Source organism: Stenotrophomonas sp. 96582_Sma (assembly GCF_056480905.1).
Genome location: NZ_CM151122.1, coordinates 3,425,176 through 3,540,518 on the forward strand (window position 1 = coordinate 3,425,176; position 115,343 = coordinate 3,540,518).

A 115,343-nucleotide genomic window follows, 5' to 3' on the forward strand; every position below is an offset into this window, starting at 1 on the left:
CGTGAGCAAGATCGACCTATTGCCGGCCGAGGTGCGCGACGAGCTGGATCGGCGCCTGGTCGCCAATGCCTTCGGCGGCAGCATCTCGCTGTCCGAATGGCTCGGCGAGCAGGGCTATGAGATCAGCAAGACCACCGTCAACGAACGCGCCAAGCGGCTCAAGCGCCGTCTGGCTTCGATCAGCGCCAGCACCGAGGCCATGAAACTGGTAGCCGAGCAGGCGCCGGATAATGCCGCCGAGCGCGGCAGTGCACTGCTGGGCCTGCTGCAGACCGACCTGTTCGAAGCGCTGCTGCAGTTCCAGGAAGCGGCCGACCAGGACGATGAGAGCATTTCCCCAGCCGATCGCATTGCGCTGTACAGCAAGGCGGCCAAGGCCATTGCTGAACTGACCCGCTCTTCCATCGTGCGCGAGAAGTGGGCCGGTGAGATCCGCCAGAAGGCGCTGATCGACGCTGCCAGCCGGGTTGAGGAAGCGGCACGCGCACAGGGCCTGGACGCTGCCGGGGTGGATTTCTGGAAGAACCAAGTGCTGCATGGGGTCGGCTAAGTGAGCGCACTCGGTTCCCTGCCCGATACCGAGCGCATCCTGGACTGGGATGAGTTGCCCGAGAGCGTGCGCGCCATTTCGGCCAACTTCGACATCAGTAAGGCTGGCGTGCTGATGGCCCATCAGTCCGAATGGATCCGGATGCAGGAAGGGCTGGATATCGCGGTCTGCGAGAAGGGGCGTCGTACCGGCATCACCTTCGCCCAGGCGTTGAGCGACACCATCACCGCAGCCTCTGCCAAGGACGCCGGCGGCGACAACGTGTGGTACATGGCCGACACCAAGGAAAAGGGTCTGGAGTTCATTGGCTACGTGGCCAAGTTCGCGCCGATCATCGCTCGAGGCCAGGCCTCGCGGATCGAGCAGCACATCTTCCAGGACCAGCAGCCCGACGGCACCAGTCGGCAGATCCAGGCATTCCGGGTTCGCTTCGCCAGTGGTTTCCGTATCACGGCACTGTCCTCGCGCCCGGAGAACATCCACGGCCTGCAGGGCGTGGTCGACCTGGACGAAGCGGCGCTGCACAAGGACGTGGCCAAGGTGCTCGAGTCGGCCACCGCCCTGCTGATCTGGGGCGGCCGCATCCGCGTGTGGTCCACCCACCGCGGCAAGAAGAACCCGTTCAATCAGCTGGTGCAGGACGTCCAGGCCGGCCGCTACGGCAAGAAGGCCGGGGTCATCCGCATCAGCTTCGATGATGCGGTGTCCAATGGCCTGTACGAGCGGGTCTGCGCTATGCGTGGCAAGGTGGCCACCGCCGAGGGCAAGAAGGAGTGGTACACCGCGATTCGCTCGGCCTACGGCCCGCGCAAGGCCGCCATGCGCGAGGAGCTGGACGTCATCCCGCGCGATGGCGATGGCTCAGCCATCCCCTCGGTCTGGATCGATCGGGCCATGCCCGAGGCCCGGCCAGTGCTGCGCCTGGTCTTCGATGATGACTTCCCCAAGCGCTCTGAGAAGGAGCGCGAGATCTGGTGCTCGGTCTGGATCGCCACCACGCTGCTGCCAGTGCTCCGTGCTGCGGTGGCCGGGTTCACCGGGCGCTGGGCGATCGGCATGGACTTCGCGCGCCACCGTCACTTCTCGGTCATCAAGCCTGCCAAGGTCGGTCAGGATCTGCGCCGCGACGTGCCGTTCCTGATCGAGATGGCCAACGCGCCCACCCGCCAGCAGGAGCAGATCCTGTGGGCGCTGCTGGACGCGCTGAAGGAAGGATTCCCTGGCCGCTGGTCATTCGCCGGCGATGCCACTGGCCCCGGCCAGACCTTGATGGAGTACACCGGCGACCGCTACGGCCGGGCTGAGCTCGATACCGGGACCGGCCGCTACATCGGTGGCCCAATCCACGAGGTCACCCTGTCGCGCCCCTGGTACGGCGAATGGATGCCCAAGTACATCGCGCTGTTCGAAGACGGCTTCCTCAGCCTGCCCAGGGACGCGTCCCTGGAAGACGACCACCGCGCGGTGGAGTACGTCGACGGTATCCCGATGGTGCCGCGTCTGGAGCGCAAGGACCTGCAGGATCCGGAGCTGGTGCGCCACGGCGACGGCGCGATCGCCGGCGTGCTGATGCAGTTTGCCGCACTCAACCACGTCACCTCGGTGCCCATTGAGTTCCAGGCAGCCGGCGCGCGCGCCTACATCGGCGACGGCCGAGCAGACGGCGTGGCCACCGTCGTGACCGATGATGCCTTCGGCACGGTCAGCGGCGGAAATGATTTTGGAGGATATGCATGACCACCGCCCGCCCAGAGATCGGCCGCGAGATTGCCACCACTGCCGATGGCATCGACATCACCCGTGGTTACACCGGGCCACTGCTGCTGCCCTTTGACAGTGTCCTGCGCAACCGCGGCGGCTACGACCTTCAGATCTACGAACAGGTGCTGTCCGACCCGGAGGTGAAGACCACCTTCGGCTCCCGCCAGGATTCGGTGGTGGCCTGCGAATGGCAGGTGGAGCCCGGCGGCGAGAAGCGTATCGACCGCCAGGCGGCAGAGTATCTGCAGGAGCAGCTGCATGGCATCGGCTGGGACAACGTCACCCGCAAGATGCTCTTCGGCGTGTTCTACGGCTATGGCGTGGCGGAGATCCTGTACAAGGTCGACGGTACTCGCATCGGCCTGAAGGACATCAAGGTCCGTAACCGTCGGCGCTTCCGTTACGGCAAGGAAGGTGATCTGCGCCTGCTCACCCAGACCCAGATGACCGAGGGCGTGCCGGCGCACGCGCCCTATTTCTGGAACTTCTGCTCCGGTGCCGACCACGACGATGAGCCGTACGGCCTCGGCTTGGCGCACTGGCTGTACTGGCCGGTGCTGTTCAAGCGCAACGGGCTCAAGTTCTGGCTGATCTTCCTTGAGAAGTTCGGCATGCCCACTGCGGTGGGCAAGTACGACACCAACGCAACCGATCCGGAGAAGGCCAAGCTGCTGCAGGCCACCCGCGCGATCCAGACCGACAGCGGCATCATCATGCCCAAGGGAATGGAGCTGGCGTTGCTGGAGGCCGGACGTAGTGGCACGGCCGACTACAAGGCCCTGCAGGACTACATGGATGCCACCATCCAGAAGGTGGTGCTGGGCCAGACCGCCAGCACCCAAGGCACGCCAGGCAAGTTGGGCAACGACCAGCTGCAGCGCGAGGTGCGCCGCGACATCATCACCTCCGATGCCGACCTGGTGTGCGAGTCCTTCAACAAGGGCCCAGCGCGCTGGCTCACCGAATGGAACTTCCCTGGCGCGGCCATTCCTCGGGTCTATCGCGTCACGGAAGAGCCGGAGGATCTGGACGCTACCGCCAGCCGTGACAAGAAGATCCTTGACCTGGGCTACAAGCCCAAGCAGGTCTACATGGATCAGACCTACGGCGACAACTACGAGCCTGTCCAGGCGCCGCAGGATCCGCCTGCGGTACCGACGGCGATCGATGGCGCCCAGTTCGCCGACGCCGGCGGTGCGGTGGTCAGCTTGCTGCGCAGGCACTATCCCGCCGCCTTTGCCGACGGCACCCCGAAGACGCCCGATCCCGCTGTCGAGCTGGGCCAGCAGCTCGATCGCCGGCTGTCGCCCATTGGTGCTGGATGGGTCGAGCAGATCCGCCAGCTGGTCGATGAGGTCGACTCGCTGGAGCAATTGCGCGACCGGCTGTTTGAGCTGCACCCGAACATGACCCTGGACGACTACGCCTCGGTGATGGCCGATGCGATGACGGCCGCGACGCTGGCTGGCCGTACCGACATTCAGGGCGCGGGAGACTGATCAATGGCCGGGGTTGCCTACGCTCAACTTCCGTTCCGGGAGCAGATCGAGTTCTTCCGTCGCAAGAAGAACGTGCTCACCGAGAGCTACCTGGACGTTTGGGAGTCGGAGCACGACTCCAGCTTCATGGTGGCCGGTGCCAACCGTGACGCTCTGCTGGCGGACTTCCGGCAATCCATCGATCGGGTCATTGCTGAGGGGCGGACTCTTCAGCAGTTCCGGGAGGACTTCGACCGGATCGTGGCCACGCATGGTTGGGATTACAACGGCGGTCGGAACTGGCGCTCGCGGGTGATCTACGAGACCAACCTGCGCCAGAGTTACAACGCCGGACGCTGGGCCCAACTGCAGCAGCTGATCAAGGTGCGGCCGTTCTGGCGCTACAACCACAACGACGCCGTCGAGCACCCTCGGCCGCTGCACGTGTCGTGGAATGGCCTGGTGCTGCGCCACGACGATCCGTGGTGGCGCTACCACTATCCAGCCAACGGCTGGGGCTGCCAGTGCTATGTCGATGCGCTCAACGAGCGCGACCTGCGCCGGTTGGGCAAGGATGGTCCTGACACGGCCCCCGAGATCGTGATGCAGTCGGTGACCATCGGGCAGCGCAGTCCTGGTGGGCCGCGCACTGTGCTGACGCCGGCAGGCGTCGATCCTGGGTTCGGCTACGCACCCGGCGCAACGGCCGATCACTGGCCCGGTGGGCGTGGCGGTCCGGTCACCCCGCCGTCATTGACTGGGCAACTGACCTCCGCTCTGCAGAACGCCCTGGAGACGGGAGCACGGTTGCCGGCGGCGCCAGCGGCTGCCAGCGCTGCTCAGGCCTTGGCGCGGCCGCGCGCCAGGGATGCGCTGCAGGCCGGCTATGCCAGCTGGCTGACCAGCATTGATGGCGATGCTGCCCACGCTGCCCGCTACCTGGCCGGAGCACTGTCGCCCGGACTGGTTTCGCAGCTGCAGCGTGCCGCCGTTCGCCCAGCGACGGCGGCCTTTGCCGTGTTGGCCGACCAGCTCCCCATCACTCGACCTGGCGCGGTGGCCATCGCCGCAGCCGAGCTGCCCATCCGCCTTCTCGATGCGGTGGCCATCCTGCTGGACGCTGCCGCAGGCCGCTTGCGCTATGTGCTGGCGGTGGGGCGTCCTGCCTTCATGGTGGTCGATGTGGCCATCTCGGAAACGGGCGTCAGCACGGTGCAGTCCCAGCTGCAGATGCTGATGCCCGCCGAACTCCAGCGCGGCGTTGCCGATGGCACGCTGCAGCTGCTGCAGGGAGAGATCTGATGGCGCAGTTTGAAGTCACCCTTGATTCGGCAACACCTGGTCTGGCCGATGCGCTGCGGCAGCTGGAGGGCGAGGCGCGCCAACTGATCTTGAAGGACTGGGGCGAGTACCTGCTGAGGTCCACGCGCGAGCGGGCCGCAAAGGAGCGGGACCCGACTGGACGTCGATGGCGCGCGCTTGAGCCCAGCTACAAACGCTGGAAACAGAAGAAGCGCCCCGGCGTGCCGATTCTGAAGTTCGATTTCCACATGCTCGGTGACATGGCTTCATGGCAAACGGACGGGAACGATGCCGTCCTGGTCGGTACCAATGCACCCTATGGCGCCATCCACCAATTCGGCGGCACCATCCAACGCGGCGCGCGTCCGGCCAACATCCACCTGAAGACGGGTAAGGGCGGCAGCCGGTTCGTCAAAGCCAGTCGTAGGAACGCGCGCTACAAGCGCTCGGTCACAATGCCCTCGTACACGAACACCATCGCTGCTCGTCCGTGGCTTGGTGTCAGTCGCGAGGATGAGAGGGAGTTGCTGGATATCGCCCAAGATCACGTGAGCGGCGCCTTCGAGTGATCATCGCGTAGGAGGCGCTGTGCGCGCCTCCATGCCGGGGCCGCCACACTCGGACGTCATCGGGGACTGCTTGGTGTCTGACACGCCTCTCTGGCGTGTTCGCGGCCAATAGCGCGCGGGGTCTTAACTGCAGCTTCCTGCAATGTCGCAAGAGTGATCATTTCTTGCGGACCGCGGTCCCAATACATGAGACAGCGGTGCGGGAAAACTGGCGGCATGAACCAGCCCGCCACCCTGCAGATCTTCAAAGCCGGCACGCACGTTGCCGAAGACGGCCGCACGCTGACCTTCAGCGAAGCGGATGTGCAGCAGATCGCCGATAGCTACGATCCGACACTGCATGAAGCGCCCATCGTGGTGGGCCATCCCAAGACCGACGATCCGGCCTATGGCTGGGGCAAAACCCTTCAGGCCAAGGACGGCCTCCTCGTCGCCGAGCCGCACAATGTTGATCCTGCCTTTGCAGAGCTGGTCAACAACGGGCGCTTCAAGAAGATCAGCGCTTCGATCTTCATGCCCGATTCGCCGGGCAACCCGACGCCGGGCAAGTACTACCTGCGCCACATCGGCTTCCTGGGCGCGCAGCCGCCTGCAGTGAAGGGGCTCAAGTCGGCCTCGTTCGCCGAGGGTGATGACGCCGCCTGCTTTGCCATGTCGCTGGCCCCGCTGAGCTGGACGCTGACGGATCTGTTCCGCCGCTTCCGCGACTGGCTGATCGACACCCAAGGCCTTGAGACGGCCGACCAGGTCATTCCCGACTGGCAGATCCGTGGGATCGAGAGCAGCACACGCGATGACGACGAAGCGCGCAACTCAGCCCTCTTTGCATCGCCATTGCTCACCCAGTTCCCGCGCAGCGCCATCGGCGCGCCAGCGCCCATCCCGGCAACGCCTCCCACTCGTGAACAGGTCAAATCGGAAATCGACCCCATGTCCCAGCAGAACACCCCGGAGCACGCCCAGCGTCAGCAGCAGCTCGACCAGCAGGCTTCCACCCTGGACGCTCGCGAGAAGGCCCTCGCCGCCCGTGAGCAGTCCGCCCGACGCGAAGATGCGGTGGCGTTCGCCGAAGGCCTGGTGAAGGAAGGCAAGTTGCTGCCCCGTCAGCAGCCGGCCGTGGTGGAGCTGCTGCTGGCCCAGCCGAATGGCAAGGAACCGCTGAACTTCGCTGAGGGCGAAACGACGGTGTCCAAGCCAGCTGAGTCGGTCCTGCGCGAGCTGCTGACCAGCCTGCCCAAGGCAGTGGACTTCTGCGAGAAGTCCGGTGGCGACGCACCCAACGCAGCGGCGAACTTCGCCGCGCCCCCGGGCACGCATGTCGATGCCGGCCGCGCGGATCTGTTCAACCAGGCCAAGGCCTACCAGCAGCAGCACCCCGGCACGTCCTGGGCGGCTGCAGTCGCCGCGGTCGGCGGCTGACCTTCCCATCCAGGAGCCCACCATGTCCCAGAACATCGCTCTGCTCACGCTGTCCGTGCTGGCCGCGGCAGCCCTCACCCACAACCGCTTCGTCTCGCCGACCGGTGAAGTCGCCGCTGCCGGCGGCAACGCCTGCGGGGTTGCGCGCTCGGATGCCGCCGTCGGGCAGTTGGCGCCGGTCGACGTCTTGGGCACCACGCAAGTGACCGCAGGTGGCGCAATCGCTGCCGGCGCCGCCCTCCAGGTGGGTGCCGATGGCAAGGCCATCACCGCCGACGCCGGCAAGGTCGTTGCCCGTGCGGCGCCTGGCGCCACGGCCACCGCCGATGGCGATGTCCTCGAAGTGATCCTCATCCCGAACTGACCGGCTAGTGCCGTAGGAGATTTACATGTCTGGACAAATGACCCCCGGCCAGGTTCGCGTCGTTGACCCGATCCTTTCCGAACACGCCCGTGGCTACCGCCAGGCGCAGCTCGTGGCCACCGCGCTGTTCCCCTTCGCCGACGTCGCCGCCTATGGCGGCCAGGTGATCGAGTTCGGCAAGGAGTCCTTCAAGATCTACAACGCCAAGCGTGCCCCCGGTGCCAATACCAAGCGCATCCGCTTCGGCTATGAGGGCAAGCCGTACGCCATCGTCCCGAGCGCACTGGAAGCGCCGGTGCCGCGTGAACATATGCGAGATGCAAGCCAGGTGCCGGGGATCAACCTGAGCACCCGGGCCGTGAACATCGTGCTGCGCTCGCTGCTGCTGGAGTACGAGGTGGACAGCGCCAAGATCGCCACCAATGCAGCCAACTACGACAACGACCACAAAGTCGCGCTGGCTGGCAACAACGTGTGGTCCAACGCTGCTTCGAACCCCGCGCAGGACGTCGAAACCGGCAAGGAAGCTGTGCGTGACAGCATCGGTCTGTATCCCAACACCATGCTGTTGTCTGCCAAGGCGTTCAAGCAGCTCAAGCAGCATCCAAAGCTGATTGATCGCTCGGCCAGCACCGGCATTCGCAAGGTCACCTTGGATCTGCTCAAGCAGGTTTTCGAGATCGACAACATCGTCGTCGGCGGCGGTGTGGTGGCCGATGACAATGGCGCATTCGGTGATGTCTGGGGTACTTCGGCTGTTCTGGCCTACGTCAGCCCTGGCGCTGACGTGAACGCCAACGTCGAGGAGCCCAGCTACGGCTATGGCTATCGCATCGAAGGCATGCCCCTGGTCGAAGTTCCCTACTGGGACAACAGTGCCAAGAGCTGGATCTACGGGGTCAGCAACGATGCCACCCCGGTCCTGGCAGGCATGGCCGCCGGCTATCTGATCAGCGGCGCAGGCAACTGATGACCGGCGCCGGCGAAGGATAGTCGGCGCAGTTGCCGCCTTACCCGTACAACCCAGCGAGCGGCAGCACCAGGCAAACGCGGGCCTGGCCGTGCGGAGCACAGCAGAACCATGCGTGACAGCCGGAGAGCACGGCACCACACCTATTCGGAGAACTCGTCGTGGCCAAGCCCCGCACTGCGCCGCCCAGCGCACCCAAGACCGTCCAGGACGACCAGCCGGCCGACGTGCCAGTCGTGGCGGAAGACAAGACTGTGGACGCGCCGCCGGCGGCGGATGACTCGGTACCGGAGCAAGGCCAGAGCGAGCTGCAGTCCGCCGCGTCGATTGTCTCTGCAGCCGATGGTGCTGCCGTCGACCAATCGCAGGCCAACCATCCGGCAGCGGACCAGGACGCCATCGACGCGGGTGCTCCGTCGCCGGAAGCCGACACCTCCATTGGGGTTGCCGCCGGTGGGGGCGATTCGCCCAATGCACTGGTATCTGATGGTCTCTGGCTGTCTGCATGCTTTGAAGTACTCAGCCCGTTCAAGCACGAGGGCGTGGTCGTCAAGCCGCCGGCTTGGATAGAGATGACCTGGGAAGAGGCTCAGGCCTACCAGGATGCGGGCGTACTCGGTGACGAACCTGCAGACCCGGAAGGGTCGGAGTAACTGGCCGCCATGTCCTACTGCACGCTCGCACTGCTGTCGGCGGCCAAGCTCGCCCAGGAACTGGCGCAGGTGGCCACCCCGGAGCGCTATCCGATTGTGGACGATGCGCTGATGGACGCCACGCTGCTCGGCAGCGATCGCAGTGCGTTCGATCCAGCCGATGTGGCGATCGCCGATCAGGCTGCGGCACATGTGCAGCGCGCCCTGGACGATGCCGATGGCGTGATCAATGGCTACCTGGTCATGCGCAAGCCCAAGCCCTATCCGGTACCGCTGCCGGCGCCGGTACCGGGCATCGTGTCCACCTGGGCCCGGTGGATTGCGCGCTACCTGCTGCACAAGGACCGGGTCAACACCGAGGAACGCACCGATCCGGTGGTACGCGATTACAAGGAAGCGCTGCGCTTTCTGGAGCTGGTGCGCGACGGCAAGTTCAGCCTTGGCGCCGATGACCCGCTGCCTGCGCCCAGCGGTGGTGCACCGGAGGTCTGTGCACCACCGCGAGAGTTCAGCCATCGAACCCTGCAGGACTACGGTCGGTGAGCACCCAGCCCTTCGACACTGGCTTGGTGCGCGATCGCATCCGACAGGGCGTCAGCGACAAGGATCTGCGTCAGGTCCAGGGCAGCGCCGACTACGCCGCCGTTACAGCGCTGCGCGACTTCCCCGCGCCGTGCTGCTACGTGCTGCTGGCCCGGGAGATGCCGCTGGAGACCAAAACCGGCGTTTCGATCCCCGGCCAGCAGGCGCGCCTGGCGCAGTTGGTCGAAGTGAACTTCGCGGTGGTGACCGTCTGCCGCAACTACCGCGAGCAGCGCGGGGCGCAGGTGATCGATGAGCTGCGCCTGCTGCTGGGCAAGGTTCGTCAGCCGCTGCTGGGCTGGACACCGCCCATTCCTGGTGGCCGTGCCTGCCAGCTCATCGAGGGCAACCTCGAGGACTACGACGCTGCCACCGCCCTGTGGGTCGACGTATGGAAGACCCAAGCCGTTCTTCAACCCGGGATTCCGCGATGACTACCCAGACCACTCAGAAGCACACGATCAAGAAGGCGGGCCTGACGCTTGCGAGCAAGCCCATTGCGGAAGGCGAAACGGTGGAGCTTCCTGCCGACCTGGTGCCCTGGGCGGTTGAGCGCGGCTTCATCGACGCTCCCGACGCCGATTCTTCCCCCAATCCGTCGCGCAAGGCCAACGGCCAGGCGACTCCTGCCATCGCCCAGGAGGCGAAGTAAGCCATGTCCAAGACCGAATATTTCTCGTTCCAGGGCCGCGTGTATCTGGGCCTGCGCAATGCCGATGGCAGCCGCGCGCCGGCGCGCTGGGTGTATGACAGCAGCGTCCTGGAGCTGGCCATGTCCAGCACCCGTGAAACCAAGAAGGAGAGCTGGTCGGGTGTGCGCGGCGTCGCCGCTACCATGACCACCGAGCGCAACCTGGGTGTGAGGCTGACGCTGGGTCAGATCAACACCGACAATCTGGCCCTGGCCACCGATGGCACGCTTCTAGATTTGGCTTCGGGCTCGGTCGCCAACGAGGCCATCGGTGCCGTCAAGCCCGGCGACGTGGTCGCGTTGGAGTACGCTGCGATCAGCGCGCTGGTGCTGGAGGGTGGTACGCCGGCAGCACCGCTGGTGGCCGACACCGACTACACCTTCAACCCGGCCACCGGCATCATCACCTTCCTGACCGCCAAGGCCGCGGTGGTCGCTAAGACCTACGAGTACGCTGCCCACAGCGTGGTCAAGGTGTTCGAGAGCAGCAAGTCCGAGTACTACGCGCTGTTCGACGCGGTCAACAGTGTCGACGGTACCACTCAGCGCGTCCGCGCCGACGTGAACCGCATTTCGTTCCCGGCGGCTGAATCTCTGGCGCTGATCAACGACAGCTTCGGTGAGATCGTGCTCAATGGCGAGGCCAAGATCGATCCGGTCCGCCAGTCCGATCCGCGCTTCGGTCTGTACGCCCGCGTCCTGCTGGTGGATGCCGTCTGATGGCCACGCGAATCGGCAATCAGGACCAACCGCCGTCCGAACCCGGCTCGCTGGATTCGGAGGCAGTCGCCGGCGAACTGGACATCCTGGCTGCGCAGCAGCAGGGCCAGGTCGACGGCAAGACGGTGATCGTGCGCGAGTACGGCTTCTTCGAAGGGGCGCGGATCCTGCCGGCAGCGGCTCCGCTGCTGGCCGACCTGCAGCCGCTGTTTGAGGGGCGCGATCCGCCTTCGATGCTGGAGGTGACCGATGTACTGCTCTCGCATCCGGATGTGTTCCGCCACCTGCTGGCCTGTGCTATCGCCCCTCCGCCGGGCGAGGGTACGGATACCGCCGCCGAAGTGCGGGCGCAGGAAGCCTGGCTGGAAACGCTCAATGAAACCGATGGCGAGCAAATGCTGCTGTTGTGGTGGCAGGCCAACGGAAATTTTTTGCTGCGCCGGCTGCTGCGCAACGCCGTCGGCAAAAGGGTGAACCAGTCGGCTACGGACGCGTCTTCACCGACCTGATCTGTGCCGGCTACGGGCGCTGCTTTGCCGACATCGGCCGGATGACGCAGCGCCAGATCCTGCTCGCTTGGGAGCATGTCCAAGCCCAACAACGGCGAGCACGGCGGGAGCGCATTACCGACACCAACGCTGCCTATGCCGGGGGTGATCCGGCGACCACCTTGCTGAAGGAACTGAAGTAACAATGGCTGCCACCCGCAACCTTGAACTGGCGATGCGCATCGCCCTGGATATCGAGCAGGCGCAAAAGAGCCTGCCGGTGCTGCAGCGGGGGCTGGCCTCGATCAAGGATGCTGGCACCGCCGCTGGCGCAGGTCTGGAGGGTGTCACCAAGGGTGCCGACAAGGCGGCCGGCGCGCTGGACCAGGCCAGCCGCAGTAGCGCTTCAGCCGCGGACCGGGTGCGCACGGCCGGCACATCCATGCAGAAGACGGTGGCCGATGAGATCCGCTCGATCTCCGAGCTCGATGCTCGTCTGCAGCAGGGCGCAGCCAGCATGTCCGAGCTGGCTGACACCGAGGCTCTGCTTGATCGGGTCATGGCCCGCGGGCTGATCACCACCGAGGACTACAACAGCGCACTGAAGACGCTGGACAAGCAGGAAGCATCGCTGAGCCGCACTGAGCAGCAGCGTCAACGCTCCCTGGAAGGCGTCATGGGCCGGTACGACGGTGCGTCGGCCAAGCTGCAGAAACTCGAGCGCGACGAGCGCGAACTCAAGGGCGCGGTGGATGCCGGTCGCATCAGCCGCGAGCAGTACAACCGCGCCCTTGCGGGGATCAACATCCAGCGCAACGCCGTCAACCTGGCCGAGATCAACAATCGCGGCCGCGGGCCGGGCGCTATCTCCGCCGGGCAGTACCAGATGGCCATGCGCCAGCTGCCGGCGCAGATCACCGATATCACCACCAGCATCGTCAGCGGCATGCCGATCTGGATGGTGGCCGTCCAGCAGGGCGGCCAGCTGAAGGATTCCTTTGGTGGCGTGGTGCCGGCCGCGCGTGCGCTGGTTGGCGCTATTACCCCCACCATCGCCGTGGTCGGCGGACTGGCCGCGGCAGTGGGCGGCCTGGTACTGGCCTGGAAACGGGCGGCCGACGAAGAGATGGCTTTCCAGCGGGCGTTGATCGTCACCAACAACTATGCCGCCACCAGCACTGCCAACCTGCAGGCCCGGCGCGATCAGCTCACCGGTCTTCAAGGGGTTTCCCGAGGCAACGCTGCTGAGGCGCTGACGAAGGTGGCTCAAACCGGTCGTTTCACCGGTGAGCAGTTCGAGCTCGTCGCCCGCAGCGCTGCGAAGATGCAGGCCTCCGCCGGCCAGGCCATCGATACCACCGTCGCCAAGTTCCTCTCTCTGAGGAAGGATCCGGTCGAGGGGCTACTTACGCTCACCGAGTCGGAGAACTTCCTGACAGAAGCCCAGCTCGCGCGTGTGCGCGCCCTGGTCAAAGAGGGCAACCAGCAGGAGGCAGTGGCGGAGGCGATCAAGATCTATTCCGATCGCCTCGATGAGGTCGCAGATCAGAGCGATGAGACGATGCCGGCGCTCGCGCGCGGTTGGCGGGATGTCAAGAAGGACGTCAGCGGCGCCTGGGGCGCGCTGGGCGACTTCACCAACGCGGTGGTCCAGCTGGCTGGCGAATGGGGTGTGCTGGCCAGGCTGCCGCGGCTGTCCGATCTGTTGGGGATGGGTGTGGTCGGCAGCACGCTGGCCAAGAACTTCGGGCTCCCTTCCTTTGCTGACCTGACCGGCAAGATGGCTGCGCGCATCCGGGCGGCCTCTGGAACCAATGCGCCTGTGAAGGTGCAGATGGCTGGCATCTATGCCCCCCTGACGCCGGAGGAAGAAAAGGCGAGGGAAGAGTTCGAGCGCCTTCGCTTAAGCAATCTGAGCAAGGAGAAGAAGCTTGAAGAGGAAATCGCCAAGATCCGGGCACTGGGTAAAGCCGGCCGCATGGACGATAAGGCGGTCAAGGCCTTGGAGGCGGAGGCTCGAGCACGTTATGCCGAAAGCCTACCCAAGAAGCCCAAGGGTCCCAAGTCAGAAGCCCAGAAGGATGAGGCAGCCGCGCAGCGCGAACTGGAGCGCTTGAAGCAACAGATCGAGCTGGTCGGCACGCTCGATGAGACACGCAAGAAGGCCACGGAGGTGTCCCGCGTCCAGGCCGCCATCGATGAGGGCAACTTCCAGAATGCGTCGTCGAAGACTAAGCAGGAGCTGCTGGATAGCGCGAAGAAGCTTGATGCTGCGAACGCTCTGGTTGAATCCAATCGGAAGCTGCTGGAGGTGCGGGATCAGATTGCCAACCTTGAAGGGCGCGGTCCCGATGCACAGCAGGCCAAGAGCTTGCGCGAGCTCGAGGTCACACGCCGGCAGATGGTCGAGGCTGGCAACCAGTCCGGTGTGGCCGAGGTCGACCGTGCCAAGGAGCTGGTCCGCCTCACAGCCGAACTGCAGAAAATGCAGGAGACCTACAACCGCGCGATGGGTGAAATGGGCTTGGCTCAGCAGCGCATCCAGATCGAGCTGCAGGCCGGGCTGATCACCGAAGCGCAGGCGCGCCAGAAGCTGGTAGATCTGTCCCGGCAGCAGCTGACCGCCCTGGGCGATCTTCCCGATCGCATGCGCGCCACCGCCGAGGCATTGAAGAACCCCGAAGCGCTGCAGGCAGCTGAGCAGATGGCCGTCAAGCTCAAGGAGATGGCCGCCACCACCAACCTGCTGCAGCAGAACGTGCGCACCACGTTCCAGAGCGCATTCCGTGATGCCCTCATGTCGCTGGCCAATGGCAATGCCACCTTGGGCGAGATCGTGCGCAGCTTCTTCCAATCCATTGCCAGTGGCCTGGCTGGGTATGTGGCCGATGAGCTGTCGGCCAAGCTGGCGTCCACCCTGACTGGCAAGCTGTTCGACAAGAGCGCTGACGTCGGTACGCAGGCTGTAGGTGCGGCCGCAACGCAAGCTTCGGCAGTCGCCTTGTCCTCGGCTGGTAGTGTCGTCACCGCTGGCGCCACAGCGGTCACCGGCAGCGCTTCGGCGCTGGCAGGTGCGGGCAATGGCCTGGTCACCGGCGCGAGTGCTCTGGTGGCTGCTGCTGTTCAGCTCAAGCAAGCCGCCCTCGCACTGGCTGCTGCCAACAATGCCAAGGCCGTTGTCAGCATGGTCGGTAGTATTGCTGGTGCGGCCAGCAACACCGGCACCGTCAGCGTGGGTACGCCTACTCCCGTCGGTAGAGCGCAGGGTGGTCCCGTTTGGGGTGCAGGTACAGGTACCAGTGACAGCATTCCTGCCTGGCTCTCCAATGGTGAATTCGTAGCCCGGGCCAAGGTGGTCCGGCAGCCGGGTGCACTGGCATTCCTGCACGCGTTCAACGCCATCGGCATGGATGCCGTCCGGCGCTGGGGTGCTTATGCCTTTGCCGACGGTGGCCTAGTCAGCCAGATGCCCTCGCTGCAGCGGTCGCCGGTCTTCAGCTCGGTGGCACCGGCCGGGACTCCGACTCCGAAGAACATGCGTGTCTACCTTCTGCAGGATCAGGATGAGCTGGTCCAGAAGTTGGCCTCGCATCCAGCGTTTGAGCAAGCGGTAGTAATGACGGCCAGCCGGAATGGCGCTGCGATCCAGTCGGAGTGGCAATGATGTCTTTCTCCGCCAACGGCCCACGCGTGTTTCCGGTACCGGCTGATTGGTCCGACGCCATCACAGAAACGCTGTCGTGGGCCACCAACTACATGCAGGCATCGGCATCTGGTGTCTCCCAGCATTGTTCGTATCGCTCTGATCCGCGTCGGTCCTTTGAGTTCTCTGTGAAGTGTGAGGGCCAGCAGCGCCGGGTCGTCGACATGCTGCTCGCTGGCCACGGTGGTCGTTGGCTCGTCCCCATCTGGCCGGATGCGCAGCTCATTCCCGCGAGATTGCCCGTAGGATCGGTCGAGATTGCCTGCCGAACCAATGGGTTTGATTTCTTCGTCGGCGGACAGGCCTTGCTGTGGGGAGCGGTCAACCGCTGGGAAGTGGTGACGGTGACCTCGGTGGAAGCCGAAGGGCTCTCGCTCGCCGCTGCCACCGCTGGCACATGGCCAACTGGAACCGTGCTGTTTCCCTTGCGAAGGGCTCAGCTGCAGGACAGCGCGGAAGAGTCGCTATGGCATGACAATGCCGGCATCCGTTCGCTGACGTTCGACGTGCTTGACGTCTGTCAGTGGCCCAGCCTGGTCGACCTGCCGCTCTACCTGGGCACGCCCGTCCTGAACCGTTGGGCAGACTGGACTGATCAACCGAAGGCCAGCTATGCCCGCCTGCGAGAGGTATTGGACAACGACAGCGCTGCACCGCTTACCGTGCCCCTTGCAGACTTCGCCTTCCGATCGCAAAGCACACAATGGAAGCTGTTCGGGCGTGAAGAGCACAGCTGGCTGCGCTCTCTGGCGTACACCCTGTGCGGCCGGTCCACGCCTATATGGCTGCCGTCCTACACCAGTGATCTGCGCATCACCGCCGATCTGGCCGTGGGCGCCATCGAGATCCCCATCGAATGGGCGGGCTATGCGCTGTTCGGTGCGCAGGCGCCTGGGCGTCGAGACCTGCGCATCGAGCTGTTGGACGGCACCGCCATTCATCGGCGCATTACTGGCTCGGTGGCCTCCAACGACGTCGAGGTGATCACCCTGGATGCGCCCTTGGACATCAGCGTTTCGGCGTCGCGGGTTCGGGCCGTCCAGATCATGAGCCTGGCCACGCTCGCCAGCGACCAGGTCGAGATTCGACACGCCACCGACGCCGATGGTGTCGCTACCTGCACCCTCGGCTTTGCTTCGGTGGTTCCCCATGTTTGAGGCCTTCGAGACCAGCCGCTTCCTGGCCCGCCCTGTCCATCTGTTCCTGTTCACCCTGCAGGGCAACGCGTACCGGTTCGCATCCGGCGCGCGCGACATGATGATCGGTAATGGGGATGGTGCAAGGCTCTATCGCTCGGCGCCCGGCATCGAGCGCAGTGCTGTGAATGAAACCAGCGAGCGATCGCAGAACAAGCTGACCATCAAGATGCCGTTCCTGTTGAATCCGGCCGCTGCCGAGCTGCCGGTGACGCAGGAGTTCGGCCGTATCTTTCGGCCCTATGCGCCAAGCGGCCGGGTTTCCGTTGTGTGCATGAAGGTCCACAGCAACGACCCGGACCTGCAGGCGGTGATCGAGTGGACGGGCCAGGTGGTATCACCGCGCTTCACTGACACCACCCTGACCCTGACCTGCGAGCGTAATAACTCCCGCAAGGGTTTCCGGGGCAATACGGGCCGGTTCACCCGGGGCTGCTGGAAGGCGCTGTATCGGTGTGGGGTAGCGATGTCGGATCACGCTGTGGAGGCCGTGCTGGCTTCCGTGGGTGGTGCCACCTTGCGCTCAGCTGCGTTTGCCGCGTTCCCCGCTGGTCGCTTGGAAGGCGGGGTCATGGTCTGGGCGCGCAGCAACGGCCTGGCGGAGACGCGGACGATCAACTCGCACGCCGGCGACACCATCACCCTCAACTACCCCGGTCCTGAACTGGCTGCGGGTCTGACGGTCACGGTCGCGCCTGGGTGTGCACACACATTCGCCGACTGCGGCAGCTACTTCCAGAACACGCCCAACTATGGCGGCCAGCCGCAGTTGAACGTGGAGAACCCCTTTGACGGACACCGGATCTCATGGTGAGCACTGATCGGCAACAACCTCGGCGCGGCCTGCGTCGGCTCTTGTATGTGTATGGGTGGCGTCTCAGGTACTGGTGGCATGACACGGAGTCCGGTGCTCTTGCGCGGCGCGTCATGGCGCTTGCGTTGGCCCTAGGCGGCCTCGTGCTACTGGTGAATCAGTTCCGTTCGCCCTTCCCGCAACGGGAGCCGCAGCAGGCCTTTGTGTGGTGGGTGCAGCTGATCATCATGATCGTATCGATGCTGATCAGTGCGCTGCTCGCCCGGACGAACCAGACCAAGCCGGAAGTGCAGACGCCCGATATCCCCACCACCGAAGAAGGCACCGCCGTGAAGCGCATCTATGGAACTGTGCGGATCTCCGAGCCGCAGGTACTTGCGTGGCGGTCGGCCGGTACCGACAAGATCCGCAAGGGAGGCGGCAAGAAATGATCGTAACCCTTGAGCACTTGCGCACGATTCCGGGCTTCGGCAACAAGCCAGGCTTCTGCTCGCGTGGCGGTAGGGACTGGTTTGCCGCGCATGGGTTGGATTGGAATGCGTTCCGTAAGGAGGGTATCGAGGCCGAGAGGCTGGTCGCTACAGGTGATGGCCTGGCCCTGGCATTGGTTGCGCACGCTCAGCGAATGGAGGCCAGCGATGGGCGGCGGAGGTAAGAAGACCGTTGGTTACTGGTACAAGCTCAAGCTGCTTTTCGGCCTGTGTCAGGGGCCGGTGGATGAGTTCGTGCAGTGGGACGTGGATGATGCAACGGCATGGGCTGGCGTGGTCACGTCCAACGGGTCGATCTGGATTCACGCCGAGAACCTGTTCGGCGGTGAGGATGAGCAGGGCGGCATCGAGGGCGAGGCCGAGATCATGTTCGGCCGCGAGGACCAGCAGCTCAATCCCTGGCTTCCGCCGAATCTCGGTGCTGCGCACGGCGCCTATCGTGGGCTGGTCACTGTCCTGTTCAAGGGCGGAAGGTGGTCGGCCTTCACCCCCTATCCGAAGTCGCCCAGCTTCGTCCTGCGCCGGATCAAGGAAGGCTGGCAGGATGGCGTGTGCTGGTATCCGGAGAAGGTGAAGATCCTGCTCGACAAGGATGCCAGCGAGGTCGTTTCCGGCTTCCGCTCCGTGTCCTGGAGCCTGCCCTGCGTCGATATGCAGGGCACGTACTGCACAGTGCCTGGGGATAGCGAGGACCGCTTCACCCTCAATGGCACCGGCGCAACGATCTTCCAGGTCGGCTTGCGGATCAGTGGCTCGGTCGAGACCAAGTACTACAGCGGTGGCTTCCCGATGCCAGGCTCGCCCAGCTTCATCAAGGGCGGCACGGGTTCGGGAAGCATCCTGCCCAATCACAACGTGTATCGCCTGGAGATCAGCAATCCGCCGGCGACGTACCACCTGAACTACACCCCCAATTTTGAGTCTTCGCGCCTGATCCTCGACGGCGCGCCATTGAACGTCGAAGTGGCCAGCAATGCGACCGTCAGGCTGCAGGCGCTGACGATCGATGGCCTGCAGGATGCGCCCAGCCAGTGGCTGACGGCGCGAGTGGAGAGCCTGGATGCCAAGGTGCCGCTGGTCGGGATGAATGCCGCCCACATCCTGTACGACAGCATTACCCACGAAAGCATGGGGGCCGAACCCATCTCGGTGATCGACGATGCCAGCTTCCGCGCAGCCGCGGATGTCTTCTTCGAAGAGGGAATGGGCCTGTGCCCGATCTATGATCCAGATAAGGAGTCCATCGAGCAGTACCAGCAACGGATCTGTGACGCTGCAGGGGCCGTGCTCGTGCAGGGCATGGATGGTCGGTATCGCCTGAACGTGCCGCGCGGGAAGTACGTTCTGGACGAGCTTCCGGTGCTGACCGACGACGACGTCCTGGATTGGGCCGAAGAGCCCGCCACGATGGACAACGCCTGCAACCAGCTGTTCGTGAAGTACTTCGACCCTGTCGAGAACGCGATCGGCACCACCCCCGCGCTGCAGTCGCTGGGCGCGATCCAGGCCTTTGGCAGTGTGGTCTCGGAGAAGGAGGACCGCTCCGGCGAGGTCGCCAACGTGGATCTGGCCCTGAAGATCGGCGCCCGCAATCTGCGCGCCAAGGCCACCTCGCTGCGCAAGTTCGACCTGACCACCACGCCCGTGGCCCGCACGTGGTCACCGGGCAGCTACTTCCGCCTGCAGGCGCCCAAGCGGGGCATCGCCGACATGGTGTGTCTGATGGGCGAGAAGCGTGGCGGCACCCTGAAGTCCGGCGCCATCACCTTCAGCTGCAGTGAGGACGTCTACAGCCAGCCCAATTCGGTCTATGTCGGAACTGAGCCAGGCGGGAAGCCGCCGTCGACGGCGCCGACCGTTTCGCCGCACCAGGTGGCGATGGAGGTGCCCTACGTCGTGCTGGTCTCGCAGCTCAGTGCGGCCGACCTGGCACAGCTCAGCAGTGACGTCTCTTTCCTGCTGGCAGCCTCAGCGCCACCAACGGTGGGGCAGTACTTCCGCCTGATGGCTCAGGCTGGCGGGGCGGAGTACAGCTATCGCGGCCGGGGTGACTGGTGCGCAAGTGCTGCCTTGGTCGAAGAAGCCGGCTATCGCACCGAGAGCTTCACCCTGACCGATCCGCTGGATCTGGGCTCGGTGGCCGTGGGCGATATCGCCCTGGTTGGCGCGGAGATTTGCCGCGTGGATGCCATTGACGCGGCTGCGATGACCCTCACGCTGGGCCGTGCCTGCGCCGACACGGTGCCTCATCTGCACGCGCCGGGCGCCCGCGTGCTGTTCCTCACCGACTTTGCGACCGACACCACCGAGTACGTCGGCGGTGACACCGTCCACGCCAAGCTGCTCACCCGTGGCGCGTCGGCGCTGACGGACCTGGCCGACGCGCAGGATCTGGTGGTCGAGATGGAGGATCGCCAGGCCCGGCCGTATCCGCCGGCGGACGTGCATATTAACGGCGAGCTGTACCCAGAGGACGTCGTCGGTGACGCTGTTTTGAGCTGGGCCCATCGCGATCGCGTGGCGCAGGCGGACCAGCTGGTGGATACCGGCATGGCCAGCATTGGGCCTGAGCCAGGCACCACGTACACCGTGACCGTGTATGACGCCGCTTCCGGCGCCCTGGTTGTCTCCTACCCGGACCTGGTGGGTGCCTCGTTCACTGTGCCGGCCGGCCAGTTGGTCGAGCGCAACCGCGTGCTGCTCAGCTCCCGGCGCGACGGATTGGATAGCTGGCAGTCGGTAGAGCTGCTGTTCCGTCGTGTCTATCAACTGGATTTCAGCATCAGCGCCTGGCGTGGTGCCAACAACTCCACCGCCTCTCTGGTGTTCACCACGGAGGCTGAGGGCGTGGAGTGGTCGATCGATCAGGGCGTGCTGCCTGCGGGGATGAGCCTGAACACCACCGCAGGTCGGATCGAAGGGATTCCGCTGGGTGGCGCGCCGGGTTACTACCCGATCCGGGTCAAGGGTCAGGATGCGTCGGGCAATGTGGGCTTTGCCGAGACCGAGATTGCGCTGTCGACCATGCGCAGCAGCTTCCCGATGCAGACCGGCTACCAGGAGGCAGGTGGTCGCACGGTGGCGGTCGGCTCCTCCAACCTGCCGGTGCTGGACCCTACGCAGTCACCATACGCCGGCGGTGCCTCGGTGCGTTTCAATGGCACCGGATTGCGGCAGGAGCTGGAGGCCAGTCTGGGAACGGCCGACTTCAGCGTGGCCATGTGGATACGCCCTGATGCGGCCCCAAGCGACACCTACGCGCGCCTGTTCCAGATCGGCCCGAACACGACCAATGGCGGCCTCTACCTGCGCCGCGAGCAGCTGACCAACCCGATGCAGGTGGGCCTGGACGTGTTCACGGGCGGCAACTACGTGCGCCTCTTCAATGATGCGGTTCTAGCGCTGGCAGAGAACCGACTGCCGAACAGTGCCTGGTCGCACCTGGCGATCTCCAGGCGCGGCGGCGTGGCCCGTATCTTCAAGGATGGCCGCCTGGTCGATGAGAGCACCTTGCCTGCAGCAGCGGTCAACCTCAGCCAGACGGCATTGGCGCTGGCCAGCAACACGACCCTGACCGCCGAGCGGCTGATGGCGGGTTTTGCCGGTGTGGAGGTGCATGCAGGCGCGGCCGTGTACTGGGAGCCATTCACGCCGCCGGTCAAGCCCTCGGACTTCCCCGCGCGGCTGTTGGAGATGCCGGCACTGCCGATCGCGCTGGTTCGTGGTCGGGCCTACGGCCCGTACAGCCTGCACTTCAAGCGGGGCACCGAGGCCAGCCCGGTGACCTGGTCGGCCACCGGCCTGCCGCCAGGCGTCACGTTGGATGTGGATCAGACCGGCAGTGACTCGACCCTGGGAGGAACCCCATCGTGACCGCCTTCAATGTGGTGATTACCGCCACCGATGCGCTGGGCTCCGTGGAGCGCCGTTCGCGGCTGCACGTCTTCGATCGGGGACAGCTGTGGGCAGAGATCGACAACACCGCCCAGATGACGCTGTTCGGGCCGGCCGGGTCTGACCTGTCGGTGCAGGCAGGGCGCTTGAACCTGCAGTGCGGCAGTACCGGCACGGCCTCAAGGGCGCGCTTTGAGAGTGTGCCGGCGGCCAAGGATTGCCGTGCCCTGGTCGGATTCGTGATCCCGGCCGGTACCGGCGTGCGCACGGACAACGTGGGTCTCCTCCTGCGCACCACCAGCTGGCAGGTCACCAACGACACCTACGCCTACATCCTGGGCGTCGGTCGTCGCAGCGCCACCTCGTTTGGCGTCGAGTTTGGGCGGGGTTCCAACGCGGCCTCAGGGTCTTTCCAGCAGCTGCAGTTCGTCGAGGTGCCAGGCATCACGGAAAGCGAAGTGGTGGTGTGGCTGGAGGTCGAGCTGATCGGTTCGACGCTGACCGTCCGCCGCTTGGACGGCACCGTTGTCCTGACCCGGTCGGACAGCACCCATCAGGCCGCCGGCCGGGTCGGCGTCAACTATTTCCGTGGCAGCCAGGGCGGCCCTGGGCTCTTCACGGGCTTCTACTTCGAATCGCTCGACCCGACGAGCGAATACACCGATGAGGCCGGCGACACCTACGTCGACCAGGCCGGCATTGCCTACCAAGGATAAGAACGATGGCTCGATTCAGCTCAAAGCCGCAGCTGCAGACCCTGGCCAGCAGCGTGATCATTCCCGGCACGGCGCCCGAGGGCGGTGCTGCCGTTGGCGGGGGTTCGGTACCAGCTGGCAACGACATCAGCCTGACCGTGGGGCAGCTGCTAGCCGCACTTGGCGATGCGGGTGCGAGCCAGGCCACCCGCGTCGGCAGCACAGCCAAGTGGGTGGCCGCCAAGGCACGCGGCGCGACCAATCCGGCGCGCCTGGCCATCGTGGGCGATTCCAATGTCGCCGGGCAGGGCTCTGGCACGGGCGCTGATGGTCTGGCTGATGCGGCTGCGTCCAGCCTGGCGCGGCGCTTCTTGGTGAAGAAGAGCATCCGCACCGACAGCTTCTTCGGCGAGCAGAACGTCACCCTGGCCAATACCGGGCTGGCCAGCTACGACCCGCGCATCACCTTGGGCACGGGCTGGGCACCGGACTCCACCGTCTCCCAGATTTTCGGCGGGCGCCACCTGAAGGCGGCCGGCGGCAGCACGGGAAAGTTGCGGTTCACGCCTGCAGGCGCGTTCTCCAGCTTCCGGGTGTGGTATCCGACCCTTTCCGGCCTGAACACGGCGGTGGGCATCTACGTCGACGGGAGCTTGGTCGATACCGTGTCACAGGACGCGGCTGCGTCGCTGGTGTCGAAGGACTACACGGTGTCCGCCGGCACCCACTACATCGAGGTCGGCGTCGGTAGCGGCGGCGACGCCTTCGTCTGTGGTATCGAGACCTTCGATGGCAGCGCCAGCCCGGTGGCGTTGGTGGGCGGTTACTGCGCGGCCAAGTCTGCGGACCTGATCGTCGCCAGTCAGCCCTGGAATCACCGGCCGATGCTGTCGGCCCTGCGGCCTGACTTCACCGTGGTGATATGCACGATCAACGACACCACCGCCGGCACTGACCCAGGCATGTGGTACGCGAATCTGGAGGCGGTGGTGAAGGCGGCCTCGGCGACCTCTGATGGCTGTCTGTGCGTCGGTTTCGTCCCCAACGATGGCAGGGCCTTGGGTGGGATCTACGGATACGACGCCAAGGCGGCCGCGCTGCGCAACATCGCGGCGGACTACAACTGGCACTTCCTCGATCTGCGGGTGGCGCTGGGCCGCAGCTGGGCCCGGCAGAGCGATCGCGGCCTGGTGTTCGACAACGTCCACCCCAACTCGACCGGAGCCGAAGCGATCGCTTCGGCCCTGAGCGACTTCCTGCAGCTCTAGAACAGGGCGCCAGGCCGACAGCTGCAACTGTCGGCCTGGCACCGCAACACACGCGTACAGCCCGCGTGCTTTTGGCCGAGGCCCTGCTCCCCGCGCGGGGGAGGTAAGCCTCGCCGATGCTCATCGCAGAGGCTGAGAATGAAGACGACCACGCTGTTCCCTTGGCCAGGCGGCAAGACCCGCCTGCTGCCCCACCTGCTGCCCCTGGTAGCCGATACCCCTCACCGGACCTATGTCGAGGCCTTCGCCGGCGGCGCCGCTCTTCTGTTCGCCAGAGAGCCAGCCAGGGCTGAGGTGCTCAACGACTGCCACGGCGAGCTGGTGCGTCTCTACCGGGTGGTGGCCAACCACCTGGAGGAGTTCGTCCGCCAGTTCAAATGGGCGCTGACGAGCCGGGAAATGTTCCGGTGGTGCCAACTCCAGCATCCTGACACCCTCACGGACATCCAACGGGCTGCACGCTTCTACTACCTACAGCGCCTGGCTTGGGGCGGAAAGGCCACAGGCCAGACGCCAGGCTTCGGTCGGGGTGGCAAAGGCCTGAACCTGTTGCGGATCGAAGAGGATCTGAGCGCGGCGCACCTGCGGCTGCACAAGGTGACCATAGAGCACCTGGCCTGGCAGCAGTGCATGGCCAAGTACGACGGAGCCGATACCCTGTTCTTCCTCGACCCCCCGTATTGGGAGACCGAGGGATATGGAACGCCCTTCGGCATGGAGCAGTACGAGGAGCTGGCCAGCCAGATGGCGAGTCTGCGCGGCGCGGCCATTCTGACCATCAACGATCACCCGGCCATGCGGAAGGTGTTCGGGCAGTTCAGGGACCGGGTGGTACCGATCCGCTACACGATTGGCCGGCAGGCGGTCCAGCGGAGGGAGCTGATCTTCACGACCTGGTAGGTTGGCAGAGGCGCACGGGACGGGTTACGTCCCGTGCAATTTCATTCCGGTGGGCGCAACATTGGCGCCCCACCGTTTATCTCACCTATGGCGGGCGATTTATCGCGCGCCGTTACACGCGGCGACCGTGACGTCATCGCGCAGTGGAACTACCTGCCCTGGGCGCAGCCGATCACCGCCAAGAGCTTCATGCGCAAACTGGGCGTTGTCAGCGAACAGCAGGCTGGCCTGCCTGACCCGCGCCATGCGCAGCTGCTGTATCCGCTGCAGCCCCTGCGCTGCCAGAACCCACATCGGCCGAATGTGCTGATGGTGGTGCTGGAGTCGCTGCGCCAGGACGCCATGACGCCGCAGCTGATGCCCAATACGACGGCACTGGCACAGGCTTCGCGCGTGTACGACCAGCATTTCAGCACCGGCAACGCCACCCGCTACGGCCTGTTCGGCCTGCTCTACGGCCTGCCCGGCGGCTACTGGCAGAGCATGCTGGACGAACAGCGCGGCTCGCAGCTGTTCCAGGTGCTGGGCCAGCAGGGCTACGACCTGCACCTGTACGGCAGCGCGCCGCTGTACAGCCCGGAGTTCGACCGCACCGCCTTCGCCGACGTACGCGACCAGCTGCACCAGGGCCCCTCCGCCCTGACACCCGACAAGCGTGACGCAGCCATCGTCACCGCGCTGCAGAGCGACATCCGCACCAGCCAGGCCGCGCAGCACCCGTGGTTCGGCTTCGTGTTCCTCGACTCCACCCACGCCGGCTACCACCTGCCCGCCAGCTACCCGCCGGTGGCCACGCCGATGGCCAAGGAGATCGACTTCCTGTCCTTCGGCCCGGACCACGACCCGACGCCGGAGCTCAACCGCTACCGCACCGCCGTGCACTACGCCGACAGCCTGATCGGCTCGCTGCTGGACGACCTTCGCGCACAAGGCCTGGCCGAGAACACCATCGTGCTGGTCACCGGTGACCATGCCGAAGAGTTCAACGACCTCAAGCTGAACTACTGGGGCCACAACGGCAACTTCTCCGACTACCAGCTGCAGGTGCCGTTCGTGCTGCACTGGCCAGGCCAGGCCAGCGGCCATGAGATGCGCACCAGTTCGCATGAGGACTGGGTGCCGACGTTGATGCGCCACGCACTGGGCTGCGAGAACGCACTGAGCGACTTCAGTACTGGCCAGGACCTGCTGGCCGCGCCCACCACCAGCGAACGTGCGCTGGTGGTGGAGAGCTGGTCGCAGCGCGCGGTACGCCATGGCGATGCCATCTACGTGTTCGACAAGTTCGGCAACGCCACCGCGCTCGACCGGCACTACCGTCCGCTGCCGCAGCAGGCGCCGGACGCCGCCGCCATCCGCTCCGCATGGGAAGCGCTGACCCGCTTCCGCAACCGCTGAACTTCAAGGACCGATCCTGCATGAACCGTCCGCTGCGCATCCTGCATACCGAAGCCGCCAAGGGAATGGGCGGGCAGGAGATCTACATCTTCCGGCACATGCAGGTGATGCGCGCGCGTGGCCATGAAGTGTCGTTGCTGTGCCAGCCCGATGCGCGCCTGGCCACACTGGCACGCGACGACGGTTTCACCGTGCATACGCTGCGCATGGGAGGCCTGGCGCGCCTGCTGCGCGGCGTGTGGTCGGTATCGCGACTGGTGCGCCGCGAACGCTACGACGTGGTCAACACCACCAGCCGCCGCGATGCGCTGATCGCCGCCGCCGGTGCACGCCTGGGCGGCACGCCGCTGGTGGTGCGCTCGCGCCACCTGATGAGCCCGGTCAATTCGCTGCTGACCTATACCGGGCTTCCGCACCGGGTTTTGACCGTCAGCAGTTTCGTCAAGCAACTGCTGGCCGACCGTGGCATTCCGGCCGAGCGCATCGGCATCGTGCCGCCGATTGCGGTTCCGCCGCGCTCGAGCGAGATCCGCAAGGCCGATCCCTGGCAGTGCCTGCAGGACGCGCGCGCGCAGGTGCGTGCCGAGCTCGGTTTCGGCGAACAGGACATCGTGGTCGGCTGCGTGGCGGTACTGCGCGAGCCCAAGGGCCATGCCGACCTGCTGCAGGCGATGATCCCGCTGTGCAAGGCCAACCCGGACCTGCACCTGGTGATCGTCGGTGATGGCCAGGCCGTGACGGAACGACTGCAGGCGATGTGCGCCGAGCACGGCCTGCAGCGCCAGGTGCACCTGCTCGGCTACCGCGATGGAGCCTGCCGGCTGATGGCCGGCTTCGACATCTTCGCGCTGGCCTCGCACAAGGAAGCGGCCGGCACCGTGTTCCTGGAAGCGGCTTATGTGGGCGTACCGATCGTAGCCACGCGGGTGGGTGGCGTGCCGGAGATGGTGGTCGATGGCAGCAATGCGATCCTCACCCGTTTGGGAGACAATGCCGCCCTGACAGGTGCCTTGCGCCTGCTGGTGGACGACCCGGAACGGCGGCGGCAGATGGGCCGCGCTGGCTGGGACTGGATGCACGGCGCACACCGCTTCACGCCGGACGGCCACGGTGAAGCCACCGAACACTACTACCACCAGTGGCTGAAGGAGCTGGGACATGGCTGATGCGCGAACCGTTCCGGTGCTGATGCACCACCATGTCAGCCCTTCGCCGGGCATGATCACCGTGTCGCCGGAAAACTTCGAAAGCCAGATCGCGTGGCTGGCAGGCAATGGCTGGACCTCACTGACGCTGGACCAGTACGCCGGCTTCCTGGCCGGCAAGCCGGTGCCGCGCAAGTCGATCGTCATCACCTTCGACGATGGCTACCTGGACAACTGGGTGTATGCCCATCCGATCCTGCAGAAGTACGGCATGCATGCCGTGGTGTTCGTGGTCACCGGCTGGATGGGCGAAGGCCCGGAACGTCCGCATGCCGGCATTGCCGGAGCGACGCTGCCGTCGACGCCGGACCATCGCGGCTGCGAAGCGGCGATCTACGAGCAGGACCGCAGTGACGATGTGATGATGCGCTGGAGCGAAGCACGTGCAGCCATCGCCGCCGGCACCTTCGAAGTGCATTGCCACACCCATACCCACACCCGCTGGCTGCGCCGTGACGATCTGGACCGTGCGCAGCGCCGCGCGGGCCTGAGCCGGGATCTGGCGATCTCGCGCGAAGTCCTGCAGGACAAGCTTGGCGACGTGTCCGATACCTTGTGCTGGCCGTACGGTGATTTCGACCAGGATCACATCGAAGTGGCGCGCGAGCAGGGCTTCCGCTACCTGCACACTACCCACCCGTTCGGCCGCAACGTGATCGGTGGCGACCCGGAACGCATCTATCGTTTTGCGATCCGCAACCGCCCGGCCAACTGGCTGCGCAAGCGCATCCGCCTGAGTTACAACCCGCTGATCGCGCCGCTGTTCAATGGGTTCAAGGCACGCCAGAAGAAGATGGTGCCGGGGCCCTGAGCACGCCATCCTCCCGGGCCGCCGCAAAAGAAAACGCCCCGGAATTCCGGGGCGCTTTCTTTGTACGGATGTGCAGTCGCCTCAGCTGGCGGCTTCACGCACCGCAGCGGACAAGCGGTCCAGCGTCTGCTGCATCAGCGTAGCGTCATCGGCTTCCACGGTGACCCGAACCACCGGCTCGGTACCGGACGGCCGCAGGAACGCGCGGCCACGGCCGGCTACGGCCTGCTGCGCCACGGCCAGCGCGGACTGCACGCTTTCAGACTGCACCGTGGCCTTGGCCGAGACATTGCCCAGACGCACGTTGACGGTCTTCTGCGGCACCCGCACCAGGCCCTTCAGTGCCTGGCGCAGGGTCTGCCCACTGTTGCGCAGCGCGACCAGCACCTGCAGAGCGCTGACGATGCCATCACCGGTGGTGGCCCGGTCCAGGCACAGCAGATGGCCCGACGCTTCCCCACCGAGTACACCGCCGCCTTCGACCAATGCCTGGTGCACGTAGCGGTCACCAACGTTGCTGCGCACGAACGGGATCTGCAGATCGGCGAAAGCTTTCTCCACGCCGTAGTTGCTCATCAGCGTGCCGACCACCGGGCCGCGCAGGCGGCCTTCGTCCTTCCAGGCGCGGGCCAGGATGTACAGCAGGTCGTCACCGTCGACCGGGTTGCCCTGGTCGTCGGCCATCAGCACACGGTCGCCATCACCATCGAACGCGATGCCGAGATCGGCACGGGTCTCGCGGACTTTGGCCGCCAGGTTGTCGATATGGGTGGAACCCACACCGGCGTTGATGTTGACGCCGTTGGGCTCGGCACCGATGCCGATCACCTCGGCCCCCAGTTCGCGGAACAGCAGCGGTGCGATCTGGTAGGTGGCGCCGTGTGCGCAATCCAGCACCAGGCGCACGCCACGCAGGTCGAACGCGCGCGGCACGCTGGCCTTGCAGAACTCGATGTAGCGGCCGACCGCTTCACGCGCACGCGATGCCTTGCCCAGCTTCTCCGATTCGGCGGTGGTGAACGGAACGTCCAGCGCCGCTTCCAGGGCAAGTTCGGTGGCATCGTCGAGCTTCTCGCCCTGGGCCGAGAAGAACTTGATGCCGTTGTCGTAATGCGGGTTGTGCGAGGCGCTGATGACGATGCCGGCGTCCACGCCCAGCGTGCGGGTCAGGAACGCCACCGCCGGGGTCGGCATCGGCCCCAGCAGCTGTACGTCGGCGCCGGCGGCGACCAGGCCGGCTTCCAGTGCCGCTTCGAACATGTAACCGGAAATGCGGGTGTCCTTGCCGATCACCACGATCGGCCGGCGCCCGTCCTGGCCGCGCTGGGCGACCAGGACACGGCCCAGGGCATTGCCCAGGCGCAGCACGAAGTCGGCCGAGATCACGCCCTGGCCGACCCGCCCACGGATGCCATCAGTACCGAAGTACTTGCGGCCTCCCATCAAGCCACCTCCGGCGCCGGCTGACGGCCCAGCATTGCCAGCAGATCGGACAGGCGGTCGCGCATTTCGCGGCGGTCGCAGATCTGGTCGATGGCACCGTGCTCCAACAGGAACTCCGAGCGCTGGAAGCCTTCCGGCAGCTTCTCGCGCACAGTCTGCTCGATCACGCGCGGGCCGGCGAAGCCGATCAGCGCCTGCGGTTCGGCGATGTTGATGTCGCCCAGCATCGCGAACGAGGCCGACACACCACCGGTGGTCGGGTGGGTCAGCACCGAGATGTACGGCAGGCCCGCTTCACGCAGCTTGCCCAGCGCGGCCGAGGTCTTGGCCATCTGCATCAGCGAGAACAGGCCTTCCTGCATGCGCGCACCGCCACTCTGCGAGAAGCACACGTACGGGGCGCCGATCTCGACCGCGGTTTCGGCGGCCAGCGCGAAACGCTCACCCACCACCGAGCCCATCGAGCCACCCATGAAGGCGAAGTCGAAGGACGAGGCCACCAGTGCACGGCCCTTGAGCAGACCGCGCATGGCGATCAGCGCGTCATATTCGCCGGTGTTCTTCTGCGCGATCTTGATGCGCTCGCTGTACTTCTTCTGGTCCTTGAACTTGAGCAGGTCGGTCGGACCCAGGCGCGCACCGATCTCGGTGGTGCTGTCGGCGTCGAACAGGGCGGCCAGGCGCGCACGTGCGCGGATCGCCATGTGGTGGCCGCACTTCGGGCAGACCTCCAGGTTCTCTTCCAGTTCCGGACGGTACAACGCGCTGCCGCAGTTGCTGCACTTTTCCCACAGGCCCTCGGGGACACTGCGCTTCTTGCTGGGGGTGTTGTCGGTGCGGATGCCGGACGGCATCAACTTGCTGAGCCAACTCATGCGGGAGGACACTTCCGTTCAGGGCGGCCCAAGGGCCGCAAAGGCGGACAGTCTAGCTCCGCTTTCCCCGCCCGTGCACCCCCTTGCCAGCCACGGGGCCGCCGGAAAAAACCATGCTGGGACGTACGTTTAGGTGCGGGGAAGTGCCGGCCGCTGGCCGGCAACCCTTGTCGCACACGCGGCCCAGGCGTGTGCCGGCCAGCGGCCGGCACTACCTCTCAGGCGTCCAGCGCCTGCCGCAGCGGAGCCAGGAAGGTTCGAGCGCGCTGTGCGGCCTCTTCAGCCGAGCCCGCTTCGGCCAGCGCCGCCACCAGCGCGCTGCCGACCACCACGCCGTCGGCCTGGCGGGCCATCGCCGCAGCACTGTCGGCATCCTTGATGCCGAAGCCGGCCACCACCGGCACCGAAGCACGCGCGCGCAACGCCTGCAGGCGGGCACTGGCGGCATCGCTGTCCAGGCGCTCGGACGCGCCGGTGACACCGGCAAAGCTGACGTAGTAGAGGTAGCCACGGGCCAGCGCCAGCAGCTTGTCGGCGCGCGCCTCGCTGGTAGTCGGCGACGCCAGCAGGACCAGTGCCAGGCCCGCTGCATCGAAGGCCTGCTGCGCTTCGCCGGCTTCTTCCGGCGGCAGGTCGACCAGCAGAACGCCGTCCACACCGGCCTCCACGGCTGCCGTTGCGAAGGCCGCGTAGCCATGGATCTCCACCGGATTCAGGTAGCCCATCAGCACCACCGGCGTCTGAGCGTCACGCTCGCGGAACTGCGCAACGGCCTGCAGCACGTAGCGGCTGCCAGCACCACGCGCCAGCGCGCGCTCGGAGCTGCGCTGGATGGTCGGGCCGTCGGCCATCGGGTCGGAGAACGGCACGCCCAGTTCGATCACATCGGCACCGGCATCGACCAGCGCGTGCATGACCGGCACGGTGGCCTCCAGCGAGGGATCACCGGCGGTGATGAAGGGAATCAGCGCCTTGCGCTGCTGCTCGCGCAGTCGCTGGAAACAGGCATCGAGTCGGGATACAGGCATCTCAGGCACATCCTTCAATCAGTTCAATCGCATCGCTGGTCCCCCAGTACATCTGGATGACCCTCCCTTCAAACAGTTCCACGCGGATGCCAAGGGCCGAGCCCGGGTCCTGCCAGGTGAGGTACTCGCCCTGGTCACCGTCGTAGGCATGCGGGCTAGATACCGGCGGCTTCGGGAACTGGGCCATGGCCTGGGCGCGGGTCATGCCGACACGCAGGCCGAACGGCCCGGGCTGCTGGGTCGGCGCCCCGCTCTCCGGATCCAGGCCGAGATCGAAACGGACGACGCGATCTTCATCGGTCATCATCGACACGCCGGGCGGCAGCCCCTTGCCGTCGTAGTACTCGCAACTGCCGCCGATGGCTTCGACCGCCCCTTGCGCGGTCCACGGCCCGAGTGCCTTCAGATCGGTCATATGCTGGCCGATCAGCACCTCGCCGGCATGGTCCAGCGCCACCGAGGCCACCGCGGGCGCGTCATCGCTGTCCTTATCTTCCACAGACGGCGGATCGTCGATCGGCGTACGCGCCATCGGGTCAAGATCATCGTTGGCGGCCCGCTGCACAGGCTGCGTGGTGGCCTTGGCGGCCGGTGCCAGCAACGGCGGCTCCGGCGGCTGGCACGCGGCCAAGCCCAGCGCCAGCAGCAGCACGCCGCTGTTCCGCAGCCGCGCGCTCACAGCACCAGCCCTTCACGCGCGGCGATGGTGTGCACGTCCTTGTCGCCACGGCCGGACAGATTGCAGAGGACGATCTGGTCACGCGGACGCTCACGCGCCAGCTTGATCGCCTGTGCCAGTGCGTGGCTGGACTCCAGTGCCGGCAGGATGCCCTCGGTATGCGCCAGCAGGTGGAAGGCCTGCAGCGCTTCTTCATCGGTGATGCCGAGGTAGCGCGCACGGCCGGTATCGGCCAGGAACGCGTGCTCCGGCCCGACACCCGGGTAGTCCAGGCCGGCTGATACCGAGTGGGTCTCGATGATCTGGCCGTCGTCGTCGCACAGCACATAGGTGCGGTTGCCGTGCAGCACGCCCGGCCGACCCGCCGCGATCGATGCAGCGTGGCGCCCGGTGCTGATGCCATCACCGGCAGCTTCGGCGCCGACGATCTCGACCTGGCGATCATTGAGGAAGGCATGGAACAGGCCGATGGCATTGCTGCCGCCGCCGACGCAGGCGGTGATCGCATCCGGCAGGCGGCCGTACTCGGCCAGCATCTGCTCGCGTGCTTCGCGGCCGACGATGGCGTTGAAATCGCGCACCATGCGCGGGTACGGATCCGGGCCGGCCACGGTGCCGATGATGTAGAAGGTGTCCTGCACGTTGGTCACCCAATCGCGCATCGCTTCGTTGAGCGCGTCCTTCAGGGTGGCCGAGCCGGAGGTGACCGGCACCACCGTCGCACCGAGCAGCTTCATTCGGTAGACGTTGATCTTCTGCCGCTCGATGTCGGTGGCGCCCATGTACACCACGCATTCCAGGCCCAAGCGCGCGGCAACGGTGGCACTGGCCACGCCATGCTGCCCGGCACCGGTCTCGGCGATGATGCGCTTCTTGCCCATCCGCGCGGCCAGCAGCGCCTGGCCGATGGTGTTGTTGATCTTGTGCGCACCGGTGTGGTTCAGGTCCTCGCGCTTGAGCAGGATCTGCGCACCGCCGACATGATCGCTCAGGCGCTGGGCGTGATAGATCGGGCTCGGCCGGCCCACGTAATGGGCCAGGTCGCGGTCGTAAGCGGCCTGGAATGCCGGGTCCTGGCGGGCCTGGTCATAGGCTTGGGCCAGTTCCTGCAGCGGGCCGACCAGGGTTTCGGCGACGAAGCTGCCACCGTAGCGGCCGAAGTGGCCCTGGGCATCCGGGAAGGCGTGGTAGTCGGCAATGGGGGAGGCAGACATGGAAGCGACCGCTGGTTCGAGACAGGTGGATACTCTAGCGCACGGGTCGTGACCGGAAAATGGATATTATCTGGCGCATATCGTCAGGAAATCTCACATGAGTCGTTCCCTGCTGCCTCCCCTCAATGCGCTGCGTGCGTTCGAGGCCACCGCCCGTCTGGGCGGGGTTGGGCGCGCCGCGCAGGACCTGCATGTCACCCACGGCGCGGTCAGCCGGCAACTGAAGCTGCTGGAGGATCATCTCGGCCTGGCATTGTTCCAGCGTGCCGGCCGCGGGCTGCGCCTGACCGCTGCGGGCACGCGACTGCAGGCCGCGTGCAGCGAGGCGTTCAGCGGCATCGAAGACTGCGTGCGCGAGCTGCGCCGGCCGACGGCGGCCCCAGCACTGGTGCTGGGCTGCAGCGGCAGCGTACTGGCGCGCTGGATGATCCCGCGCCTGCCCGTGCTGCAGGCCGCCCTGCCCGGCGTGCGCCTGCAGTGGTCGGCGCTGGATGGCAGTTTCACCGAAGCACAGGCGGCGCTGGATGCCGTGCTGCTGCTGGCGCAGGGGCCGTGGCCACGGGGCTGGCAGGTGCGTGAGCTGGCGCCGGAACGGGTCGGCGTGGTGGTGGCACCCTCGCATCCGGCCGCGCAGCGCCTGCGGCAGGTACCGCCCTCGGCGCTGCTGCAGGAAACGCTGCTGCACACCAGCTCACGGCCGCAGGCGTGGCCGGCGTGGGCGCAGGCGCACGATCTGGACACCGCGAAGCTGCAGCTGGGCACCGCTTTCGAACATCTGTACTACCTGCTGGAAGCAGCCGTGGCCGGGCTGGGCCCGGCGATCGCACCGGAGCCACTGGTGGCCGAAGATCTGGCAGCAGGCCGGCTGGTCGCACCGTGGGGGTTTACCGCCACCGGCGGCTTCTGGGTGCTGGCGCGGCCGGATGGCCCGGCCGATGCACGGGTGGACGCCCTGGCCGACTGGGCAGCAGCGCAACTGCAATGAGACGAGGCCCCGGGCGGCGTTCACCGCCCGGAGCCGGCAACACAGGCCTCAGCGACCGCCCATCGCGACCCGCTGCTGCTCCTCATGCACCTGCTGCTGGTGCGAAGGATCTGCCAGCAGCTTGGCACTGGTCTGCTCCAGCGACGGCGGCGCCTGGGCCAGGTCGACCGCGGTGCGGAAGCCCGGCGTCGTGCCCATCACGAACGCCTTGCCATCCTGCACCGTGATGCTCTGCAGCTTGTCGGCCGCGTCGATTCCGTTCTGCTTTGCATGCAGGGTGATATTGGCGGCAGCCTCTTCGGAAAACACGCTGGGAAGCTTGCTGCGGACGGCGTTGTGCAGTGCGTGGTCCGGATGCGATGCATCGTTCAGCGACGGCCCCTTCGGTACAGCCGCTGCAGGTTCATGGCCCTGCACACGGCCCGCCGCCAGCGCGGCAGCGGTCTGGCGACCGACAATTCCATCGGCCACCAGCCCCTGCTGTTTCTGCAGCGCGACCACCGCTTCGCGGGTGTGATCACCAAAACGACCATCCTCTGACAACCGATGGCCCTGCGCATCACGCACACCGAGCTGGTTGAGAGTCTGCTGCAACGCCTGCACGTCGGCGCCACGCTGCCCCTGCTTCATCACCTCGCTGGCCGCCGTGTGTGATGCAGCCGGCTGCACGGTGGCGGTTGGCCGGGACAGCGCAGGTTCGCCATTGCCGTGCAGCGGCGCGCGCACCTGGAATTCCGGCTTCGGTGTCAGCGCACCAACGATGCGGGTGCTTCCGCCATCCCAGTACCCGCCCGGCCGGATGGTGACTTCGGCCGGCCCGGTGCTTCCCTGTGAACCGATGAACTGGATGTTTCCCTGCGCGTCGTAGCCTTTGAAAATGCCGACATGCTGGCCCTGCGACGAGGAGAACATCAGGATGTCGCCCTGCTTCAGCGTTCCGTTCGGTTTGCGTGCTTCGGCAGCCGAGGTCACATCGAAATGCTCGCGTGCGTAAGCCGTGGTGTTCGCACCATTGAACAGCGTCGACGTAGTGAACCCCGCAGCGTTCTCGCCACGCACGTCGTAACCCGCGTTCTTCAGGCCGCGCCATACGAACGCCGAGCAATCCACGCCGAAGCGTCCGTCACCATCGAGGTCACGCTCCAGCCGGCTGCTGTCGCGACCCGGGCGCGGATGGTCCGGGCGCCCGTATTCGTACTGGCGGCCTGAGGCCATGAAATGCTGATAGGCCTCGTTGTAGAGCGCGGCACTGCCGACTGCAGCCGCGGCCTGGCCCGCAGCGGGCGCCGCCGCCGAAGGCGTCTGTACCTGCGGTTGGGTCTGGGTCTGCACGGGCGCAGCCGCCGCTGTGCGCGTAGGAGGCTGCTGCGTGGCAACCTCACCCGGCTGCCAGCCCTCGAAACGGCGGATGCCGTCGGCCAGCACTTCACGCTCGCGCACGCTCATCTGGCCGACGGTCTTCGAGCGCAGGTCGACCCCCTGGCGATCGCCTTCGGCATAGATGGTGGCCGCCTGCTCCTTGTGGTGGGTGGTGCCGCTGTAATCCTTGGTGGAGTAGCTCGGCAGCATTTCCTCCACGGTCTTGTCGCCGAACCGGCGTTCGAGCAGCTGGATCTTCGCCACCCGGCCGGCTTCATAGCTTTCGAAAACCGCGTTGCCCCATTGGTCAAGATCGACCACGCCCTTGTAGCGCCCCTGCGCCGATTCCAGCGCCTGCTCGCGGGTACGCGGATTGGTTACCGTCTTGTCCGCGCTGCCGGCGAATTCAAACTTGAGGTTGCCAGGATTGTTGTTGCGCCACGAGACGCTGCCGCCTGATCGTTCGACGACACTGCCATCGTCCATTTCCAGCGTGCGCGTGGTACCTACGCTGCTGACCAGCCGGGTGATTTTTGGATCCGACATGAGCTGTTCCTTTGCCAGTGGTTGATTGGACCGCTCCCCTGGCGGTGATTACATTCCGTTGGAAAACACGTCGAGCACGTCCGCACTGACCCAGCCCTGTGCGCAGTTCCCGGCGTAACGTCCCGGCGCCGTCGCATGGCAGGCCTCGCCCCCCGTGGTCGCCAGGCCAGTGATCGGCCTGTCGCCATAGGTGTCACACAACGTGTTGCCCTTGCACTTGCCGACCGTCGCAGCGGGAACCGCAACGACGTAATAGAACAGCGGATTCTGTCCGGTACGCCCGATGCCCTGCACGCAGACCAGCTGCCCCTTCGACAGCTTCGCGGTCACGCTGGCCTTGCTGCCGGTGGATGGCACCGCACTCAACGTCTCCACGCCCTTGGCATCGGCTACGCCCGCGAAGAAACCCTGGTCGCCACAGTCCGGCGACAGTTCGACATCGTAGAAATCACCGCTGTCCACATCGCCGGCCGTGCAGCCGCTACCCGTACTGGCGTTGCTGCATTTCACGCCACTGGCCTGGATCAGCGCCGCCAGGCCGTCGGCAGCCGGTGCTGCCGCCGGAACCGTGGCCGGTGCTGTGGCAGGTGCATCTGCCGGTGCGGCAGCGGCCGGTGCCGATGCGGTCGGGGCGGATGAGTCACCAGCCGCACACGCGCCCAAGGCAAGCAGCAGACCGGGCACGAGCGTCAGGCGGGCCAGGCGGATACGGGGGAAAGAGAGATGGGGCATATCCATTGCGTCCTCGTTCGAAAGGTAAGGCGTATCTCAGGGGCGCGGCCAGCGACACGCACACGGCATCGCACCCAGCCAAGACAGGCTGGGCGCATTGTGTCCGATCAGATGTTCGGGGGGTGTCGACTTTTTGGCGCTGGAACCTGAATTACCCGAAAGCGTGATACTCATCGCATTCAGGATTCGCCCGCCTTCACGGCACGGCGGAATGCACCGTCGACGATGACATTCCGGGTGACCCCTCAGGTGACGCGGATCACTCCAGAACGGTGCAATCCGCGCGACGCACTTCTTCGACGAAGGTGCGCATTTTGTAGCCGTCCTTGATGCCCGGCTCCAGCTCGATGCCGCTGGAGACGTCCACGCCCCACGGCAGCGTCGCCAGCACAGCATCGTAGACGTTCTCAGGGTTCAGGCCACCGGCCAGCAGGAACGGCCGGTGCAACCCGGTCGGAACGCGGCCCCAGTCGAACGCCACGCCAGTGCCGCCACCGCCACCCGGGGCGTGGCTGTCGAACAGGAAGCCGGCAGCGCTGGGGTAGCGCAGCTGCAGGGTGCGGGCGTTGACCTCTTCACGGCCGCCCATGGCGATCGCCTTCAGGTACGGCATGTTGAAGCTGCGGCAGAAGCTTTCGTCTTCCTCACCATGGAACTGCAGCAGGGTCGGACGTACCGTACGCAGCACCTCGCGCACTTCCTCCTTGCTGTTGTTGCGGAACAGCGCCACCACGTCGACCATCGGCGCGATCGCCTGGCGCATCGCGCGGGCCTCAGCCGGTGCAACCCGGCGGCTGCTCTCGCGGGCAAAGATGAAACCCACTGCGTCCACGCCCAGCTCACCGGCCAGGCGGACGTCGCCGGCACGGGTCATTCCACAGAACTTGATGCGCGTACGGTAGTAGGAACGGCTCATAGCGTGACCTCGGCGGGCAGATGCCAGTTGTCGGGGTACAGGGGCCCAAGGAACACCAGGCCCTGCGGCGGTGCGGTGGGACCAGCTACGGTGCGGTCGCGCCCGGCCAGCAGTTCGGCGATCCATTCCACCGGTTTTTCGCCGCTGCCCACCAGGATCAACGATCCGACGATATTGCGGACCATGTGATGAAGAAATGCATTGCCACGTACTGCGACTTCGATCACTTCGCCATGACGGCTGACCTGCAGCGACTGCAGTTCACGCCGCGCATGCAGCGCCTGGCACTGCACCGAACGGAACGCGCTGAAGTCATTCTCACCAAGCAATGCCTGGCCGGCGGCATGCATCAGGGTCTCGTCCAGCGCACGGCGCTCCCAGCTCAGAGTCTGCCGGTCCAGCGCCGGCCGTACCTCGCGGTTGAGCAGCCGATAGCGATAGCGGCGCGCACGCGCGGAGAAGCGGGCGTGGAAATCATCGGCCACCGGCACGCACCAGCGCACCGCGATCGAGCGCGGCAGGCGGGTGGTGGTGCCGAGCATCCAGGCGCGCGGATCGCGCACCACGTCGGTATCGAAATGCACGACCTGGCACTGGCCATGCACCCCGGCATCGGTGCGGCCGGCGCAGATCACCTGCAGCGGCGCATCAGCCACCGATGACAGGGCCTGCTCGAGGCTGGCCTGCACGCTGGGACCACCCTCGCCCAGGTTCTGCCAGCCCCTGAAATCGCTGCCGTCGTACTCGACGCCAAGCGCATAACGCATGTGCTACCTCGATGTTGCGGATGGGGTGGCGCTCAGGCCGGATCGCGTTCGGACCAGACCGCCAGTTCGTTGCCACCGGGCTCGACGAACTGGAAGCGGCTGCCACCGGGGAAGGAAAACACCGCGCGCACGATCTCGCCGCCGGCGTCGCGCACGGCGGCCTCGACCGGTGCCAGTGCGTCGGCATACAGCACCAGCAGCGGTGCACCGCTGTCGCTGGCCCGCTGCGGCTGGCCACGGAAGAAGCCGCCCTGCAGGCGGCCATCGTCGAACGCCGTGTAGTCGCTGCCGTAGTCGACGAACGACCAGCCGAACACCTTCTCGAAGAAGGCACGGCTGGCAGCCGGGTCGCTGGACGCGAATTCAACGTAGTCGATGCGGCGTTCGCGGCTCATGGCAAGGTCCTTGTCGGCAGATTCGGTCACGGCAGGCGGGCCAGCAGTTCGCGGGCCTGGGCCTGGCTGTGCAGGTCACCGCCTTCGGCGACTTCCAGCAACAGGGTGCGCGCCGTCTGCGCGTCGCCCAGATCGAGATAGGCAATGGCCAGTTCCAGGCGCTCCTGGCCGGCACGTGGCGACCAGCCGGCGTCGTCGGCAGGCACGGCCGCGCTCGACGCGATGTCGTCGGAATGAGAGGCCTCGATGCTGCCATGGTCGATGCCGTCGACGGCTTCGGGATGAGCGGCATCCGCCGGCGCCTCGTTGTCATGCGCGTCGGCCGGCAGATCGAACACGCCGCGGAACTGCGGCTGCTGTTCGGCATGCAGTGCGTAGTCCGGCACCGCCACGTCGGCCGGCGCCTGCGGTACAACGCGTTCGTCCTGCAGCGGCGCGGCGACGACAACCTCGTCGGCGGTGGTTGCGGAATCGTCCCAGCGCGGCAGATCGGTCACCGCTTCGGGCAAGGCCACCGCGTCCTCGTCGCGCAGCGTGTCGGCCTGCCAGTCGGCCCGTACCGCGTGCTCGGCGACGGGTTCGGCGACCACTACGTCGTGCACTTCGGTTTCGGTCGCCCAGTCGGGCATCGCCGGTTCCTGGCGGCCGTTGCCGGCAACAGCCGATGACCACGAGGACTGCTCGGCCAGCGTATCCAGCGCCGCACCCGCCGGCACCGCTGCGGCCAGGCCGGCGGCATCGTCTTCCTCACGCAGCGGCGGCAGCGGCGACGGCTTGCGACGACGCAGCAGCCAGGCGGCGCCCGCCGCCAGCAGCAGCACCGGCAGCCCCAGCCAGTACCACGGCGTTGCCGCATCGCGGGCATCCGGTGCCTGCGTCAGGCGCTGCTGCGCGGCGGCCAGGTCGTTGTCCTTCATCGCGATCAGCGACTGCTGCTGTTCCTTGAGCTTTTCAAGGTCGGCCACGCGCTGCTTCAGCTCGCCGATCTCGGCATCGCGGGTGGCGATGTCCTCACGCGCCTGGCGCAGTTGTTCGTTGCCCAGCATGTCACCCTCGCTGCCGGCAGCGGTGCCGGTGGTTGTGCCCGCGTGCGCGGCGTCGGACGCCAGCGCCGGAGCGATCTCAAGTCGTGCCCCATTGGCCGCAGCCGGGGAAGAAGCGTTCGTGGCTGCCGCCCTGGCAACCGGTGCGGCCATGCCCACCGGTTGCGGCACGGTACGTGCCTGCCGCCATTGCGCGGCATGCTCGCGCACGAGCGTCGCCGCTTCGGCAGCGTCGACCGCAGCAAGCGCATCACTGCCGGGCATGCGCAGCACCGCACCCTGCTTGAGCAGGTTGACGTTGCCGCGGATGAAGGCTTCGGGATTGGCACGCAGCAGGGCGATCATCGCGCGGTCGCGACTGACCTGGTTGCCACGTGCCACCGCACTGGCGATCTGCGACAGGGTCTGCCCGCGCTGCACGGTGATGCTGCCATCGGCCGCCGGTGCAGCAACTGGCGCGGAGGCCGCACGCGGGCGTGCCGGTGCTGGCGCCACCGCTGGTGGCGGCGTCGTGGGCGTCTCTGCTGCTGGCACCGAAGCCGGTGCAGGTTCGCGCACGATGGTATTGGAGAGCGTACCGGCCGGCGCGACGATTTCCGGCTCGGCCACGGCCAACGCACTGGGTGGCGCATCGACCAGTGCCGAGTACTCACGCACCAGGCGGCCCTGGCCCCAGTCGGCTTCGATCAGGAAGCTGAGCGACGGCGTCTCCACCGGCGCCTGCGAGGTGACGCGCACCACCGCCCTGCCCTGCGTGTCGCGGGTCAGTTCGAACTGCAGTTCACTGACCAGTCCGGTTGGCCGCTGCAGGCCGACACGTTCGAAGGTGACCGGTGAGGCCAGCGCCACGCGCAGGTTTTCCAGTTCGGACGGGTCCGCCGAGACCACCGGGATTTCGGCCAGCAGGGGCTGGCCCGGCTTGGACAGGACCCGGATGTCGCCCAACCCCAGGGCAAGCGCCGAACTGCTGGCCAGGGCGAGCAGTGCGGCGGACAGATAGGTGAGCGGGCGCTTTGCGCCCTTGGCCCGTTTATTCATGGGCGACACTATAAAGCGTGCGGACCGGGGTCCGCACCCACCGATGGGAGACCTTCGGTAGTGCCGGCCGCTGGCCGGCACACACGCACGCCCCATCACGGCAATACCGGCCAGCGGCCGGCACTACCGATGAGGCAACCGCTGTGATCAGCGCTGCTCGGCGGCGACCAGCTCGGCCAGCTGCACGGCATTCAACGCCGCGCCCTTGCGCACGTTGTCCGACACGATCCACAGGTTCAGGCCGCGCGGGTGCGACAGGTCCTCGCGGATGCGGCCGACGTACACCGCGTCGGTGCCCGACGCATGCGTGACCGGGGTCGGGTAGCCGCCAGCCTCGTGGCGATCCACCACTTCGATGCCCGGCGACTGCTCCAGCAGCGCGCGTGCTTCGGCCACGGTGACCTTGTCGCGGGTCTCGATCGCGACCGACTCGGAGTGGCCGTAGAACACCGGCACACGCACTGCAGTCGGGTTCACCAGGATGCTGTCGTCACCGAGGATCTTGCGGGTCTCCCAGATCAGCTTCATCTCTTCCTTGGTGAAGCCATTGTCCTGGAAGTCGTCGATGTGCGGGATCAGGTTGAAGGCGATCTGCACCGGGAAGCGCTGCGGATCGATTTCCTGGAAACTCAGCAGCTGGCCGGTCTGCTTGCCCAGCTCCTCGGTTGCCGAACGGCCACCGCCGGACACCGACTGGTAAGTGGAGACGTTGATGCGCTCGATGCCGTACTTGCGATGCAGCGGCGCCAGCGCCACCAGCATCTGCATCGTCGAGCAGTTCGGGTTGGCGATGATGCCGCGCGGACGGTTGGCGACCTGCTCCGGGTTGACCTCGGACACCACCAGCGGCACGTCATCGTCGTAGCGGAAGGCCGAGGAGTTGTCGATCACCACCGCACCGGCGGCGGCGAACTTCGGTGCGTATTCCTTGGACACGCTGCCACCGGCCGAGAACAGCGCGATCTCGACGCCGCTCGGATCGAAGGTGGCCAGGTCCTGGACCTTGACCTTCTGGCCATTGAACTCGATCTCACCGCCGGCCGAACGCTCGGAGGCGAGGACGCTCAGGGTACCGACCGGGAAATCACGTTCGGCCAGGATCGACAACATGGTCTCGCCGACCGCACCGGTGGCACCGACGACGGCGACGTGGAAACTGCGCTGTGCATTGCTCATGGGGGAAACTCTCACGAAAACGGGGATGGGGAAAAAAACACGCACGACAGCTGGGTTCGGGGAACCTCCTCAAGCGGGGCGCGCGGAGGTTCCCTATCGTTTCCCGGTTTTTTTGCCCAGAGTCACGCGCGCGGCCATCGCCGCCTCTGCGTTGATCGCGCTCGGCATGCGCGATGGGCCGCCGTCCAGGCCGAGCCCGGCAACCAGATTATCCACGGCCAGCTGTACCATCGCCGTGCGCGTGGCCAGCGAGGCGCTGCCGATGTGCGGAGTGAGCACGACGTTGCGCAGCGCCAGCAGTTCGGGGCGTACCTTTGGCTCGCCTTCGTACACATCCAGACCCGCTGCAGCAAGGCGGCCGTTGGCCAGCGCATCGGCCAGCGCGATCTCATCGACCAGGCCACCGCGGGCGATGTTCACCAGCGTCGCCGACGGCTTCATCTTCGCCAGCGCGGCGGCATCGATCAGGTGGTGCGAGGCCGGGGTATACGGCAGCACCAGCAGCAGGTGATCGGACTGCGCCAGCAGCGTGTCCAGGTCAACGTAACGGGCCGCCACCTCCGCTTCGGTCGCGGCCGGAAGCTGCGAACGGTTGTGGTAAAGCACCTTCATGCCGAAACCATGCGCGCCGCGACGGGCGATGCCCTGGCCGATGCGGCCCATGCCGAGGATACCCAGCGTGCTGCCGTGGATGTCGGCACCGAGCATGGTCTGGAACGACCACTGCTGCCACTGGCCTTCGCGCAGCCAGCGCTCGGATTCAGTGATGCGGCGCGCGGTGGCCATCAACAGAGCGAAACCGAGATCGGCGGTGGTTTCAGTCAGGACGTCCGGGGTATTGCTGGCGAGGATGCCGGCCGCGCTGAGCGCGTCGACGTCCAGGTTGTTGTAGCCCACCCCGACATTGGCGATCACCTGCAGCTGCGCGGCGCCGGACACCTGGGCCGCACCGATGCGCTCGTTGAGGGTGATGATGGCGCCGTCGGCGCTGGCCAGCTGTTCGGCGATCTGGTCGGGCGACCACGCGGTGACGGTGTCGGTGCTGCGCAGCTGCACGCGATCGCGCAGCGGCGCGATGGCCGCGTCGATCAGCGGCTGGCTCACCCACACGGTCGGCCGCGTGTCAGCCATCGATCTGCCCGGGAATACGCGGGGTGATCGTGCCAACATCGCCGCACTGCGCGCGATGACGCAGCGCCTGGTCCATCAGCACCATCGCCACCATCGCCTCGGCGATCGGGGTGGCGCGGATACCGACGCAGGGATCGTGGCGACCGGTGGTGACGACCTCCACCACGTTGCCGGCCGTGTCCAGCGACGGGCCGGGCAGGCGCAGGCTGGAAGTCGGCTTGAGCACGATCGAGGCGACCACCGGCTGGCCGGTGGAAATGCCACCGAGGATGCCGCCGGCATGGTTGCTGGCGAAGCCCTGCGGGGTCAGCAGGTCGCGGTGTTCGGTGCCCTTCTGTGCGGCGCTGGCGAAACCGTCGCCGATCTCAACGCCCTTCACCGCGTTGATGCTCATCAGCGCGGCAGCCAGTTCGCCATCGAGCTTGCCGTAGATCGGCTCGCCCCAGCCTGGCGGCACGTTGTCGGCCACCACGTCCACGCGCGCACCGACCGAATCACCGGACTTGCGCAGCGCATCCATGTACGCCTCCAGCTCGGGCACCTGTGCGGCGTGCGGCCAGAAGAAGGGATTGTCTTCCACCGCCGACCAGTCGAAACCGGCCGGGGTGATCTCGCCCAGCTGCGACAGGTAGCCGCGCACGGTCACGCCGAAGCGCTCGGCCAGCCATTTCTTGGCGACTACGCCGGCGGCCACGCGCATGGTGGTCTCGCGCGCGGAAGAACGGCCGCCACCGCGCGGGTCGCGGATGCCGTACTTGTGCCAGTAGCTGTAGTCGGCATGGCCCGGGCGGAACTGCTGGCCGATGTTGGCGTAGTCCTTGCTGCGCTGGTCGGTGTTGCGGATCAGCAGGGCGATCGGCGTGCCGGTGGTCAGGCCCTCGTACACGCCGGACAGGATCTCGACCTCGTCCGCCTCGCGGCGCGCTGAGGTGTGCCGGCTCTTGCCGGTAGCGCGACGCTGCAGGTCGTGGGCGAATTCGGCCGCGTCCAGCGCCAGCCCCGGAGGGCAGCCATCGATCACGCAGCCGATGGCCGGCCCGTGCGACTCGCCGAACGTGGTGACGGTGAACAGCTTGCCGAACGAATTGGAGCTCACGGGCGCTGCGCCGCCAGCTCGGTGATGCGCGCGCTGTGGGCGATCAGCTCGCGGCATTCGACCGCGAAGATGCCCATCTGGCCGACCTTGAATTCGATCCAGGCGAAGTCGACTTCCGGCAGCAGCTTGATCAGGTGCTGCTCGGACTCGCCCACTTCACAGATCAGCAGGCCGTCCTCGCTCAGGTGCAGCGGGGCATCGCGCAGGATCTTCAGCACCAGGTCCAGGCCGTCGTCACCGGCACGCAGGCCCATCTCCGGCTCGTAGGAGTATTCCTGCGGCAGGGCATCGGTCTCGTCGTTGGTGACGTACGGGGGGTTGGTGACGATCAGGTCGTAGTGGCGACCGGTCAGGCCGTTGAACAGGTCCGACTTGAGCAGGGTCACGTTGTGCGCCTGCAGGCGTTCCTTGTTTTCCTCGGCCAGCGACAGCGCGTCGTCGCTCAGGTCGACACCGTCCACTTCCCAGTTCGGGTAATAGTGGCCCATGGCGATGGCGATGCAGCCCGAACCGGTGCACAGGTCCAGCGCACGGCTGACATCGCGGCCGGCCAACCACGGCTCGAAGCCGCACTCGATCAGTTCAGCGATCGGCGAGCGCGGCACCAGGGCGCGCTTGTCGCTCTTGAAGCTCAGACCGGCGAACCAGGCCTCACCGGTCAGGTAGGCGGCCGGGATGCGTTCGTCGATGCGACGCTGGAACAGTTCCAGCACACGCACCTTCTCTTCCTGCAGCAGACGCGCCTGGCCGTAGGCCGGGCCCAGATCGTGCGGCAGGTGCAGGCTGTGCAGCACCAGCTGGGTGGCCTCATCCAGCGCGTTGTCGTAGCTGTGCCCGAAGGTCAGCCCGGCTTCGTTGAAACGGCTGGTGCCGTAGCGGATCAGATCGATGATCGTGTGGAGTTCGGCGGCCGTTTCAGCGGTCATGGCGGTACTGCGGGCAAAGTGGCCCTCGATTATAGGGGCTGGCGCCCGCGGCGGCATCCGTTGCGGCAGAAACGATCGAGCCGCAGCCGGTATGATGGAGCCCACTTCGCGCGGGGGCTCCCATGTTCAATCGCAACGCCGGCATCATCCTGCTGATCGCCCTGGCGGCGGGTCTCGGCCTGCTGGCCGCCCAGCAGGTGTTCGCGCCGAAGCCGCCGGCCAATGCCCCGGCCACCGAAGCGATCACGCTGTACCCGCAGCCGCGCGAACTGCCCGACTTCAATCTGGCCCAGTCCGACGGCACCCGCCTGATCCCGGGCGAACTGAAGGGTCACTGGACCCTGGTGTTCTTGGGCTTCACCTTCTGCCCGGACGTCTGCCCGACCACCCTGGCCGAGCTGGCCGGCGCGCAGAACCAGTGGGAGGCCCTGCCCGACAGCCTGCGCCCGCGCGTGCTGTTCATCTCGGTCGACCCGGACCGTGACAGCGCCACCCGCCTGGGCGAGTACGTGCACGGCTTCCACAAGGACACCCTGGCCGCCACCGCCGACGTTCCCTCGCTGGAGCGCTTCGCCACCTCGCTGGGCTTCGTGTTCCAGAAGGTGCCAGGCAAGCACTTCGACGAGAATCCCGAGGATTACACCGTCGAGCATTCGGCCAGCCTGGCCGTGCTCGACCCGCAGGGCCGCCTTGCCGGCCTGGTGCGCCCCCCGTTCAACGCGCCGGCCATTGCCCGCGACCTGCAGAAGCTGACCGAGAAAACCGCCCCATGAGCCTCACCACCGCCCTGACGTACGCCCTGCCCCACCGCCTGCTGTCCTCGATGGCGCGTTCGCTGGCGTACTCGGACGATCCGCGCGTGTCGCGCTGGCTGATCGACACGGTCACCCGCAAGTTCAACGTCAATCTGGACGAAGCGGCCAACCCGGACCCGCGCAGCTATGCCACCTTCAACCAGTTCTTCACCCGTGCACTGAAGCCGGGCGCGCGCGTGGCCGATGCCGATCCGCGCAGCCTGGTGATGCCGGCCGACGGCCGCATCAGCCAGCTCGGCAGGATCGAAGCCGGCCGCATCTTCCAGGCCAAGGGCCAGTCGTTCACCGCCGCCGAACTACTGGGCAGTGACGAGGACGCCAAGCCGTACAACGACGGCCTGTACGCCACCGTGTACCTGTCGCCGCGCGACTACCATCGCGTGCACATGCCGTGGACCGGCACCCTGCGCGAAACCGTGCACGTGCCGGGCCGCCTGTTCAGCGTCGGCCCGGCCGCCGTCAACGGCGTGCCGCGCCTTTTCGCGCGCAACGAGCGCCTGGTCTGCCATTTCGACACCAGCTTCGGCCCGATGGTCAGCGTGATGGTCGGTGCGCTGCTGGTGTCCGGCGTGGAAACCGTGTGGAGCGGCGAAGAAATTCCGGCCTACGGTGACCGCATCACCCGCAAGGACTACCGCGGCCAGGGCATCCAGCTGGGGCGTTTCGCCGAGATGGCGCGCTTCAACTACGGCTCGACCGTGATCGTGCTGCTGCCGCCGGGCGTAGCCGAGTTCGCCCCGCAGCTGGGCGCCGAAAGCCCGGTGCAGCTGGGCCAGGCGCTGGCGAAGCTGCGCTGAGGCTTCGGTAGTGCCGGCCGCTGGCCGGCATCTCCGTTGATCCAACGCGACGAGCATTGCCGGCCAGCGGCCGGCACTACCGGTACGCGCGTTACTGCAGGGCCGGAGCCGGGCCGACGTCCATGCCGTCGTAGTCTTCCACGCCCTTTTCCGCGGCCAGCGCAGCGAATTCCTGGTTGCGGCGATCCAGCGAGGCTTCGTCGTGGATCTCCACACGCTCCACGTGCAGCACGTGGAACGGCGCGTCGCCCTCTTCCGGCTCCTGCTCGAACAGTTCCACGAAGGTATAGCCCTGCGCCTGCAGGTGCTCTGCCAGTGCCTGCAACGGCTCGGCAGTGGAGTGCACGAAGAAGTACCCCCACAGCAACGGGCCGGTGATGTCCCAGTCGGTGTTTTCGCGGAGGTTGGCGAACAGGTTGCGGGTGTCTTCGAGGTCCATGCGGATTCCAGGGTCGGGGGGATTACTTGTCGCAGCCCTGCAGCTTCAGCGTCTGGCCGTGGCGCAGGCTGTAGGCCGGGGCCTTCAGGCCATTGGCGCGGGCCAGGGTGGGCACGTCGCACTGGAACTTGGCCGCGATGGCGCCCAGGGTTTCACCCCGGCCCACCTTGTGGCTGCGCACCGGCTTCGGGCGCGCCGCCGGGCGCGGCGTGGCCACCGGAGCGACCGGCGTGGTCGGCACGCTGGTGGACGCGGCCGCATCGGCCACCGGCACCACGCCGCCCACGGCCACGCTTCCGGTGTAGCTGGTCGCGGCCGGGCGCTTGATTGCTGCGTTCAGATCGGCGGTGATCAGCGTGCGGGCCAGGTCGGCACGCGGGCCACTGACGCAGTTGCGCTGGTACAGGCCGGCGATGCGGGTGGTGGCATTGATCAGCGTGCCGGCCGGGATCCAGCCATCGGCCTCATAGCGCGGGTTGAGGTTGCGCAGCGCGCGCATGTAGCCATCGCGGGTGCCGTGGCTGCCCAGGCAGATGGTCAGTTCGTAGATGGTGGTCGACTTGGCCAGGCGCAGCGTGGCCGGCTGCGCGCTGATCTTCGGGAACTCCACGCCGTATTGCTGCGGGTGCAGGAAGATCCAGGCCGCGGCGATCACCATCGGCACGTAGTCCTTGGTCTCGCCGGGGAACTGGTTGTAGACGCTGTCGGTCCAGAAGCTCTGCCCGGCGCTCTGCTTGAACACGCGCGCGGCGCGGCCTTCGCCACCATTGTAGGCGGCCACCGACATTTCCACGTTGTTGTTCAGTTCGCGCAGGCGTTCGTTGAGGTAGCTGGCGCTGGCCTCGGCCGCACTGCGTGCATCGAAGCGGGTGTCAAAGCCGGTGCCATCCGGGCCGAGGCCGAAGCGGCGGCCGGTGGCCGGCATGAACTGCATCAACCCGGCGGCGCCAGCGCGCGATGAAGCATGTACGCGGCCATTGGACTCCTTGGCCATGATGCCGAACAGCAGCGCTTCAGGCAGGCCACGCTTCTCCCACTCCGGCCACATCACCGCACGCAGGTTCTGGTAGTTCTCGTAGCTGGTCAGCAACGCCGGGCGCATGTCGGTCAACCAGCGGCGGATGCCGGCCTGCACGGCGGGGTTGTACTCGACCATGGTGTCGAAGGCATGTCGCTTGTCGTTGAGCAGCGCTGCAGCGCGCGCGGCCTCCGGCACGTCGGCGGTAAGCGGGCCGATATGGTCGGGGTCGGCTTCCAGGCGGTCACCCCCCTCATCGGCCACGTCATCGCTGGCAGCGGCATCAGCATCATGCTTGAGCAGACGCTTGTAGCTGGCCAGCAGGGTGCCCATCTGGCAGCCCTTCTGCTTCACGCAGTCGTTGAGGACATCTTCCATGTCCTCCAGCGCGGCGTCGGCTTCGTTGCTGCCCTTGGGGTCGGCATTGGCGACCAGCAGCAGCGCATCGCTGTAGCGCTTCTCGGCGGCGGTCATGCGCTGCTGCAGCGCATCCACCTTCACCTTGTCCCGGGCCGAAACCCGCTGCGCATGGGCGTCGGGCGCCAGGGAAACCAGGCCGGCCAGGGCCAGCAGCGGCCAACCGCGGGAAATCAGGACAGGAACGGGCATTGATGGCACTGTGTGCGAAACAGGCAGGCAGAGTAGCGGCGCCGCCAAGGTCCGGGCAAGCCGACCTTCGGACCGTCACCGCCGGCGGTTAACATTGGGCTATTCACCACAAGGGCTGGACCATGGATCCGATTCTGCTCGGCAAAGGCATCACCGACGATGTGGCCGTCACCCTGCTGCCGAAACTCGGCAACCGCCACGGCCTGGTGGCCGGCGCCACCGGTACCGGCAAGACCGTGACCCTGATGACCCTGGCCGAGGGCTTCTCGCGGCTGGGCGTGCCGGTGTTCCTGGCCGATGTCAAGGGCGATGTGTCCGGCCTGGCGGTGCCCGGCCCTGGCGCCGAAAACCTGCTCAAGCGCGCCGCCGAGATCGGCGTGGCCGACTACGCGCCGGCCGCCAGCCCGACCATTTTCTGGGACCTGTACGGCAAGCTGGGTCACCCGGTGCGCACCACGGTCAGCGAGATGGGCCCGACCCTGCTGGCGCGCATCCTCGAGTTGAACGACACCCAGTCCGGCGTGCTCGACATCGTGTTCAAGCTGGCCGACGACCGTGGCCTGCTGCTGCTGGACATGGACGACCTGCGCGCCCTGCTCGGCCTGGTCGCCGAGGAACGCAAGGACATCTCCACCGAGTACGGTCTGGTCAGCGCGCAGTCCATCGCTGCGATCCAGCGCTCGGTGTTGCGCCTGGCACAGGATGGCGGCGAGAACTTCTTCGGCGAACCGGCCTTGGAACTGGCCGACATCATGCGGGTCAATCACGACGGCCGCGGCGTGATCGGCATCCTCGCCGCCGACCAGCTGGTGCTCAAGCCCAAGTTGTATTCCACCTTCCTGCTGTGGCTGCTGTCGGAGCTGTTCGAGCAGCTGCCGGAGGTGGGCGACCTGGACAAGCCGAAGCTGGTCTTCATCTTCGACGAGGCCCACCTGCTGTTCGACGACGCACCGGCCTCGCTGGTGCAGCGCATCGAGCAGGTGGTGCGCCTGATCCGCTCCAAGGGCGTGGGCGTGTATTTCTGCTCGCAGTTCCCCGACGACGTACCGGGCAACATCCTCGGCCAGCTCGGCAACCGCGTGCAGCACGCACTGCGTGCGTTCACCCCGCGCGACCAGAAGGCGGTGAAGACCGCTGCCGAGACCTTCGTGCCGAATCCGAAGCTGGACGTGGCCAAGGTGCTCAGTCAGCTCGGCACCGGCGAAGCACTGGTCTCCACGCTGCAGGACAAGGGCGTGCCGATGCCGGTGCAGCAGACGATGATCGCACCGCCGCGCTGCCGGATGGGGCCGATCACCGAGGCCGAGCGCACCCAGGTGCGTGCCGGCAGCCCGGTCGGCAGCCGCTACGACACCGCGATCAACCGCGAATCGGCCGCCGAGCTGCTGGCCCAGCGTGCGCAGAAAACAGTCGAGCAGGCGCAGGCTCCCGCCGCCCGCAGCCGCGAGCAGGACGAAGCGCAGGAAGGCGGTTTCGGCCAGGCGATCAAGGATGCGATCTTCGGCACCAAGCGCCGCCAGGGCATGATCGAGACCATGGCCAAGCAGACCACGCGTACCGTTGGCACCAAGCTGGGCAACCAGATCGTGCGCGGCCTGCTGGGCGGCATCTTCGGCGGCAAACGCTGACCTGCCCTCCCGGGGTCGGAGGCCTTTCCTGTGGAAAGGACCCGGCCCCATCGTTCCCCTGAAAAGAAGTTGCACCACATGTCGCGTTGGCGTCCCCCTGCAGAAAAGAGTACCGCCCTGATCACCGCCTCCGGCCACGCCCGGCTGAAGGCCGAGCTGGATGACCTATGGCGTGTGCGCCGCCCCGAGGTGGTGAAGGCACTGGCCGCGGCCGCTGCGGAAGGCGACCGTTCGGAAAACGCCGAGTACACCTATCGCAAGAAGCAGCTGGGCGAGATCGACCGTCGTGTGCGCTACCTGACCAAGCGGTTGGAATCGCTACGCGTGGTCGATACCACGCCGACCGATCCGCTGGCGGTGTTCTTCGGCGCATGGGTGGAACTGGAGAACGTGGACAGCGGTGAGACCAGCCGCTATCGCATTGTCGGCCCGGATGAGACCGATGCTGGGCTGGGTTGGATCAGCATCGATTCCCCCCTGGCGCGTGCGCTGCTGAAGAAGCGGCTGGATGATGAATTTTCGGTGGAACTGCCCGGCGGCCAGTTCACCTTCGCGGTGATCAGCGTGGAATACGAACCGCTGTAGCGTCGACTGTCAGTCGACTACCGCGCCAAGCGCGGCACAAACCTCCGCAGCCGGACGGTAAGCGCACCGCGCTCCTCATCGCGGTTGATGACTCGCCGAAGCCACCTGTCGGGCGTTCACGGCCTCGGAACGAAGAGCAGTCGACTGACAGTCGGCTCTACATAGACCCGTGCAACGGCCGCGGGTACTGGCGGCCGGCACGCAGCGGGCGGAAGTACGCGGCATCTGCATAGAAGGCGGCATCCTGTCCCTGGTGCCAGCCCGGGATTCCCGCCAGCGGCAGCGGACGCAACTGCAGGGGATCGGTCACTGCCCTGCCCTCGACGATGGCCGAAGCCACTGCGTCAACGCAGGCATCATCGACTTCGCCGTGCACCACCACGCACTTGCCCACCAGCCGGCGGCCCGGCAGCAGCGCCTGCTCCATCAGCGCGTGCCCGAATACCGTAGCGATGGCAATGTCGCCGCTCAGCCAGTGTCTCGATTCGAACAGCGCACACCAGTCGTGCACATCCCAGGCAGCCAGCAGCGTGTGATCGCGCACACGCACGATCACGCCGGTTTCGTCGAACTGGGTCAGTGCCGCCTGCGCGCGGTTGCGCTGACCCGGCGGCATCGCCTCGATATGCCGGCACTGCTGCGCATTGAGCGCCTGCTTGAGCTGCGGGTAGTGGGCCCACACCAGTGCGTTGAACAGGTCATGCCAGTTGTCGGCGCGGGTGGCGATGCGGCCCTGTGCGATGCGGGCTTCGTAGTGCAGGCCGTCGGCCAGCAGCCTGGCATCCTGCTCGACCAGCTGCATGCCCGGTAGCGCGAGGCGTGCCTCGAGCGCTGCAATGGACGGCCACTCCGGGCCTTCCAACAGATCACGAACGTCGCGCAATCCGGCAAACACCGGGTGCGCGAACACCTGTGGATCGACCGCCGCACGCGGCGGCGGCACGAAACGGCGGACGCCGCTGCCGTCACCGGCGGCGGTCGTCGCCGCGGTCACAGCATCTTGAGATCGAATGCCGGGCGGGTGGCGGCCGGCAGCGCGTCACCGTACAGGTCGTGCTCGTCGCTCTCGGTGATGTCCACGTCGACGAACTCACCCACGCGCAACGGCACCTGGTCGGCATTCTGGATGTGCACCAGGCCATCGATCTCCGGGGCATCGGCCTTGGAACGGGCCACCGCGATATCGCCTTCGATGGCGTCGACCAGGCACTGCTGCACGGTGCCGATCTTGGCCTCCAGGCGCGCAGCGGAAATCTGCGCCTGCTTTTCCATGAAACGGGCCAAGCGCTCCTGCTTCACTTCCTCCGGAACCGCATCCGGCAGGTCGTTGGCGGTGGCACCCTCGACCGGCGAATAGGCGAACGCGCCGACGCGGTCCAGCTGCGCTTCGTCGAGGAACGACAGCAGCTCTTCAAATTCGGCCTCGGTCTCGCCGGGGAAGCCGACGATGAAGGTGGAACGCACGGTGATGTCCGGCGCGATACGGCGCCAGTTCTGCACGCGCTCCAGGGTCTTCTCGACCGCGCCGGGGCGCTTCATCAGGCGCAGGATGCGTGGGCTGGCGTGCTGGAACGGGATGTCCAGGTACGGCAGGATGCGGTTTTCGGCCATCAGCGGCACCACCTCGTCCACGTGCGGGTACGGGTAGACGTAGTGCATGCGCACCCACGCATCCAGCTCGGACAGGCCTTCGCACAGCGCCTTCAGGCGGGTCTGGTAGGCCTTGTTTCGCCACATCTTCTCGGCGTACTTCACGTCCACGCCATAGGCCGAGGTGTCCTGCGAAACCACCAGCAGCTCGCGCACGCCACCACGCACCAGGCGCTCGGCTTCACGCAGCACTTCATCCACCGGGCGCGAAACCAGCTTGCCGCGCATCGACGGAATGATGCAGAAGCTGCACTTGTGGTTGCAGCCCTCGGAAATCTTCAGGTAGGCATAGTGACGCGGGGTCAGCTTGATGCCGTAGTCGGGCACCAGGTCCACGAACGGATCGTGCTTGGGCGGCAGCGCTTCGTGCACCGCTTCCATCACGCTCTGGTAGTCCTGCGGGCCGGACACCGCCAGCACGTTGGGGTACGCCTCGCGGATCTGCTCCGGGCGCTTGCCCAGGCAGCCGGTGACGATGACCTTACCGTTCTGGTTCATCGCCTCGCCGATCGCGTCCAGCGACTCGGTCACCGCCGAATCGATGAAGCCGCAGGTGTTGACCACCACCACGTCGGCCGAATCGTAGGACGGCACGATGTCGTAGCCTTCCGAGCGGAGCTGGGTAAGGATGCGTTCGGAATCGACAAGGGCCTTCGGGCAGCCAAGGCTGACGAAGCCGACTTTGGGGTTCAGCTGGGACATGGAATCGCGGGACTCTGGGGGCCTGGGCCCCTGCCGTCGTGGCAGGGGTTCCTGGGGGCCGGGGCCTGAAAGGGCGCCAGTATACCGGGGTTGGCGGCCGCGCTCTGAATGGCCAGCCGCCCGATCACGCACAGCCGCTGACACCGCGCTAACCCACGCAGCGCCGACAATGCGGTTCTGTTCACCGCAACGAGATGGAAACGATGGCCGAGTGGATCACCCTGGATACGCATCACGGCCCGGTACGGGCCTGGCACGCCCTGCCGGAGGGCACCCCGCGTGGCGGGCTGGTGGTGGTGCAGGAAATCTTCGGCGCCAACCCGCACATCCGCGGCGTGGCCGAGCGCTTCGCGGCCGAAGGCTATGCGGTGCTGGCGCCGTCCTTTTTCGACCTGATTGACGGCACAGAAGCCGATCCGGACGCCCTGCCCTATGACGCCGACGGCGTGAAGCAGGGCCTGGAACGGGTCAGCGCACTGGGCATGGAGAAGGCGCTGGAGGTGGTCCGTGCCGCAGCGACCCGGCTGGCCCCCTACGGCAAGGTCGGCACGGTGGGCTACTGCTGGGGCGGCACGGTGGCGATGCTGTCGGCCCTGCGCCTGGGCCTGCCCTCGGTCAGCTACTACGGTGCGCGCAACGTCCAGTTCCTGGATGAGACACCCAAGGCCCCGGTGATCTTCCACTTCGGTGCCCAGGACAAGAGCATCCCGCCGGAGGCCGTGCAGGCCCATCGCGAGAAGCTGCCGCAGATGGCCACCTTCGTCTATCCGGCCGACCACGCCTTCAACCGGGAGGTCGGACATGCGTATGATCCAGACAGCGCCACCCTGGCGCTGCAACGCACCCTGGACTTCTTCTCGGAGCATCTTGGATGAGCGAATTCGAACTCGATTCACGCCTGGCCACCGATAGCGTGCTGGTGGCGGAAGGACCGTTGTCGCAAGTGCGGCTGATGAACGACGAACGATTCCCCTGGCTGGTGCTGGTACCGCGCCTGGCCGGGGTGACCGAGTGGATCGAGCTGGACGGCGAGCAGCAGGACAAGCTGCGCACCGAGCTCAACCGCGCCTGCAAGGCCCTGAAGGGCGCCGACGGGGTGGAGAAGATCAATATCGGTGCGCTGGGCAACATCGTGCGCCAGCTGCATTTCCATGTGATCGGCCGCCATGACGGCGACCCCGCGTGGCCGGGCCCGGTCTGGGGCAGTGGCCCTGCGCACCGCTACGAGCCGGGTGCGCTGGACCAGCATGTCGCCTACTGGAAGGAACGGCTAGGATATCCAGCCCAGTCCTGAGCGTTTGCCGACCCGATGCGATTCAACCTCGTTGCCGCCGTCCTGCTGATCCTGATCGGCCTGTTCATGCTCGCCAGCAACCTCGGCTGGACGCACCTGAACCTGTCCAAGCTGCTGTTGACCTGGTGGCCGGTGGCACTGGTGGGCGTGGGCATCGCGATGCTGTTCGGTCGCGGGAAATAAGCTGGCGCCGGGCCATGCCCGGCGAGCGCAGCGTGTGGCCGCACCCATGAAAACGCCGGGCATGCCCGGCGTTTTCGTCATGCGATGGCGCGCCGCTCAGGTCCGCGGCAGGGTCACGCCGGTCTGGCCTTGGTACTTGCCACCACGATCGCGGTACGACGTCTCGCAGATGTCATCGGCGGCCGCCTGGAAGAACAGCATCTGCGCCACGCCTTCATTGGCGTAGATGCGTGCCGGCAGCGGCGTGGTGTTGCTGAATTCCAGGGTGACGTGGCCTTCCCACTCCGGCTCCAGCGGGGTCACGTTGACGATGATGCCGCAGCGCGCGTAGGTGCTCTTGCCCAGGCACACCACCAGGGTGTCGCGCGGGATGCGGAAGTACTCCACGGTGCGCGCCAACGCGAAGCTGTTGGGCGGGATGATGCATTCATCGCCGACGATATCCACGAAGCTGCCCGGATCGAAGTGCTTGGGATCGACGATGGTCGAGTTGATGTTGGTGAACACCTTGAACTCGCGCGAGCAGCGCACGTCGTAGCCGTAGCTGGAGGTGCCATAGCTGACGATGCGCTCGCCGTTGGCCTGCTTGACCTGCCCGGCCTCGAACGGCTCGATCATGCCGTGCTGCTCGGACATGCGGCGGATCCAACGGTCACTCTTGATGCTCATGCTTTGTCCTGGGGTACGAGGGGGCGCGAGGATTCTAGCAGGGGGCCGGGCGTTGCCGGCGGCCCCTGCCCTGGCACTTACAGCAGCGACGACAGGATCGGGATCGAGGCACGCGGACGCTTGCCAACCTCCTCGATCAGGCGCTGGGCGGCATGGCGGTAGGCCTGGGCCGGGACCGAATCCGGCTGGGCCACGGTGATCGGGGTACCGGAATCGCCCTGCTCGCGGATGCCGATCTGCAGCGGCAACGAACCCAGCAACGGCACGCCGTACTGCGCGGCCATGCGCTCGCCGCCGCCCTCGCCGAACAGGTGCTCGACATGCCCGCAGCTGCTGCAGGTATGCACCGCCATGTTCTCGACGATGCCGAGCACCGGCACCTCGACCTTCTCGAACATCTTCAGCGCCTTCTTCGCATCCAGCGTGGCGATGTCCTGCGGGGTGGTGACGATCACCGCGCCGGCCAGCGGGATCTTCTGGGTCAGGGTCAGCTGGATGTCACCGGTGCCCGGTGGCAGGTCGATCAGCAGGTAGTCCAGGTCATCCCACAGGGTGTCATTGAACAGCTGGGTCATCGCCGAGGTGGCCATCGGTCCACGCCAGATCATCGGCGTGTCTTCTTCGATCAGGTAGCCGATCGACATGGTGTCCACGCCGAACGCACGCAGCGGCTCGATGCTCTTGTTGTCGGGGCTTTCCGGGCGACCGGACAGGCCCAGCATGGCCGGCACGCTCGGCCCGTAGATGTCCGCATCAAGCACGCCCACGCGTGCGCCGAGCTGCTGCAGGGCCACGGCCAGATTGACCGCAGTGGTCGACTTGCCGACGCCGCCCTTGCCCGAACCAACCGCGATCACGTTGCGGATGCGGGCATGCGGCGTAAGTCCCTTCTGGACCTGGCTTGCATGGGGACGGCGGGGAGAACTGTTCACAACGAGCACCGGCGGGGTCAGGGGGAATAACCGAGCATCATACAAGCTGGACGTAACCTGACTGAAATTCAGGATTGCTACAGATTCGTGCACAGATTGTTAAGTTCATGTTACGTTCGACCCGCACTGTTTTGGGCTGCGGAGCTGGCATTTCCAGCCCGCGCGATGGCGCATGCGCAGTGCCGTTTTTGTTTTTGCTCTCCAATGGAACTACATGAACTACGTAAGCAACACCGCACGTCGCAACACGCTCGCCGTCGCCCTGATTTCCGCTCTGATGGCCGCCGCCCCGGCAATGGCCCAGGACAAGGCGACCAACCTGGACAAGATCACCGTCACCGGTTCGCTGATCCCGCAGACCCAGGTTGAAACCCAGACCCCGGTGATGTCCATCACCGCCCAAGACATCCAGACCCGCGGCTTCAGCAGTGTTGCTGAAGTGCTGCAGCAGTCGTCGCTGACCACCGGCGGCCTGCAGGGTGGCCAGACCTCGGGTTCGTTCACCCAGGGCGCCGAAGCTGCCGGCATGTTCGGCCTGAACCCGGGCTACACCAAGTACCTGATCAACGGCCGCCCGATGCTTTCGTATCCGGCGCTGTACAACGGCAGCGAAACCTTCAACAACATCAGCGGCATTCCGATCGACATCGTCGAGCGCATCGAAGTGCTGCCGGGCGGCCAGTCCTCGCTGTACGGCTCGGACGCGATCGCCGGTGTGGTCAACATCATCCTGAAGGAGCGCATGGACGGCGGCACCATGACCCTCCGTGGCGGCACCTACACCGAAGGCGGTGGCAGCAACATCCGCTTCAGCGCCGCCAAGGGCATCAACGCCTTCGACGACCGCTTCCATGCACTGTTCAACGTGCAGATCGAGAACGGCAGCCCGATCTGGGGCTACCAGCGCGACATCACCCGCCAGAACAACCCGGTCGGCTACACCGCCCAGGTCCCGTCGAACGACTTCGCCGTCATCACCAACGCTGACAACAAGCTGCTGATGATGGACCCGAGCCGTTGCGCGAACGTCGCTGGGCTGTATGACGGCACCACTGTGGTCGGCCAGCGCCCGTCGGGCGAGTCCTGCGGTTCGGTGTACAGCGCCGGCTACAAGACCCTGAAGAACGGCAAGAACAGCGGCCAGTTCTACTCGTCGATGACCTTCGACGTGAACGACAACTTCCAGCTGTTCGCCGATGTGCTGTACAGCAAGGAAAAGACCGAGTTCACCTCCGGCTCCAGCGCCCTGTGGTGGGGCACCAAGTCGAGCCTGGGCAGCTTCTACGACCAGGGCCTGGGCAAGGTCGTGAACCTGCAGCGCGCCTTCGCGCCGGAAGAAATCGGCCCGGGCCACTACAACAACATCATGAACTCCGACGAAAGCCGTGCTTACCAGGTCACCCTGGGCGGCAAGGGCATGGTCGGCGACTGGGACTACAGCGCCAGCTTCACCCGTGGTGAGTACCGCCTGGACCAGAACCGCTTCGTGCGCTGGAAGGACAAGATCGATGGCTTCTTCGGCGACAACGTGCTGGGCCCCAAGCTGGGCACCACCGCTGATGGCTTCGACATCTACAACCCGGACTACGCGGCCTTCTACTCGCCGATCACTCCGGACCAGTTCGCCAGCTTCACCGGCTACGGTACCCACCGCAGCAAGACCTGGCAGAACCTGGGCCGCGTGCAGGTGACCAACGGCTCGCTGTTCAGCCTGCCGGGCGGTGACGCCGGCCTGGCCGTTGTGCTGGAAGGTGGCAGCGAAGGTTGGGACTACTCGCCGGACCAGGCGTTCGTCAAGGGCAACGTGTGGGGCACCACCGCCGTCGCCGGCGCCGGCCACCGCAGCAACTATGCGGTCACCAGCGAGCTGCGCATGCCGCTGCACGACAAGCTGACCGTCAGCGCGTCGGGCCGCTATGACGCCTTCAAGATTGCCGACAAGACCGTCGACAAGGCCACCTACAGCATCGGTCTGGAATTCCGTCCGATCGAGAGCCTGCTGCTGCGCGGCAAGTACGGTACCGCCTTCCGCGCGCCGACCCTGTCCGATGCCTTCCAGGGCATGAGCGGTTCGTACTCGTCCGGCCAGAACGACTACTACCGCTGCAGCCAGCTGGGCTACGGCCTGCGTGACGAGGCCTGCTCGTTCTACAAGAACACCTCGGTGTACAGCGAAAAGTCCGGCAACCCGGACCTGAAGCCGATCACCGCCGACGTCTGGAGCGCAGGCGTGGTGTGGGCCCCGGTCAGCAACTTCTCGCTGTCGGCCGACTACTACAACTGGAAGATCAAGAACGAGGTCAAGACCCTCAGCAGCGACCAGCTGCTGCTGGCCGAGTACCAGTGCCACAACGGCCTGCCGAACAACACCTCGGCCAGCTGCGGTGACGTGACCAACTGGGTGTCCCGCGATGCCGGTGGCAACCTGACCCGCGTGTACACGCCGAAGCTCAACGTTGCCAGCCAGAACCTGGAAGCGGTGACCGTAGCGGCCAAGTACCAGCAGGATATCGGCCGCTTCGGCTCGCTGATGTTCTCCGGCAACTACACCAACATGCTGAAGCGTGAAGTGCAGCCGATGCCGGGTGCCGCCAAGCTGGATCTGCTGAGCGATCCGTACAACATGTGGTACTACGACAACTTCGCCAAGGTCCGCGGCGATCTGTCGGTGGCCTGGAACATCGCCAAGTTCACCACCACCGTGTACGCCAACTACGTCGGCAGCACCCCGAACTACCTGGCCTACACCGGCCGCAGCTACGGCTACGTCCACTCCTCCGGCGCCAAGGCCGGCAAGTGGGGTTCGTACACCACGTACAACCTGAGCATGAACTACCAGGCACAGGAAGATCTGGTCCTGTCGCTGATGGTCAACAACGTGTTCAACAAGCTGCCGGAAGGCCAGCGCTACAACTACCCGGGCAACGAATCGACCCCGTTCAATGACGGCTTCTACAGCGTCTACGGCCGCCAGATCTCGGCCCAGGTCAAGTACAACTTCTGATCCCGTCGTTTTCCGGACTTCGTGTCTGGACCAGGCCCCGCTTCGGCGGGGCCTTTTTTTTGGTTCCAGGAAGCCTTCGGTAAAGCACTGATGCAGAAGCAGCAAATGCACTACGAAAGAATGCTCTTCATATCGCCATCTTTTGAAACACTCCAAAACAATTGGCGTTAGTCATTGATATACCGACATTTTTCAGCCGAAACCCCGATTGACGAAATGACGATCGTGTGTTCCCTGCGTTAAGTGCGTGTTACGGTCCGACTGAATGGAATGCAACTGAACAGATCGTTAAGCCGACACGGAAGCCGGTAGCCAAAGACATCGCTCACTACGGGGATTTTCCATGTCTCGCCATCGTTCCACACTCTCGCGCCACCCACTGACGCTCGCCCTGCTCGGCACACTGCTCGCCTCCGGCACGGCCCTGGCGCAAAGCGGCAATGCACCGACCCAGCTTGACCGCGTGACGGTCACCGGTTCGCTGATTCCGCAGACCGAGATCGAGAACCACACGCCGGTCCTGACCGTGACCGCAGAGGACATCCAGACCCGCGGCTTCACCAGCGTTGCCGATGTCCTGCAGCAGTCCTCGCTGTCCACTGGCGGCCTGCAGGGTGGCCAGACCTCGGCCTCGTTCACCCAGGGCGCCGAAGCCGCCGGCATGTTCGGCCTCAGCCCGGGTTACACCAAGTACCTCATCAACGGCCGCCCGATGCTTTCATATCCGGCGCTGTACAACGGCGGCGATACGTTCAACAACATCAGCGGCATTCCGATCGACATCGTCGAGCGCATCGAGATCCTGCCGGGCGGCCAGTCCTCACTGTATGGCTCCGATGCGATCGCTGGCGTGGTCAACATCATCCTCAAGGAACGCATGGATGGTGGCGTCCTCAACGTCCGTGGCGGCGCCTACAGCGAAGGCGGCGGCAACAGCTTCCGCTTCAGCGGCGCCCGCGGCTTCAATGGTGTCGATGACCGCTTCCACGCGCTGGTCAATGTGCAGTACGAAAAGACCAGCCCGATCTGGGGCTACCAACGCGATCTGACCAAGGTCAACAATCCCGACGGCTACAGCCCGCAGTACGTCTCCAACGATTTCCTGGTGCTGCTGCCGGCCAACAACAACCGTTACGCGATGATGGACCCGAACCTGTGCGCCAACGTCGCCGGGCAGTTCGATGGCACCACCGTGCTCGGCACCCGGCCCACCGGCCAGGCATGCGGCTCGACCTATGGCACCGGCTACAAGACCATCAAGAACGGCAAGGAAAGCGCGCAGATCTACAGCTCTGCCACCTTCGACGTGAATGACAATTTCCAGCTGTTCGGCGATGCGCTGTACAGCCTGGAAGAGGTCAAGTACGCGACGGGTTCCGGCTACACCTGGTGGGGCACCTCTTCCGGTTGGGGCCGCTTCTACGACCAGGCCAGCGGCCAGTACATGAACCTGCAGCGCGTGTTCGCCCCGGAAGACATCGGCGGCGCCGGCTACCGCGACATCATGAACACCGACCGCAACAAGGCCTATCAGGTGACGCTGGGCGGCCGCGGCACGGCCGGCAACTGGGACTACAGCCTCAGCTTCACCCGCGGCGAGTACAAGCTGACCGAGCGCAATTTCGTGCGCTGGAATGACCCGATCAACGATTACTTCGAACAGCGCGTGCTCGGCCCGGTGCTGGGAACCACCAGCACCGGCTACGACATCTACAGCCCGAACTGGGAAGCCTTCTACGCGCCGCTGCCGGCCGGTGACTTCCAGACCTTCACCGGCTACAGCTACAGCCAGAGCCGCACCTGGCAGAACCTGGCCCGTGCACAGGTCACCAATGGATCACTGTTCAAGCTGCCCGGCGGCGACGCCGGCCTGGCCGTGGTCGTTGAAGGTGGAAGCGAAGGCTGGGACTACAGCCCCGATCCGGGCCTGATGGATGGCAGCGTCTGGGGCACCACGGCGGTCTCCGGTGCCGGCCACCGCAGCAACTATGCGGTGACCGGCGAACTGCGCCTGCCCCTGCATGACATGCTGACGGTGACCGGTTCCGGTCGCTACGACGCCTTCAAGATCGGCAGCAACACCGTCGACAAGTCCACCTACAGCATCGGCGTCGAGTTCCGTCCGATCGAAAGCCTGCTGTTCCGCGGCAAGTACGGTACGGCGTTCCGCGCTCCGACGCTGTCCGACGCGTTCCAGGGCCGTAGCGGCTACTACGCCAACGGCTCCACCGACTACTACCGCTGCGGCCAGTTGGGCTACGACCCGGCCAACACCACCGGTTGCCCGTATGACAGCGTCTCGGTGTTCGGCACCCGCGCCGGCAATCCGGACCTGGAACCGATCACCGCCGACGTCTGGAATGCAGGTGTTGTGTGGGCACCGATCAACAACCTGTCGCTGTCGGTGGACTACTACAACTGGAAGATCAAGAACGAGGTCGATACGCTCAGCTCCGACCAGCTGCTGCTGGCCGAGTACTACTGCCGTCGCGGCCAGGCCAACAACACCTCGGCCAGCTGCCAGAACGTCAACGACTGGATCACCCGCGATGCGTCCGGCGTGCTGGACGAGATCTACACCCCGAAGATGAACGTCGCCCGCCAGAACCTGGAAGCGCTGACCGCCAGCTTCAAGTACGTGCACGACATGGGCCGCTTCGGTTCGCTTCAGTTCTCGGGCAACTACACCGACATGCTCAAGCGCGAACTGCAGCCGCAGCCGGGCGATGAGTTCCTGGACCTGCTGCGTGACCCGTACGCGATGTGGGTGTACGACTCGTACGCCAAGGTGCGCGCCGATGGTTCGGTCGGCTGGGCCAAGGACAAATGGACCACCACCCTGTACGCCAACTACATTGGCAAGACGCCGAACTACATGGCGTACGTGGGCAATGGCTACGACTACGTCCACAGCTCCGGCTACAAGGCAGGCAAGTGGGGCTCCTACACCACTTACAACCTGAGCGTGAACTACCGTGCATTGGACAACCTGACCCTGTCGCTGATGGTCAACAACGTGTTCAACAAGATGCCGGACAACCAGCGCTTCAGCTTCGCCGGCACCAGCGGCCAGCCGTACAACAATTACCTGTACAACGCCTACGGGCGTGCCATCTATGTGCAGGCCAAGTACGAGTTCGGCGATCACTGATCCAGGCCCTTGCCGCACCAAAGACCCCGCCCCCGGCGGGGTCTTTTTTTGCTGGTCGTCCCTCCAGGGCGTGACGCGCGCCCGGGCATTCACGCCAAGTTGACTGGATTCACGTCTTCGTTCATCTTCAGGTCATATTGATGTGCCCGCCACAAGGACCCTGCCGACCATGGAACTGCGCTTGTCCCCCGCCCGCCTTGGCGCCGCCGCACTGGCGGCGCTGTGCATTGCCCCTGCCCTCGCAAGCCCTCTGCCAGCCGAGGATTTCGCCAAGATCCCCACCATCCAGTCGGTCACCATGAGCGCCGACGGCAAGCAGCTGGTCGCGATCGTCGCCGCGCCCGGCAGCGACAACAGCGATACCGCCCTGGCCAACTGGAACCTGGATAACCTCGGCGCCGGTCCGGTCGCCATCACGCCATCCGGTGACCGGATGAAGTTCATCGCGGCAAGCGCACTGAAGGCGGGACGCAACCTCGTCATCGGACGCCAGGAATGGACAGGCAAACTCGGCGGCTGCGGTGAAGGCAACAGTACGGGAGCCACCAAGACCTTCCTGACCAAGGCCTACCTCACCGACGCTACCCAGACCAAGTTCGACGAGGCTTTCGCCAACAACACCCGCACGCTCGGGGTCAGCCCCGAGACCCTTCGCTGCCTCGAACTTGCGGGTACCGCCTCGCTCGTCCATGGGCTGCCGCTGGATGCAGACAGGGTCATCATCAGCCAGCTCAATGAGGCCACGCTGCAGGCCAACTACTATCGCTTCAACCTGCGCACGGGCCAGACCGAACTGCTGTTCAAGGGCAGCTCCCGCACGTCACCCGGCCTGTTCCATCCCCGAACAGGTGAAGTCCTTACCCAGACCCAGGTCGAATCCGCCGGCTCCGACGATTTCGAACAACGCATTCTGATCAAGAACAGCGCCGGCCAGTTCGAAGTGCACGCCCCCCTGACCACCCGACTGAGCGAACGCTATACGGTGGAAGTCGTCGGCATAGACGATGACAGCGGCAAGCTGTACGTGCTGACCGACCAGTTCTCCGATCTGGTGCAGGCGCGACTGTACGATCCTGCCAAAAAGGAGTTCGACAAGGAGCCTCTGGCCGCCCATCCGTCCTTCTCGATCAGTTCACTGATCCTGGGCACGCGCAAGAGCAACTTCAACCAGGTCCTCGGCTTCTATATCGACGGTCCGCAGCGACAGGCCGTGTACGTGGATCCGCAGATGAAGGCCCTGCAGGAGGGCCTGCAGAAAGCCTATCCCGGCCTGAGCATCTACATCACCGGCTACAACGACGACCTTTCGCGCGTCCTGTTCACCACGGAAAGCAACCGCAACCCGAAGAGCTACTTCATCCTGGCCGATCGCAAGGATGTCGTGCCACTCGGCAATGAGCGCCCCTGGGTGGACAGCAAACAGATTGGCGAACAACGCTGGGTGACCTACACCGCACGCGATGGGCTGCAGATTCCAGCGATTCTGGATCTCCCGCCGGGCTGGAAGCAGGGCGACGGCCCGCTGCCGGCACTCGTTCATCCGCACGGCGGGCCGTGGGCGCGCGACTACACTGGCTGGGATGCATCAGGCTGGGTACCGTTCTTCACTTCGCGCGGCTACGCCGTGTTGCGCCCTCAGTACCGCGGCAGCGCCGGCCTTGGCCGCAAGCTCTGGCTGGCAGGTGACGCCGAGTGGGGCCAGAAGATGCAGGACGACAAGGATGACGGCGCCGCCTGGCTGGTCTCACAGGGCATCGCCGCCAAGGACCGGATCGCGATCTTCGGCTATTCCTACGGTGGTTTCGCGGCTGCCGCTGCAACGGTCCGAAGCCCATCGCCCTACCAGTGCGCCATCGCGGGTGCCCCGGTCACTGATCTTGGCCGACTGGGCACCTCCTGGAGCCAGAACCGCCTGCAACGCATTCTGCAGGGGCGCACGGTGAAGGGCATGGACCCGATGCAGAACACCGCGAAGGCCACGATTCCTCTGCTGACCTTCGTCGGCGACCGTGACGTACGCACGCCGTCCTTCCATGCGAGGAACTTCTACAACGGCGTACAGGGCAAGGTGCCGGCCCGGTTCGAACTGATCCCCGACATGCCGCACAGCATGCCCTGGTACCCCGTGCACTTCCGGACGACATTGACGCTCATGGCCGACTACCTGAGCAAGGATTGCGGCCCCGGCGGCCTCTGATCCCTCCCCGGGCACCCTCGCTTTCACCAAGCCCCTGCCGGCCAGGCAGGGGCTTTTTCATGCCCCAAATACTGAATTTCCCCATAACAACAGCAAGTTAAGAGATTTTAATATTCATGTTGCATTTACTTTACGCGACTCATACACTCCATTAACCGAAGCATAACAAGTGGGGATCAAAACGAAATGCGCAACGCCAACCGCCAATCAAAGCCAAGCCGCGTCCCGTTGACTCTTGCTGTGCTGGCCTGCCTGCAGGTCGCACCGGCTCTGGCCCAGGAATCCACCCAGCAGGAAGCAAAGGCGTCAAGCAGCTCAAGCGCTTCCACCCGCGCAACCGATCTTGACAAGGTTACGGTCACCGGCTCCCTGATCCGCCGTGCGGACTACGAGACCACTTCGCCGGTGTTCACGATCAACGCCGAAACCAATGCGAAGCAGGGCCAGGTCAACGTGGCCGAGTTCCTGCAGAAGTCGGCCATCGGTTCGGCCGAAACCCAGATCACCCACCAGTTCGGCGGCTTCGTCGTGGACGGCGGCACCGGCGTACAGACCGTGTCGCTTCGCGGCCTGGGCGCCAACCGCACCCTGGTGCTGCTCGATGGCCAGCGCCCCGGCCCGGCCGGTACCCGTGGCGCCGTCGGCGCCTTCGACCTGAACGTCATTCCCACCGCCATCCTGCAGCGTGCCGAGATCGTGAAGGACGGTTCGTCCTCGATCTATGGTTCCGACGCGGTGGCCGGTGTGGTCAACCTGATCACCAAGAAGAACATCGAGCGCCCGGAGCTGACCGTCACCGGTCGCGTGCCGACCGAGGGTGGCGGCGAAGTGTTCTCGGCGTCGCTGGCCAATGGCTGGAACTTCGAAAAGGGCAGCGTCGTGGCTGCCGTCGAGTGGTACAAGCACTATGAGCTGACCCGCGGCGACCGCGACTATCTGAAGTGCGGCAACGACCTGATCAAGGACGCGGACGGCAACCGCATCGATCGCGAAGATCGCTCGGTCAACGCCGGCACCCCGCTGGCCGGCTGCAACAACATGCTTCACAACGTGGTCGACATCGGCAGCACCCGCTATGTGCCGTCGGGTGATGGCACCACTGTCGGCCCGCTGCCGGGCTACCGCCCGCGCAAGACCCAGACCTATGCGCGTGGCCAGGCCTTCTACGATGAGCCGTTGAACTTCGCCCGTTGGGGCGAGGGCCAGATCATCAACCAGCAGGAACGCAAGACGGTCTACCTGGCAACCGATTTCGGCTTCGATTCGGTCAACTGGAAGACGCAGTTCCTGTTCAACCGCCGCGAAACCGAAACGTTCGCCTGGCGCCAGTTCTTCCCGTACGCATACCTGCCGGGCACCCGCATCGAAGCCAATCCGGTGATGCTGTTCAAGTCGCAACAGGATGTGACGGTCGACTACTTCTATGCCGCCACCAAGCTTGACGGCCTGTTCAAGGGCACCGACACCTGGGCATGGGAAGTCAATGCGAACTTCAGCCACTCCAAGGGCAAGTACGGTAACCTCGCCATCCAGGCCTCCAAGAGCGGCGACCTGGACTACACCGATGCTCCTCCGGCGGTGAACTACTTCGATCCGGAGTACCTCAGCGGCCGCAAGGTCGATGAACTGGTCGACAAGCTGGGCGTCTGGGACTGGGGCAAGACCATCTACAAGCAGGCCACCATCAACGCCGTCGTCAGCGGCGACCTGTTCGAGATGCCGGCGGGTGCGGTCGGTTTTGCGGGCGGCCTGGAATACCGCTACTACTCGATCAACGACCAGCCGGGCGAATTGTCGCGCGCCGGTGACATCTGGGGCTCGTCCTCGGCTGATGTGACCAAGGGCAACGACAAGGTCAAGGAAGCCTTCGTCGAGCTGGACGTTCCGCTGCTGAAGGGCCTGCCTGCGGTGGAGTCGCTGAGCCTGAACGCCTCCGGCCGTGTATTCAAGTACGACACGGTGTCCGGTTCGGACAACGTCTGGAAGGTCGGCCTGAACTGGCAGATCATCCCATCGGTGCGTCTGCGTGGCTCGATCGGCACTTCCTACCGTGCTCCGGGCCTGTATGAGCTGTACCTGGGCAACCAGACCGGCTTCTTCCAGCAGGCAAACGATCCGTGCGTCCGCTGGGGTGAAAGCTCCAACAGCGCCTATCAGACCAACTGCGCAGCCGCAGGCATTCCCGCCGATTATGCGGGCGGCGGCTCGAGCGGTACCTCGTACGCCACCGGCGGTGGCAGTGGCCTGATTCCCGAAACCTCGCGTGCGAAGACTGCGGGTATCGTGTTCACTCCGACCTTCGCCAACCTCAGCGTGGCCATCGACTACTTCGACTATGAAGTGAAGGATGAAATCGCCCAGCTCGGCAGCACCAACATCATGCGCGGCTGCTACGGCGGCACGGTGTACCCGAACAGCTACTGCGACCTGCTGAAGCGCAACCCGGCTACCGGCAACCAGCCGTATGCGGTGACCGAGATCCAGAACAAGTACATCAACATCAACAAGCAGCGCACCCGTGGTTACGACCTGACCGCCAACTTCGATCACGACTTCTCGTTCGGCAAGTTCTCGGCCGAGACCCAGGTCACCTACACGATCGAAGACACCCAGGAAGTGTTCTCCAGTGCGGCTGCAAGCGGCCTGGAATCCTCGGAACTGCTGGGCGACATCGGCCGTCCCAAAGTCGTGGGCAATCTGGCATTGAGCCTGACCCGTGGCGACTGGTCGTTCAACTGGCTGACCACCTATATCCACAAGACCGAAGACATCGACCTGAACCCGGTGTACACCTATCAGGGCCGTCCGAACTCCTACCGTGACATCGTTGCCGATTCGCGCACGTACCACACCGCTTCGGTCAGCTACGCGCAGGCCGACTGGGAAATCCTGGTGGGTGTCAGCAACATCTTCAACAAGACCCCGCCGTTGATCTCCACCGGCGTCAGCGATGCCCGCTACGGCAACATCCCGGCATTCGCAACCCAGTACGACCTGTACGGCCGCACCCCGTTCGTGCGTCTGAAGTACAAGTTCTGATCCACGCCTGATCGCAGTACCCCGACAGACCCGGCTTTTGCCGGGTCTGTCTTTTCCGGCCCACGAAGCGGCCCCCTTGCGCCCGGCCATGACCTTCGACACCCTTGCAGGGCAGGCCGGCGGCGTATTGTTCGGCCCACGGCCGTCCCCGCGGCCCTTCCCTGACTCACTCGGCCTGGAGGCCATCAAAGTGACCCGTACTCCCAAGATCGTGCTGCTGACCCTGGCCGTTTCGGCCGCGCTGGTCGGCTGCGGCAAGAACGAAACCCCGGCCAAGGATGCCACCGCCTCCACGCCGGCTGCGGCCGAAGCCACCAACTACACGCTGGACGAGAGCAAGCTGCCGGCCTACAACGCCTTCCAGCCCAGCGATCTGGATGCGAGCAAGGACGCCTGTGGCGCCTTCGGCGACTACGTCAACAGCAAGTGGCTGGCCGCCAATGAAATTCCGGGCGACCGCACCAGCTGGGGCGCGTTCACCATCCTCGACGAGCGTTCGGTAGCCGTGCAGCACCAGTTGGCTGAACAGGTCGCGCAGGTCAAGAACCCGAACCATATCGAGAAGATCGTCGGCGACCTGTGGGCCACCGGCATGGACGAAGCCAAGATCAATGCCCAGGGCATCGAGCCGCTGAAGGCCGACCTGACCGCGATCGACGGCCTGCAGGACAAGGCGGCCATCGCCGACTACCTGCGCAGCAGCGCGGCCAAGGGTGACAACGTCCTGTTCGGCTTCGGCGCCGAAGCCGACTTCAAGAACTCGGCCGTCAACCTGGCCTACGCCAGCCAGGGCGGCCTGGGCCTGCCGGACAGCACCTACTACACCGATGCCAAGAACGCCGACAAGCTGAAGGCCTACCAGGCACACGTCGCCAAGGTGCTGGAGCTGTCCGGCGTCGCCGCTGCCGACGCTGCCAAGCAGGCCGAGGACCTGGTCAAGTTCGAGACCCGCCTGGCCAAGGCCTCCAAGTCGCGCGTCGAGCTGTCGCGCAACGTCGAGCTGTACTACAACCCGGTCACCCTGGCTGACGCCGACAAGCTGACCCCGAACTTCAGCTGGACCGAGTTCTTCAAGTCGCAGGGCGTAGCCGCGCCGGAGAAGTTCTCGCTGGCCATGCCGGCCTTCCATGAGGAAGTGAGCAAGGCGCTGGGCGATACCGATCCGTCGGTGTGGCGCGCCTACCTGCGCTTCCACACCGTGGACAGCGCCTCGCCCTACCTGGCCGATGCCTTCGTTCAGGAGAACTACGAGTTCTACGGCAAGACCCTCAACGGCCAGAAGGAACAGAAGCCGCGCTGGAAGCGCGTGCTGGGCACCATCGAGAACGACGCCGGTGAAGCCTTCGGCCAGCTGTACGTGAAGGTTGCCTTCTCGCCGGAAGCCAAGGCGAAGATGGAAGAGCTGGTGAAGAACCTGGCCGCTTCGCTGAAGGAACGCATCCAGGGCCTGAGCTGGATGAGCGATGAAACCAAGGCCAAGGCCATCGCCAAGTGGGAAACCTTCACTCCGAAGATCGGTTACCCGGACAAGTGGCGTGACTGGGCGGGCCTGCAGACCCAGCGCGACAGCTACCTGGGCAATGTGCGCGCGGCCAGTGAGTTCAACTACAAGTTCAACCTGTCCAAGATCGGCAAGCCGGTGGACAAGACCGAGTGGGGCATGACCCCGCAGACGGTCAACGCTTACTACAACCCGCTGCAGAACGAGATCGTGTTCCCGGCCGCCATCCTGCAGCCGCCGTTCTTCGATCCGAAGGCCGACGACGCACTGAACTATGGCGGCATCGGTGCGGTGATCGGCCACGAAATGACCCACGGTTACGACGACCAGGGTGCACGCTTCGGGCCGACCGGCAACATGGAAGACTGGTGGACCGCCGCTGACAAGAAGAACTTCGAAGGCTTGACCGGCAAGCTGGTCAAGCAGTTCGACCAGTACAAGGTCGACGGCCAGGCCGTGAACGGTCACCTGACCCTGGGCGAGAACATCGCCGACCTGGGCGGCCTGGCTACCGCCTACGACGCCCTGCAGAAGGCCTCCGCCGGCAAGGAAGATGCAAAGGTCGATGGATTCACCCGCGACCAGCGCTTCTTCTTCAACTGGGCCACCGTGTGGCGCACCAAGTACACCCCGGAAAACGCCAAGGTCCGCCTGGCCACTGACCCGCACGCGCCGGCGCAGTTCCGAGCCATGGGTGCGCCGTCGAACCTGCCGACCTTTGCTGCGGCCTTCCAGTGCAAGGCCGGTTCGCCGATGGCCCGCGCCGGCGAGCAGCAGGTGGTGATCTGGTAAGCCCTGGCTGATGCCAAGGTAGACCTGCAGAGGCCCGGGAATTCCCGGGCCTTTGTTTTTTGCCGCGCCCGTCATCCACGCATGGCGTGGATCTACTGCGCCTGTGCAGGCCCACGCCATTGGCAGATGCCGACCTTGGTCGGCGCACGGCACGGCGGAGCCACCGTGATGCGTGCATGCGGTGTCGATGCCACACACCCGGTAGCGCCGGGCCATGCCCGGCGGATGCGCCGTGATGCGTGCATGCCGCGCCCATGCGCGGCTTGCTATAGTGCGCGCGCCCTCAATCCATCACGGATTCGTTCCACATGCCCAATTTCCGTCCGCTTGCCATCGCCCTGGGCATCAGCCTGGCGACTCTGGTCCCGACCCACGATGCGTTCGCCGCCAAGAAAAAGGCCGCGCGTGCCCCGGCTGTCAGTGCCCAGTGCAGCGACTTCTACGACGCCACCAATGCAGGCTGGCTGAAGGCCAACCCGGTGCCGCAGACCGGCGCCACCACCGCGCTGGGCCAGCTGGTCGACCGCAGCCGCCAGCAGCAGCGTGAACTGCTCGACGCAGCGATGAAGGCGCCGCAGGGCAACGTGCAGAAGCTGCTGGGTGACTTCTGGGCCAGTGGCCTGGACGAAGCGGCCGTGGAAGCAGACGGCTCCAACCCGATCGCCCCGCTGCTGACCCGCATCAACGCCATCAAGAAGGCCAAGGATGTGCCGGCCTCGATCGCCGCACTGCACCAGGTCGGCATCCCGGTGGCATTCAACTTCGGCCCCGACGTCGATCTGAAAGCGCTGGACCGTCACATCGGCTACTTCATGCAGGGCGGCATGGGCCTGCCGGATCCGGCGTTCTATACCCGTACCGACGCCGACACCGTGGCGCTGATGGGCCGCTACCGCAACTACGTCAAGCAGATCCTGGCACTGACCGGCACGCCGGCGGCCAAGCTGGATGCCGAGTCGCAGGCGGTGATCGCGCTGGAAACCGAGCTGGCACGCAATGCGCAGTCGCTGGCCGGCATCAACAACCCGTTCAACAACTACGCGCCGATCTCCACCAAGGAGCTCAACAGCCGCTACCGCAACCTGCAGCTGGATGCCTTCCTGAAGGCACAGGGCGTGGATGACGACCTGGTCTCGCTGGCCGACCCGGGCCTGTTCAAGCAGCTCGACGGCATGGTCACCAAGCTCAAGCCGGACCAGTGGAAGGCCTACCTGCGCTGGCGCGTGGGCGACTCGATGGCGCCGTACCTGTCCAAGGCCTACCGCGACGCCGAGTTCGAATTCCGCGGCCGCGTGCTGCGTGGCGAAACCCTGCCGCCGCAGCGCTGGGAAGACGTGCTGGAGGCGATCAACGTAGCCGCTGGCCCGATGGTCGGTCGCGAATACGCTGCCCGTTACCTGTCCGCCGAAGATCGTCGCCAGGCGGCGTGGATCGTCGACAAGGTGCGCGAAGTGCAGATCGAAGCGGTCAAGAACAGCAGCTGGATGAGCACCGAAGCCAAGGCCGAAGCGCAGGCCAAGCTGGCTGCGCTGAAGATCGAGATCGGCACCCCGCTGCGCGACCTCGACTACAGCGTGCAGCCGATGGGCCGCGGTTCGTTCGGTGGCAACATGCTGATTGCTTCGACCTGGCGCCATCGCGAGGAAATGAAGCGCATCGGCAAGGGCAACGCCGACCGTCGCTGGGACGTGCTGCCGCAGCAGCCGTCGCTGGCCTACGATCTGGCCCAGAACCGCCTGATCGTCACCGCCGCGATCCTGCAGGGCCCGGTGTTCAACGCCAAGGCCGACGCTGCCGACAAGTTCGGCAGCTTCGGTGGCCTGGTCGGCCATGAGCTGACCCGCGCGATCGATGCCAAGGGCGCGCTGGTCGACGCCAAGGGCGAGCTGCGCAGCTGGTGGACCCCGGCCGACAAGACCGCCTGGACCCTGCTCGGTAACCGCGTGGCCGCGCAGTACAGCGCCTACGACTTCCCGGGCGTGAAGGGTGCCAAGGTCAACGGCACGCTCACCCAGGAGGAGAACCTGGCCGACATCGCCGGTCTGGAACTGGCCTGGGCGGCGTATGTCGCGCAGGAGCCGAAGGCCAAGCAGGCCCAGCAGCAGGGCTTCTTCCGCGCCTGGTCTGCGCTGTGGGCGCAGCAGCTGGCGCCGAACGAGGCCGTACGTCGCCTGACCGCCGACATCCGTGCACCGGGCCTGTGGCGCAGCAACGGCACGCTGGCCAACCTGCCGGCCTTCGGCGCCACCTTCAGCTGCAAGGCCGGCCAGCCGATGCAGCGCAGTGAAGCCGAGCAGATCAAGGTCTGGCGCTGATCCAGCTGCCACACGGGTAACGCAGAGGGCGCCTTCGGGCGCCCTCCTTTTTTGCAGGTGCAGCACGATCCCGGATTAACACCGCGCATGCTATCGCTGCGGCTTCGTCCAACGTGGAGCCCCAACATGGCACACAAGAACACGATCTGTGTCTGGTATGACAACGGCGCACTCGAGGCCGCCACCTTCTACGCCAGTATCCTGCCCGACAGCGCGGTGACCGCCGTGCATCACGCCCCCGGTGACTATCCGGACGGCAAGGAAGGCAACGTACTGACCGTCGAATTCACGGTCTGCGGCATCCCCTGCGTCGGCCTCAACGGCGGCACCGCGTTCAAGCACAGCGAAGCGTTCTCGTTCCAGATCCAGACCGAGGACCAGGCCGAGACCGACCGCCTGTGGAATGCGATCGTCGGCAACGGTGGCCAGGAGAGCCAATGCGGCTGGTGCAAGGACCGCTGGGGCATCTCCTGGCAGATCAGCCCGCGCATGCTGATCGAAGCGGTGACCAGCAAGGACAAGGCATTGGCCAAGCGCGCCTTCAACGCGATGATGCCGATGAAGAAGATCGACATCGCCACCATCGAAGCAGCGATCAAAAAAGGGGACGGAGGGGATTAAGTCGTTTTTTCCCCATTGCCGGTGCCCCCATGCGAATTGCGACTTAATCCCCTCCGTCCCCTTTTTCCGAGGTGCAGATGACCTGGGATGCGATCATCGTTGGTGGTGGCCACAACGGCCTGGTCTGCGCGGCCTATCTGGCGCGTGCCGGAAAGAAGGTGCTGGTGCTGGAACGTCGCGGCGTTCTTGGCGGCGCTGCGGTCACCGAGGAATTCCATCCCGGCTTCCGCAATTCAGTCGCCTCGTACACGGTCTCGCTGCTGCAGCCGAAGGTGATCGACGACCTGCAGCTGCATGCGCATGGGCTGCGCATCGTCGCGCGCCCGGCCAACAACTTCCTGCCATTGCCCGACGACCGCTATCTGTTGTCGGCACCTGGCCGCACTCAGGCCGAAGTGGCGAAGTTCTCCGAGCGGGATGCGCAGCGCTTGCCCGCGTACGAGGCACGCCTGGAAATCTTCGCCGACGTACTGCGCGCATGGGCTCTGCGCGCGCCGCCCGACCTGGGTGTAGCAGGCGGTTGGCGTGCGCTGCCCGCACTATGGCAGATGGGGAAACTCGGCCGCGAACTGGCGGCGCTGGATGCGCCACTGCGGCAGGAACTGCTGGACCTGTTCACGCTGTCGGCGGCGGAGTACCTGGACCGTTGGTTCGAGAGCGAGCCGATCAAGGCGCTGTTCGGCTTTGATGGCATCGTCGGCAACTACGCAAGCCCGTATACAGCGGGCAGTGCCTACGTACTGCTGCACCACGTATTCGGCCAGTGCAATGGCGTAAAGGGTGCGTGGGGCCACGCGATCGGCGGCATGGGCGCGATCAGCCAGGCCATCGCCAGCGCGGCGCGCGAGGCCGGGGCCGAACTGCGCGTGGATGCCGGTGTGCAACAGGTACTGACCGAACAAGGCCGCGTCGTGGGGGTGGAACTGGCCAACGGCGAAACCCTGCGTGCACGCGCGGTGGTGGCCAACGTCAATCCGAAGCTGCTGTACGAACAGCTGCTGGAGCCGACGCAGGTACCCGCTGCCACACGCGAACGCATGGCGAACTGGCGCTGCGGTTCCGGCACCTTCCGGATGAACGTGGCGCTGTCGCGGTTGCCGGACTTCCGTGCCCTGCCCGGCCCCGGCGATCACCTCAGCGCCGGCATCATCATGGCCCCCAGCCTGGACTACATGGACCGCGCCTGGCTGGATGCGCGCCGCGAAGGCTGGTCGCGCGAACCGATAGTAGAGATGCTGATTCCGAGCACGCTGGATGATTCACTGGCGCCGCGCGGGCAGCATGTGGCCAGCCTGTTCTGCCAGCACGTGGCGCCGGTACTGCCCGACGGGCGTAACTGGGATGATCACCGCGAGATTGTGGCGGACCTGATGATTGCCACCGTCGAACGGTATGCGCCCGGCTTTGCCGGCAGCGTGCTCGGTCGGCAGGTGCTGTCGCCGCTGGATCTGGAACGCACCTTCGGCCTGGTCGGCGGCGACATTTTCCACGGTGCGCTCAGTGCCAACCAGTTGTTCTCGGCACGGCCGATGGTCGGCCAAGCCGGCTATCGCGGTGCCCTGCCCGGCCTGTACCTGTGCGGTTCGGGCACCCATCCCGGCGGTGGCGTCACCGGTGCGCCCGGGCACAATGCCGCGCAGGTGGTGTTGCAGGATGGGTAGAGGTGTGCCGACCAACGGTCGGCACCTACCGCGTCAAATGATCCCATTCAAAGCGTGCCAACCAAGGTTGGCACCTACCCGCGTGGGACAAGGCGTGCCGACCAACGGTCGGCACCTACAGCGTCAAATGATCCTTCGGATCATTTGACGCTGCGCAGATGGTTCGGGCGCTTCGGTGGGCCGGGCGGGCGGCGCTTGTTGAACGGCGATTGCCCGCGCCAGTAGCGGATCAGCAACCAGCCGAACAGCATGCCGCCGAGGTGTGCGAAGTGGGCCACGCCCGGCTGCCAGCCGGTCATGCCCAGCACCAGCTCGCCCACGCCGAACAGGATCACGAAGGTACGCGCCTTCATTGGGATCGGCGGGAACAGCAGCATCACCCGCTGGTTGGGGAACAGCATCCCGTAGGCCAGCAGCAGGCCGAACACGCCACCGGAAGCGCCCAGCACCGTGGCCGGGTTTTCCAGCAGCGTACCCACCAGCAGCTGGCAGACACCGGCACCGGCCACGCACACCAGGTAATACAGCAGGAAGCGCTTCTCGCCCCAGGTCTGCTCCAGCGGCGCGCCGAACATGAAGACCGCCAGCATGTTGAAGAACAGATGGCCGAAGCTGCCGTGCAGGAAGCCGTAGGTCAGCAGCTGCCAAGGCTGGAAGTTGCCGCCCGGCGAGAATGCGTCGAAGCCCTGCTGCAGGGGTTGCAGCATGAACGGCTCGAAGGTCTGCATGCCGAGCAGGAACGGCTGCTGCAGCAGGAACAGGATCGCGTTGGCGATCAGCAGGGCCTTGGTGACGGTTGGCAGTCGCGGGAACATGGGAGCACCGGCATGGAACGGCCTCCATCATAGCCGCAGCACCGTGTCTTGTTGGCGACCGGCAGGCGCGGCCTGTTCAGTCGCCAGCGTTGCTCAGCCCGGACCCCACACAGCGGCATCCAGTGCTGCCGCCGGATCAGCCGCCGGCATCCGCACCCGGCCGTTCTCCACCCGCACGCCCTCGGCGCGCAACCGCTGTGACTGCTCGCGCCAGCCGGCCGACCCTTCCTCCATGGCAATGCGCCCATCCGAGCGCAACACGCGGTGCCAAGGCAGGTCCGGGTCGTCGTTCTGGCCCAGGATGCGCGCGGTCAGGCGTGCACGCCCGGGCAGGCCCGCGCGCATCGCCACCTGCCCATAGCCCATCACCTGCCCCGCCGGGATCGCGCGGATCACCGCCAGGATGCGCGCACGCGCCTGCTCCGGCGTCAGCGCCGCAGGCGGGTTACCAGCAGAACGCCGATCAGCACCAGCACGGTGCCGGCGATCTGCGCCGGCCCCATCGGTTCGTCGAGCAGCCATAGGCTCATCACGATGGTGGAAACAGGGCCCAGCATACCGACCTGCGCGGCCAGCGACGAACCCACGCGCTGCACCGCCAGCATGATCGCCAGCACTGGCAGCACCGTGCACACGGTGGCATTGACCAGCGACAACCACTGCACCGGCGCCGGTGCCTGCCACAACAACGGCAGCGGATGGGTCACCGCGAAATGCAGCAGCACCAGCACGCTGGCCACGCAGCTGGCGTAAGCGGTCAGCCGCACCGCTCCGATACGCGCGACCACCTGCCCGCTGCCGAACAGGTACAGCGCATAGCTGAGCGCACTGCCCAGCACCAGCAGGCTGCCAACGATGATCTGCCCACCCTCGCGCTGCAGGTCATGGCCGAACGCCAGCAGCACGCCCAGATAACTCAGCACCAGCGCGCCGATCTGCCATCGGCCCGGCCGCTGGCGCGCCAGCAGCACGTTGATCAGCAGCACCAGGGTCGGGTTCAAGTACAGGATCAATCGTTCCAGGGTCACGCTGATGTACTGCAGGCCCTGGAAGTCGAGCAGGCTGGACAGGTAGTAGCCGGTGAAACCCAGCCACAGCACACGGGCTCGGTCGGCCCAGGACAGTGGTTCGGCCCGACGCGCGGCCCACAGCGCCATCAAAACGAACAGCGGCAGCGCCATCTGCATGCGCAGGGCAAGCAGCGTGGTGGCATCCACGCCGTGACGCAGGCCGAGCTTGACGATGATCGCCTTGCCGGAAGCAGCGATGGCGCCGATCGCTGCCAGGCCGATACCCCCCAGCGCAATGCGTGGGGAGGCGGTGGCGATACGGGAAGCGGGATTGGACATCAGGACGACGGCGGGCCGCTCGGAGCGGCCCGGGAAAGCGTGGGGGCGCCCATTGTCGCACGGGGGCGTCCGGTGCCCGCCTTGTAGAGGCTAGCCATGCTCGACTGTCTTTCCACCGCAGTCGAGCATGGCTCGACTCTACAAAGAGCGACGGCCGAGCATGGGCTCGGCTCTGCAGCAACCGCAGGTCAGCGCATCAGCACCACTTCCTCGGCCGAGGTCGGGTGGATCGCCACGGTGTCATCGAACTGGGCCTTGGTCGCGCCCATCTTCACCGCCACCGCGAAACCCTGCAGGATCTCGTCGGCCGCTTCGCCCAGCAGGTGGATACCTACCACGCGTTCTTCCGGGCCGGCGCAGACCATTTTGAACAGGCTGCGCTGGGTACCGTTGGCCAGCGCCTGCAGCATCGGTCGGAAACGGCTGTGGTAAACGCTCACCTGGTCGAAACGCGCGCGCGCTTCTTCCTCGCTCATGCCCACCGCACCCAGCGGCGGGTGCGAGAACACCACGCTGGCCACGTTCTCGTAATCCATCTTCGACTGCGGGCGGCCACCGAACAGGCGATCCATCAACCGTCGCGAAGCAGCCACCGCCACCGGGGTCAGGCCGACCTTGCCGGCGATGTCACCCACCGCGTGCACGCTCGGCACGCTGGTGGTCTGCCATTCGTCCACCTGCACCTGCTGGTGTTCGCCAATGCCGATGCCGAGCGCTTCCAGGCCCATATCACGACTGTTGCCGCGGCGGCCGGTGGCGAAGAACACCGCGTCGAACACGCTGTCGAGCGGGCCGTCATGGCCGAACGCACGTACGCGTTCGCCATCGCGCTGCAGTTCGCGCAGGCGATAGCCGAAATGGATGCGCACGCCCTGCTGCTTCAGGTTCTCGGCCAGCTGATCAGTCAGCTCGTAATCGAAGCGATCCAGCAGCCGCTGGCCACGCACCAGCAGGCTCACCTTGCTGCCCAGTGCCTGCAGCAGGCCGGCCAGCTCCACCGCGATGTAGCCACCGCCGATGATCGCCACCTCGGCCGGCGCCGCACGCAGGTCGAAGAAATCATCGGAGACCAGGCCCAGTTCCGCGCCGGGGATATCAGGACGCAGCGGGTGCGCGCCGGTGGCGATCAGGATGTGCTCGGCGCTGTAACGCACGCCATCACTGCAGGCCACGGTATGCGCATCGAGCAGATGGCCGCGCGCCGGAATGCGCACCACGCCGGTCTCATCCAGGCGTTTGTGGTAGCTGGTGTGGATGTTGCTGATGTAGGCCTGGCGATGGATCACCAGTTCCTTCCACGACAGCGCCGGGCGCGCTTCAACATCGAAGCCCATCGCACTGGCCAGGCCGATGCGCTCGTGCAGGTCGGCCGCCAGCCACATCGCCTTCTTCGGCACGCAGCCAACATTGACGCAGGTCCCGCCCAGCTCACCGGGCTCCAGCATGGCCACGCGCTTGCCGTGCTGCGCGGCGCGGATCGCGCCGGCCAGGCCGGCGGAGCCGCCGCCAAGGACGATCAGGTCGTAATCATAGGATGCAGTGCTCATCGGAATCGCTCGGGTCGGTAAGGGGCAGGATCGATCGCTGGCGTGCGGCCGCAGACGAGATCGGCGATCAGCTGGCCGGTGCCGGCGCTCATGCTGATGCCGAGCATGCCATGCCCCGCTGCAAGCCAGACGTGAGGATGCGCGGGCGCGCGGCCGATCAACGGCACGTCGTCCACGCTCATGGGGCGCCACCCGCACCACTGCTCCTGCAGCTGCGCACCGCGCGGCGCGCGCAGGTAGTGGTCGGCGGCCTCCTGCAGGGCCTGCAGGCGGCGCGTGCGCAGCTGCGGGTCGGCGCCGGCGAACTCCATGGTGCCGCCCAGGCGCAGCGCGTCGCGCCAGGCAATCACGAACACGGAATGGTCCTTCAGCACCACCGGGCGCTGCGGCACCTGCACCGGTCGCGACCAGGTCAGCGAGTAACCTTTGCCGGGCTGGATCGGTACGCGCAGATCCAGCTGCCGTGCCCAGCGCGGCGACCACGGCCCGGTGGCCAGCACCAGCTCGCGTGCGTGCAGCGTGCGTTCGCCGACGTGCACGCGCACACCCTGCGCGTGGGCGCTGAAATCCTGCACGTCCGAGTGCTCTTCGATCACCACGCCCTGTGCACGCAGCACGCGCGCCAGTTCGGCGGTGTAGCGGTCCGGACGCAGCTGCGCATCGCCGGGGAAGTGGATCGCGCCGGCAATGCGATCATGGAAAGCTGGATTGTCGCGCGCATAGTCGGCGCCATCGATGCGCGCCGTGGCGATGCCCTGCGCGTTCAGTGCCTCACACTCAGCGGCGTGGCGATCGAAATTGCGGGCATCGCCAAACACGTAGTCCAGACCGTGGGTATCGAATTCGCAGTCCAGCGCATGCACCTGCACCCACTGTGCCAGGCGCAGCCGGGAATCATTCAGCAGCGCAGCGCGGGCGCGCGTGGCCTGCAGCCAGTCGCGGGCATTGCAGCGTGCGCTGAACTGCAGCAGCCAGCGCCACAATGCAGGGTCCAGTCGCATACGCACGTACAACGGCGCACGCGGATCGAGCATCCAGCGCAGCGCGCGCAACGGTACGCCAGGCGCTGGCAGCGGCGGCGCGTGGCTGGGGGTGATGGTGCCGCAGTTGCCATGCGAGGTCGCGCCGCCGACACGCCCATGGTCGATCACGCGTACCTGCCGGCCCTGTGCGCGCAGCGCGAGCGCGACGGCCAGTCCAATGGCACCGGCGCCGACCACGATCACATCCTCGCGCGCGCCCTGCATCGATCAGCCCTGCCCGGCCCCGCGCCGCATCGGCGGCCACTGCCGGTAGGTCATCGCACGCCACAGCCATTCCATCGGCCCGAAACGGAAGCGGCGCAACCACGCGTGCGAAATGCCCACCTGCACAGCGAACAGCAGTAGTGCGAACAGCAGCTGCACGCTGCGCGGCATCACCTCGAACCATCCCAGTCCGTAGTGATAGAAAAGCAGCGTGCAGACCAGCGACTGCGCCAGGTAATGGGTCAGCGCCATGCGCCCCACCGGCGCCAGCCAGGCCAGCCGCGTGCGCCAGTGCACGATCCACGCCAGATAGCCCAGGCACATCGGCAGGCCGCCTATGGTCACCAGGCCCATCGCCGCCGTCACTGGAAGGTTGTAGGCGCCCGGTGCCAGGTAGGGTTTCCAGGCAACGCCGATCAACGTGACCAGCAAGCCCAGCGGCAACGCGACCCAGCGCAGCGACGCGTACAGCCGCGGGAAGCGCTCCGGCGCCGCCAGCGCGCCACTGCCGGCGAACCAGCTGCCGATCAGGAACATGCCCAGCACTTCCGGGCCGGTGATCAGCAGCGCCCCCATCGACGTACCGAACTCATTCAGGCGCTGCACATTGGCCTGCGCCCAGCTGCCCTGCCCGTACACCTGCCGCTGCAGCTCAATGCTCCGCTGCGCCTCGGCAAGCATGCCCTGCACATCTTCGGCCGAAGCCATCGACACCATCGCGCCGACCAGCAGCATCATCGCCACACCGCCGAGGTAGACCATCAGCCCCATCCACGGCAGCCAGCTGCGTGGCGCCTCGCGGCAGGCCAGCAGCGGCAACGAGATCAGTGCATACATCACCAGAATGTCGCCGGACCAGACCAGCAGTGCATGGCACAGACCGATCAGCAGCAAGCCAGCGCTGCGGCGCAGGTAGAACGGGGTGAAGTCGCGCCCGGCGGCCTCAGCGCGCTGCGCCATCACCGCGAAGCCTGCACCGAACAGCAACGAGAACAGGGTGAAGAACTTGCCCTGCACGAACACGTAGACAAAGGCATCGGCCCAGTAGTCGATGCCCTGCCAATGCACGTCGATGCCGGTGAACGCCAGGTCCAGCGGCCCGCTGAAGGCCTCGATGTTCATCAGCAGGATGCCCAGCAGCGCAGCACCGCGCAGCACGTCAAGCACGGCGATGCGTTCGCCGGAAGCCACCGGCTGCAGGGAAGGAGAAGCGGCGTTCACAGGGCGTCCGTCGGGCAGGTCCGCCATTATGCCGCCGGCCTGCGCGCCATGGATGGCCGCGCCGTGTTCCACAAACGCAACGGCCCGCCGAAGCGGGCCGTTGCTGCCATCACGATCGCGCTGCGATCAGTGCTGGTGACCGCCGTCGCCGTGGACGTGGCCGTGGTCGATTTCTTCCTTGCCGGCTTCGCGCACATCGACGATTTCCACGTCGAAGTGCAGGTCCTTGCCGGCCATCGGATGGTTCAGGTCGACGTCGACGACGCTCATGCCGACCTTCTGCACGGTCACCGCACGCGGGCCGAAGTTGGTCTGCAGCACGACCTGCTGGCCCGGAGCCAGCTTGGTGTTGCCGAAGTGCTTCTTCGGCACGCGCTGGGACAGGCCCTCACGACGCTCGCCGTAGGCATCGGCAGCGTTGACGTCGACGCTGAAGGTCGCGCCGGCTTCCTTGTCCATCATGGCGTTTTCCAGGCCCGGGATGATGTTGCCGTGGCCGATCAGGATCGCCAGCGGCTCGCCGCGGTCCTTGGACGATTCGATCGGCTCCTGGCCGACTTCGGAAACGGTGTAGTGGAAGCGGACAACGCGGTCTTTTTCGATCTTCATGCGCAACTCTGTCTGGATCTGCCGGAGGCAGGCGGGTTGGGGCGGGTTGTCGCCCGGCGGGGACGCCGCCATCATGACGGCCAATCCTAAGGTGGCGCATTATCCGGAGATCATGCACATCACGCCAGTTTCGTCCGGCCTGCGCCGGCTCCTCGCCCCGGCCCTGCTGCTGGCCCTGCCCGTGCTGATGACCGCCTGCGGCGGCGGCAAGGCCACCCGACCCGCGCCGCCCCCGCCGACCGCGAACTGGCCGAAGACCGTGCCGGACAATCCCGAGGCGGCCAACTCGGTGCTGATGCGCGCCATCAGCCTGGTCGGCACCCCCTATCGCTATGGCGGCAATACCCCCGACTCCGGCTTCGACTGCAGCGGCCTGGTGGCCTACGTCTACCGCGAGATGCTGGACCTGAAACTGCCGCGCACCTCGCGCGACCTGGCGGCGGTACAGGGCCCGAAGATCGACCCGCAGCGCCTGGCCACCGGCGACCTGGTGTTCTTCGGCAGCCGCGGCAGCGTCACCCATGTCGGCATTTATGTGGGTGAAGGGCGCTTCGTGCACGCGCCGAGCACCGGTGGCACGGTCCGGCTGGACTCGCTCAGCGGTCCGTACTGGAAGGACCACTACACCGGGGCGAAACGTGTCCTTCGCTAAAATGAACAGGCGATATGTTCAAAACTGTGACGTTCATCACCACGAAACTAACGGTTTGCTAACGGAATTTTTAACTTATTGCCGCTTTTACAGGGCATGATGCCCCATCGTTTTTTTCCTGTGACCGACGCGTGACGACTGACGACCTGAAAAGCGAAGGCCAGACTTCCGTATCTTCACGTAGTGCCCGCCCGCTGTTGCTTGGCCTGGCACTGTGCCTGACCAGCCTCCCGGCCTGGTCGCAGACTGCTCCGAACCGTTCCGATGTGACCCCGGCCCCGGTGGCCGAGAGCACCGCCCGACCGGCCGCCAAGGCCGAGGCTGCCGCTCCGCAGCGCAGCCGCGTCGATGCCGCCGCCAGCGCCACGCTGGCCGCCCTGCTGCCGCACCTGGCTGCCAACGACACCATTCCGCTGATGGACCGCTCGGCCGTGGTGGCCGGTGATCTCAGCCGCCTGCTCGCCAACTACGACACCAGCAGCGCCGCCAATGGCAGCGTTGTCGGTACCGCGGCCGACAACGGCAAGGTGCAGTCGCTGCTGCGCCGCGCGATGACCCTGCTGGGCACCCCGTACCGTTGGGGTGGCAGCAACCCGGACAGCGGTTTCGACTGCAGCGGCCTGGTCGGTTACGTGTTCCGCTCGGCCCTGGGTATCGAGCTGCCGCGCGTCTCCCGCGAAATGGCGCACGATGACAACGCCGAACTGATCAACGACCGCACCGCACTGGCTGCCGGTGACCTGGTGTTCTTCGGCCGCAAGGGCCGCGTCGACCACGTCGGCATCTATGTTGGCGATGGCCGCTTCCTGCACGCACCGAGCTCCGGCAAGGACGTCCGCGTGGACACCCTGCTCAGCGGCTACTGGGGCAACAAGTTCATGCAGGCCCGCCGGGTCGATCTCTGATCTGACCGGTTGGCGCTACCGCGCCGCCTCACAAGAGAAAGCCGCTGCCCTGCAGCGGCTTTTTTGTTTGCGCCCCCACTGGGTGCCGACCTTGGCCGGCACTGCGCCACCTGCCCCAGTGGGTGCCGACCGTTGGTCGGCACTGCGGCCATCCACGCATGGCGTGGATCTACCAGGGACCTACCCTGATCGGCACCGCGCCAGTCAGCTCCAAAACGAAAAGCCCGCCGGTCAGGGCGGGCCTTTCATCTCCACGCAACCTCAGGCGCGTGGCGGTGTCGGGTCCGGATCGTCCACGCCGACATTGCTGGACGGGTTGTCATACACCGCCTGGTCGAGCAGCCCGGTTTCCTTGGCCACGATCACCGGCACCAGCATCTGGCCCGTCACATTCGTCATCGTACGCATCATGTCCAGGATGCGGTCGATGGCATACAGGTAGCCGATGGTCTCCAGCGGCAGGTTGGCTGCGCTCAGCACCACCGTGGCCATGATCACCGCGGTACCCGGCACGCCGGCGGTACCGAAGCTGCCCAGCACCGAGGCAATCAGCACCACCACGTACTGCTCCGGGGTCAGCGGCACACCGCTGTACTGCGCGATGAACACCGCGCACAACGCCGGGTAGATCGCGCCGCAGCCATCCATCTTGATGCTGGCACCCAGCGGCACCGCGAACGAACCGTAGTCCTTGTTCACGCCCAGGTTGTGGGTGATCGAACGCAGCGCCACCGGCATCGCGGCGAAGCTGGACGAGCTGACGAAGGCGACCTGCATGCCCGGCGCCGCGCCACGGAAGAACTTCAACGGGTTCAGGCCGTGCGCCAGCAGCAGTGCGCTGTAGACCACCACGATGTGCAGTGCGCAGGCCACGTACAGCGCCAGCACGAAGTGGCCCAGCGGCAGCAGCTTCTCGAAACCGTAGCTGCCAACCAGGCCAGCAATCAGGCCGAAGGTGCCGATAGGGGTGACTTCCAGCACGAAGCGGGTCACCTGGATCATGATGTCGCTCATCTGCCCGACCAGCTTGCGCGCCTCGGTCACCTTCTCGCCCAGCTTGACGATGGCAAAGCCGACCAGGCCAGCGAAGAAGATCACTGGCAGGATCGAGCCGCGACCGGCAGCCAGCACGGTTTCACCGGCCGCATTGACCTTGGTGCCGATGCCGGACAGCGCGTAGAAGACATTGGCCGGCACCACGTCCAGCAGCACCTGCACCACGCTGGGCACTTCGCGCGGCACGTAGTTGCTGGCCATCGACAGCTGCAGGCCACCGGCGCCGGGCTGCAGCACGGTACCCACGCCAAGGCCGACGCACACCGCCAACGCGGCGGTGATCACGAACCACAGGAAGGTGCGGCCACTGAGCGCGGCGACCGACTTCTGGCCGTGCAGCGACGAGATTGCGTTGATGACCGCGAAGAACACCAGCGGCACGGCGATCATCTTGATCAGGGTGACGTACAGCTCGCCGAGCGGGCCGAACCACGTTTCCGCGGCCGGGCCGAGCGCCCAGCCGGCCAGCGCGCCGAGCACGAAGCCACCGACCACGCGCTGCCAGAATGGAATCCGCAGCCAGGCAGAGACCAGCTTCATAGGCAATCCAGAGGGGAAGGAAGGGATGCTGGCACGATAGCCCAAGGCGGCCCGCAGAACGACCGCCCGGCCGGCAAATCAGTGTGTCATCGGCGTGCCTTGCGAGGGCGGGCATAATGAACGTCCCGTTACAGTTTGTGAGATCCCAGCGTCCATGCGCCGTTCCGTCTCCCTGTTGGCCGCCTGCGCCACCACCCTGCTGCTGGGCGCCTGCGCCAGCACCACCCCCGCGTCCGCCCCGGCCGGCGTGAAGGTCGCCGTCAACCCCGTTGCCCATCCGGCCGGCGAGACCCCGCAGTGGTGGTACCGCAGCGGCGCCGCCCAGGCCGCCGCCCACGGCGCGATGTCCGGCAAGGCCAAGAACGTCATCTTGTTCCTCGGCGACGGCATGAGCCTGACCACGGTGGCCGCCTCGCGCATCTACGAAGGCCAGCAGAAGGGCGGCTCGGGTGAAGAGAACCTGCTGTCCTGGGAGCGCTTCCCGGCCACGGCGTTCAGCAAGACCTACAACACCGATTCGCAGACCCCGGATTCGGCCGGCACCATGACCGCCATCACCACCGGCGTGAAGACCCACATGGGCGCGATCGGCGTCAGCGCCGGCAGCCGCACCGACTGCGCCGACAGCCTGTCCAAGGGCCTGCTGACCTGGCTGCAGCTGGCCGACAGCGCCGGCCTGGCCACCGGTGTGGTGTCCACCGCACGCCTGACCCATGCCACTCCGGCCGCCACCTACGCGCACTCGCCCGAGCGCAACTGGGAAAACGACACCGACCTGACCGAAGCCGCGAAGGCCGCCGGCTGCAAGGACATCGCCCAGCAGCTGTTGTCCACCTCGCGCTATGGCCGTGGCCCGCTGGTCGCCCTCGGCGGTGGTCGTGGTGAGTTCACCACCGTGGAAGAGCGCGATCCCGAGTACGACGACAAGGTCGGCCAGCGCCTGGACGGCCGCAGCCTGGTGCAGGAATGGCAGCAGGCGCATCCGCAGGGTGCCTACGTGTGGAACAGCAAGCAGCTGGCCGCCGCCGCGAATGCGCCGGCCATCCTTGGCCTGTTCGAGCCGGACCACATGCGCTACGAGTACGAGCGCCCGCAGGATCCGGGCGGTGAGCCGAGCCTGGCCGAACTGACGGCGGCAGCCATCAAGAACCTGGCCAAGCACCAGGAAGGCTACGTGCTGATGATCGAAGGCGCGCGCATCGACCACGCCAACCACAGCGGCAACGCCTACCGTGCGCTGACCGAGACCGTGGCCCTGTCCGACGCGGTGCGCGTGGCCAACGAACTGACGTCGGCCGACGACACCCTGATCATCGTCACCGCCGACCACTCGCACACCCTGAACTTCGTCGGCTACCCGGCACGCGGCAACCCGATCCTGGGCAAGGTGAAGGACAAGGGCGGCGAAGATGGCGCCGGCAAGCTGGACTACGCGCTGGACGGCACCGGCCAGCCCTACACCACGCTGAGCTACGCCAACGGCCCGGGCCACACCGGCAGCAGCAACCAGCAGCCGGCCGGTCCGAAGCGTTACCCGCACAACCCGAGCAGCTTCGAACCGGCCAACGGCCGCCCGAACCTGCGCGAGGTCGACACCGAGCATCCGGACTACATGCAGGAAGCACTGGTGCCGATGAAGTCCGAGTCGCACGGCGGCGAAGACGTCGGTATCTGGGCACGCGGCCCGGGCAGCAAGGCGATCCGCGGCACGCTGGAACAGAACGCGATCTACCACATGATCGTGCAGGCCACCCCGGCCCTGCGCGAGCGCCTGTGCCAGGCCGGCACCTGCGACGACAAGGGCGTGCCGGTACAGCTGCCGGCGCCGACCGCATTCGAGCGCAAGGCCGAGGCCAAGTGATCGTGAGGCAGGCCCACCCTGCCCCTGCCAGCGGCCGCTTCGCGCGGTCGCTGGTCCTGCTTGGCGTGCTGGTCAGTGCCAATGCAGCGGCACAGGCACCGGCGTGCAAGCTGCTGACCGACGAACACGGATTGTGGCCGCTGCCCAACTGCGAAGTGGTCGATCACCGGCCGAAGATCAGTGCCGACACCTTGAAGGACCTGAATTACGACGACCATGGCCTGGCCGTGGTGTACGCCGACCAAGGCTTCCACTACGTCAACCGCAAAGGCCGCAGCCTGCCGGTACTGACCTGGGACAACGGTCCGGAAACGCCGCAGGAAGGCCTGCTGCGCGCCCGCGTCGGCAACCGCGTGGCCTACTTCGATCTGAAGTTCCGCCAGGTGGTGCCCGGCACCTTCGATTTCGGTTGGCCGTTCCAGGATGGCGTGGCCGAAGTCTGCAATGGCTGCCGGCGCGGCACGCCGGATGCCGATGGCCACACGCCGATGGAAGGCGGAGAGCGGTTCCGCATCGACCGTTCGGGTCGTCGGGTAAAGTAGGTTTTTCGGCAGGGCTGCGCCCTGCACCCGCAGACGCAACGGCAACGGCAACGGCCGAAGCAACAGCAACAGCGTGCATTCCGTGGGATGGCGGGGCACTGTGGGTTTGCGGGGACGGCGCAAGTACGTCCATGTTGCCTTGATCGCCGCATCCATGCGGCTCACACCCCGCAAACCCACAGTGCCCCGCCTCTGACAGATCTCCGCGGCTGTTGGTAGGTGTCGACCTTGGTCGACACATCTGTCAGATATCGAATGAGTCATCCACGCATGGCGTGGATCTACTGTGTCGACCAAGGTCGACACCTACCAAAGCGGTGCACGACGCCGTTCTGGCAGATCGCGGCATTCTGTCGAAGCCGGGGTGGGTCCGGTTGCGGGGGCGTGAGCCGCATGGGCCCGAGGCATGCCTCGGGCGGGTTGGGCAGGACGCCCAACCCCGGTCTTGCCGTGTGCGCAGGACTGCGCACACGAGCAAGCGGCGACCGAGCTTACATGGGTGAGGGCGCTTTGCTTGCGAAGCACTGCTTCGCAAGCGCCCGAACGCACAGCCGCCAGCGGCTGGGCCGGGCCCCGGAGGGGGACTTGCAGCGGCCCCCGCTACCGGACCCACCCCGCCAAGCCTCAGGAAACCCGCTTCTGCTGTTGCTTCGGCCGTTGCCGTTGCTTGCGCGTCTGCGGGTGCAGGGCGCAGCCCTGCCGAGCAACCCTATACTTGCCACCGTGACTGCCTTCCCTGCCCTCGTTCCGCTGGATGCGCCGCTGCTGGTGGGCTACAGCGGTGGCGTCGACTCCACCGTGCTGCTGCACTGGCTGTGGCGCTGCGCGCAGACTTCCGGCACCGCCCTGCGCGCGGTGCACGTGCACCACGGGCTGCAGCCCGATGCAGATGACTGGGTGCTGCACTGCCAGCAGCAATGCGACGCCTGGGGCATCGAACTGGCCGTGCACCGCGTGCAGGTCGAGAACGGCACAGGCCTGGGCACCGAGGGTGCCGCGCGACTGGCACGACGCGCCGCGTTCGCGGCCGAACTGCGCGACGGCGAAACCCTGGCGCTGGCACAGCACCAGGACGACCAGGCCGAGACCTTCCTGTTGCGCGCCCTGCGTGCTTCCGGCGTCGATGGCCTGGCGGCGATGTCCACGCACAGCCGCCTTGGCGAAAAGCCTCTATGGCGACCGCTGCTGGCAGTGCCACGCAGTGCACTCCTCGACTACGCCCGCCAGCATGCACTGCACTGGATCGAAGACCCCAGCAACGCCGACGACCACGCCGATCGCAACTTCCTGCGCCTGCAGGTACTGCCACTGTTGCGCCAGCGCTGGCCGCATGCCGCTGCGGCGATGGCGGGCAGCGCAACGCACTGCGGGCAGACCCGCGAACTGCTTGACGAGGAAGACGCCGAGCTGATCGCACACCTGGAAGTCGCTCCACGCGTGCTGTCGCTGCAGCTGCTACGCCAGGTCTCACCGGGGCGCGCCGCGCGCGTACTGCGCGCCTGGGTGACCGGCCACGGTGCGGCACCGCTGCCGGCCACCGTGCTGCAGCAGGCGCTGGACGAGTTGCTGCCGGCCGACAACGATCGCCAGGCGCGGGTGCGCTGGCACGATCACGCGATCCAACAGTGGCGCGACCACGCCTACCTGCTGCCGGCCCGGCTGCCTGCGCTTCCCCACGAGTGGCAGGACGAATGGGATGGACGCGCACCGCTGGCACTGCCCGATGGCGGACAGCTGCGCCTGCAGGGCACCCCGGCCTTCGATCGCCCGCTGCAGGTCCGTGCACGCGTGGGCGGTGAGCGCATTCTGCTGCCCGGTCGCCAGCATTCGCACGCATTGAAGGACTGCCTGCAACGCGAACACCTCGCCCCCTGGCGACGCGCGCAGCTGCCGCTGATCTTTGATGGCCCGCAGTTGCTGGCCGCCGCCGACGTGGTCATCGCCGCACCGCTGCAGGCCTGGCTGCAGGCGCATGGCGCACAGTTGCAGTGGCGCCCGGGCGGCTGGTGAATTGACCCCCGCGCGCGGCCCGTCCACACTTGCCGCATGGCCAAGAAGTCCCCCGAAAACGCCTCCCCGGTCGCCCAGTTCGAGCAGTCGCTCGAATCGCTGGAGCAGCTGGTGGAGCAGATGGAAACCGGCGAGCTGAGCCTGGAAGCTTCGCTCAGTGCTTACGAACGTGGCGTCGGTCTATATCGCCAGTGCCAGCAGGCGCTGGAGCAGGCCGAGCTGCGCGTGCGCCTGCTCAGCGATCCGGCGCAGCCGGAAGCATCCGAGCCTTTCGATCCGCCCAGCCATGACGGCTGAGGTTCTGTTCGCGCGCTGGCGCGACCGTATCGAAAGCCAGCTCGACGCCGCGCTGCCCTCGCCTGCCGAAGCACCGCAGCGCCTGCACCAGGCCATGCGCTATTCGGTGCTGGGCGGTGGCAAACGCATGCGCCCGCTGCTGGTCTACGCCAGTGGCCACCTGTTCGGTGCGCAGCCGGAAAGCCTGGATGCGGCCGCTATGTCCGTCGAACTCATCCACGCCTACTCGCTGGTGCATGACGACCTGCCGGCAATGGATGACGACGCGCTGCGTCGCGGCAAGCCGACCACCCACATCGCCTTCGACGAAGCCACCGCGATTCTGGCAGGCGATGCACTGCAGACGCGTGCCTTCGGCCTGCTGGCCGATGCACCGCTGCCTGCCACGCTGCGCGTGGCCTGCCTGCAGACCCTGGCCCACGCTTCCGGCGCCGCTGGCATGTGCGGTGGCCAGGCGCTGGATATCGATGCCACCGGCCAGCAGCAGACGCTGGCGGCATTGACCCGCATGCATGCCCTGAAGACCGGCGCGCTGATCCGTGCGGCGGTGCGCATGGGCGCGCTGTGCGGCCAGGCCCACGAACCTCAGCTGGCCCAGCTGGACAGCTTCGCCGACGCACTCGGCCTGGCCTTCCAGGTACGCGATGACATCCTCGATGTCGAGGCCAGTTCCGAGCAGCTGGGCAAGACCGCCGGCAAGGACCAGGCGCAGGACAAGAGCACCTTCCCCGCCCTGCTCGGCCTGGACGGGGCGAAGGCCCAGCTGCACGAACTCGCGGCACGCATGCAGGCGATCCTGGCCGGGTACGGCGAAGAGGCCGATGCACTGCGTGCGCTGGCGACGCTGGCGGTCGAACGCGATCATTGATCGCTCGCCGGGCACCGCCCGTCGCGCCCCGCACATGAAAACGCCCGGCAATGCCGGGCGTTCTCAATTCCGCATGCCGCCGGTATTACTTGATCAGGCGCAGTGCGAACGGGTAGCGATAGGCTTCGCCGTTGTTGGCCTTGACCGCTGCGATGATGCTGAACACCAGGCTGATGATGCCCACGATCGGGGCCAGGAACACGCCGATGATCACGATGGTCAGGATCATGCTGATGACCATGGCGATGGTCACGGTGATCTGGAAGTTCAGGGCTTCCTTGGCCTGGTCGGTCACGAAGGCCTTGCCCGCGTCATCCTTGTTGATCAGCCAGATGATCAACGCGCCGATGAAGCCGGTGAAGATACCCAGCAGGTGGGCAGCCAAGGCCATGGTGCGCTGGTCGGCCGGCACGTCGGTGGTGGCCGGCGGCGGCGGGACGTTATCGAATTCGCTCACGACAAAACTCCTTTTCATTGGGTGGTCTTGACCCACCAGCACCAAGCTGGTTGCGTCAGGCGGGCATAGCTTACGCCATCGACGCCATCAATCATTACCGGCGATGGTCATCCGCCCCAGCAGGATCGAACCGGTCCGGATGTGCGAGCGCGGGTCGACGTCGCTGCCGACCGCTTCGATGCTGCTGAACATCTCACGCAGGTTGCCGGCGATGGTGATGCCATCCACCGGGTACTGGATCTCACCATTCTCGACGCGGAAGCCGCCGGCACCGCGCGAGTAGTCGCCGGTCACCCCGTTCACGCCCTGCCCCATCAGTTCGGTCACCAGCAGGCCATCGCCCATCTGCCGGGCGATGTCCTGCAGGGAGCCCGCGTTGGCGGCCAGCTGCAGGTTGTGCACGCCACCGGCATTGGCGGTGGTCTGCAGGCCCAGCTTGCGTGCCGAGTAGATGCCCAGCACATAGCGCTGCAGCACGCCGTCACGGACCAGGGCCGAAGCACGGGTAGCCACGCCGTCACCGTCGAAGGCGGCCGAGCGCAGGCCACGGCGCAGGTGGGGCAGTTCCTCGATCTGCATCCAGTCCGGGAACAGCTGCTGGCCAACGCTGTCCAACAGGAAGCTGGCCTGGCGGTACAGCGCACCGCCGGACACCGCCGACAGCAGGTGGCCAACCAGGCTGCGCGCTACTTCCGGGGCGAACAGCACCGGCATGCTGCCGGTGGCCATCGAGCGAGGCTGCAGGCGGGCGACGGTGCGCTCGGCAGCACGACGGCCGACCAGGCCCACGTCTTCCAGGTCCTCCCGGGCCAACGCGCTGGTGTACCAGCCATCGCGCTGCATGCCATCGCCCTGGCCGGCGATCAGCGCACAGCCCACCGAATGATGGGTGCCACGCTCACGGCCGAAAAAGCCATGCGAATTGGCGTACACCGACAGGCTCTGCATGCTCGACACCGAGGCGCCGTCGGAATTACGGATCTGCGCATCGGCCTCACGGCCTGCGTTCTCGCAGGCCAGGGCCAGGTCCACCGCCTCGTCGGCCTGCAGCGCCCAGGGGTGCCAGGCATCCAGATCCGGGAAATCGGTGGCCATCAACGCGGCCTCGGCCAGGCCGGCAGCCGGGTCATCTTCGGTGTGCCGGGCGATCGCACAGGCCTGCTCGACCGTGGCGGCAAGGCTGGCCTCGTTCAGGTCGCCGGTGCTGGCGCTGCCCTTGCGTTGGCCGAAATAGACGGTGACGGCGATACCGCGGTCACGGGTGGACTGCACGGTCTCCACCTCGCCAAGGCGGACATTGACCTCCAGGCCACGATCCTCGCTGCAGCTGACCTCGGCCTGGCTGGCGCCCAGCGCACGGGCGCGGTCGAGCAGCTGCTGGGAGAGGTCGGCCAGCCGTTCCAGCCGGGCCAGGCTGTCGTCGCCGACAGCGACTTCAGGGGCGATCACGTTCAATGCTTTATCCTGTACGGGTTGGGCCCGGCATCACGCCGGGCGACTTTTTTTGAGATCAGGTAGGAACGATGCGCGGACGCGACGAAGAAACCGGTGAATTCCACGACAAGAGCCGCAGCCAGAACCGGCGCGACGCGCTCGACGTTCTGGCCCTGGGCGAGAAGCTGGTGTCGTTGACCCCGGCCCAGCTGGCGCGCCTGCCGATCCCGGAAGACCTGCTGCCGCATATCGCCGAGTGCAAGCGCATCACCGCCCACATCGCCCACAAGCGCCAGCTGGCGTTCCTGGCCAAGCACATGCGCCGCGAAGAAGAAGCCACGCTGGATGCGATCCGCGATGCGCTGGATGCCAACAGCGAAACCGGCCGCCGCGAAGTGGCGATGATGCACCGCGTGGAAGACTGGCGCGAGCGCCTGCTGGCCGAAGGTGACAAGGCGCTGGCCGCCCTGCTGGACGATTACCCGCAGGCCGACCGCCAGCAGCTGCGCACGCTGGTGCGCAATGCGCAGGCCGAGAAGGCGAAGAACAAGCCGCCGCGTGCCTACCGCGAAATCTTCCAGGTGCTGCGCGCCCTGATGCTGCCGGCCGCACTGGGCCTGAAGGCCAGCGCCGAAGACGCCGACCCCGTCGACAGCGACGAAGCCGACGAGGACTGAGTCCGCGCCGGCCTGGGCGGTGGCGCTGGCCATCGCCCGGCTCAGGCCTGGGTACCGCCGACCGTGATGCCCTCGATCAGCAGCGAGGGCTGGCCGACACCCACGGGCACGCTCTGCCCGTCCTTGCCACAGATGCCCACACCCTCGTCCAGGGCCAGATCGTTGCCGACCATGCGCACCTTCTGCATGGTTTCCGGACCGTTGCCGATCAGCGTCGCACCCTTCACCGGCGTGGTGATGCGGCCATCCTCGATCAGGTAGGCCTCAGTGGCCGAGAACACGTACTTGCCGCTGGTGATGTCGACCTGGCCGCCACCGAAGTTGACTGCGTACAGGCCCTTCTTCACCGAACGGATCATTTCCTGTGGGTCGTGCTGGCCGGCGCGCATGTAGGTGTTGGTCATGCGCGGCATGGTCAGATGCGCGAACGATTCGCGGCGGCCGTTGCCGGTCGGCGCCATGCCCATCAGCCGCGCATTGAGGCTGTCCTGCATGTATCCCACCAGAATGCCGTCCTCGATCAAGGTGGTGCACTGGGTCGGATGGCCCTCGTCGTCGATGTTCAACGAACCACGGCGTCCGTCCAGCGTGCCGTCATCGACGATGGTCACGCCCGGGGCGGCAACGCGCTCGCCGATGCGGCCCGCGTAGACGCTGGTGTCCTTGCGGTTGAAGTCGCCTTCCAGGCCATGGCCGACCGCTTCATGCAGCAGCACGCCGGGCCAGCCCGGACCAAGCACCACCGGCATCACCCCGGCCGGTGCCGGAACGGCGTCCAGGTTCACCAGCGCCTGGCGCAGCGCCTCGCGGGCAAAGGCCTCGGGGCGGCCGTCGGCGAACAGCTCCTCATACCCGTAGCGGCCACCACCGCCGGCATAGCCGGACTCGCGGCGGCCGTTGTGCTCGACGATCACCTGCACGTTCAGGCGCACCAGCGGGCGCACGTCAGCGCCCAGCACACCGTCGCTGCGGGCGATAAGTACCGTATCGACGCCGCCGGACAGGCTCACCATCACCTGCTTCACGCGCGGGTCGGCGGCGCGCAGGTAGCCATCCAGGCGCTTGAGCACCTCGACCTTGGCCTCGTTGCCGATGCCATCGATCGGGTCCAGCGCCGGGTACAGCGCGCGCGCGTTGCCGCGCAGCAGCGACCGCCCGGACTGGGCGCCACCTTCACGCGAGATCGCACGCGCCGACTGCGCCGCCGTCAGCAGCGCATCGGCATGGATGTCGTCGGAGTAGGCGAAGCCGGTCTTCTCGCCGGAAATCGCCCGCACGCCCACGCCCTGCTCGATGGAATGGGCGCCGTCCTTGACGATGCCGTCTTCCACGCTCCAGCTCTCGCGGCGGGCATGCTGGAAATAAAGGTCGCCGAAGTCCACACCGGGGCCGAGCAGCTGGCCGAAGGTGCGCTCCAGGCCAGCGGTATCCAGGCCGCCGGGGCGCAGCAGGCGGTCTTGGGCAAGCGTCAGGGCGATATCAGTCATGGTTCTCGATCTGGGGATGCGGGGGCGCTCAGGCAAGCCCCGTGAACAGGAAAGCCGCGCTCAACGCGAGCGCGGCAGGCCGGTGACGGTCGGCGGAATGGCCGGCGCCGGTGCCGGTACGGGTGGCGGAGCCTTGTCGCGGCTGCGCTCGATCACTTCCACCTTCGGTTCCTTCCATGGACCGGTCACCTTGTAGGTACGGGCGCCAATCTCGCCCAATGGCTTGGACAATACCGCATTGGTGGCCGCGCCCAGCGCCGCCCCCACCGGGCCACCGGCGACCGCACCCACCACGGTCAGCAGATTGCCTGCACGCGGGTTGACGTCGATGGTCTGGTCAAACTGCTGGTTGCGCAGGTCGGCCTGGCCGCGGATGGTGATGTTGGCTGCCGGGCCTTCGATCAGCACTTTGTCGGTGCGTGCCATGCCCTGGCCGAACTGCATGCTGCCGTCGATCTGGTTGAACGCGAAGCCCTTGGAGAAGAAGTCGCGGAAGTCGAACATCAGGCGCCGCGGCAGCTGGGTGACACTGAGCAGGCCCAGCACCCGGCCAGCGCCCGGTTCCAACTCCAGCAGCTGGCCGTTGCGCGCGTGCAGGTCCAGGCGGCCCTGCAGGTTGCCCAGCTGGAAGTCCGACGGCCCCCCACTCCACGTGGCCTGCAGCTGCGCCTGGCCGGAACCGCCACGCAGCTGGCCGCCGTAGTCGAGGTTCTGCATCAATCCGCCCAGGTCCTCGCTGCGCACCTGTGCGGTCAGCTCGGTGCGGGCACCACCGGTGCGGCCCAGCCAGCGACCGCTGATGTCGATCTCCTGGTCGGGCGCACGGAAGCGCAGCTCGTCCACGTTCAGGCCATTGGCCAGCGGCCGCGTACGCAGTACCGCCTGGCCCAGCACCACCTTGCCGAACTTCAGGTCGGCGATGTCCAGCGCGAACGGCGGCAGCTTGGCCGGGTCCATGTCGTTGGCGCCGGCCTGTACCCGTGCCGGTGCGGCCGATGCACCCGGAGCCGCCGGCAGGGATTGCCAGTGCACGCGGTCGAGCTGGCCACTGATGGTGCCGCCGTCTGCATTGGGGACGGTCAGGCGCCCGGCCAGCGACGGGCCGTCCAGGCGCACATCCAGTGCCTGCGCGCCCGGGCGCAGCTGCAACCGGGTCTGCTCGAACACGCCACCGATCAGCTTCAACTGGCCGACCTGCACGTCCACCGCACGCAGCGGCATGGCGTCGTCATCACTGCCACCCCGCGCCAGACTGATCCACTCCAGAGCGTCCAGGGTCGGGCTGCGGCCATTGACGGTCAATCCGCTCGGCGGCGGCTCGCGGTCGACATGGTCGCTGCCCAGCGTCACCTGCACACCGGTCTGGTTGTTGTGGCTGCGTGCGGCCAGCGCCAGGCGCTGGCCGAACGCAACGTCGATGCGGCCGGCCCCCATCGGCAGCTGTGCAGCCACGGTGGTCGCCAATGGCTCGGCAGCCGGTTTGTCCAGCGGCGCCGGCAGGTCCAGCCGGGTCCCGACCAGATCGGAGCTCAACCGCAGCTCGCTGGGCGGCGCAGGCGCCCCTGGAGCGACCTTGGGCAGGCTGACCGCGATGGTCCACGGCGAGGTTCCGGTGATGTAGGGCTTGAGCCAGGCCATCTCCGGCGCGCGGTCGATCAGCACGCCAGCATCCAGCGTGGCCGACAGCTGCGATTCGAAGGCCAGTCTGCTGTCGTGCACGTAGCCACCGGCACGCAGGCTCAGGCGACCGTCCTGGCCGAGGTGGCGCACCGACAGTGCCTCGGCATCGAAACCGCCATTGCTGTAGCGCGCCTGCCCCTGCATGTTGTCGAAGGCGAGCTGGAAGCGCTTGTCGACCAGCTTCACGCCGGCCAGATCAACCGTCCCCTGCAGGTGGCCGCCACCTTCATCGTGGTGCAGTGGCTGCAGCAGATCGAAGGTCACATGCGCCGGGCCGGCAGCAGTGAGGTTGTCCAGGGTGTCGCCATAATCCTTGTGCAGCGGGCTCTGCCGCAGCATCGCCAGCAGCTTGCCCGCCTCGCTCTGCGCATCGGCGCGCACATACAGCGGCTGCTGCCCGAAATCCGGAATGCCCGCCTCGAACTTCTGCACCGCCACACCGGCCAGATCGCCGCGCCCATGCATGTCGAAGCCGGGGCCGATGAAGGCGATATCGGCGTCGACCTGGCTCATCAACGGCCAATCGTGCTGGAAACGGATGTCACCGTTGGTGATATGGCCGGTGGCCTCGAAGCGGCCATCGTTGTTGTCGAACGGCCAGTCGTCCAGGTCGCCACTGACCAGGCCGATGCCATTGCGCACCTGGCCGCCGGCCAGCGCCATGTCCAGCCAGTCGGTGGCGCCCTTGCTCATCTTGGAGTGGATCCAGAAGCGCTTGGCCGCGGTCATCGGCACGTCGTCCAGCTTGGCCGCCAGCTGCAGCCACGGCCGCGTACCGTCCCCCTGGAACCAGACACCACCGCGCACGTCGGCCGCATAGTCGGTGCCTTCCACGCGCATCGCCGCAGTACCGATACGCCAACCACCGCCCTCGTCGCGCCAGCCCACCACCTGTCCCGCCAGATGCAGGTCATGACGCACACCAAAGCCGGTCGGCCAATCGAACTGCAGCTGCCGTTGCGGCTGCAACTGCAGGCTGAAGCCATCCGCGTCGCCTTCGAAGCGCCCGCCCAGGCCGCGCAGGCCGGGCGAATTGCCCACGCTGGCGAAGCCCAGCGACTGCAGTTCGCCCTGCGCCCACAGCGGGCCATCGCGTTCGCCCGCCAGCTGCAACTCGCGCACATCCAGCTGCGGCCTGGACAGGAACAGCCAGCGACGCAGGCCCGGTTCAAGACGATCGCTCAGGGCCAGCGCACGCAGCGCGGTGCCGGCCTGCACTTCGCCAGAACGGACCCGCAGCTGCTTGCCAAGCTGCAGCTGCAGGCCATCGAGCTGCTGCTCGCCCTCTTCGGTTTTCAGGCGCAGGCGCGGCACCTGCAACGCCCAGCCATCAGCCTGGCGCTGCCAGCGCAGGCGTGCCTGCAACCGCTGCAGCTGCAGCTGCGGAGCCGCCATCGAGGGCATCGGTGCGCCATCGATGCGGACATCACGCAGGTCCGAATCGGTGGTCACCGCCACCGGCGCGAAATCGCGCAGGGTCAGCCACAGGTTGAGTTCGCCCTTGCCTTCGCGCAGGCGCACACCGCCGGCCGCCAGCAGCGGCGACCAGGCATGGAAATCGACCGGATCGGCGCCCAGCCAGGCCTGGCCATTGCCGCGCACGCGGTCCACGTCCAGCACCGCCGTCAACGGCAGCGCTTGGGTCTGGGCCCAGGCACGCACGCCTACACGCAGGCGGTCGCCATTGACCCGCAGGCGCACGTCGATGCGTGGCAGCGTGGTGTCGATCCCCAGCCCCGGCGCATGCACGCCCAGGCGGCCTCCGATCACCTGCAGCTCGCCCAGCCGGCGCAGCGCATCCAGCGGGTCCCCGCCATTGGCGGCCTGCGGCAGGCCGCGTACCGACCAGCGACCGTCCTCGCCCTGCTGCAGGTCGAGCGCCAGGCCACGCAGGCGCAGCTCGGTCAGCGACCGGCCAGGCAACAGGCCGCTGTACATCGATACCAGCACTTCGGCCTCGCCGATCGCCAGGCCCTGGCCGGCGCCGATGCGCAGGCCCTTGAGTTGCAGCAGCGGGCCGCGCCGGGTCCAGGCGGTCTGCAGCTGGTCGAAACGCACCGGCTGGCCAGCGCGTTCACTAAGCCAGGCGGCAATCCTGTCGGGATGGCGCTCGGCCAGCGGTAGCAGCTGGCTGAAGGTGCCCACCAGCAGTGCAAGCCCGACCAGGCCCACCGCGCAGGCGGCAATGAAATGACGGCGGATCCTTCGCAGTCGCAGGCGCGGCGGCGCGCTCATCGGCCACCGCCGGCCTGCGGCCGGCGAGGATCAGAGCAGAACGACATCGAATTGCTCCTGCAGGTACTGCTCGTCCGCCTGGAAGCGGATGCTCTTGCCGAGGAATTCCTCCAGCTCGGCCACCGCCGCGGATTCCTCGTCGGTGATGCGCGCGACCACCTTGGTCGACGCGATCACCAGCAGGCGCGCGGCATCGAACTGGCGCACGGCACGGGTGATCTCGCGGAAGATCTCGTAGGTCACCGTCTCGGTGGTCTTGATGCTGCCGCGACCGCTGCACTGCGGGCAGGTCTCCGACAGCTGGCGCTCCAGGCTTTCCACCGTGCGCTTGCGGGTCATCTCCACCAGGCCCAGTGGCGAGAAGTCGTACACCGTGGTCTTGGCATGGTCGCGGGCCAGCGCCTTTTCCAGCGTACGCAATACCTGGCGGCGGTGCTCTGCATCATCCATGTCGATGAAATCGATGATGATGATGCCGCCCAGGTTGCGCAGCCGCAGCTGCCGTGCCACCGCCTGTGCCGCTTCCAGGTTGGTGCGGAACACCGTCTCTTCCAGGTTGCGCTGGCCAAGGAACGAACCGGTGTTGACGTCGATGGTGGTCATCGCCTCGGTCTGGTCGATCACCAGGTAGCCACCGGATTTCAGCGGCACCTGCTTGTCCAGCGCGCGGCCGATCTCGTCCTCCACCCCGAACATGTCGAAGATCGGGCGATCACCGCTGTACAGCTCGATCTTCTCGGCCAGCACCGGCATGTACTTGGCAACAAAGGCCTGCAACTGCGCGAAGGTCTCCTTGGAGTCCACCTTCACCTTGTCAACGTCCTTGCGGATCAGGTCGCGTACCGATCGCAGCGGCAGGCTCAGGTCTTCATAGATGTTGCTGCACGAGGCCGCTTCGCGGCCACGACGCTCGACCACGTTCCAAACGCGCGACAGGTAGGCGATGTCCTCGGCGATGGCCTCTGCCGGCTGGCCCTCGGCATTGGTACGCACGATGTAGCCGTAGCCCCCGTGCTGCGCCGACAGTTCGGTCACCAGCGCCTTCAGGCGGGCGCGCTCGGTTTCATCCTCGATGCGTGCGGAAACGCCCACGACCTTGGATTGCGGCAGCAGCACCATGTAGCGCGAGGGAATGCTGATCTGGGTGGTCAGGCGTGCGCCCTTGGTCCCGATCGGGTCCTTCACCACCTGCACCACGATGTCCTGGCCGTCGCGCAGCAGCTCGACGATCGGCACGCTGGATGGCGGCGGCAGCGTGGTGTTCTCGGTATCGGCACTGGCCACCGGCGCCGGCCGCACCACGTCGTTGGCATGCAGGAACGCGGCACGCTCCAGCCCGACTTCGACGAAGGCGGCCTGCATGCCGGGCATCACCCGCTGCACCTTGCCCTTGTAGATGTTGCCGACCACACCCCGGCGCCAACCGCGCTCGATGTGCAGTTCCTGCAGCATGCCGTTCTCGATCACCGCGACCCGGGTTTCGCGCGGGGTCACATTGACCAGGATTTCCTCAGACATCGGCAGCCTCCCTGGCGGCATCGGCAGTTGTGGCCGGCACGCCGCAGCGCGCCAGCAGACGATCGGTATGCAGCAATGGCAGCCCCATGACGCCGGAGTAGCTGCCGGAAAGATGTTCGATCCAGCGCTCGGCCCCGCCCTGGATGGCGTAGGCCCCGGCCTTGTCCAACGGCTCGCCGGTGGCCACGTAGGCGGCGATGTCGGCAGCGTCGATCGGGGCGAAGGTCACTTCGGAAATGACCAGTTCGCTGTCCAGCCCGTCCGCGCCGACCACCACCACGGCGGTCATCACCTGATGGGTGCGCCCGGCAAGGCGCGCCAGCATCGCCCGCGCATCGGCGGCGTCAGTGGGCTTTCCGAACACGTCACCATCCAGCACCACCTCGGTGTCCGAGCCGAGCACGCGCGCCTGCGGGTCATCGGCCAGCACCCGGGCCAGCCCGGCGCGCGCCTTGTCGGCGGCGACCCGGCAGACATACTGTTCGGCGCTTTCAGCGGGCGCGCGCTGCTCGACGACCTCCAGGTCCAGGGCCTGGAAGGGGCGTCCGAGTCGGGCCAGCAGCTGGTTGCGTCGGGGGGAGCGGGAAGCAAGATAGAGCATCGGCACAGCATAACCTGAGGCCGCCACCTGAATCGTCGGCAACCCGTCCCGGAACGTGCGCAACCCCGAACGGGCTCACAGCGCGTTCATCGCTACGACACCACCCTCAACGGCACAACAAGGAGTTCTCCATGCGCCTGACCGCCACCCCGCTGCTGCTCGCCCTGTCCCTCGCCCTTGGAACCTCGATGACCGCCCATGCTGCCCCGTCGTCGCCGTCGATCGCCGCCCCGGCCGAAGGCACCCTGCTGAACATCTCGGCCAATGCCGAGGCGACCCGCGTGCCGGACGTGGCCACCCTATCGGCCGGTGTGGTCACCCAGGCCGCCGATGGCAACAGCGCCATGCGCCAGAACGCCCAGCAGATGGACAAGGTACTGGCCGCGATCAAGGCCGCCGGCATCGCCGAGCGCGACGTGCAGACCAGTGGCGTCAGCCTCAATCCGCAGTACCGCTATGCCGACAACGAAGCACCGAAGATCACCGGCTACCAGGCCAGCAACACGGTCAGCCTGAAGGTGCGTGACATCGCCAAGCTGGGCAAGGTGCTGGATGCACTGGCTGCGCAGGGCGCCAACCAGATCAACGGCCCCAGCTTCGAGATCGACCAGCCGGAACCGGTCTACGACGAAGCCCGCCTGGCTGCACTGAAGAAGGCCCAGGCCCGCGCCCAGACCTATGCGAAGTCGCTGGGCCTGCAGGTGCGCCGCATCGTCAGCATTTCCGAGAACGCCGGCGGCGGCTACCGCCCGATGCCGATGATGCGGGCCATGTCGGCCGGCGCGGCGATGGACAAGGCCACCCCGGTCGCACCGGGTGAATCGACCGTCTCGGTCAACCTGGACGTGGTGTTCGAACTGGGTCGCTGATCCCGTTCGCCATTGCCGACAAAGGCGGATCCCGCAGGGGATCCGCCTTTTTCATGCCCGTAGCCGGCGTTGGCTGAAGGCCAGCCCAACGATCGCCCCCCTGCCTCTAGGCAGTGGCTGCCCTGTCGCGCTACTGATGGACTGCCAGCCGCGTGCGGCAACCCCGCCACGGGCCCTGGTGCGTTGAGGACTTCGTCACTGGCATGGAGGTGGACCATGGTTCGTACGTATCCCGTTGCATCCCCGCATTTCGACCCCGCCCGCGTTGCCGCCTGGAGCGCGGCCATCGCCCTGCATCTGCTGGCCTTCCTGTTGCTGCTGATCCCGGCGACCTACCAGGCCGTGCAGGTCCCACGTGACAAGACTGCGGTCAGGCTGATCGAGAAGATCCCGCCACCGCCCACGCCGCCGGTTCCGATCCCGCCGAAAGAGATCGTCCAGGTGGTGCCGAAACCCCGGACGCAGCCGGTAGCACCGCCACTGCCTGCACCCACCGCGACCGTGGAGGAGACCCAGGGCATCGCACTGCCGGCCGCCGAACCGGCCCCGCCCCAGCTGGCACCGAGCATCGATACCTCCACGCCTCTGGCCGGCGCCCAGCTGCAGTACCGCAGCGCCCCGCCGCCGGCCTACCCGCTGGCGGCACTGCGCAACCGCGAGCAGGGGACGGTGCTGTTGCGGGTAGAGGTGGACTCCCACGGGCAGCCGGCGGTGGTCAGCATCGAGCGCAGCAGTGGCTCGCGCAGCCTGGACCAGGCCGCACGCCAACAGGTGCTCAGGCACTGGCGCTTCGAGCCGGCCCAGCGTGATGGCGTGGCCGTGCCGGCCATCGGCATGGTGCCGGTGCAGTTTTCGCTGCCGGACTGAGGTGATCGCCGGCCCGGCTGCTTGCCGGGCCGGCGCTTCCATCCGGGCGGGTACGGACGGAACAGGATCAACTGTTATTGATTAAGCAAAAATTCACGACTTCGTCACCTGTCGGAAACCTAGATTGGTCCGTCCCGGAATCTTCCGGAGACAGCCCTCAACGCTACGGTTTTCCAGTTAGGAGAGAAGCTGTGAAACACCTGATCCAACGGCCCGCCAGCCGCCGCCGCACCACCCTGGCATCGTCCATCACCCATATCCTTACCGGCGGCACGCTGCTGCTGGTTGGCGCCGTGGCTTCCACCTCCGCTTTCGCGCAGGAAAAGGCCACCAACCTGGACCGAATCACGGTCACCGGTTCGAACATCCCGCGCACCAACACTGAAACACCGTCCCCGGTGCAGGTGGTGACCCGCCAGGAAATCGACCGTACGGGCAAGACCACGGTTGCCGAGTACCTGCAGACCATCACCGCCAATGGCGCCGGCTCGATTCCCAAATCGTTCGGCAACGGCTTCGCCGGTGGTGGCGCCGGCATTTCGCTGCGTGGCCTGGGCGCGGGTTCGACCCTTGTGCTGTTGAATGGCCGCCGCATGGCCACCTACGGCCTGGCCGATGACGGCCAGAAGGTCTTCACCGACCTGAGCACCATCCCGCTCGACGCCGTTGAACGTGTGGAAGTGCTGAAGGATGGCGCGTCGGCGATCTATGGTTCCGACGCCATCGCCGGCGTGGTCAACATCATCCTGCGCAGCGACTTCCAGGGCGCGATCCTTCGCGGCTCCTACGGCCTGTCCGGCGACAGCGATGGCGATACCAAGAAGGCGACCCTGACCGCCGGTACCGGCGACATGGCCACCGACGGCTGGAACGCTTTCTTCAGCCTTGACGTCGGCAAGAGCGACGCGATCAAGATCAGCGACCGCAAGAACCGCAAGTGGATCGGCACCGGCGACACCCGCCAGTGGGGCTATGGCAACAATGCCCAGTTCCTGGGCGGCGCCTTCCTCAGCGGCAAGACCCGCGGCGGCGTTGGTCCCAATGGCTCGGTGTACGACGACCGCAATGTCACCGACACGAATCCGGCCACCCTCGTACCGCTGCCGGGCTGCCAGGGCTTGACCACCATCGGTGGCCAGACCGACGCCTCTGTCGCCGCGCAGGGCTGCCTGTGGGATCCGGCACAGCTGTATCGCGATATCTCGCCGGAAGAGAAGTACGTCAACGTGTTCGGCCGCGCCAGCTTCGCGTTCGGTGAAGGTGGCGAAATCTACACCGAGATCGGCTACTCGAAGAAGGAAACCACCTTCAGCAACACGCCGTCCGCCGCGTCCGGCGGCTGGGGTTATCCCGGCGGCCCGGTCAACGGCAACAGCGGTCCGGGCGCCGTGGTGCTTGGTCCCAACCATCCTGACCGGCCTGCCGGCCTCGGTACTGGCCCGTTGCGCCTGCGCTATAGCGCTTGGGACGTCGGCCCCCGCGTGACCGACAACACCAACGAGTTCAATCGTTTCCTGGTCGGCGTCAAGGGCAACTGGGGTGATTGGAGCTACGACACCGCCTACCTGCACTCGGGCACCGACCTGGTCAACGAGCGCACCGGCTTCCTGCGCTACAGCGCCGTGAAATGTGCACTGGGTGACGCGAACTGTGCCGGTGGCGTATGGCGCATTGGCGACAATGCCAACCTGAACTCCCAGGCGCTGTATGACTACATCTCGCCGAAGATCAGCGCACGTGCCAAGTCCAGCCTGGATATGTTCGACTTCACCGTGTCGCGCAGCCTGATGGACCTGAAGGGTGGCCCGCTGGGCCTGGCGATCGGTACCGAGTGGCGCAAGACCAGCAACAGCCTGACCCCGCAGACCTACACCGACACGGGTGACATCATCGGCCTGGGCTACTCGGCCTACGACGGCACCCAGAACGTGTACGCCGGTTACGTCGAACTGTCGGCACCGGTGTTGGAGCAATTGGAACTGTCCGCTGCCCTGCGCTACGACAAGTATGAAAGTGGTGAAGGCAAGGCCACGCCGAAGCTGGGTGTGAAGTGGACGCCGGCCGACTGGATCGCCCTGCGCGCCAGCTACGCCGAAGGCTTCCGTGCACCGAACCCGGCCGAGAACGGCGACGGTGGCCTGGCCGCGTTCTCCACGGCCTCGGATCCGATCCGTTGCCCGGACGGTGAAAACCCTGCCCCGGGCGCTTCGCCGGACGACTGCGGCTCGCAGTCGGTTGCGATCATCACCCGTCCGAACAAGGACCTGAAGCCGGAAGAGTCGAAGAGCTACTCGGTGGGTATCGTGCTGCAGCCTACCCGCTCCACCTCGCTGACCGTCGATGCGTGGGAGATCAAGCGCACCAACGAGATCGCCCAGGGCGATACCGATGACGCGATCCGGGCTGGCAACGTCCTGCGCGACAACAACCTGCTCAACGGCGTCGCCGGTACCGGCAGCATCCTGGCCGTCAACACCGCCTACATCAACGCCAGTTCCTCGCGCGTTCGCGGTATCGACACCGACATCCGCCAGACCTTCGATATCGGCCCGGGCCAGCTGGAGATGGATCTGCAGTGGAGCCACCTGCTGAAGTTCGAGCGCACCAGCGGTACCAGCACCGATGACTTCCTGGGCACGCACGGCAACTGCGACGTGACCAACTGCATCGGCACGCCGAAGGACCGCATCAACTTCGGTACCACCTGGAAGCAGGGCCCGTGGAGTGTCAGCGGCGTGGCCAACTACATCTCCAGCATGGAAAACACCGACAAGCGCGGCGGCAAGTACCAGTTCTTCTATGCCGACGGCTCGCCGGTGAAGAAGATCTCTTCGTTCACCACCTTCGACCTTTCCGGCCGCTGGGCAATCACCGAAGCGTTCGAGCTGAATGCTTCGGTCGAGAACGTCTTCGACCGCATTGCTCCGCTGGATCCGCTGACCTATGGCGGCGTGAACTACAACCCGATGCACTTCAGTGGTGCCATCGGTCGCTACTTCACCGTCGGTGCCAAGTACACCTTCAAGTAATACAGGCAACACCTTTCAACGCAGCAACTTCGAAGGCCCGGGCAGCTGCCCGGGCCTTCGTCGTTCCGCCCCTTGCAGGCATGTTCACGGGCACATGGCTACCGTGTGCACGCGGCATCACCGCCGCAGGGGATCTGCATGGCCGCAACTTCGCAACGCCTGGGCCTGCCCGCGTTGACTGCACTGGTGGTCGGCTCGATGGTCGGCGCCGGCATCTTTTCATTGCCGCAGAACGTGGCGCGCAGCGCCGGGCCTGCCGCCGCGCTGATCGGCTGGGCCCTGAGCGGCGCGGGCATGCTGATGCTGGCCTTCGTATTCCAGGCCCTGGCCAACCGCCGGCCTGATCTCGATACCGGCATCTACGCATACGCACGCGAAGGCTTCGGCAACTACATCGGCTTCTCCGCTGCGTGGGGCTACTGGGTTGCCTCGGTGCTCGGCAACGCCAGCTTCTTCGTGCTGATCTTCAGTGGCCTGGGCCACTTCATGCCCGTGTTCGGCGAAGGCAATACCCCGGCCGCCGTGGCCGCATCGTCATTGCTGTTGTGGACCGTGCACCTGTTGGTGCTGCGTGGCCTGCGCACTGCCGCCATCGTCAACGGCCTGGTGACCGTGGCCAAGCTGCTGCCGATCGCCCTGTTCCTGGTCCTGGCCGCCGGCGCGTTCCGCATGGACGTGTTCCGCGCCGATTTCCTCGGCGCGCCTGCACTCGGCGACCTCGGCCAGCAGCTGCGCGGCATGATGCTGGTGACCGTGTGGGTGTTCATTGGCATCGAGGGCGCCAGCATCTACTCGCGGCGCGCCGCACGCCGTGCCGACGTGGGTCGCGCCACGGTGATCGGCTTCCTCGGCGTGTGGCTGCTGCTGGTGCTGGTCAGCCTGTTGTCGATGGGCGTGCTGTCGCAGGCGGAACTGGCCGGACTGCCCAATCCGTCGATGGCCTATGTGCTGCGTGCCATTGTCGGCGAATGGGGCGCGACGGTGATCATCATCGGTTCGATCATCTCCGTTCTCGGTGCATTGCTGGCCTGGGTGCTGCTGTGTGCCGAAGTGCTCTATGCCGCCGCAGGTGACGGCACCATGCCGGCCTTCCTGGGGCGTGAGAACGCGCGCGGGGTGCCGGCCAATGCACTGTGGTTGAGCAACGGGCTGATCCAGTTGTTCCTGCTGCTGGTGCTGGTCAATTCCGGCAGCTATACCGGGCTGGTGCTGCTGGCCGCGTCGATGAGCCTGGTGCCCTACTTCCTGTCCACGGCATTCGGCGTACAGCTGGCCTGGCGTGGGCAGGCCTATGCCGATGAACCAGGCGTGCGCTGGCGCGATTTCGTGGTCGCACTGCTGGCCAGCGCCTATGCGCTGTGGCTGGTGTATGCCGGCGGCCTGGACAACCTGCTGCTGTCGGTACTGCTGTACGTGCCCGGCGTGGTGTTGTTCGCATTGACCCGGCACCAACGCGGCGAACAGGTATTTACGCGTTGGGAAGGGGTACTGTTCGCTGCGATCCTGGTTGTGGCGGTTGCTACGCTGGTGGCGTTCTGGCGAGGCAATCTCGGGCTGTAGACCCGAGCCCAGGCTCGGCTGGGTTCATCCGCAGCAGCCGAGCATGGCTCGGCTCCACAACAGCAGTCGCGCAAGCTCGCCCCTACAAAGACGCAAAAAAAAACCTGCATCTCGCGATGCAGGTTTTTCAAGGTGGCGCCCGAAGTTGGACTCGAACCAACGACCCCCTGATTAACAGTCAAGTGCTCTAACCGGCTGAGCTATTCGGGCAGACGACTAGTATAACAACTCTTCACGCGCGATGGTAGGGGTGATTGGCAATCATTGCGGCAGCCCGATACAGCTGCTCGGCCACCACCAGGCGCACCAGCATGTGCGGCAGCGTCAGCGGGCCGATCGACCACTTCTCATCGGCCAGCGCGGACACCTCCGGCGAATGCCCTTCCGGGCCACCGATCAGGAACGCCAGGTCCCTTCCCTGCCCGCGCCAGTGTTCCAGGCGCTGTGCCAGCTGTTCGGAACTCAGCTGTCGCCCTGGCACATCCAGCGCCACTACATAGGCATTCTTCGGCAGCGCAGCGATGACCCGCTTGCCTTCATCTTCGGTGGCGCGACGCGGATCGCGCCCCTTGCCACGCAGGCCGGGCTCGATTTCCACCAGCTCGAACGGCAGCCAGTGCGACAGCCGCTTCTGGTACTCGGCGAAGCCCTGCGCCACCCAGCTGGGGGCGCGTTCACCGGTGGCGATCAGGCGGGCTTTCATCAACGGTCCTCCAAAACGTCGACGGCGCCATCGGCGCCGTCGAAGGGATGCATCAACGCGTGGCTCAGGCCACTTCGTCGTCGCTGGACGGCGGCTGGTCGCCGACGGTCCACAGGCGCTCGAGAGCGTAGAACTCACGCACGCGCGGCAGCATCACATGGACGATCACGTCGCCCAGGTCGACCAGCACCCACTCGGCTTCGCGCTCGCCTTCCACGCCCAGCGGCATCACGTCGATGTTCTTGGCGAAGCGCACGACTTCGTCGGCAATCGACTTGACGTGGCGGGTCGAGGTGCCCGAAACGACGATCATGTAGTCGGCAACGCTGGACCGGCCGCGCACGTCGATCTCGACCAGGTCCTTGGCCTTCAGGTCTTCGGTGGCTTGGCGGACGCTGGCCAGCAGTTCCGGCACGGACGGCGGCGGGCTGGGCAGATCGACCTTGATGGTCTGGGGCTGGGTCTGGTTGCTCAAAGTGGATCGACTCGATAAACGTGGGGGCGATTATACGGGGATGGCGCCGCTGCGCCATTCACGGCCTGCCCGGGCGGTACAGCCCGTGTGCAGCCACATAGTCCGCCACGCCGGGTGGCAGCAGGGCGCGCCAGGGGCCGCCGGCGGCGATCTGCGAGCGCACGGCGCTGGCCGATTCCTCGCGCAGCGGGTGGTGCAGGCGCAGGATGCGCCCGGCCGGGCTGGCGAACAGGGCCTGCTCGGTGTCGGCCCAACGCCCTTCCAGCGCCCGGCCCAGCTCGCCATCCACCGCGGCCTGCAACGGACTACCCGGGCGCTCCGCCACCACGAAATGAGCCAGCCCGAACAGCGCCTCCCATTCGTGCCAGCTGGACAGGCCAAGCAGGCTGTCGGCGCCGACCAGCCAGGCCAGCGGCCGGCTCGGCCCCAGCTCGCCGCGCAGCTCGCGCAGGGTGTCCACGGTGTAGGACGGCCGACCGGGGAAACGTGCCGCGCGATCCAGCTCGCGCCGGTCCAGCAGCAGGCCCGGTTCGTCGCCGATGGCCAGCGACAGCATGGTGCAGCGCTGCTCGGCCGTGGCGCCGGGCACGGCACGGTGCGGCGGATCGGCGGCCGGCAGCATGCGCACGGCAACCTGCAGTTCATCACGGGCAGCCCGCGCGATCGCCAGGTGCCCGAGGTGCACCGGATCGAAGGTGCCCCCGTAGTAGATCCGCAGGCTCATTGCTCAGGCCCGCGCCAGCAGGCGCACGGCACGCGGTTCGGCCACAGCCACCAGCAGGCGCTCCAGCGCCAGCCAGGCATCGCCGTCGGCGCGCCCCTTGGCGATACGGTCGACCAGTCCCGCTTCAGCCACGAAGCGCTCCCAGCGCTTGCTTTCCGGATGCCGCTGCAGCGCGCGCTTGTACGGCGCCTGCCGCGATTCCCAGATGCCGCGCGATTTCATTTCGGCGGCCAGGTTGCCACCCCGGGCCTGCACCCGGGCCAGGCCAGCACCGGCCAGCAGCTCGCGGATCACCATCGGCATCAACGCAGCCACCGCCTCACCCTCGCCTCGCAGGCCGGCCAGCATGCGCAGCACCGCCGGCGGTTGCCCGGAGAATGTCGCCTCCACCAGCCGGAACACGTCATAGCGGGCGGCGTCGGCCACCAGCGACTCCATGCGCTCCACATCCAGCGGCTGGCCATCGGCCAACAGCGCCAGCTTGTCGATTTCCTGGGCGGCAGCCAGCAGGTTGCCTTCCACCCGCTCGGCCAGACGCTGCACGGCGGCCGGGTCCGCGCGCAGGCCCTTGCCACGCAGGCGGCGCTCGATCCAGTCCGGCAGTTCATGCGGCTTGATCGCCCACGCCACCGACAGCACGCCGATGCGGTTGACCGCTTCGGCCCACTTGCCCTGGTGCGCCTTGCTCCATTCGTTGGCGGTGATCATCAACACCACGTCCGGCGCCGGATTGGCGCAGAACTGGCTGATCACCTCGGCACCGTCCTTGCCCGGCTTGCCGCTGGGCAGGCGCACCTCGACCAGGCGACGGGCGCTGAACAGGCTGGGGGCATTGAAACTGGCGTCGAGCTGGTTCCAGTCGAAATCACGCCCATCGGCGTCGAACACTTCACGTTCGCCAATGCCCGAGGCGCGCGCACGTGCGCGGATGGCGTCGGCCGCCTCCAGCACGCGCAGGGTTTCCGGGCCGGCAATCAGGTAGACCGGCGCCAGCGCGGTATCAGCGCCCTGGCTGGCCAGCTGCTCCGGACGCAGTTCCATGCGCGCGGCTCAGTGCTTGGCTGCGGGGACCGGCTCGGCCGGTACCGCGCCTTCGATCGGCTTGTCCTTCGGCGCCGACAGGCTGCCGCCCTTCTCGATCTCGGCACGCACCACGCTGTCGATGCGGCGGATGATCGAGGCGGACATTTCCCGGCGCAGTTCATTGGCCAGGATTTCACGTTCGGTGGTGGTACCGGTGGCGTCGGTCGGCGGCGACACGTAGTCGCGCGACAGCTCGATCACCTGCTGCGGCACCAGTTCGCTGCCGTCTTCGCGACGGAAGATGAAGATCACCGCGTAGCGCAGGCTGTATTCCTGCGCACGGCCCTGCGAGTCGATGGCGATCGGCAGGTCGCCCCAGCGCTCGGACAGTACCTGCAGCTGGGCGCTGGGCTCCTTGCTGTCCTCATCGGCCAGCCTGGCGCCGGAGGCCAGCAGGCTGCGGTTGAGCAGCTTGACCAGTTCGCTGTACGGCGCAGTGGAAACCACCTTCACCGGTGCCGTGTCGGTCGGCAGCATCAGCTTGTTGCGCAGATGGAAACCGCAGCCGGCAAGGCCGAGGACAAGAACGAGGGCAAGCAGGATTCGGGTCATGGAGACAGTCTGGCGGAGCCGGGCGATCACGGCAACACACAGCGTGCCCGAAGCCGCGTGAATGCAGGGCCATCAAACGCCGGGCCCTGCACCGGAATGGTACCGGCCACCACGCGGGTGGCCGGTACGGGGTACATCAGGCGGCGACGATGTTCACGATCTTGCCCGGCACGATGATGATCTTGCGCACCGTCAGGCCTTCCATGAACTTGGCCGCGTTGGGCTCGGCCAGGGCCAGTGCCTCGACCTGCTCGCGCGCGGCGTCGGCCGCCACGTCGATGGTGCCACGCAGCTTGCCGTTGACCTGCACGGCCAGGGTCAGCGCGTCGCGCACCAGCGCACCGGCATCGGCCTGCGGGAACGGCTGGTCTTCCAGCAGGGTCTCGCCATGGCCCAGCACCTGCCACAGGGCATGGCTGGCGTGCGGGGTGATCGGGTTGAGCAGCAGCACGATGGCCTGCAGCGCTTCCTGGCGCACCGCGCGCCCCTGCGCACTGCCGTCCTCGAACTTGGCCAGCGCGTTCATCAGTTCCATCACCGCGGCAATGGCGGTGTTGAAGCTGTGGCGGCGGCCATAGTCGTCACCGACCTTGCCGATGGTCTCGTGGGTCTTGCGGCGCAGTGCCTTCTGGTTGGCATCCAGTGCTGCAACATCCAGCGCCGGAGCGGCGCCATCGGCAGCATGCTTCTGCACCTGGGCCCACAGGCGGCGCAGGAAGCGGGCCATGCCATCCACACCGGCTTCGTTCCACTCCAGCGACTGTTCCGGCGGCGCGGCGAACATCGAGAACAGGCGCACGGTGTCGGCGCCGTACTTGTCGACCATCGCCTGCGGGTCCACGCCGTTGTTCTTCGACTTGGACATCTTCTCGGTGCCACCGACCACCACCGGCTGGCCGTCGGCGATCAGGGTCGCGCCGGTGATGCGGCCGCGCTCGTCGCGCTGCACTTCCACATCGGCCGGGTTGATCCAGTCCTTCGAGCCATCCGGGTTCGGGCGGTAGTAGGTCTCGGCAATCACCATGCCCTGGCACAGCAGGTTGCGCGCCGGTTCGTTGCTGTCCACCATCCGCGCGTCGCGCAGCAGCTTGTGATAGAAGCGGAAATACATCAGGTGCAGGATCGCGTGCTCGATGCCACCGATGTACTGGTCGACCGGCAGCCAGTAGTTGCCGCGCTTGTCGACAGCATCACGGGCACCCGGCGAGGTGTAGCGGGCGTAGTACCAGCTCGACTCCATGAAAGTGTCGAAGGTGTCGGTCTCGCGCTCGGCCGCACCGCCACATTCCGGGCAGGTGGTCTTGCGCCATTCCGGATCGGTCTTGATCGGCGAACCGGTACCCGAGAATGCCACGTCCTCCGGCAGCACCACCGGCAGCTGTTCTTCCGGCACCGGCACCGCACCGCACTTGGCGCAGTAGATCACCGGAATCGGGCAGCCCCAGTAGCGCTGGCGGCTCACGCCCCAGTCGCGCAGGCGGTAGTTAACGCGGCGCTGGCCCTGGGCCTTGCGCTCGAATCGTTCGGCCAGGGCTTCGAAGGCACCCTGGAAATCCAGGCCATCGAACTCGGCCGAGTTGACCAGCTCGAAGGCACGGCTCTTGTCGCTGTACCAGTCCTGCCAGCGGCTGCCATCCCAGGTGCGCTCTTCTTCGGTGCGCGCATCCTTCAGCGCGATCACCTGCTTGATCGGCAGGCCGTACTTGTTGGCCACTTCGTTGTCGCGCTGGTCATGACCCGGCACAGCCATCACCGCGCCGGTGCCGTAGCCCATCAGCACGAAGTTGGCGACCCACACCGGCACCGGCTCGCCGGTGACCGGATGCAGCGCACGCAGGCCGGTGTCCATGCCGCGCTTTTCCTGGGTTTCCAGTTCCGCCTCGGACACGCCACCCTGCTTCAGGTCGGCCAGCATCGCGGCCAGTTCCGGGTTGTTCTTCGCCGCATGCAGCGCCAGCGGATGTTCGGCGGCGATCGACACGAAGGTCACGCCCATCACGGTATCCGGACGGGTGGTGAACACGCGCAGCGGATCCAGCACGCCGCCGTCAACGTCACGTACGTCGAACTGGATTTCCAGGCCCTCGGAGCGGCCGATCCAGTTGCGCTGCATGGTCTTGACCGAATCCGGCCAGCCGTCCAGCTCGTCCAGGCCGTCCAGCAGTTCCTGGGCGTAATCGGTGATGCGCAGGAACCACTGCGGGATCTCGCGCTTCTCGACCAGGGCGCCGGAGCGCCAGCCGCGGCCGTCAATCACCTGCTCGTTGGCCAGCACGGTCTGGTCGACCGGGTCCCAGTTCACCACCGCATTGCGGCGGTAGGCCAGGCCCTTGCGCATCAGGCGGGTGAACATGCGCTGCTCGTGGACGTAGTAGTCCGGGCGGCAGGTGGCGAACTCGCGCGACCAGTCAACGGCATAGCCCATGGCCTTGAACTGGCCACGCATGTGCTCGATGTTCTTGTAGGTCCAGGCCGCCGGTGCGGTCTTGTTCTTGATCGCGGCGTTTTCCGCCGGCAGGCCGAACGCGTCCCAGCCCATCGGCTGCAGCACGTTGTGGCCGGTCATGCGCTTGTAGCGGCTGATCACGTCGCCGATCGTGTAATTGCGCACGTGGCCCATGTGCAGCGCACCGGACGGGTACGGAAGCATCGACAGGCAGTAGTACTTCGGCTTGTCCGAAGTCTCGTCGACTTCGAAGGCACGGGTGGCGTCCCAGTACTGCTGGGCGGCGGATTCAACCTGCTGCGGGTCGTAGGCGTTGGTTTCAGCGCTGGTCATGGAACACGCGGATGCGGCGGCAAAGCGGTACAGCGTACCGCAGTGCGGCAAACGTCTCCAATCCCGCCCGCTGAAGGCCGGCTCCGCGAGCGCCCGAGGCTGGTCTCAGCGCGGCCGCGACAACGGCAGGGCCAGGGCCAGCCAGGCCGTCCAGCAGGCGAACGCAAGCCGTTGTGCCAGCGGTGCCGCCAACACGCCCTGCAGGGCAAACGCCGCCAGCGCGGCCAGTACGCCACAGGCGAGCGCCACTGCGCCCAGCGCGCGGCCATGCGCCTGGCGCAACTGCGACGTGCCCAGCAACAGGGTCCCGGCAACGAAACCCAGCACCCAGATCATCCAGGCGCTGGCATGCAGCTGGCTGGCCGGCCCGTGCAGGTCATCCACATCCAGCGGCAGCAGTCCCATCGCGGCGAACGCCAACCCGGCCAGCAGCAGCATCTGGCTGCCCACCCGGGGCGCCCAGCCGGCGGTTGCCGGCAGCCCACGGCGCAGGCACTCGGCCACAACCACCGCCAGCAGGCCCGGCAGCACCAAGCCCAGCAGATTGAAGGCCAGCGCATGCGGCACCCCCTGTGCACCCAGCAGCGCCACCGGGTGGCGAGCCTGTGCGTAGCCATCCAGGCCGGCGCCGAAACCGAGCACCGCCAGCACGAACAGCAGTGCGGCGACCAGACCGGACAGGCGCAGCAACGGGGACAGGGACGACATGCAGGCTCCGGAAAGGACGGCGACAGGAAGGCGGCATTGTCAGGCATTTACTACAACCCGGGTTGAGACCGGCATCGATCGTCACCATAGAATCAGTCTCCAGACGCCAAACGATGCTTTCCCCCATGACCGAGACGACCTACGTATTCGACGCCACCACTGCGACCTTCGAGGCCGAAGTCCTGCAGAAGTCGCTGCAGACGCCGGTGCTGGTCGACTTCTGGGCCACCTGGTGCGGGCCGTGCAAGACCCTCGGGCCGATGCTGGAAAAGCTGGCTGCCGAGTACAACGGCGCCTTCGAACTGGCCAAGGTCGACGTCGACAAGGAACAGCAGATCGCCGCCGCCTTCCAGATCCGCTCGGTGCCGACCGTGTTCCTGGTCAAGGGCGGCCAGCTGGTGGACGGCTTCCCGGGGGCCATCCCGGAAGGCCAGCTGCGTGAATTCCTGGCCCAGCACGGCATCGTGCCGGCCGACATCGGCGACGCCGTCGCCGAAGACGAAGCGCCGCTGGACCCGCAGGCGCAGGTGGACGTGCTGCGCGCGCAGATCGCCGCCGAGCCGGACAAGGACGAGCTGAAGCTCGACCTGGCGCTGGCCCTGCTGCAGATCGGTGGCGTGGATGAAGCCGGTCTGCTGATCGATGGCCTGCCCGCCAACCTGGCCACCGACGACCGTGCCGTGCGTGCACGCGCCCGGCTGTCCTTCGCCTCGGCCCTGAAGGACGCCCCGGCCGCCGAAGTGCTGGACGCGCGCATCGCCGCCGATGGCAAGGACCTCAAGGCACGCCACCTGCGTGGCGTACAGCTGCTGCTCGGTGGCCACGACGAAGCCGCGCTGGCCCAGTTCCTGGAAATGCTGCGGATCGACCGCACGTTCGAGGACGGACTGCCGCGCAAGGCCCTGATCGACGCCTTCAATGTGATCTCCGACGAGGACCTGGTCGGCCAGTACCGCCGCCGGATGGCCTCCCTGCTGTTCTGAACGGGAACCCACTTCGTTCAGAATCCCTGCACTGAACGCGGGCAATAATGCGCGGGATGGCGGCCGTACGGTCGCCACGATCCGTTCGGGGGGATGAGGTCGGGGCCATGGGGTCTTGCAGCTGCGCCCCCGCATTGCCGGGATTGCAAACTGTGACCTTCGTCCGCTCGCTGTCGTTCGCCATGCGCTTCCAGGGCGCGCTGCTCTGCGCTCTTCTCTTCCTGCCGGCCATGGCCGCCGCCCAGGACTGGAACTACCGGGTCCGTCCCGGCGATACCCTGTGGGATCTGGGAGGCCTGTACCTCAAGCCCTCGGTGCGCTGGCAGCAGCTGCAACAGCACAACCGCATCGACAACCCCTACCAGCTGCCACCGGGGCAGCTGCTGCGCTTCCCGATCAGCTGGCTGCGCATCGAACCGGCACCTGCCCGCGTGCTGTCGGTGCGCGGCAAGGTCGAACTGTCAGGCGCCGATGGCAGTGCCTCGCGCGCGATACTCGCCGGGGAACAACTTCGCATCGGTGACACCGTG

Annotated in this window: 96 protein-coding genes, 1 tRNA gene and 1 pseudogene (2 of these 98 only partly in view); 55 read left to right on the forward strand and 43 right to left on the reverse strand. The window is 66.3% G+C overall.

Annotation, left to right across the window (positions count from 1 at the left end; translation table 11 throughout):
• From ACZK2R_RS16125 to ACZK2R_RS16245, 25 genes and pseudogenes are all read left to right on the forward strand, one after another.
• A protein-coding gene (locus ACZK2R_RS16125) for a DUF3486 family protein (RefSeq protein ID WP_064968339.1) crosses the window boundary here: on the forward strand, positions 1-550 show its 3' portion. Its footprint begins 8 nt before the window's first position; only the last 550 of its 558 coding nucleotides appear in the window; its start codon lies beyond the left edge, outside the window; it ends in the stop codon at positions 548-550.
• Positions 551-2,287, forward strand: a complete 1,737-nt coding sequence (locus ACZK2R_RS16130; RefSeq protein WP_057503424.1) for a hypothetical protein — start codon at positions 551-553, stop codon at positions 2,285-2,287. It begins immediately after the preceding gene.
• Entirely contained in the window at positions 2,284-3,810 is a 1,527-nt protein-coding gene (locus tag ACZK2R_RS16135; RefSeq protein ID WP_049440533.1) for a DUF935 domain-containing protein, read from the forward strand. Before ACZK2R_RS16130 ends, ACZK2R_RS16135 begins: the two co-directional genes overlap by 4 nt.
• A gap of 3 nt (positions 3,811-3,813) precedes the next feature.
• The gene (locus tag ACZK2R_RS16140) at positions 3,814-5,091 is read left to right on the forward strand and encodes a phage head morphogenesis protein (protein ID WP_049450996.1); all 1,278 of its coding nucleotides are present in this window, start codon (positions 3,814-3,816) and stop codon (positions 5,089-5,091) included.
• Positions 5,091-5,660, forward strand: a complete 570-nt coding sequence (locus ACZK2R_RS16145; RefSeq protein ID WP_478487410.1) for a phage virion morphogenesis protein — start codon at positions 5,091-5,093, stop codon at positions 5,658-5,660. Before ACZK2R_RS16140 ends, ACZK2R_RS16145 begins: the two co-directional genes overlap by 1 nt.
• A 216-nt stretch (positions 5,661-5,876) precedes the next feature.
• Positions 5,877-7,079 (forward strand): hypothetical protein, encoded by a 1,203-nt coding sequence (locus ACZK2R_RS16150; RefSeq protein ID WP_478487412.1) that lies wholly within the window; start codon positions 5,877-5,879, stop codon positions 7,077-7,079.
• Between the two features lie 22 nt (positions 7,080-7,101).
• Complete coding sequence (locus tag ACZK2R_RS16155; RefSeq protein WP_024957618.1) at positions 7,102-7,443, forward strand: capsid cement protein; 342 nt, start codon at positions 7,102-7,104, stop codon at positions 7,441-7,443.
• Positions 7,444-7,468: 25 nt separating this feature from the next.
• Positions 7,469-8,413: a major capsid protein gene (locus ACZK2R_RS16160; protein WP_024957619.1), complete on the forward strand. Its 945-nt coding sequence runs from the start codon at positions 7,469-7,471 to the stop codon at positions 8,411-8,413.
• A gap of 161 nt (positions 8,414-8,574) precedes the next feature.
• The gene (locus ACZK2R_RS16165) at positions 8,575-9,066 is read left to right on the forward strand and encodes a flagellar biosynthesis protein FlhF (RefSeq protein ID WP_049440526.1); all 492 of its coding nucleotides are present in this window, start codon (positions 8,575-8,577) and stop codon (positions 9,064-9,066) included.
• Positions 9,067-9,075: 9 nt separating this feature from the next.
• Positions 9,076-9,609, forward strand: a complete 534-nt coding sequence (locus tag ACZK2R_RS16170; RefSeq protein ID WP_049440524.1) for a gp436 family protein — start codon at positions 9,076-9,078, stop codon at positions 9,607-9,609.
• Complete coding sequence (locus tag ACZK2R_RS16175) at positions 9,606-10,082, forward strand: phage tail terminator protein (RefSeq protein ID WP_478487413.1); 477 nt, start codon at positions 9,606-9,608, stop codon at positions 10,080-10,082. The genes ACZK2R_RS16170 and ACZK2R_RS16175 overlap by 4 nt, the downstream gene beginning before the upstream one ends.
• Complete coding sequence (locus ACZK2R_RS16180) at positions 10,079-10,300, forward strand: hypothetical protein (RefSeq protein ID WP_049403053.1); 222 nt, start codon at positions 10,079-10,081, stop codon at positions 10,298-10,300. Before ACZK2R_RS16175 ends, ACZK2R_RS16180 begins: the two co-directional genes overlap by 4 nt.
• Positions 10,301-10,303: 3 nt before the next feature.
• Positions 10,304-11,059 (forward strand): phage tail tube protein, encoded by a 756-nt coding sequence (locus tag ACZK2R_RS16185; protein ID WP_164084047.1) that lies wholly within the window; start codon positions 10,304-10,306, stop codon positions 11,057-11,059.
• Positions 11,059-11,568, forward strand: coding sequence for a DUF6631 family protein (locus ACZK2R_RS16190; RefSeq protein WP_164084048.1), 510 nt, complete (start codon positions 11,059-11,061; stop codon positions 11,566-11,568). Before ACZK2R_RS16185 ends, ACZK2R_RS16190 begins: the two co-directional genes overlap by 1 nt.
• 184 nt (positions 11,569-11,752) lie before the next feature.
• Positions 11,753-15,211, forward strand: coding sequence for a phage tail length tape measure family protein (locus ACZK2R_RS16195; RefSeq protein WP_164084049.1), 3,459 nt, complete (start codon positions 11,753-11,755; stop codon positions 15,209-15,211).
• Positions 15,211-16,407, forward strand: a complete 1,197-nt coding sequence (locus tag ACZK2R_RS16200; RefSeq protein WP_164084050.1) for a hypothetical protein — start codon at positions 15,211-15,213, stop codon at positions 16,405-16,407. Before ACZK2R_RS16195 ends, ACZK2R_RS16200 begins: the two co-directional genes overlap by 1 nt.
• Complete coding sequence (locus tag ACZK2R_RS16205; RefSeq protein ID WP_164084051.1) at positions 16,400-17,260, forward strand: phage BR0599 family protein; 861 nt, start codon at positions 16,400-16,402, stop codon at positions 17,258-17,260. The genes ACZK2R_RS16200 and ACZK2R_RS16205 overlap by 8 nt, the downstream gene beginning before the upstream one ends.
• 152 nt (positions 17,261-17,412) lie before the next feature.
• Positions 17,413-17,691, forward strand: a complete 279-nt coding sequence (locus ACZK2R_RS16210; RefSeq protein ID WP_139042348.1) for a hypothetical protein — start codon at positions 17,413-17,415, stop codon at positions 17,689-17,691.
• A 207-nt stretch (positions 17,692-17,898) separates the two neighbouring features.
• Positions 17,899-21,624 carry a LamG-like jellyroll fold domain-containing protein gene (locus tag ACZK2R_RS16215; protein ID WP_478487416.1) on the forward strand — a complete coding sequence of 1,242 codons (3,726 nt, stop codon included), beginning with the start codon at positions 17,899-17,901 and terminating at the stop codon, positions 21,622-21,624.
• Positions 21,621-22,361 (forward strand): hypothetical protein, encoded by a 741-nt coding sequence (locus tag ACZK2R_RS16220; protein ID WP_057503929.1) that lies wholly within the window; start codon positions 21,621-21,623, stop codon positions 22,359-22,361. The genes ACZK2R_RS16215 and ACZK2R_RS16220 overlap by 4 nt, the downstream gene beginning before the upstream one ends.
• A 53-nt stretch (positions 22,362-22,414) precedes the next feature.
• Positions 22,415-23,608 carry an SGNH/GDSL hydrolase family protein gene (locus tag ACZK2R_RS16225; RefSeq protein WP_478487418.1) on the forward strand — a complete coding sequence of 398 codons (1,194 nt, stop codon included), beginning with the start codon at positions 22,415-22,417 and terminating at the stop codon, positions 23,606-23,608.
• A 138-nt stretch (positions 23,609-23,746) separates the two neighbouring features.
• Entirely contained in the window at positions 23,747-24,508 is a 762-nt protein-coding gene (locus ACZK2R_RS16230) for a DNA adenine methylase (RefSeq protein ID WP_164084055.1), read from the forward strand.
• Positions 24,509-24,625: 117 nt separating this feature from the next.
• Positions 24,626-25,906 (forward strand): annotated as a pseudogene (locus ACZK2R_RS16235) (sulfatase-like hydrolase/transferase); the annotation flags it as partial.
• Positions 25,907-25,926: 20 nt separating this feature from the next.
• Complete coding sequence (locus ACZK2R_RS16240) at positions 25,927-27,072, forward strand: glycosyltransferase family 4 protein (RefSeq protein ID WP_478487420.1); 1,146 nt, start codon at positions 25,927-25,929, stop codon at positions 27,070-27,072.
• Positions 27,065-27,922, forward strand: a complete 858-nt coding sequence (locus tag ACZK2R_RS16245; protein ID WP_032128254.1) for a polysaccharide deacetylase family protein — start codon at positions 27,065-27,067, stop codon at positions 27,920-27,922. The genes ACZK2R_RS16240 and ACZK2R_RS16245 overlap by 8 nt, the downstream gene beginning before the upstream one ends.
• Before the next feature lie 81 nt (positions 27,923-28,003).
• Here ACZK2R_RS16245 and glmM read toward each other — a convergent pair whose 3' ends face one another.
• The 5 genes from glmM to trpB all read right to left on the reverse strand — a co-directional run bounded on the left by glmM (position 28,004) and on the right by trpB (position 33,161).
• The gene (gene glmM / locus ACZK2R_RS16250; protein WP_032128253.1) at positions 28,004-29,365 is read right to left on the reverse strand and encodes a phosphoglucosamine mutase; all 1,362 of its coding nucleotides are present in this window, start codon (positions 29,363-29,365) and stop codon (positions 28,004-28,006) included.
• On the reverse strand, positions 29,365-30,240 hold the full coding sequence (accD, locus tag ACZK2R_RS16255) for an acetyl-CoA carboxylase, carboxyltransferase subunit beta (RefSeq protein WP_005410473.1): 876 nt from the start codon (positions 30,238-30,240) through the stop codon (positions 29,365-29,367). Before accD ends, glmM begins: the two co-directional genes overlap by 1 nt.
• Before the next feature lie 218 nt (positions 30,241-30,458).
• Positions 30,459-31,268 carry a tryptophan synthase subunit alpha gene (gene trpA / locus ACZK2R_RS16260; protein ID WP_032128252.1) on the reverse strand — a complete coding sequence of 270 codons (810 nt, stop codon included), beginning with the start codon at positions 31,266-31,268 and terminating at the stop codon, positions 30,459-30,461.
• Between the two features lies 1 nt (position 31,269).
• Positions 31,270-31,947, reverse strand: a complete 678-nt coding sequence (locus ACZK2R_RS16265) for a hypothetical protein (protein WP_180836628.1) — start codon at positions 31,945-31,947, stop codon at positions 31,270-31,272.
• Positions 31,944-33,161 carry a tryptophan synthase subunit beta gene (trpB, locus tag ACZK2R_RS16270; RefSeq protein WP_014647880.1) on the reverse strand — a complete coding sequence of 406 codons (1,218 nt, stop codon included), beginning with the start codon at positions 33,159-33,161 and terminating at the stop codon, positions 31,944-31,946. Before trpB ends, ACZK2R_RS16265 begins: the two co-directional genes overlap by 4 nt.
• A 97-nt stretch (positions 33,162-33,258) precedes the next feature.
• Between trpB and ACZK2R_RS16275 the strand changes: the two genes are divergently transcribed.
• Complete coding sequence (locus tag ACZK2R_RS16275; protein ID WP_032128249.1) at positions 33,259-34,146, forward strand: LysR family transcriptional regulator; 888 nt, start codon at positions 33,259-33,261, stop codon at positions 34,144-34,146.
• A 48-nt stretch (positions 34,147-34,194) separates the two neighbouring features.
• On the opposite strand, the gene ACZK2R_RS16280 is transcribed toward ACZK2R_RS16275, so the two are convergent.
• The 10 genes from ACZK2R_RS16280 to prmB form a co-directional block, all read right to left on the reverse strand.
• Entirely contained in the window at positions 34,195-36,051 is a 1,857-nt protein-coding gene (locus tag ACZK2R_RS16280) for a C40 family peptidase (protein WP_180836627.1), read from the reverse strand.
• 48 nt (positions 36,052-36,099) lie between these two features.
• A complete protein-coding gene (locus ACZK2R_RS16285; RefSeq protein ID WP_180836626.1) occupies positions 36,100-36,789 on the reverse strand; it encodes a hypothetical protein in 690 nt (229 codons plus the stop codon).
• 253 nt (positions 36,790-37,042) lie between these two features.
• Positions 37,043-37,699, reverse strand: coding sequence for a phosphoribosylanthranilate isomerase (locus ACZK2R_RS16290; protein WP_019660598.1), 657 nt, complete (start codon positions 37,697-37,699; stop codon positions 37,043-37,045).
• Positions 37,696-38,466: a tRNA pseudouridine(38-40) synthase TruA gene (truA, locus tag ACZK2R_RS16295; RefSeq protein WP_134952017.1), complete on the reverse strand. Its 771-nt coding sequence runs from the start codon at positions 38,464-38,466 to the stop codon at positions 37,696-37,698. The genes ACZK2R_RS16290 and truA overlap by 4 nt, the downstream gene beginning before the upstream one ends.
• Before the next feature lie 32 nt (positions 38,467-38,498).
• On the reverse strand, positions 38,499-38,861 hold the full coding sequence (locus tag ACZK2R_RS16300; protein WP_032128247.1) for a VOC family protein: 363 nt from the start codon (positions 38,859-38,861) through the stop codon (positions 38,499-38,501).
• A gap of 26 nt (positions 38,862-38,887) precedes the next feature.
• Complete coding sequence (locus ACZK2R_RS16305; RefSeq protein WP_180836625.1) at positions 38,888-40,942, reverse strand: FimV/HubP family polar landmark protein; 2,055 nt, start codon at positions 40,940-40,942, stop codon at positions 38,888-38,890.
• Between the two features lie 147 nt (positions 40,943-41,089).
• Positions 41,090-42,118: an aspartate-semialdehyde dehydrogenase gene (locus ACZK2R_RS16310; RefSeq protein WP_012511725.1), complete on the reverse strand. Its 1,029-nt coding sequence runs from the start codon at positions 42,116-42,118 to the stop codon at positions 41,090-41,092.
• A 93-nt stretch (positions 42,119-42,211) separates the two neighbouring features.
• Positions 42,212-43,249: a 2-hydroxyacid dehydrogenase gene (locus tag ACZK2R_RS16315; protein ID WP_180836624.1), complete on the reverse strand. Its 1,038-nt coding sequence runs from the start codon at positions 43,247-43,249 to the stop codon at positions 42,212-42,214.
• Positions 43,242-44,345: a chorismate synthase gene (gene aroC / locus ACZK2R_RS16320; protein WP_032128244.1), complete on the reverse strand. Its 1,104-nt coding sequence runs from the start codon at positions 44,343-44,345 to the stop codon at positions 43,242-43,244. Before aroC ends, ACZK2R_RS16315 begins: the two co-directional genes overlap by 8 nt.
• A complete protein-coding gene (prmB, locus tag ACZK2R_RS16325; RefSeq protein WP_032128243.1) occupies positions 44,342-45,271 on the reverse strand; it encodes a 50S ribosomal protein L3 N(5)-glutamine methyltransferase in 930 nt (309 codons plus the stop codon). Before prmB ends, aroC begins: the two co-directional genes overlap by 4 nt.
• A 122-nt stretch (positions 45,272-45,393) precedes the next feature.
• Between prmB and ACZK2R_RS16330 the strand changes: the two genes are divergently transcribed.
• Complete coding sequence (locus ACZK2R_RS16330) at positions 45,394-46,044, forward strand: SCO family protein (RefSeq protein WP_006381470.1); 651 nt, start codon at positions 45,394-45,396, stop codon at positions 46,042-46,044.
• Positions 46,041-46,883: an archaetidylserine decarboxylase gene (gene asd, locus ACZK2R_RS16335; RefSeq protein ID WP_180836623.1), complete on the forward strand. Its 843-nt coding sequence runs from the start codon at positions 46,041-46,043 to the stop codon at positions 46,881-46,883. Before ACZK2R_RS16330 ends, asd begins: the two co-directional genes overlap by 4 nt.
• 91 nt (positions 46,884-46,974) lie before the next feature.
• Here the strand turns inward: asd and ACZK2R_RS16340 are convergent, their stop codons facing one another.
• Together ACZK2R_RS16340 and ACZK2R_RS16345 are read right to left on the reverse strand one after the other, a co-directional pair.
• Positions 46,975-47,322, reverse strand: a complete 348-nt coding sequence (locus ACZK2R_RS16340) for a ribonuclease E inhibitor RraB (protein ID WP_071228773.1) — start codon at positions 47,320-47,322, stop codon at positions 46,975-46,977.
• A 22-nt stretch (positions 47,323-47,344) separates the two neighbouring features.
• On the reverse strand, positions 47,345-48,949 hold the full coding sequence (locus ACZK2R_RS16345; RefSeq protein WP_180836622.1) for a transglycosylase SLT domain-containing protein: 1,605 nt from the start codon (positions 48,947-48,949) through the stop codon (positions 47,345-47,347).
• Positions 48,950-49,071: 122 nt separating this feature from the next.
• Here ACZK2R_RS16345 and ACZK2R_RS16350 point away from each other — a divergent pair, with 122 nt between their 5' ends.
• Both ACZK2R_RS16350 and greB read left to right on the forward strand, forming a co-directional pair.
• A complete protein-coding gene (locus ACZK2R_RS16350; protein WP_125895849.1) occupies positions 49,072-50,577 on the forward strand; it encodes a helicase HerA-like domain-containing protein in 1,506 nt (501 codons plus the stop codon).
• A gap of 78 nt (positions 50,578-50,655) precedes the next feature.
• Positions 50,656-51,162, forward strand: coding sequence for a transcription elongation factor GreB (gene greB / locus ACZK2R_RS16355; RefSeq protein ID WP_012480898.1), 507 nt, complete (start codon positions 50,656-50,658; stop codon positions 51,160-51,162).
• A 157-nt stretch (positions 51,163-51,319) separates the two neighbouring features.
• Here greB and ACZK2R_RS16360 read toward each other — a convergent pair whose 3' ends face one another.
• Positions 51,320-52,156, reverse strand: coding sequence for a DUF3025 domain-containing protein (locus tag ACZK2R_RS16360; protein ID WP_125895848.1), 837 nt, complete (start codon positions 52,154-52,156; stop codon positions 51,320-51,322).
• Positions 52,153-53,514 carry a 30S ribosomal protein S12 methylthiotransferase RimO gene (gene rimO, locus ACZK2R_RS16365; RefSeq protein ID WP_125895847.1) on the reverse strand — a complete coding sequence of 454 codons (1,362 nt, stop codon included), beginning with the start codon at positions 53,512-53,514 and terminating at the stop codon, positions 52,153-52,155. The genes ACZK2R_RS16360 and rimO overlap by 4 nt, the downstream gene beginning before the upstream one ends.
• Positions 53,515-53,717: 203 nt before the next feature.
• Here rimO and ACZK2R_RS16370 point away from each other — a divergent pair, with 203 nt between their 5' ends.
• From ACZK2R_RS16370 to ACZK2R_RS16380, 3 genes are read left to right on the forward strand one after another with little or no spacing between them, the layout of a single operon-like run.
• Positions 53,718-54,389: a dienelactone hydrolase family protein gene (locus tag ACZK2R_RS16370; RefSeq protein ID WP_125895846.1), complete on the forward strand. Its 672-nt coding sequence runs from the start codon at positions 53,718-53,720 to the stop codon at positions 54,387-54,389.
• Positions 54,386-54,808: an HIT domain-containing protein gene (locus ACZK2R_RS16375; RefSeq protein WP_049398714.1), complete on the forward strand. Its 423-nt coding sequence runs from the start codon at positions 54,386-54,388 to the stop codon at positions 54,806-54,808. The genes ACZK2R_RS16370 and ACZK2R_RS16375 overlap by 4 nt, the downstream gene beginning before the upstream one ends.
• A gap of 15 nt (positions 54,809-54,823) precedes the next feature.
• Complete coding sequence (locus tag ACZK2R_RS16380) at positions 54,824-54,991, forward strand: LiaI-LiaF-like domain-containing protein (protein WP_005418011.1); 168 nt, start codon at positions 54,824-54,826, stop codon at positions 54,989-54,991.
• A gap of 96 nt (positions 54,992-55,087) precedes the next feature.
• Here the strand turns inward: ACZK2R_RS16380 and dcd are convergent, their stop codons facing one another.
• Together dcd and apbC are read right to left on the reverse strand one after the other, a co-directional pair.
• Complete coding sequence (gene dcd, locus ACZK2R_RS16385; RefSeq protein WP_010483020.1) at positions 55,088-55,660, reverse strand: dCTP deaminase; 573 nt, start codon at positions 55,658-55,660, stop codon at positions 55,088-55,090.
• A 77-nt stretch (positions 55,661-55,737) separates the two neighbouring features.
• On the reverse strand, positions 55,738-56,592 hold the full coding sequence (gene apbC, locus ACZK2R_RS16390) for an iron-sulfur cluster carrier protein ApbC (protein ID WP_026347084.1): 855 nt from the start codon (positions 56,590-56,592) through the stop codon (positions 55,738-55,740).
• A gap of 214 nt (positions 56,593-56,806) precedes the next feature.
• On the opposite strand from apbC, the gene ACZK2R_RS16395 reads away from it, so the two are divergent.
• From ACZK2R_RS16395 to ACZK2R_RS16430, 8 genes are all read left to right on the forward strand, one after another.
• Positions 56,807-59,596, forward strand: a complete 2,790-nt coding sequence (locus ACZK2R_RS16395) for a TonB-dependent receptor plug domain-containing protein (RefSeq protein ID WP_180836621.1) — start codon at positions 56,807-56,809, stop codon at positions 59,594-59,596.
• A 343-nt stretch (positions 59,597-59,939) separates the two neighbouring features.
• A complete protein-coding gene (locus tag ACZK2R_RS16400) occupies positions 59,940-62,747 on the forward strand; it encodes a TonB-dependent receptor domain-containing protein (RefSeq protein ID WP_180836620.1) in 2,808 nt (935 codons plus the stop codon).
• Between the two features lie 169 nt (positions 62,748-62,916).
• Positions 62,917-64,944: an alpha/beta hydrolase family protein gene (locus tag ACZK2R_RS16405; protein ID WP_049398711.1), complete on the forward strand. Its 2,028-nt coding sequence runs from the start codon at positions 62,917-62,919 to the stop codon at positions 64,942-64,944.
• A gap of 186 nt (positions 64,945-65,130) precedes the next feature.
• Complete coding sequence (locus ACZK2R_RS16410) at positions 65,131-67,983, forward strand: TonB-dependent receptor domain-containing protein (RefSeq protein WP_125893993.1); 2,853 nt, start codon at positions 65,131-65,133, stop codon at positions 67,981-67,983.
• A gap of 190 nt (positions 67,984-68,173) precedes the next feature.
• Positions 68,174-70,276 carry a M13 family metallopeptidase gene (locus ACZK2R_RS16415; RefSeq protein ID WP_180836618.1) on the forward strand — a complete coding sequence of 701 codons (2,103 nt, stop codon included), beginning with the start codon at positions 68,174-68,176 and terminating at the stop codon, positions 70,274-70,276.
• Between the two features lie 308 nt (positions 70,277-70,584).
• On the forward strand, positions 70,585-72,591 hold the full coding sequence (locus tag ACZK2R_RS16420) for a M13 family metallopeptidase (RefSeq protein ID WP_049460715.1): 2,007 nt from the start codon (positions 70,585-70,587) through the stop codon (positions 72,589-72,591).
• A 126-nt stretch (positions 72,592-72,717) separates the two neighbouring features.
• Positions 72,718-73,212: a VOC family protein gene (locus ACZK2R_RS16425; RefSeq protein WP_093999806.1), complete on the forward strand. Its 495-nt coding sequence runs from the start codon at positions 72,718-72,720 to the stop codon at positions 73,210-73,212.
• Between the two features lie 77 nt (positions 73,213-73,289).
• Positions 73,290-74,873: a phytoene desaturase family protein gene (locus tag ACZK2R_RS16430; protein ID WP_180836617.1), complete on the forward strand. Its 1,584-nt coding sequence runs from the start codon at positions 73,290-73,292 to the stop codon at positions 74,871-74,873.
• A 140-nt stretch (positions 74,874-75,013) separates the two neighbouring features.
• On the opposite strand, the gene ACZK2R_RS16435 is transcribed toward ACZK2R_RS16430, so the two are convergent.
• The 7 genes from ACZK2R_RS16435 to ACZK2R_RS16465 form a co-directional block, all read right to left on the reverse strand.
• A complete protein-coding gene (locus ACZK2R_RS16435; RefSeq protein WP_032128229.1) occupies positions 75,014-75,688 on the reverse strand; it encodes a rhomboid family intramembrane serine protease in 675 nt (224 codons plus the stop codon).
• 93 nt (positions 75,689-75,781) lie between these two features.
• Positions 75,782-76,210 carry an MGMT family protein gene (locus ACZK2R_RS16440; RefSeq protein ID WP_428993065.1) on the reverse strand — a complete coding sequence of 143 codons (429 nt, stop codon included), beginning with the start codon at positions 76,208-76,210 and terminating at the stop codon, positions 75,782-75,784.
• Positions 76,117-77,037, reverse strand: a complete 921-nt coding sequence (locus ACZK2R_RS16445) for a DMT family transporter (RefSeq protein WP_180836616.1) — start codon at positions 77,035-77,037, stop codon at positions 76,117-76,119. The genes ACZK2R_RS16440 and ACZK2R_RS16445 overlap by 94 nt, the downstream gene beginning before the upstream one ends.
• Positions 77,038-77,225: 188 nt before the next feature.
• Positions 77,226-78,584 carry a glutathione-disulfide reductase gene (gene gorA / locus ACZK2R_RS16450; RefSeq protein WP_180836615.1) on the reverse strand — a complete coding sequence of 453 codons (1,359 nt, stop codon included), beginning with the start codon at positions 78,582-78,584 and terminating at the stop codon, positions 77,226-77,228.
• Positions 78,581-79,831 carry an NAD(P)/FAD-dependent oxidoreductase gene (locus tag ACZK2R_RS16455; RefSeq protein WP_180836614.1) on the reverse strand — a complete coding sequence of 417 codons (1,251 nt, stop codon included), beginning with the start codon at positions 79,829-79,831 and terminating at the stop codon, positions 78,581-78,583. Before ACZK2R_RS16455 ends, gorA begins: the two co-directional genes overlap by 4 nt.
• Before the next feature lie 3 nt (positions 79,832-79,834).
• Positions 79,835-81,079: a DUF418 domain-containing protein gene (locus ACZK2R_RS16460; protein WP_180836613.1), complete on the reverse strand. Its 1,245-nt coding sequence runs from the start codon at positions 81,077-81,079 to the stop codon at positions 79,835-79,837.
• A 99-nt stretch (positions 81,080-81,178) separates the two neighbouring features.
• The gene (locus tag ACZK2R_RS16465; RefSeq protein ID WP_049398704.1) at positions 81,179-81,661 is read right to left on the reverse strand and encodes an FKBP-type peptidyl-prolyl cis-trans isomerase; all 483 of its coding nucleotides are present in this window, start codon (positions 81,659-81,661) and stop codon (positions 81,179-81,181) included.
• Positions 81,662-81,734: 73 nt separating this feature from the next.
• Between ACZK2R_RS16465 and ACZK2R_RS16470 the strand changes: the two genes are divergently transcribed.
• Together ACZK2R_RS16470 and ACZK2R_RS16475 are read left to right on the forward strand one after the other, a co-directional pair.
• Positions 81,735-82,313, forward strand: coding sequence for a C40 family peptidase (locus tag ACZK2R_RS16470; protein WP_065428014.1), 579 nt, complete (start codon positions 81,735-81,737; stop codon positions 82,311-82,313).
• Positions 82,314-82,444: 131 nt separating this feature from the next.
• Positions 82,445-83,218, forward strand: a complete 774-nt coding sequence (locus tag ACZK2R_RS16475) for a C40 family peptidase (RefSeq protein WP_005414115.1) — start codon at positions 82,445-82,447, stop codon at positions 83,216-83,218.
• 261 nt (positions 83,219-83,479) lie between these two features.
• On the opposite strand, the gene ACZK2R_RS16480 is transcribed toward ACZK2R_RS16475, so the two are convergent.
• Entirely contained in the window at positions 83,480-84,814 is a 1,335-nt protein-coding gene (locus ACZK2R_RS16480; RefSeq protein ID WP_006381938.1) for a dicarboxylate/amino acid:cation symporter, read from the reverse strand.
• Between the two features lie 154 nt (positions 84,815-84,968).
• On the opposite strand from ACZK2R_RS16480, the gene ACZK2R_RS16485 reads away from it, so the two are divergent.
• From ACZK2R_RS16485 to ACZK2R_RS16505, 5 genes are all read left to right on the forward strand, one after another.
• Positions 84,969-86,675: an alkaline phosphatase gene (locus ACZK2R_RS16485; RefSeq protein ID WP_125893978.1), complete on the forward strand. Its 1,707-nt coding sequence runs from the start codon at positions 84,969-84,971 to the stop codon at positions 86,673-86,675.
• Positions 86,672-87,217, forward strand: coding sequence for a WG repeat-containing protein (locus ACZK2R_RS16490; RefSeq protein WP_032128996.1), 546 nt, complete (start codon positions 86,672-86,674; stop codon positions 87,215-87,217). Before ACZK2R_RS16485 ends, ACZK2R_RS16490 begins: the two co-directional genes overlap by 4 nt.
• Before the next feature lie 723 nt (positions 87,218-87,940).
• A complete protein-coding gene (gene tilS, locus ACZK2R_RS16495; protein ID WP_180836612.1) occupies positions 87,941-89,227 on the forward strand; it encodes a tRNA lysidine(34) synthetase TilS in 1,287 nt (428 codons plus the stop codon).
• Between the two features lie 36 nt (positions 89,228-89,263).
• Positions 89,264-89,524, forward strand: coding sequence for an exodeoxyribonuclease VII small subunit (locus ACZK2R_RS16500; RefSeq protein WP_005410522.1), 261 nt, complete (start codon positions 89,264-89,266; stop codon positions 89,522-89,524).
• A complete protein-coding gene (locus ACZK2R_RS16505) occupies positions 89,514-90,392 on the forward strand; it encodes a polyprenyl synthetase family protein (protein WP_049462723.1) in 879 nt (292 codons plus the stop codon). The genes ACZK2R_RS16500 and ACZK2R_RS16505 overlap by 11 nt, the downstream gene beginning before the upstream one ends.
• An 85-nt stretch (positions 90,393-90,477) precedes the next feature.
• On the opposite strand, the gene ACZK2R_RS16510 is transcribed toward ACZK2R_RS16505, so the two are convergent.
• Together ACZK2R_RS16510 and pmbA are read right to left on the reverse strand one after the other, a co-directional pair.
• Positions 90,478-90,849, reverse strand: coding sequence for a DUF4870 domain-containing protein (locus ACZK2R_RS16510; protein WP_010482972.1), 372 nt, complete (start codon positions 90,847-90,849; stop codon positions 90,478-90,480).
• A gap of 87 nt (positions 90,850-90,936) precedes the next feature.
• Positions 90,937-92,304, reverse strand: coding sequence for a metalloprotease PmbA (pmbA, locus tag ACZK2R_RS16515; protein ID WP_180836611.1), 1,368 nt, complete (start codon positions 92,302-92,304; stop codon positions 90,937-90,939).
• 68 nt (positions 92,305-92,372) lie between these two features.
• Between pmbA and yjgA the strand changes: the two genes are divergently transcribed.
• Positions 92,373-92,960 carry a ribosome biogenesis factor YjgA gene (yjgA, locus tag ACZK2R_RS16520; RefSeq protein WP_180836610.1) on the forward strand — a complete coding sequence of 196 codons (588 nt, stop codon included), beginning with the start codon at positions 92,373-92,375 and terminating at the stop codon, positions 92,958-92,960.
• A gap of 41 nt (positions 92,961-93,001) precedes the next feature.
• Here yjgA and tldD read toward each other — a convergent pair whose 3' ends face one another.
• From tldD to ACZK2R_RS16540, 4 genes are read right to left on the reverse strand one after another with little or no spacing between them, the layout of a single operon-like run.
• Positions 93,002-94,447 carry a metalloprotease TldD gene (gene tldD / locus ACZK2R_RS16525; RefSeq protein ID WP_180836609.1) on the reverse strand — a complete coding sequence of 482 codons (1,446 nt, stop codon included), beginning with the start codon at positions 94,445-94,447 and terminating at the stop codon, positions 93,002-93,004.
• A gap of 60 nt (positions 94,448-94,507) precedes the next feature.
• Entirely contained in the window at positions 94,508-98,362 is a 3,855-nt protein-coding gene (locus ACZK2R_RS16530; RefSeq protein WP_180836608.1) for a YhdP family protein, read from the reverse strand.
• Positions 98,363-98,392: 30 nt separating this feature from the next.
• Positions 98,393-99,880 (reverse strand): ribonuclease G, encoded by a 1,488-nt coding sequence (rng, locus tag ACZK2R_RS16535; RefSeq protein ID WP_010482960.1) that lies wholly within the window; start codon positions 99,878-99,880, stop codon positions 98,393-98,395.
• Positions 99,873-100,481, reverse strand: a complete 609-nt coding sequence (locus ACZK2R_RS16540; RefSeq protein ID WP_032128990.1) for a Maf family nucleotide pyrophosphatase — start codon at positions 100,479-100,481, stop codon at positions 99,873-99,875. The genes rng and ACZK2R_RS16540 overlap by 8 nt, the downstream gene beginning before the upstream one ends.
• Before the next feature lie 131 nt (positions 100,482-100,612).
• Between ACZK2R_RS16540 and ACZK2R_RS16545 the strand changes: the two genes are divergently transcribed.
• The 4 genes from ACZK2R_RS16545 (at position 100,613) to ACZK2R_RS16560 (ending at position 106,806) form a co-directional block, all read left to right on the forward strand.
• Positions 100,613-101,350, forward strand: coding sequence for an SIMPL domain-containing protein (locus tag ACZK2R_RS16545; RefSeq protein WP_006382138.1), 738 nt, complete (start codon positions 100,613-100,615; stop codon positions 101,348-101,350).
• Positions 101,351-101,566: 216 nt separating this feature from the next.
• The gene (locus ACZK2R_RS16550; protein ID WP_071228714.1) at positions 101,567-102,217 is read left to right on the forward strand and encodes an energy transducer TonB; all 651 of its coding nucleotides are present in this window, start codon (positions 101,567-101,569) and stop codon (positions 102,215-102,217) included.
• Between the two features lie 191 nt (positions 102,218-102,408).
• Positions 102,409-105,246 (forward strand): TonB-dependent receptor, encoded by a 2,838-nt coding sequence (locus ACZK2R_RS16555; RefSeq protein ID WP_019338628.1) that lies wholly within the window; start codon positions 102,409-102,411, stop codon positions 105,244-105,246.
• 138 nt (positions 105,247-105,384) lie between these two features.
• Positions 105,385-106,806: a basic amino acid/polyamine antiporter gene (locus tag ACZK2R_RS16560; RefSeq protein WP_180836607.1), complete on the forward strand. Its 1,422-nt coding sequence runs from the start codon at positions 105,385-105,387 to the stop codon at positions 106,804-106,806.
• A gap of 133 nt (positions 106,807-106,939) precedes the next feature.
• Here the strand turns inward: ACZK2R_RS16560 and ACZK2R_RS16565 are convergent.
• From ACZK2R_RS16565 to ACZK2R_RS16600, 8 genes are all read right to left on the reverse strand, one after another.
• Positions 106,940-107,016 (reverse strand) — tRNA-Asn (locus ACZK2R_RS16565).
• Between the two features lie 22 nt (positions 107,017-107,038).
• Positions 107,039-107,509 (reverse strand): 23S rRNA (pseudouridine(1915)-N(3))-methyltransferase RlmH, encoded by a 471-nt coding sequence (gene rlmH, locus ACZK2R_RS16570; RefSeq protein ID WP_005418108.1) that lies wholly within the window; start codon positions 107,507-107,509, stop codon positions 107,039-107,041.
• 64 nt (positions 107,510-107,573) lie between these two features.
• Complete coding sequence (gene rsfS, locus ACZK2R_RS16575; protein WP_005418109.1) at positions 107,574-107,984, reverse strand: ribosome silencing factor; 411 nt, start codon at positions 107,982-107,984, stop codon at positions 107,574-107,576.
• A gap of 58 nt (positions 107,985-108,042) precedes the next feature.
• Complete coding sequence (nadD, locus tag ACZK2R_RS16580; protein ID WP_180836606.1) at positions 108,043-108,708, reverse strand: nicotinate-nucleotide adenylyltransferase; 666 nt, start codon at positions 108,706-108,708, stop codon at positions 108,043-108,045.
• A 3-nt stretch (positions 108,709-108,711) separates the two neighbouring features.
• Positions 108,712-109,749 (reverse strand): DNA polymerase III subunit delta, encoded by a 1,038-nt coding sequence (holA, locus tag ACZK2R_RS16585; protein ID WP_032128985.1) that lies wholly within the window; start codon positions 109,747-109,749, stop codon positions 108,712-108,714.
• Positions 109,750-109,758: 9 nt separating this feature from the next.
• Positions 109,759-110,343, reverse strand: a complete 585-nt coding sequence (locus tag ACZK2R_RS16590; RefSeq protein WP_032128984.1) for an LPS-assembly lipoprotein LptE — start codon at positions 110,341-110,343, stop codon at positions 109,759-109,761.
• 136 nt (positions 110,344-110,479) lie between these two features.
• On the reverse strand, positions 110,480-113,122 hold the full coding sequence (leuS, locus tag ACZK2R_RS16595; protein ID WP_121504589.1) for a leucine--tRNA ligase: 2,643 nt from the start codon (positions 113,120-113,122) through the stop codon (positions 110,480-110,482).
• Positions 113,123-113,227: 105 nt separating this feature from the next.
• The gene (locus ACZK2R_RS16600) at positions 113,228-113,830 is read right to left on the reverse strand and encodes a DUF998 domain-containing protein (RefSeq protein WP_164080896.1); all 603 of its coding nucleotides are present in this window, start codon (positions 113,828-113,830) and stop codon (positions 113,228-113,230) included.
• Between the two features lie 125 nt (positions 113,831-113,955).
• Here ACZK2R_RS16600 and trxA point away from each other — a divergent pair, with 125 nt between their 5' ends.
• Both trxA and ACZK2R_RS16610 read left to right on the forward strand, forming a co-directional pair.
• Positions 113,956-114,813 carry a thioredoxin gene (trxA, locus tag ACZK2R_RS16605; RefSeq protein WP_164080895.1) on the forward strand — a complete coding sequence of 286 codons (858 nt, stop codon included), beginning with the start codon at positions 113,956-113,958 and terminating at the stop codon, positions 114,811-114,813.
• Positions 114,814-114,920: 107 nt separating this feature from the next.
• On the forward strand, positions 114,921-115,343 hold the 5' portion of the coding sequence (locus ACZK2R_RS16610) for a FecR family protein (protein WP_049421053.1). The gene runs 1,278 nt beyond the window's last position; the window shows 423 of its 1,701 coding nt (coding positions 1-423); it begins with the start codon at positions 114,921-114,923; the stop codon falls past the right edge of the window.

What these genes read in the sequence shown, in the direction of transcription:
- ACZK2R_RS16135 (WP_049440533.1), top strand. Translation starts at nt 2,284, where the DNA reads ATGACCACCGCCCGCCCAGAGATCGGCCGCGAGATTGCCACCACTGCC.
- ACZK2R_RS16140 (WP_049450996.1), top strand. Translation starts at nt 3,814, where the DNA reads ATGGCCGGGGTTGCCTACGCTCAACTTCCGTTCCGGGAGCAGATCGAG.
- ACZK2R_RS16145 (WP_478487410.1), top strand. Translation starts at nt 5,091, where the DNA reads ATGGCGCAGTTTGAAGTCACCCTTGATTCGGCAACACCTGGTCTGGCC.
- ACZK2R_RS16150 (WP_478487412.1), top strand. Translation starts at nt 5,877, where the DNA reads ATGAACCAGCCCGCCACCCTGCAGATCTTCAAAGCCGGCACGCACGTT.
- ACZK2R_RS16155 (WP_024957618.1), top strand. Translation starts at nt 7,102, where the DNA reads ATGTCCCAGAACATCGCTCTGCTCACGCTGTCCGTGCTGGCCGCGGCA.
- ACZK2R_RS16160 (WP_024957619.1), top strand. Translation starts at nt 7,469, where the DNA reads ATGTCTGGACAAATGACCCCCGGCCAGGTTCGCGTCGTTGACCCGATC.
- ACZK2R_RS16170 (WP_049440524.1), top strand. Translation starts at nt 9,076, where the DNA reads ATGTCCTACTGCACGCTCGCACTGCTGTCGGCGGCCAAGCTCGCCCAG.
- ACZK2R_RS16180 (WP_049403053.1), top strand. Translation starts at nt 10,079, where the DNA reads ATGACTACCCAGACCACTCAGAAGCACACGATCAAGAAGGCGGGCCTG.
- ACZK2R_RS16185 (WP_164084047.1), top strand. Translation starts at nt 10,304, where the DNA reads ATGTCCAAGACCGAATATTTCTCGTTCCAGGGCCGCGTGTATCTGGGC.
- ACZK2R_RS16190 (WP_164084048.1), top strand. Translation starts at nt 11,059, where the DNA reads ATGGCCACGCGAATCGGCAATCAGGACCAACCGCCGTCCGAACCCGGC.
- ACZK2R_RS16195 (WP_164084049.1), top strand. Translation starts at nt 11,753, where the DNA reads ATGGCTGCCACCCGCAACCTTGAACTGGCGATGCGCATCGCCCTGGAT.
- ACZK2R_RS16200 (WP_164084050.1), top strand. Translation starts at nt 15,211, where the DNA reads ATGTCTTTCTCCGCCAACGGCCCACGCGTGTTTCCGGTACCGGCTGAT.
- ACZK2R_RS16205 (WP_164084051.1), top strand. Translation starts at nt 16,400, where the DNA reads ATGTTTGAGGCCTTCGAGACCAGCCGCTTCCTGGCCCGCCCTGTCCAT.
- ACZK2R_RS16215 (WP_478487416.1), top strand. Translation starts at nt 17,899, where the DNA reads ATGGGCGGCGGAGGTAAGAAGACCGTTGGTTACTGGTACAAGCTCAAG.
- ACZK2R_RS16230 (WP_164084055.1), top strand. Translation starts at nt 23,747, where the DNA reads ATGAAGACGACCACGCTGTTCCCTTGGCCAGGCGGCAAGACCCGCCTG.
- ACZK2R_RS16240 (WP_478487420.1), top strand. Translation starts at nt 25,927, where the DNA reads ATGAACCGTCCGCTGCGCATCCTGCATACCGAAGCCGCCAAGGGAATG.
- ACZK2R_RS16245 (WP_032128254.1), top strand. Translation starts at nt 27,065, where the DNA reads ATGGCTGATGCGCGAACCGTTCCGGTGCTGATGCACCACCATGTCAGC.
- glmM (WP_032128253.1), bottom strand. Translation starts at nt 29,365, where the DNA reads ATGGGAGGCCGCAAGTACTTCGGTACTGATGGCATCCGTGGGCGGGTC.
- accD (WP_005410473.1), bottom strand. Translation starts at nt 30,240, where the DNA reads ATGAGTTGGCTCAGCAAGTTGATGCCGTCCGGCATCCGCACCGACAAC.
- trpA (WP_032128252.1), bottom strand. Translation starts at nt 31,268, where the DNA reads ATGCCTGTATCCCGACTCGATGCCTGTTTCCAGCGACTGCGCGAGCAG.
- trpB (WP_014647880.1), bottom strand. Translation starts at nt 33,161, where the DNA reads ATGTCTGCCTCCCCCATTGCCGACTACCACGCCTTCCCGGATGCCCAG.
- ACZK2R_RS16275 (WP_032128249.1), top strand. Translation starts at nt 33,259, where the DNA reads ATGAGTCGTTCCCTGCTGCCTCCCCTCAATGCGCTGCGTGCGTTCGAG.
- ACZK2R_RS16280 (WP_180836627.1), bottom strand. Translation starts at nt 36,051, where the DNA reads ATGTCGGATCCAAAAATCACCCGGCTGGTCAGCAGCGTAGGTACCACG.
- ACZK2R_RS16285 (WP_180836626.1), bottom strand. Translation starts at nt 36,789, where the DNA reads ATGGATATGCCCCATCTCTCTTTCCCCCGTATCCGCCTGGCCCGCCTG.
- ACZK2R_RS16290 (WP_019660598.1), bottom strand. Translation starts at nt 37,699, where the DNA reads ATGAGCCGTTCCTACTACCGTACGCGCATCAAGTTCTGTGGAATGACC.
- truA (WP_134952017.1), bottom strand. Translation starts at nt 38,466, where the DNA reads ATGCGTTATGCGCTTGGCGTCGAGTACGACGGCAGCGATTTCAGGGGC.
- ACZK2R_RS16300 (WP_032128247.1), bottom strand. Translation starts at nt 38,861, where the DNA reads ATGAGCCGCGAACGCCGCATCGACTACGTTGAATTCGCGTCCAGCGAC.
- ACZK2R_RS16305 (WP_180836625.1), bottom strand. Translation starts at nt 40,942, where the DNA reads ATGAATAAACGGGCCAAGGGCGCAAAGCGCCCGCTCACCTATCTGTCC.
- ACZK2R_RS16310 (WP_012511725.1), bottom strand. Translation starts at nt 42,118, where the DNA reads ATGAGCAATGCACAGCGCAGTTTCCACGTCGCCGTCGTCGGTGCCACC.
- ACZK2R_RS16315 (WP_180836624.1), bottom strand. Translation starts at nt 43,249, where the DNA reads ATGGCTGACACGCGGCCGACCGTGTGGGTGAGCCAGCCGCTGATCGAC.
- prmB (WP_032128243.1), bottom strand. Translation starts at nt 45,271, where the DNA reads ATGACCGCTGAAACGGCCGCCGAACTCCACACGATCATCGATCTGATC.
- ACZK2R_RS16330 (WP_006381470.1), top strand. Translation starts at nt 45,394, where the DNA reads ATGTTCAATCGCAACGCCGGCATCATCCTGCTGATCGCCCTGGCGGCG.
- asd (WP_180836623.1), top strand. Translation starts at nt 46,041, where the DNA reads ATGAGCCTCACCACCGCCCTGACGTACGCCCTGCCCCACCGCCTGCTG.
- ACZK2R_RS16340 (WP_071228773.1), bottom strand. Translation starts at nt 47,322, where the DNA reads ATGGACCTCGAAGACACCCGCAACCTGTTCGCCAACCTCCGCGAAAAC.
- ACZK2R_RS16345 (WP_180836622.1), bottom strand. Translation starts at nt 48,949, where the DNA reads ATGCCCGTTCCTGTCCTGATTTCCCGCGGTTGGCCGCTGCTGGCCCTG.
- ACZK2R_RS16350 (WP_125895849.1), top strand. Translation starts at nt 49,072, where the DNA reads ATGGATCCGATTCTGCTCGGCAAAGGCATCACCGACGATGTGGCCGTC.
- greB (WP_012480898.1), top strand. Translation starts at nt 50,656, where the DNA reads ATGTCGCGTTGGCGTCCCCCTGCAGAAAAGAGTACCGCCCTGATCACC.
- rimO (WP_125895847.1), bottom strand. Translation starts at nt 53,514, where the DNA reads ATGTCCCAGCTGAACCCCAAAGTCGGCTTCGTCAGCCTTGGCTGCCCG.
- ACZK2R_RS16370 (WP_125895846.1), top strand. Translation starts at nt 53,718, where the DNA reads ATGGCCGAGTGGATCACCCTGGATACGCATCACGGCCCGGTACGGGCC.
- ACZK2R_RS16375 (WP_049398714.1), top strand. Translation starts at nt 54,386, where the DNA reads ATGAGCGAATTCGAACTCGATTCACGCCTGGCCACCGATAGCGTGCTG.
- ACZK2R_RS16380 (WP_005418011.1), top strand. Translation starts at nt 54,824, where the DNA reads ATGCGATTCAACCTCGTTGCCGCCGTCCTGCTGATCCTGATCGGCCTG.
- dcd (WP_010483020.1), bottom strand. Translation starts at nt 55,660, where the DNA reads ATGAGCATCAAGAGTGACCGTTGGATCCGCCGCATGTCCGAGCAGCAC.
- ACZK2R_RS16395 (WP_180836621.1), top strand. Translation starts at nt 56,807, where the DNA reads ATGAACTACGTAAGCAACACCGCACGTCGCAACACGCTCGCCGTCGCC.
- ACZK2R_RS16400 (WP_180836620.1), top strand. Translation starts at nt 59,940, where the DNA reads ATGTCTCGCCATCGTTCCACACTCTCGCGCCACCCACTGACGCTCGCC.
- ACZK2R_RS16405 (WP_049398711.1), top strand. Translation starts at nt 62,917, where the DNA reads ATGGAACTGCGCTTGTCCCCCGCCCGCCTTGGCGCCGCCGCACTGGCG.
- ACZK2R_RS16410 (WP_125893993.1), top strand. Translation starts at nt 65,131, where the DNA reads ATGCGCAACGCCAACCGCCAATCAAAGCCAAGCCGCGTCCCGTTGACT.
- ACZK2R_RS16420 (WP_049460715.1), top strand. Translation starts at nt 70,585, where the DNA reads ATGCCCAATTTCCGTCCGCTTGCCATCGCCCTGGGCATCAGCCTGGCG.
- ACZK2R_RS16425 (WP_093999806.1), top strand. Translation starts at nt 72,718, where the DNA reads ATGGCACACAAGAACACGATCTGTGTCTGGTATGACAACGGCGCACTC.
- ACZK2R_RS16430 (WP_180836617.1), top strand. Translation starts at nt 73,290, where the DNA reads ATGACCTGGGATGCGATCATCGTTGGTGGTGGCCACAACGGCCTGGTC.
- ACZK2R_RS16435 (WP_032128229.1), bottom strand. Translation starts at nt 75,688, where the DNA reads ATGTTCCCGCGACTGCCAACCGTCACCAAGGCCCTGCTGATCGCCAAC.
- ACZK2R_RS16440 (WP_428993065.1), bottom strand. Translation starts at nt 76,210, where the DNA reads ATGGCTGCTCGACGAACCGATGGGGCCGGCGCAGATCGCCGGCACCGT.
- ACZK2R_RS16445 (WP_180836616.1), bottom strand. Translation starts at nt 77,037, where the DNA reads ATGTCCAATCCCGCTTCCCGTATCGCCACCGCCTCCCCACGCATTGCG.
- gorA (WP_180836615.1), bottom strand. Translation starts at nt 78,584, where the DNA reads ATGAGCACTGCATCCTATGATTACGACCTGATCGTCCTTGGCGGCGGC.
- ACZK2R_RS16455 (WP_180836614.1), bottom strand. Translation starts at nt 79,831, where the DNA reads ATGCAGGGCGCGCGCGAGGATGTGATCGTGGTCGGCGCCGGTGCCATT.
- ACZK2R_RS16460 (WP_180836613.1), bottom strand. Translation starts at nt 81,079, where the DNA reads ATGGCGGACCTGCCCGACGGACGCCCTGTGAACGCCGCTTCTCCTTCC.
- ACZK2R_RS16465 (WP_049398704.1), bottom strand. Translation starts at nt 81,661, where the DNA reads ATGAAGATCGAAAAAGACCGCGTTGTCCGCTTCCACTACACCGTTTCC.
- ACZK2R_RS16470 (WP_065428014.1), top strand. Translation starts at nt 81,735, where the DNA reads ATGACGGCCAATCCTAAGGTGGCGCATTATCCGGAGATCATGCACATC.
- ACZK2R_RS16480 (WP_006381938.1), bottom strand. Translation starts at nt 84,814, where the DNA reads ATGAAGCTGGTCTCTGCCTGGCTGCGGATTCCATTCTGGCAGCGCGTG.
- ACZK2R_RS16485 (WP_125893978.1), top strand. Translation starts at nt 84,969, where the DNA reads ATGCGCCGTTCCGTCTCCCTGTTGGCCGCCTGCGCCACCACCCTGCTG.
- ACZK2R_RS16500 (WP_005410522.1), top strand. Translation starts at nt 89,264, where the DNA reads ATGGCCAAGAAGTCCCCCGAAAACGCCTCCCCGGTCGCCCAGTTCGAG.
- ACZK2R_RS16505 (WP_049462723.1), top strand. Translation starts at nt 89,514, where the DNA reads ATGACGGCTGAGGTTCTGTTCGCGCGCTGGCGCGACCGTATCGAAAGC.
- yjgA (WP_180836610.1), top strand. Translation starts at nt 92,373, where the DNA reads ATGCGCGGACGCGACGAAGAAACCGGTGAATTCCACGACAAGAGCCGC.
- tldD (WP_180836609.1), bottom strand. Translation starts at nt 94,447, where the DNA reads ATGACTGATATCGCCCTGACGCTTGCCCAAGACCGCCTGCTGCGCCCC.
- ACZK2R_RS16530 (WP_180836608.1), bottom strand. Translation starts at nt 98,362, where the DNA reads ATGAGCGCGCCGCCGCGCCTGCGACTGCGAAGGATCCGCCGTCATTTC.
- rng (WP_010482960.1), bottom strand. Translation starts at nt 99,880, where the DNA reads ATGTCTGAGGAAATCCTGGTCAATGTGACCCCGCGCGAAACCCGGGTC.
- ACZK2R_RS16540 (WP_032128990.1), bottom strand. Translation starts at nt 100,481, where the DNA reads ATGCTCTATCTTGCTTCCCGCTCCCCCCGACGCAACCAGCTGCTGGCC.
- ACZK2R_RS16545 (WP_006382138.1), top strand. Translation starts at nt 100,613, where the DNA reads ATGCGCCTGACCGCCACCCCGCTGCTGCTCGCCCTGTCCCTCGCCCTT.
- ACZK2R_RS16550 (WP_071228714.1), top strand. Translation starts at nt 101,567, where the DNA reads ATGGTTCGTACGTATCCCGTTGCATCCCCGCATTTCGACCCCGCCCGC.
- ACZK2R_RS16560 (WP_180836607.1), top strand. Translation starts at nt 105,385, where the DNA reads ATGGCCGCAACTTCGCAACGCCTGGGCCTGCCCGCGTTGACTGCACTG.
- rlmH (WP_005418108.1), bottom strand. Translation starts at nt 107,509, where the DNA reads ATGAAAGCCCGCCTGATCGCCACCGGTGAACGCGCCCCCAGCTGGGTG.
- nadD (WP_180836606.1), bottom strand. Translation starts at nt 108,708, where the DNA reads ATGAGCCTGCGGATCTACTACGGGGGCACCTTCGATCCGGTGCACCTC.
- holA (WP_032128985.1), bottom strand. Translation starts at nt 109,749, where the DNA reads ATGGAACTGCGTCCGGAGCAGCTGGCCAGCCAGGGCGCTGATACCGCG.
- ACZK2R_RS16590 (WP_032128984.1), bottom strand. Translation starts at nt 110,343, where the DNA reads ATGACCCGAATCCTGCTTGCCCTCGTTCTTGTCCTCGGCCTTGCCGGC.
- leuS (WP_121504589.1), bottom strand. Translation starts at nt 113,122, where the DNA reads ATGACCAGCGCTGAAACCAACGCCTACGACCCGCAGCAGGTTGAATCC.
- ACZK2R_RS16600 (WP_164080896.1), bottom strand. Translation starts at nt 113,830, where the DNA reads ATGTCGTCCCTGTCCCCGTTGCTGCGCCTGTCCGGTCTGGTCGCCGCA.
- trxA (WP_164080895.1), top strand. Translation starts at nt 113,956, where the DNA reads ATGACCGAGACGACCTACGTATTCGACGCCACCACTGCGACCTTCGAG.